Source organism: Croceitalea sp. W27 (assembly GCF_055693185.1).
In genome coordinates this window covers 3,450,001-3,565,343 of the sequence record NZ_CM146327.1, presented here as the reverse complement: position 1 = coordinate 3,565,343, position 115,343 = coordinate 3,450,001, and the positions used below count along the sequence as shown (strand labels likewise).

The window sequence follows — 115,343 nt, the reverse complement described above, 5'->3', positions numbered from 1 at the left end:
TTTGCAATGGTCAGTGTTATATCCTTCTCTTTAATATGATTGACACCTATTGCACCTGAGTCTGTCCCCCCATGTCCAGCATCTATAAGGAGTACCTTTTTTTCTTGTCCGACTACCATAACCAAAGGCAGTAAAAAAAGAAGAAGTACATCTATTTTTAACCGTATCATCTTCATTGTGTATTTGTATTTCACATTGCACAATTTTTAAAGATTTCAACAAATACCTAATTATCCTTCAAAATTTAACGCTCAATCCCGTTAATATTTTCGGCTTTTCAACCTTTTCCTGTATTCCCTTATAGATTTCGCAAAAAGTAATTTTTAACAAGGTTTCTCAGGACCTGTCTGGAGAACCATAAAACGTAAACCTTATGAAAAGAACACTTTATCCAACGTGGGCCATGCTCCTGATGAGCCTGCCCACTTTCGCACAGATCGGAGGTATCGAAGATTCGGTCAATGATGTAGGTGATACCATTAGGGCAATCTTCCCTTTACTGCTAGGAATCATTTTTCTTATTGGATTCCTATTTAATGCAGGCCATTTCTTTGGAGAAAATGCAGACCTCAAAAAAGGGATTACCCGAGTTTTGGTCTTCGTACTTATCGCAGGTGCAGTGGTGGGCATCTTTACCTATCTCATTGGAATCGTAGTCTAAGCCTTATAGAGGCCATTGTTAAAAAGCATATCCAATGAAAAAGTACGAGGTATATAAAAACATTCGCAAAGGAGCAATGATATGGGGACTTCCCATATCGCTCTTTGCAATGATGATGCTCTCCATATTGGCATCGCTATTGATAATCATATTCTCTTTCAGTTTATTGGTAGTCATAGGAGCTATCCTATGGAACGGCATGTTGTATATCGGTCTTACCAAGCTTGCCCGTAAAGCCATCCTATTGAATTTCAATAAGGTGTTTCCTAAAATCATTAGTAACAAAAAAGAGAACATACTTTATGATGTCGATTATTAACATAGCAGCATACAACCCCATCATTGAGATACAGGATAACCTGGTTTTTGCCAATAATGGTAATCTTATGGCCTGTTATAAGGTAGGACTGCCAGAAATATATTCGCTTTCTGAAAGGGATTTTGAAGACTTGCACGGCACCTGGTTCCAAGCCCTGAAATCATTGCCCGTAGGTTGTGTGATTCATAAACAGGACCTGTATTTAAAAAAAGAATTCAGTTCGGAATGCCTACCAAACAATACTTTTTTGGCAAAGGCGACACACGACCATTTTAAGGGAAGGGAATACATGGAACATACATGCTATCTGTTTTTCACCATGGTGCGGAACAAAACACTGAACAACCCTAAATATGTCAATCCCTTTAGAAAAGTAAGTAAGGGAATTTACCAAGAATTAAATCAGAGGGCACATAGCTTTATAGGTTCGGTAACGGATTCCATAAACTATATCAACAACAGTCGTAAGGTTTCGATAACACCCCTTGAAAAAAATGAAATATTGGAACTGGGCCATAATTTTTTCAATGGATTTAATAGCGGTTACGATACCGATATGCTCTTGGAAAAATCCAAAGTCACCATTGGCAATCATCATTTTGATGTATTGGCAATCAATAGCGAGTCCTGTTTTGGCGAAAGCATACAGACCAGTAAAATCAATGAGCGCTTTACCTCGGACGATTTTGTCTTTCATCAAGGGTATATGGATGGTCTTGGCCTTTCCTTGAACGAGAATCACATCGTCAACCAAGTCATCTATTTAGATGATAAACAAAAGTGGCGTAGGCTTCTGGACAAGAAGATAGTCGAACTCAAGAAGAGTTCAAATTTTGGAACACAGAACAAGGTCATCCTTAAAAAGATTGCACATATCGTTGACCAAATCAATAGTGATGATAATGCCCGGATCATTAGAGGACATTTGAACATTATCTATTGGTCAAGGGAGGCCAAAGAGCTTGAACATATAGGCTCTCGAATAAAATCCGAGTTTAAGGAACTGGATATTACCCCATACTATCCCAGAGGGGAAGAACGCAAGAACTATTTACTCAATAGCTATCCATGTTTCTCTTCCAATTTTTCTAACCAAGATGTGTATGTAACAGATTTGAAACATGCGCTTTGCCTATATATAAACAATACAAATTACAGAACGGACAAGCAAGGTATAATCTTCAACGATAGGGAACATAACATACCTGTTTTAAAAGATGTTTGGGATGAAAAAAAGAAACGTATCAAAGCAAGGAACTTTGCCATTTTCGCACCTACGGGTGAGGGAAAGTCATTTTTGGCCAATAATATACTAAGGCAATATTTTGAAATGAAGGTTCGCTTGGTCATTATCGACTTGGGAGGCTCTTATACCAAATTTGCCAGTTTATACCCCGAACAGTTTACCGTATTGCGCTATGAAAGTGGAAAGAGCCTTGGTATCAACCCCTTCTTTATAGCAGATGGTCACGATGTCACCCCTGAACGATTGGAAGATTTGTCCGTATTTCTTTTTGAATTGATTGGTGAAGGAACCAAACCCAAAAAAGAACATTCCGTAGCTCTTAAAAAAATACTGTTCGCCTATTATAAAGAAAACGGTAGTGACCTACATTCCTTAGCCCATTTTTACACCTATATCGAATCGCAAAAACACAAACTGCTAGGGCAATTGAAAATACATGCGGATTACTTTAACGTGGAAGGTTTCTTGCACATTTTATCAGAATATGTCAGGGGTGGTCTCTATAGTTTCCTATTTGAAACAAGTGAAGACCAATCCTATAAGATTGAGGATAAGCGCTTAATTGTTTTTGAGTTGGATGAAGTAAAGGATAACAAGGAAATATTGTCCGTAATGCTCAAACTCATCAAAACTGCTATCCAACGCACGATATGGAAAAACAAGGAGGAAAAAGGAATCATTTTATTTGACGAGTTCGCCAAGCAATTAAAGTTTGATAACGTATTGGAATCCGTAGAATTCTACTACCAGGCGATACGAAAACAAGAGGGTGCGATAGGTATCGTTTTGCAGTCCATCAATCAATTGCCGAACAATGCCACATCTGCAAGTATTCTGGAAAACACCCAGGTCATTTATAGCTTGAACAATGAAAAGGGTTATGGTGAATTGGTAAAACGGTTGAACCTTTCCACGCATGACCTCAATCAATTAAAATCCATTAAAAATAATTTATCGGGGAAACGCAAATACACCGAGATATTCATCAAAATAGGGAAAGAGAGCAACATTTTTAGATTGGAAGTTCCTTTGGAAGTATTTGCTGCCTACCTCACCGATGGAACTGAAAACGACGCCATTATGGCCCTATATAAAGAACATGGCTGTATGGAAATAGCCATCAAACAATTTATTCATTTAAAATCAAAAGAGTTATGAGAAAATTCATTTTTACGTGCTTTTTGGCACTCGGAACATTTTTATTGCCCACACATGCTACATGCCAGGGGTTACCCGTCTACGACAATACGAATTTTATTACACTGGGCAAGCAGATATTGGAAGCTGCAAAACAGACACAAAACCTTATCAAGACCGTAGAGTTTATGCGAGAGCAAAAAGAGCGGATCGAAAAGGTGAGCAATGTGGTCAAGCAGTTAAAGGCCGTTCGGGAACTTGCCCGAAACAACCAACGCCTTTTTGATGTGGTCCGTGGAGACGTGCGACATATTTTGAATTCCCCCTATATCACTCCCGATGAAGTTACCAGGGTATCACAATCCTTTGAAAACATTATTGAAAACTCCTTGGATGACTTGGATTTTGTACAACAGATCCTTTCCAGCGATTACCTCAAAATGTCAGATGCGGAGCGGGCTAAAGTATTGAAAGAGAGGGAACAGAAATCCAAGGAAATGGTCGCCGAGATAGAGCAAAAAACCAGAAGGTATAGCGATATCATCTCCTTTAGGGAGTTGCAGGACAGGATCAATAACAGGGAAACCGATTACTAAGCTATGCAACTTGTTATTTCATTGATTGGAGGACTGGAATATGTGGATGCTGTCTTTCAGACCATAAAGGACAGCAATTTTCTACAGTATACCATTGTTGGAATGAAAACCCTCGCTATCCTATTCTTTTTGATCAATATCCTAAAAAAGTATAATGAGGGAGTTGCCAACAGGGATGGATACACATGGGGGCTTACCCCAACGGAACTGGTCAAAAATTTTGTCATTGTAATACTTGTTATTTTTTCCACCGAGGTATTGGATGTTTTTGATTCTGTTCTTGTGGCGGTTGAAGGTCAGTATCGAAATACTGCACCTGCATTGCTCCCCTTACAATTGCAAGACCTTCCCATTGAGGAAGAGGTCAGCGGATTAAACGCAGCAAGTAAAGGTTTGGCATTATTGTTTGAAGCCCTAAGCACACCGTTGTACGGTTTAAAGATATTGGCTTTTATCATAAGCGTATTTCTTTGGTTGTTGGACCTTTTTATCTACCCCCTGTTTCTTGCAGAACGGTTTTTCCTCTTAGGGATCATGCAAGCTTTTTTTCCTTTGGTAATAAGCTTGGCCGTTTTTGAAAAATTCAGGTCCATGGCCTATACCTTTTTCAAATTGTACGCTGCGGTGTATATGCTCGTTCCAGCATTTTTTCTGGTGAATGTTTTTGTGAACGCACTTTACCAGGAGTTCACCACCAATTTTTGGGCAAACCTGTTCGGGTTCGATTTTGGAAGCTCAGCCTTTGCTTCGGTAATTGAATTGGGAACCATCGGATTTATTGTCTTTCTAAAGTTCAAGCTCTACAAACGGGCTACAACGTTCACCTTTAAATTATTCGCGTAACGATAAAAAAATAGTTATGAAAACACCCTATAAAAATATATATGAGGTTTTGAAATTAAATCGGTTCATCGTATTGGCCGTAATTGTCATGGCAATGTCAGCTACCCTGGTTTCAAGTATCATATCCTATAGAATGTATGATAAATCCCTAAAGGGCGCTTTTGCCATCGGAAAAAATGGCGAAGTAATCCCCTTGCAATGGGTAGCGGAAAAAGAAAATTTACAGGTGGAGGCATTGGAACATTTACGTTTGTTTCACACCTATTTCTATGGATTGGATGCCACCAATTTTGAGGGGAATATCGAAAAAGCCCTATGGCTGGGAAACAGCACAGTAGATAATGTATATCGCCAGAAGAAAGCGGATGGGGTTTACAATCGATTGATGCAATATTCCCTGGTACAAAAGGTAATAAGCATACATTCTGAAGTAGACCTTAGTGCAGAACCCTATCCCTTCAAAACCGTTACGGTATTTCAAATCAATAGGGGATCGGTTATCGATACGTATGAGCTAGTGACTACCGGAGCACTCATCCGCTTGGAGAAAAGAAACTTTCCAAAAAACACACATGGGCTTTTGATCACGGATTATTTTGAAAAAACATTGAAAAAAGTAAACTATGAAACCAGATAAGAAAAAAATCACTTTCGTCATAGTCATTGGAATGGTCGTACTATTTATGATTACTTATTCCTTGATGACCTTTGGTGGGGATGATTCCAAAGAAGGGAAATTAACGCAACCGGTGGTACCAACTTTGGAAAACACTCAGGAGGCTTATACTTCAAGACTAAATGCCGTTGATGACTTAAAAGAAATTCGACAGACAAACGCCCCAAGTATCTATGATGAAAAATACTTGGATTCCACGGGCGTATTTGACCCTGATTTTATCGAAAAGGAAAAAATAAGGAAAGTGGACAGCATTTATGCCAACAGTAGAATTGATTACAGTACCAGAACGTTCAAAAATCCCGCTAATATTAACAATAGGGATAGCATTGTAGATGCAATTGCTCAAAAGAAGGGCACTGGCACAAAGAAGGAAATCACTGCTGAAACTACCATCGATACTAAAGAAATAGGCTTGGAACAACAATTATTTTTTGCCTCAAACCCTTCTGCCGAAATAGCTACTGAACACTTGCCTGAATTGCAGGTAATCGTCGATAGAAAACAGGTCATAAAGACAAATGACCGTTTAGAAATGAGAACCTTGAATGAGATAACCGTCAACGATATGACCGTTCCCAAAAACACTGCCCTTTTCGGTATTGTAAGCTTTAAACCGAACAGGGTCTTATTAAAGATCCAAAATATTGCAGAAATGCCACTGAGATTTAAGGCATACGATTTTAGGGACGGATTGGAAGGAATATACATTGTAAACAGTTTTAGGGAAGAAGTTCGAAAGCAGGTCATTGCCGATGCAGTTGATGACATTAATGTACCGGGTATTCCACAAGTTCGAGGTCTAAAAAGCATTTTTCAGCGTTCCAACCGTCTCGTAAAAGTAACGGTAAACTCCAACTATATACTCACGCTAAAAGTTGATTCACAACAATAAAATCAAAGGATATGAAAAGGTTAATTCTACTATGGAGTATGGGATTTGTTTTCTCAGCTCAGGCAAGAACTATAAAAAAGTTAGATACCATATACGCAAACTCTACCATGACAACGGCCTTGTTTTTCCCTTCAGAAATCAAACAGGGAATAACGGGTTCGGACAATTTTATTTTCACCTACAATAGAGAGAAAGAACAGAATTTAGGACTGTTAAAAGCCATTAATGGCATAGATAGTAATCTATTGGTCATTACTACGGACGGGAAGGTCTATTCCTATATTTTAAAATATTCGGAACATATAGAAGACCCTAACCGCTTTATCACCGGTAATGAGAGTATAGGACATATAAAACAGATTCAAGAAAAGGAAAGGGTTTCAAACAGTACCATTTCCATCACGGATAACAAGGATATACTTCGCAAATCTTGCAAGTCATTCCTCAAACTTCCTGAAGAATTAAACATTAAGAAAAAAACAGGAAACCTAAAACTGAGTCTAAAAAATATGAAGTATCAAGGTGATAACGTATTTCTGTTATTCGAAATAGAAAACAAGTCTCCGATACGTTTTGATTATGGTTTCCTAAGAATCTTTAAAATAAACGGGAATCAAAAACGTAATGCATCCTATCAAGAAGTACAGCTAAACCCAATCTATGTCGATAATAAACCCATTCAAATAGTTCCGAATACAAAAACTAAAATGGTTTATGTGGTTCCTAAGTTCCATCTTGACAAAAGCGAAAAATTAGAGGTTCGATTGCAAGAATTAAACACCACTAGAAATGTTGTGTTGAGGTGGAAATAACTAGGGCTGCATATCAATAAAAATGAATCAGTCCTTTTTATATCGCTTCCATTCATCCTGGATCTCACAGGTTTCCATTTTCAAATTTCCGCAAGTGGAGACCAACACTGTTACTTTTTTTCGGTAGCAAAACAACAACATTTTTGTATTGCATTACGGCATAAAACCGTTTCGTTACACTTCACTTTTTATACGTCCCACAATACATAAATATTGAATCCACAACTGCATAAAAAAAAGGTAACAGTGACGGCCTTTAGTTTTGTCTTTATAGATGAAATCTATTGTGATGATGGTGTTGAAAAGAGGGGGTCTGGGGGAGACTCATAACTTACAATTTTGTTGACAAGTCAAAAAGGGTGGGGCGAACCATAGCGACGGCTAGGCATAAGGCTTTCATAGAGTAATGGGCTCTACCCTTGTTTTGAAGGGATTATGGATATTTATATAAAATAGATTGAAAAAGGACGGGGTGAACTTCAGCGACGGCCAGGTTCAAGGCCTTTATAGTGTATCAGTCCCCGTCCTTTGTAACCAGGTTGCCAGAACCATATAGGATTTTAGCCCTTGCTATTAAAGGTCTTAGTTTAAACAACCTAATTAAAGTAAAAATTATGGAAATCAAAGAAGTCATCGGTATTGATGTAAGTAAGTTGACATTGGATTGTTGTATCCACCAGAGCCAAGAACTTAAAACGTTCAAGAACGATTCCAAGGGAATCACAAAAATGATAAATTGGTCTTTAAAGAAAAGCAGGGTCGACAAGGAGAATCTTCTCTTCGTATTGGAGCATACGGGGCTCTATTCGGATTACCTGGTTCGATTGCTGGACCGTGACGATTGCCTAATGAATATTGTTAGCGGTCTTGAGATCAAGCGTTCCCTAGGTATAATCAGGGGCAAGAATGACAGGGCGGATGCGAAAAGAATCGCACTTTACGGTTATCGCACAAGGGAGGAGACCCTTCCCAGCAGGATTCCCGGTTCTACTCTGACAAGGTTGAAACGGTTGATGTCCATGCGCAAGAAACTGGTCGGTCAACGGGCAGGACATATGGCGACCCTCCGTGAGCAAAAAAGAGTGCTTGAAGAGGATTCGCTTCTTTTCTGGGTTCAGGAAGATATCATCAACCTATTAAGTTGGAGGATAAACGACCTTGAGCGGGAGATGGACAAATTGATACAAGGTGATGTGGAACTCAAAAGGATGCTTGCTTTATTAACGGGTATCAAAGGAATCGGTAAAGTGACCGCCCGCTTTATGATCGTATATACGGTAGGGTTTACTTCATTCGCTACTTGGCGCAAGTTTGCCTCCTACTGTGGTATAGCACCCTTTTCCCATACTTCGGGGACAAGTGTCAGGGGGAGGACCAAGGTCAGCCAATTGGCCAATAGGGAAGGTAAGGCCTTATTGCACCAATGTTCCCTATCGGCCGTAAAATGCAATCCGGAGATGAAAGCCTATTATGAACGAAGGCTTGACATCGGGAAGAGTAAGATGAGCACACTTAACATTATCAGGAACAAACTGGTCGCACGGGCCTTTGCGGTAGTCGCACGCGGGACACCCTATGTGAATACGATGGGTTACATATCTTGACCGAACCACAACTATTTTCCAAGTTTGAGAATCCGTATCGCACCCTGGACCACTAGGGCGAAAACGATAGTTCCTATTATCAGGTCCGGTTTGTTGGAACTGAACCAATTTACAAGCAGTCCTGCTGCGATTACACCTAGATTGATTATTACATCGTTCGAGGTAAAAATCATACTTGCCTGCATATGGGCTTCCTTGCTCTTGGATTTTTGCAGTAGGTAGAGGCATATTCCGTTTGCGATCAGCGCAAAGATGGAAACGGTTATCATTGTCGAAAAGTCTGGAAGTTTCTCCGCTCCGAAAAAACGCCTCAGCACTTCGGCGAACCCGATAACAGCCAAGATAATCTGAAAGTATCCCGCCAGTTTGGCTATCCGTTTTTTCTTTGTCAATGTTCCCCCGGCCGCAAAAAGACTGATTCCATAGACAAAGGAATCGGCCAACATATCAAGGCTATCCGCGACAAGGCCCATCGAACTTGAAAAAACTCCTGTTGCCATCTCGATGAGGAAGAATGCAAAGTTAATGGCCAGCACCGTCCAAAGTAATTTTCTTTGACCTTTGCCTTCATTGAATTCCTTAACCTCGGTCTCTTCGGTCGATATTCTCTCTCCTCCCAATTTTAGTTCAAGTATCGATTGCTCGATTTGTTCGAGCTGGCCATCATGATAGATCGATAATTGTCTTTTCGGGATGTCGAAATCCAAGTGTTCTATACCTGAAATCCCGTCCAGTTTCATACGTATCAGGTTCTCCTCTGAAGGGCAGTCCATTTTGGAAATTTCGAATACCGTTTTCTGCATAGATGACATATTTGGTCCGATGTTACAAAAATACCCATTAAGCAAGCTATGGACAATAGGGCTCCCCTTGTTGCATTTTGTGCCGTTCGGTAGGTTCCGGTTTCTTGCACGATAGGGCTTTGGTTTACAATAGCCACCTACACCATTACCTTTTTTGACGGCAAAACAACAACATCCGTTCTTGGACGGCGGCATAAACCGCTCTCGCTGCGCTCCACTATTTATACGCCTTACCAAGCCCGGATATTGAACTGGACAAAGCAACAAAAAAGGTAACGGCGAAGGCGCTATGGGAAGTAAATCAAATCCGAAGATCATGAAAGCGAATCGAACCCTCAAAAACGGAACAGCACAAAAAAAACAAAAAAAGGAAAACGCTCTGGATATAATAAGTAAATCGATTCAACGGGTTTGTGGGGAAAAAATCAGAACAATAGATAAAGTTTATGATGAAAAGCTTGGATTTACCATAGGATACACTATGGGAAGTAAATCAAAAGCAAAAACCATGAAATCATACAGGAAAAATAAAACAGAAGCGATACAAAAATTGAGAAATCAAAAAAAGGAAAACGCTCTGGATATACTAAGTAAATCAGTTTTAAACGCCTTACGTAAAAGGCAAAATGTAAATCGTAATATTTTAAATTTTAAGTCATGAGTACATTAAGAAACAAAGTTCAATTAATCGGAAACATTGGCAACGAGCCAAAAATTACAATCCTAGAAAGTGGTGCTAAAGTAGTCCGTTTTTCTATGGCTACAAATGAGTACTACAGAAATGCGCAGGGTGAAAAGGTACAATCCACACAATGGCACTATGTGGTCGCTTGGAACAAAAAAGCGGACATCATTGAACAATACACCTGTAAAGGAAATGAGATAGCCGTTGAAGGTAAATTGATTACTAGAAGTTACACCAATGAAGTGGATGTAAAATGCTATGTAACCGAGATTGTAGCACATGAGGTTCTATTGCTAGGGGCTAAAAACGAAAACACATCCCTTGAGGAAGTGGACGTAAAATCGGAAGAAGTCAAAGCAAAAGAATCCCCAAAAGTTAGGGCTGTAAAGACTAGAAAAGAAGGTGTCAATGAGCCAGAAAAACTACCACGGAAAAGAACGGGCACCAACAAAAAAAGAGCTGAAAAAACTGTTTAAAATAGTTGAGAGATGAAAAATGAAGAGGGCGCACACTACCACATGGAGCCCTCTTTTCTCTATAAATCCTAAAACAGAATCTACAATGAAAACACAAGTTAACGAAATAAATATAAGTTACAAGGAACGTATACCCGCCTCTTCTTGGCAACAGGTCAACTCCTCAAAAGATGCTGCGGAACTGCTCTTTGAAACTTGGAACAGAGACACCATAGCCTTGCAGGAATCCTTTAAGATCATGCTTCTGAACAATAGCAATAAAGTCAAAGGAATTTATGAGCTTTCCAAAGGGGGCATTACAGGAACATTGGTCGATATTAGAATCCTTTTTGCAGTGATTCTAAAAAGCTTATCGGTAGGAATCATTTTAACCCATAACCACCCCAGTGGAAAATTACAAGCCAGTCAATGTGATAGACAGATCACCACCAAAATTCAAAAAGCGGCTGAACTTTTTGATGTGAAATTACTCGATCATATCATCATAGTACCCAATGGGGATTACTACAGTTTTGCAGATAACGGAAACCTTTAAAATATATATCATGGTCTATTTGAATTATACCAACTTGGATTCCGAAACCCAAGAACAATTGCTGACCAAATCCAAAAATGATGTGGAACGAAAATTCGGTGCTGAACTGGAAATCTATGCCCTAAAAAACCAATTGGACTACCAAGTGCTTTTGGAAGATGCCTGTCCTGAGCGCCGTCGAAGGGAAGCGCTACGGAATCTTTATAGTTACAAATACTTATTTACCATCTAATTCCTTCCACCATTGAAAGTTAAAGGGCAGTCGTGGTGCTGTCCTTTTTTATTTATTGAATTTTTAATAGAACAAACTGTCTGTTGAGCATTCAACAAATTCAGCTTTTAAGGCTTCTTAAAATCCAACTCTTTTCTATAAAACATTGCTTTTGCCAATACCTTGTATTGGTATTCATTTTTGAACGCTTGCGGGCGAAAAGGAATAGCAAGAGGGTAGCGCGCTAAAGCGACGCTACGGGTTTAATTTGCTCCGCAAAGGTCTAAAATAAAAGGGCTCAGGGGGTATTTATGATTTGAGGAACATCTTAAAGTTTGTTGAAAAATGGATGGAAACCCTCGAAAAGACAGAAAAAATTTGTTGAAAATGAGCAGTAAAAAGAAGTATAGCTATAAATATCTGGCATTGAACCTCAAAGCTTCCGTGGTCAAACGGTTTCGAGCCTTCTCCAAAAAAGTGGCTAAACCACAATCTGAAGCCCTGGATGTAATGTTGGATTTTTTTGAATGGCATGGGATTGACCCATCACAGAAATTCACCAAAAGTATCATCCAAGAAATTCTAAAAAATAGAGAGCGGACCAACACGTCCATCAAAAGAAATGAAGCGACCATTGCCATTATTAGGGACATTGAAATCAACCAGACCAAACCCAATAATGCCATGCTTTTATCGCTCTTTGGAGCGAATGCCACAGACGAAAAACCCAAACGCAAAGAGCGAAAAAACATAGAACATACGGACGGAAAACCTAAAGACATTGAAATCACTGTGCCCAAAATACGCTACGAAAGACTAGCCGAAAAAATGAAAAACTTAAGAAAGAACCATGGTTATATTTTGGATAAAGTGGAACTGATAAAAGGGAATTTTGGCAAGGAATACCTAAAGCTGAACATATCCATATCCGAATTGGAAAAATTCAAAAGAACCTTAAAAAACTAAAGCAATGCATATCAATATCACAGCACAAAAAATTGGTAAACACCATGAGACTTATAACAGTAGCGTGACTGATTATGTCAACTATTTGGAGAAGGAAAACGAAGGAAAAGAACCCGAGTTTCAAGCACATTTCTTTGATCAAAACAATGATAGGGTTAGTCCAGAAACCGTTATTTCTGAAATCGATGGGAACACCAAAAAACTAAAAAAAAGAGACCCGAAATTTTATTCCATCGTGGTGAGTCCAAGCACCAAAGAGCTCAAACATATCAATAACGACCCTGCCCTACTCCGACAGTATACCCGGGAACTTATGAAGGATTACGCCGCTTCCTTTTTTCGTGATAGAACCGTAACCGTCAACGACCTAAAATACTATGCGAAAGTTGAACAAGAACGTAGCTATCGGGGCTTTGAAAAAAAAGTACAGGAGAACGCTCCCTATCGAAAACAAATCGCAAAACTCCGAAATGATATCGCCAAAGTTGAGCGTGGGGAACTGGAGAGAAATCCAAAAGAATTACAACGCGAAATTGATAAACTGATGGCTGAAGCTCCCCATAAAATCGACGGGGAATTGGTCTCGGAAGGTATGAAAAAAGAAGGGCTGCAGACCCACATTCATATCATCGTTAGCCGAAAGGACGTGACCAATACCTATAGCCTTTCCCCCAATTCCCAACACAGACAGAACACGACAATACTCAATGGAAAAGCACAAAAACAAGGCTTTGATCGCAATAAATTTTTTGATGCGTCCGAACAGCGGTTTGACAAACTCTTTGGGTATGAACGTCGCTTTATGGAAAAGTACGGCACAAAGAAAGTATACCGTAAAGATCCAAAAAAGTTCTTTGCACTGGTCGCAGGATTACCTACTAATGAACGGGAACTGGCGCTAAAATCCTTACATAAATTGAATGTTCCTACCAATCCAAAAGGTATGACGCTGAAACTTTTTCAAAAGGCGGGTATCAACCTTCCGAGCATTCCAACCAACAAAGTACAACTCGCCATAAAGGCATTTAACAAACTGAAAAAAGGAATGAAAAAAGCTATGGAAGCGGGTTCTATTGGCATTTAAAAATTGGATACTATGGAAAATTATTTGCTATTGATACCATTACTTCTTGTTGGGATTGCCCTTGAATATATACTCATCCGTTTTCTGAGAATGGGTTTTTATATCGTACTAGTGCTCCTATCTATGCTTACCACAACGGGCTATTATTTCTTGACAACCACGGTTTTTTTGAAACTGGTTTTATATGCTATCCTACCCCTAATGTTTGTCGCTTTGCTCCTATTCGTATTTGTTGCCAAAGAAGAACTAAAGTCAACGGTCAATGAAAAATACAGGGTCGTTCTCGATACTAAAGGCTATCGCCTGAAACTCGATAATATCCGCAGGGGCATCTCCATAATAGGATCGGCGGGGAGCGGAAAAACTGAAAGCGTGGTGTACAATCTGTACCAACATCTAGGAAAAAATGATTTCTGTGGGGTGATGCACGACTACAAGAATTTTGAGATTACCGAAATGGCGTATCCCATTTTCAAACAGACCGATAAGGACTTTTATATCATCTCTTTTGATCCCATCTACAATCGGGTGAACCCCATTGCACCAAAGTATATTCCCGATGAGGAAAGCGTGCATGAAATCTCACGCGTCCTTTTGGAAAACCTGTTGGAACTCAAGGAAAGTGGCAGTACGGGAACCTCAAAATTCTTTAATGATGCCGTGGAAGGTTTGATAGGGGGGTTGATCTGGCGATTAAAAGTGGACTATCCCGACTATTGTACCATACCGCATCTAATAGCCCTGTACCAACATCTGGACACGTCCGAATTGGTGGAATTTCTATCCGCAAATGTGACCTCAAAGGCAATGGCGGATGCCTTTGTCAGTGGTGTGGATTCCGATAGGCAAACAGCTGGGGTCAAAAGCACCTTGGCTAATGCCTTTAAAAAGATAAGTACGCAGAAAATCTTTATGGTTCTATCTGCAGATGAAGTGCCCTTGAATGCCAACGACCCAGAAAATCCTTCCATTATTTCAGTTGTCAATAACCCTAAAAAGGAAACCTCCCTCTCCCCTGTTATTGCCACTATTATCCATTCCATTACCAAACAAATGAGCGAACGGAATAGATTGTCTTCTTTTCTCTTAATGGAAGAGGCTGCAACCCTACGATTATTGAACATGCACCGTATTCCAGCCACTCTAAGGAGTTACGATATTGCAACTATTTACGTCCTACAGGACAAGGTCCAGAATGATATGATGTATGGGGATAAGGCAAGCAAGGCTATTCTCAGCAACCTATCCTATCAGTTTTTTGGGAAAGCCAATGACCCCGATACCGCCAAATATTACGAACGGTTTTTTGAAATCGTAAAAAAAGAAACACGTAGCGTTAGCAAAGGGTATTCGCTCAATTTTGATACTAGGGTGACCCAAGGGGAAAAGGAAGTTGCCAAACGACGTGCCGATGCCTTTTATGGCTTACGACAAGGGGAATTTGTGGTGTTCTTTGATGGGAAGGATAAAAAAGTGCGTTTTAGATTGCCACAAATTGAAAGGGACTTACCACAGCCTATGGTTATTGACGCTGAAGAATTAAAAGCGAATTTTGAAAGGATACATCGAGAGGTACAGTCAATCTTTGGATAAGTGGAAAAGCTTTTTATTTTAAATACTTTCAACTATGCGCATATTTAAATAGGTTGTTATAGGTATTTTTCTGACATTAAATCTTTCAAGATTTTCGGTTTACTTTTTGAATTCACTGAGTTATGCAAAAAAATAAATTTAATAATGATATAGCCTCAATTAAAGAGGCTGTTAATACAGACCGTTTGGTTGTTTTTGCTGGGGCAGGAGTATCAAAAGATTCTGGTATTCCATTATGGAATGAATTGCAAGAAGGAATTAAAGATAGATTGAATGAAAGAACAAACGAGATTGACCCTTTAAAAATAGCTCAGCTTTTATATAATGAAAAAGGTGAAAAAGAATACACTGATATTTTAAAAAAACTATTGTTTGAAAAAAGTACAAGGTCAAATCTATTGCATGAGACAATCTTTGAATTAAATCCACAGCATGTCGTCACGACTAACTATGATAGTTATTTTGAATCAATTATTGATGACTACGGTTTGCCATTTTCCATCGTTTCAAAAGATGAAGATTTACCATATGCTTCTCAAAAAAAACTGCTAATAAAATACCATGGTGATTTTGAAAATCACAATACCGTTTTAAAAGAGCATGACTATTTAGAATTTTCTAAAAATCATACTTTAAAGGAAGTATTCGTAAAATCTTTATTTAGCAATAAGGTAATTCTATTTGTTGGCTATAGTGTCTCTGATCCTAATCTAAAATTACTTATTAGAGAAATTCAATATTTATTGAAAAAGCATCATCAGAGAGCGTATATGCTAACATCTAAAGAAGAAATCAATACTACAGAAATAAAGTATTTTGAGAGCTTAGGAATCAATATAATAACGGCGGATAAAAATTCTATCAAATTACTTGAAAAAGAGAATACCAAATTATCCAACATAGGGTTAAAAGTATATTCCTCTTTATGCTATATAAGAGATTTCAAAGTATACGACTATAGAAGTACTAATGGTAACGAATTCGACCATTCAAGAATTATTAATGAACTGTACGACTCCCTCCATAGATTTCACTATTTTAGGGTTCTTCCTCAAAAAAACTTAGCAGGTTTATATCCTATTTTCAAGGATTCAAAGCAAGAGCCTGGATATTTAGTACTAAATACCTCATTGAAGCTTTTCAATAAAGAATTATATCAATTAATATCAGAATATAAAGGAAAAGACGATAGTAATTTTTTAGGCGATGAAAAAGAAAAATTGAATTATTCCCTATCCAGAATAGCCATGTCTGGAATCCATACTATAGGTCATACTGGAAATGTTGATTCTATGGGAAGTTACCCTATTAAAGATGAAATAGATTTCCATTCTAAAGTCAAATACGAGAGTTGCAACTGTATAGACTGTACTTTAAATGATTATGATTATTCATCAGCTTTGAATAAAATCTTTAAATACAGCATCGATGATAAAACTTCTCTCTGGGATGATTTAGTTTACTTCTATGGCCTGTACAGAACAAAAGATTTTTATAACTGCTTTCTTGCATTGAAAAATATTATTGCTAAAGCCAATAGGCAAAAAAAAATGGAAGTCAGTTTTTTGGCAAAATACAATTTGAAACAACTTAAATGGCTAATAAGGAATGATTTTTATAATGATATAATAGATTGGAATGATATTCAGAAAATTGAAAAGAATATAGATAAAATTGATTTAGATGAAGAATTAGAAAAGGCAAAAAACTTTATTGATGAAGATTTATACGCTCTTTTAAAAGATTTTAGAGACGGTGTTTATATTCAACGATTATGTAATGAAATAGATGAAATTTTTGTTAAAGTTCCAAAAACTGTAGAGAGCATTGAGCGAGGAGGATCTCACAGCAGCAATGTATTCGGAAATCTCTATAATTCTGTTGGTTTACTAAAAGGTTTTTTAGAGGGGAACTTTATAATTGGTAATGGGTTTTCACCTATACAATATACTTTAAACAAATCTGTCAACTCTTTTGTTTTAGGCTACTACCTTAAGAATTTCGCAGGAATCAACAAGCATAGTCATTTAGGTTTTGGACTTGCGCACATTACAGAGTTTGATACATTTCTTTTCAAGTTAATTGTTGAGAATTCAAACCATAAAGAATTAGTTAAAATCTTACATAAAAATAAAATAGACAACATCCAGATTGGACAAAAAAGCTCAAGTCAAATCACCGTTAAAATCAACAATTTTTTAAAGTCAAGTTATACAATCCCAAAGTATTTTGGTCGTAAAGCCATGGAAAATAGGAGTTTTACTTCGACAGTCATTCAAAATCGAAGCCTAAGAGAACATTTAATCAAAAAGTTAAATGGCATATTAGTAGTAATGTCATATTTTAACTTTAGCAAAAATGCCTTAATAATGATTTACATCAACTTAAATCATTATATAAATTTTGTCGGTTTATATGATAAAAATTATTGGTATTTATCCAGGTTCTATAAAAGAAAACATGAATATCTTGGAGATAATGAACTTATAAAAACATTAGATATATTTGATCGTCGAGGAGTTATAAATGATGCCTATTTATCAATTCTTGATGCCCTAAAAAAGAAAAATAAGAGCTACACAAGAGATTTATCTATAGAAAACTATGACTTGAATAAAAGTAACCTTGGTTTTCCCACAATTTTTAAAGTATTACCCGCCGAAAAGAAAAAAAAATTCAAATCTATTCTCAAGGCCAAGCTTATAGAAGAGATGGATGGTCAAATGTTCTATGTATCAATTTCTAACAAAATTTTGACAACACAAGAGATTAAAGCTCACTACAAAAATTTAATTTATAAAAAATTGGAATTAAAAATAGAATCTGATACTGATAACAGTTTTGTTCTTTTTAGAATTAAACAATTTTTTGATTTGGTGAACAAAGGCCTCATTGATACAAAAGGTATTGATATAAAAAAAATTAAGGAAAAAAGATTTCTATTTTTATTGAATCCTGAAGGTTTCAGTCCATCAAATTTTAAAACTGATTGGCTAAACTATTTTAACTGGGATTCCTATTGTGAACGTTATTCCAAGATAGAATATATCATATTGGCTCTAGAAAAATCATTGAAAGATGAATTTGATGAGAAACTTAGTAGAGTTTATTTCAAAATGAAAAAATGAATCGAATAACTCAATTAAGTATATTTCACAAAAACACCGATGCCACTTCGACAGAAAGAGGATATGAATTTCAAAAATTGAAAACGATAGAAGTATGGATTGAAAACAAGATATCAAACAGTCAAGAGATAATCTACTACGATTATCAAGATGATATTTTTCAAAGGGATTTTCAAAAACTTAAATCCTCCTTTAGACAATTAAAACTCTATTCATCAAATTTTTCTTTTTCAAGTAGTGAAATAAAAAAAGCCATTTCCCATTTTTTCACTCTTTATTCCTTAGAAGAATATAGGCTAGATGAGATTGAATTTATATTTGAGGCCAACTCCAATATTTCAAGGTCATATGAAGGTAACGATGCAAAACTCCTAAAAGAGTGGTATAACAATCAAGAATTCCTAGAGGGTGAATTATTAAAAAATTGTACAGTAAAGGTAAAGGAAATCATCAGTGAATTTGTAGACACTATTAGTTCAGAAGGACCACAGATGCTAAAAGCGAAAGAAGTGTTTGAAAGTCTTATTAAAAATGAAGAGTTTTGGAGTGATTTTACTAAAACTATACACTGGCGATTTGAAGGTGTCGAACCTGAAGAAGCAATAGCAAATTCCATAAGGAACATAACCGCATTAATACTTAAACTTCCTTATCCTTTTGAAGAATATCATATTCAAATTTTGCTAAACTCCCTTCACTTTCATGTTAGTCAAGCGGCGACCAAAGAAAACCCCGAAGACAGACTCTTAAATAATGATTTATTAGAAAAAATAATATTTAAAGTCCTCGGTGGAGAAAATGAAGTCTACGGAAAAATAATTGATAAATACAAAACAAGTCTGAAAATCGAGCAATTCATTCTTGGTGAAGTCTATGAAACCATTAGTTGGTCTAGATACTACCGCCAACATGAAAATTTAGACGGGCACAAAGAATTATGGGTAAACGTACTAGAGGCTTATTTAAATCACTCTGAAACACCAAAGTTTTGTAAAAAGGATATTCTATATGAGATAATTTACTTAAAACTGCAGCCTACCCGAAACTTCCAGTTTAAAGACCCTGACCCTAAAGATATACATTCATTATAGCTATTATTTTTTGATTTAGTTCCCAATCTATTTCATGATACGGCGACAATCGAAGATGCCACTAACCTTTATTCTATATTAAAGACAGCACATCTATTTGAAATTATTAACCTCGAAGAGAATAAAATGGAAAAATGGTTGGTAAATCTAGAAGCATGCTTATTAGACAAGATTAAAGTTAAAAAAACCAGTGAAAAGTGTAGTTATTTAGAGTCATATTCCTTTTTTCTTCTTACACTAAAATATCCAGATTCAAACGAGAAAGAAAAGGTTCTAAAAGATTGTATATCCATTATCCTACAAATAATAGATTTAAGTGCTGCAGCACCCTTCTACAACTATTCTAGTTTGTATGAAAGAATGAATGGTATGATCAAAAGCCTTATTCTATTTGATGAATCACAAGAAAAAGACGACATAATTGATGAACTTGAAAAATTAAGCGAAAGACTTATTCCAATTGTTGAAAAAAGAGAAGGGAAATTTGCTCTGGCCAAAAGATACAAATCCAAAGGGATGGAGTATTTGAAATTTTCCAGCAGAAAAAAAGATTTATTGAAGTCTTTGGATAGTTTTCAAAAAGCAAAATCTTTACTATTCCAAGAAGAAACCAAGGAGGGTTTAATACTTATTCTTTTGAACATTTCCCAAGTTTACAATGCCATAGGATTTAATATTGCTGCTAAATATTATGCCTTAGCCGGGTTTTATATGGCAATTGGAGAAGATAAGTATCTAGAAAAAACTGCAAAGTCCGTTGCTCTAATTCATCATTATGATTTCAATCAAGGTGCATGGATAAGTTGCATGATGGATGTTGAACAATTTTTTATCGCGAATAATCTATTTATTGGGAACTGGGATATTGAACAAAACACTTCGCTTCGTGAGGTCCTAATGGATTATTCATTGGTTCTTTTTGCCACACCTCATTTATCCTTACAAACAAAAGGTCTTATCAATCAACAATTAATTAATTTAGATGAATTAAAAGAAAGCTATATAGATGGATTCATTGCTAATTTGGACATTAAACTTGACTCAAAAGAAAAGCTTGAAAGGTTAACTAAAGCAAAGACCATAGACTATCCATTGAACGATTTAGGGCCAAAAAGGAAAATACAATTTAATATTTTTGAGTGTCTATGGACTATAGAATTCGACAATGATTATAATTCCAATGTCTTAGGAGAGGAGTTTTGCGCAATACTTCAAATATTACTCGCTGAACTTAGTATCAATTTTAAAAATTTTAGTTTAAAGAAGGAAATAGACATTGTTCATTTGATTCTTGAAGAAGGAAATAAATTAGTACCTCCAGAAGAAACTGAAGATTCAAAAGGTAGTATTACTTGGAAAATAACACTACCCAAAATCACGAAACCAGTTCCCTATTATCCTTCTATATTATCAATACTGGTGACCATACTCAAGAAATTGGTGCCCGAGGGCATCAATATGACTGAGCTTTTATTCTTACTTAATAAAGACTATGAACTTGGCTCCAAAGCCACTATTGTTCAACCTTATGATAAATTGTACAAAGAAATATTCTCAAAAGAAAACTACGATAGTTTGATGAGGGAAAATTTTGATGAAGTAATATTGATGGGTGATTACATCAAAAAGAATGATATTATTTGAACTAATTTTTTAAAGATGAAAACAGAAGACTGGCTTTTAGCGCTTACTGCAAGTTTGGTAATATATCTTTTGAACGAAAAAAAGAAAGATACTCAAACCATTATAAATCTTCAGAATAACAACAACAAACTTCTAAATCTCAATAGTAATCAGAGTTCCCGATTAAACCAACTGAATATGGAATTAAGAAAAACCGTGGACAAAAAAGAGAATTTACCAAATGAGATAAAGGAAGATTTAAAAAAACTAATTTCTGATTTTGATAAACTTGACAAAAATATTGCTGAAGAACTAATTAGTATTTCATCTCTTATTCAAATAAATGAGAAGCCTAAGGCATTATTTACATTATCAAAAGTCATTGAAAATCTTCTAAAAAAAAGGTTCAATCAAATTAAGCCGTTGGTAAAACTAATTGAAATAGCAAGAGTAGAAAATGTACTATCTATCGAAGAATGTCATTTTGCAAATGGTATAAGGTCCTTAAGGAATAAGGAAGGGCACGAATTGAACGTTCAAGTCGATGAATATTTAACAACATCTTCCCTTATGATTGGCATTGGGATTATTTCTAAATTAAAAAAGACAACTACAGATAGATAATGGTTGAACTTAAAATTACTTGGGAAGATTTTGCTTACGAAATTGAATTACTTCATGAAAGTGGGATGAGTATCTTAAGTCTAGCTTACGTTGAAGAAGAATTAATAAATAACTTTCATAACTGGAGGGAATCTGTTATTTCATTTTTCATTAGAGCATATGGGGAAAATCATAGGTTGACCAGAGAGTTTAAACTATTGAACAAAAACAAATTTATTCTCACAAATAAGCAAAGACGGGAGGGAATCAAATTAAATGAATTAAAACAGTCATTTAATAATGACTTGAGACATCTTGAGTGCATTAAAAAGATTTTAAGTATTTGTGATCTAGTAGTAAACCCTTCAAAAGTTGATTTGGAGATTAGAAAAGAATATTCTTCAGATCACATATTGGATTTATTGCTTAGAAAACTTTATGACTTATATGACGATAATATCTACCCAATATTACCAATTTTGACTGGAAATGGTATAAAACTTAAAAGAAATAGAGAAGAATTTGAATATGTAAAGATTTTAGAAACTGATGGATACATCTTTAGCAATAACATTGCCAAGCAAGCGGATGCCCAACTTACTCTTGAAGGTAAGTTGTACGTGGAGGAGAAATTAAAACGTATTACACCGGACTATTTATCAATCACGGAAGACGAAAAGATTATGAATTCTAAAATCGATGAATTGATATTGAAATTGGAAAAACTTGGTTGTGGTCAACAAATAATTTTTGATGAAATTGAGGAGCTAAGGGGGCTATACACTGAACTAGATAACAAAAATTGGGGGCAACTATTAAAGGGGAAAATTATTGATCTAGGTCTTTCACAAATAATTAATATTGATACTATGAACTTGATTTACAAGCACATAACCAATGACGTATTAAATATCCCGTAGTTGAGTGTTTTCAACCATCAAAATCTAGTCTCTATTATAATATCCAAAATATTAAAAAAGGGTGTCATTTATTTTAATGTTACCATCGAAATGACACCCTTTATCGGTGATTTAACTTTCGAAATCAAATTACATATATGTGGTTTAAGTCAATTTTCCTGAAATTAATATTAACAGCCTTTGTGGTAGCTTTTTTAATAATCCGCAAAGCATTTATGTATATCATGCACTTTCTCTATCATTATTTAGTGCTTCCTGTAATTTACCCATATCTTCTTGTAACTTCTTCTCCACTACATTCGCGTAAATCTGAGTGGTAGAAAGCTTAGCATGCCCTAGTAACTTTGATACGGTGGCAATTGGCACTCCGTTAGAAAGTGTTACTGTGGTAGCAAAGGTATGTCTTGCTATATGACAAGTTACCTTGATATCAATTCCACATAAAGAGGCTATCTCCTTTAAATAATTATTCATTTTTTGATTTGAGTAAACAGGTAGCAATCGCTCCGAACATTCAAAATAATCATACTTTTCCAAAATAGCTTTGGCCTTATCCAAAAGAGGGATTTTTACGGGCTCATCACTTTTTTCACGGTATAGCGATAACCACATATTTCCATCAATTCCCATTACGAGGCTCTGCTTGGTCAACATTTTCACATCGATATAAGATAATCCCGTATAGCAACAGAAAACGAAAACATCTCTTACACGCTCCAACTTAAGGTCATTCAATTCTATGTTTTCAAAATACTCCAATTGTTTAGTTGTCAAGAATCCATTTTTGAATTTGGTATAGCTCAATTGGTATTTTTCAAAGGGGTGTTTTTCAATCCAACCCAACTTTTCAGCAAATCCCATTAGTTTATTAAGCCGTTCAATATGCTTCATTATCCCGTTATTTTTAAGCGGACGTGTCTTGCTTAAATGGTTATGGGGATTTCGCAGGTATAGTTCAAAGTCCACCACAAAACTGTACTGGATGTATTCTAACGGTATATCTGTCGCTTTAAAATTTTTGATTAGAAAATTTTGTAAATATGTTTCGGTGGTACTATAATTTTTTAATGTACCAGGAGCCAATTTAAACCTGTTTTTATCAAAATGGTACTTGGATAGTCCCAACAAGGTTTCATCGCTGTGGTCAGTTCCTTGATACCGTGCTTTGACAGTTTGGGCAGTAACATACCTACCTTCCTTTTTCAATTGTTTAAAACAATCTGTCAAATCCGTATAGATACCATCCAAATCTTCATTTAGGGTGCGGGCTTCTTTGGTTTTACCATTTGCCCGGTTCATTTTTCCGTTCCAAGCATTTATAGGGAATAATATTGCCAAACTCATTTCCGCCCTTTTTCCATCAACGGTAATTCTGGCATAAAGTGGCGCATCGTTGCCTTTCTTTTTGGCTAGGTTTTGCCAAAAGAGGATTGTGAATGTTTTTGAAGTTTTCATGTTCTTTCGTTTTAGGTAACTTTTTTTTAGTTAATAAAATCACTTAACGAAAGTCAAATCACGTCGAAAGCCTTGCTTTCAGTAAGAAGTTACAAAAAAAATAGGTAACCGATTAGGTAACCGAATAGGTCACTTTTTAAACAAAAAAATAGCTAACTAAATGAAATCAAAAAAAATTAAATCTTTGATTATCATAAAGTTAGCTATTACTTGATACCATATAAAATGGTTTCGTCGGGGTGGCAGGATTCGAACCTGCGACCTCCGCGTCCCAAACGCGGCGCGATAACCGGGCTACGCTACACCCCGATACTTGGTTATCTTGTTGCTATTTTCAAGAAAATTGCGGAGAGAATGGGACTCGAACCCATGCGACACTTACGCGTCGACAGATTAGCAATCTGCTCCGTTACCACTCCGGCACCTCTCCTAAAAATCTTTATTAATGAACTTTCGCTTAAAATGCGGATGCAAATGTACATTTTTCCACTACGAATACACAACAATTTATTTACTTTTTTTCAAGCTTCTTTAACTGGTTATTATTCAGGATACTCTACCCTTAGATGATAAATATTGGTCAGTTTTTGTTTCAGAACTTTCTTTACAGCTTCAATTTCTTTAAAAGTGATATTGGCATTCAAGTATTGGTTCGCCTGCATTTGGCCTTTCACTATTTTTTCCACAAACTCGTCTATCATACCATAAGTCGGTGATTTAAGGCTTTTAGAAGCTGCCTCAACAGAATCTGCCATCATTAAAATTGCAGTTTCTTTAGAGAAAGGTATCGGGCCGGGATATCTAAAATTTGCCTCATCTACATCTTCATCGATTTCTTGTTGTTTTTTATAAAAATAATACACTAACGAAGTACCATGGTGGGTTCTTAAAAAGTCAATTACCCGGTCTGGCAAGTTATACTTTCTGGCCAATTCTATACCCTCAATAACATGGTCTATTATAATCTTTGCGCTCTCTTTTGGCGGTAGCTCATTATGCGGGTTGGCATTCGTAATCTGATTTTCAGTAAAATAGGCTGGCCTATTCATTTTACCTATATCATGATATAAAGCTCCTACTCTCACTAACATGGCGTTCGCCCCTATTTCATTGGCAGCTGCTTCGGCCAAGTTCGCGACTTGCAACGAATGATGAAAGGTGCCCGGTGCTTTATTTGAAAGTTCTTTTAAAAGTTTAGAATTGGTATCTGAAAGTTCAAGCAAAGAAACATCGGAAACCAGGCCAAATATCTTTTCATATAAATAAATAAGTGGCTGGGCAAATAGCGTAATCATACCATTTAATAAGAAAATACCAAAAGTGACCCATTCGATATTATCAAGGTTGCCTTCATGAATAATGTGGAAGGCAAAATACCCGACAATATAAATAAACGTAATCTGACCGACAGATATAAATAAGTTAGCTCTTTTATAGAGTTCCGAAACCGAAAGAATAGTTACAATACCCGCTATTATTTGCAAGAATATATACTCAAAACTATTAGGCACTACAAAACCTAAAATGAGGATGGTCAGAACGTGCACAAAAAGCCCGAGGCGTGCATCAAAAAAGTTCTTTAGAATAAGTGGTAAAATGCACAAAGGCACCACATAAACATAGTTTTCATTGTTCTTAACGACCAGTGTGGTCACGAATACCATTAAAAGAATATTCACAAAAATAAAGGTGACCTTATTGTTATTTGCAAAAATCTCTGGGCGGTACTTTTTTAAGAACAAGAACAGCATGACCAAAACCAATGCGACCAAAACTGTATATCCGAAAAGTATAAAGTAGTAGTTGCTACCTTTCCATAGTTCTGATTCGTACTCTTGCTTTAAAGAATTAAGGATATTATAATTATCCGATTCTACGACTTCCCCTTTTGCTATGACTAGCTTGCCTTCTAAAATATTTCCTCTAGTGAAAGAAACTTTAGAAAGCTCCTCTTGCAAGGCTTTATCCGAAAGACTTTTATTGTAGGTAACATTTGCTTTTACAACGGAATTAAGTACTCTTACCAATTCAGCTTTGTTAGTCCCAAGTCGAAAATTGTCAATTGAAGAAGCTATAAACGTATTGGAATTAGAGACATACTTTATGCTGTTTTGCGGTATAGTTCTCGCGGTGTTATTTTGTATTAGAAAAACCTCATCACTACCTATTTGTTCTTTAAAAAGTCCATCCTTATAAATAGAATCTAAAACAGCTTTACCTGCCGAGTATAATTTATTTCTTTCATTAGATGAAAGGGCATCTGAAGAAAAGGCACCCTTGAAATTGATTTCATATTTATTCAATACCTCTTGATAAACTTGTTGGTCAAAAGTGTAATAATCTGCCTTATTGGACTCTAGTAACTTTCGTTCAGCAGAAATGTCCTCATCGGTCTTCTTAATTGAAAAATCAAAAGGAGCATATAGATTCTCATACTGCCAAGGTTTTCCTTTTTGAAAGTCATACTTGAATTTACCTCCTCTCGGAAAGAAAAAAACAATTAGGGCAATGGAAATAAAGTATAGCACATACTTGTAAATCACCGACTGTTTCTTATAAAAATCATCAAGTGTTTTGCCCATATAAAAAAGCTCTAAGCTCAAAAATAAAGAAATCTAATTTCATGCATCCCATAAATCATTAAACTGTTGTAATGCTGTTAATTTTAGTATTTTCGCAGGAACAAAATTACTAGTATGAAAGAAGTTGTTATTGTCTCTGCAGTTAGAACACCAATAGGAAGTTTTATGGGTGCATTATCTAATATTCCAGCACCAAAATTGGGAGCAATTGCCATAGAAGGAGCTCTTAAAAAAGCAAATGTAAAACCTGATATGGTTGATGAAGTACTTATGGGCAATGTCGTTCAGGCCGGAACTGGACAAGCACCAGCCCGTCAAGCAGCTATTTTTGCAGGAATCCCCGAGACAGTACCCTGTACCACTATCAATAAAGTATGTGCCTCGGGCATGAAAACTGTAATGCAGGCGGCTCAGTCCATTGCTTTGGGCGATAATGAGATTGTCGTTGCTGGTGGAATGGAAAACATGAGTCTTATTCCGCATTACGTACATATGAGAAATGGTTCAAAATTTGGCCCTGCAACTTTGATTGATGGAATGCAAAAAGATGGGCTAGTAGATGTCTATGACCAAAACGCCATGGGTGTTTGTGCAGACGCTTGTGCTACCGAGCATGATTTTTCTCGTGAAGATCAAGATGCATTTGCCATTCAATCATACCAACGCTCCGCAAAAGCATGGGAGGAGGGTAAATTTAAAAATGAAGTAATTCCTGTTGAAGTACCTCAACGAAGAGGTGAGCCAATTGTGGTCAATGAAGATGAGGAATTCAAAAATGTTAGAATGGAGAAAATTCCGGCCTTAAGACCAGCATTTTCTAAAGACGGAACGGTTACTGCCGCAAACGCCTCTACCATAAACGATGGTGCTGCGGCATTGGTATTAATGAGTGCGGACAAAGCGGCCGCTTTAGGCATAAAGCCACTAGTAAAAATAAAAAGCTATGCTGATGCCGCACAGGAACCGAAATGGTTTACTACCGCTCCGGCCAAAGCATTACCAAAAGCCTTAGATAAAGCAGGAATAGCACTGAATGATGTTGATTATTTTGAATTCAATGAGGCATTCTCTGTCGTTGGCTTGGCCAATATGAAGCTTTTAAATCTTGAAGACAGCAATGTGAACGTTAATGGTGGGGCAGTTTCCTTAGGCCATCCCTTAGGTTGCTCTGGAGCAAGAATTATTGTTACTTTAATTAATGTGCTTGAGCAGAATAATGGTAAAATTGGAGCTGCAGCTATATGTAATGGTGGTGGTGGTGCTTCAGCTATTGTCTTGGAACGAAACTAATTTCGACCAGTAGCATGCAATATGGAATTTGCCACTTAAGCATCGTTCCTGTTAGGGTATCACCCGATGATTCTACAGCGATGATAACCCAACTAGTATATGGTGATCTTTTTAAGGTTAAAGAAAATCGTAAACACTGGGTTCGTATTGTAGTTTCATTTGATAGACAAGAAGGTTGGGTTAGCAAGAATCAATTTAAGTTAGTTTCTGAAGAAGATTTTAATAAACTTAACATTGATGAAAATCAAATCTTAGCTACCGATTTCATTTCACATATATTAACTTCGGAAGAAATCTTTCAACCCATTACTTTAGGAGCAAGAATAGATGTGAGTGGTTTTTTGGGCCAAACTCATGAAGGAAATTCTCAAAAACCAAAACAGGACAAATCTAAACTAGTCGAGACAGCGCTTCTCTTTTTAAATGCGCCGTCTTTATCAGGAGGTAAAACTCCATTTGGTGTAGATTGTTCTGGTTTTACACAAATGGTGTATAAGGCAAACGGTTTTAAGCTATTTCGAGATACCGAAAAGCAAGCTACACAAGGTGAGGCTTTAAGTTTTATCGAAGAAAGTGAACCTGGTGATTTAGCATTCTTTGATAACTCTGATGGAATCATAGATCATGTTGGTATTATTTTGAAAGATAATTACATTATACATTCGTACGGATATGTAAGAATTGATAGAATAGATCATACAGGTATTTTCAACCCTCAAGAAAAAATATACACCCACAAGCTTCGGGTCATCAAAAAGATTATATAAAAAAAGCCTTGACAATTGTCAAGGCTTTTTTAAAGAGTATATTTTAATCTACTCTCCTAACAACTTTTTAATTCTCATGAAGTTTTCAGTATCACCAAGTGCACCGTAAATATTCTTTAATTGCGATAATACTCCTTCATTATCAGGGTTCATCTTTAAAGCTTCTTCCAAAATCTTTGAACCTTCTAAAAATAAATCATCCTTCTTTTTCTTTAACTCATCATAGCGTGCTGTATCCGCTCTTGATGTACCTAAGGTATTCATCTCATCGATCAAACTGTTTCCTTCGTTTACATATGACGTAGAAAGGTTTAATTGCGCATTCACATAGCTAGGGTCTATTTCAAGCACCCTTAAATAAGCAGCACGGGCTTCTTCTAAGTTTCCTTGCTCCATGCTTATAACTCCTATGTTATACATTAAGTCTGGATTATCCGGAGCCATAGCCGACGCCTGAGCCATTAGTTCTTTAAACTTATCTTTATCACCCAGTGTGTAATACAAATTCGCTTTATTCAAAATTAAATTCACATCATCAGGGTTACTGGCAATTGCATCTTCATATGCCGCCAAAGCTTCTTCATTTTTTCCCTGCTGTTGATAAATAAGTGCAACATTCTTTACAATTTCCGCCTTTTTAGAAGGCGTTTTTTCTTCTTTTGGGTCTTTATGTGTGCCTGCTTTTACATATAAATCGCGAGTTGCTTTATCCATTTCTTCAACTTCATTCGATTCTACATTGACCGCAGTATATTTTACCCCGCTTCCATCGTATCCAATCTCTTTTAACTCATTGTAATAGTTTAAAGCGGTATCGTAATCAGCACCATTAACAGCACTGCTAGCAGCATAGTAAAGGTAAATGGTATCTTTTGGGCTTAACTTATAGCCCATGTATAATTTCTGGGCTCCTGCTTTGTAATCCTTATTATTATTGTCTTCAACAGCTGCATTAATAATATCGGCCGTCATTTGACCTAACTTTTGCTGAGCATCCGCAGTAAATTTCTTTTTACCAGAGGCCTCTTCAATTGAAATGACTTTTCTTAAAGCCTCTATTGCAGGTTCAAATTCTGAAAGTTTAGCATATGCGCTTCCTAAAATAGAATACGCCTGAGCCTGATATTTCGCATCCGAACCATCAATTAGAGATTTTGCTCCCTCCAATATAGTTTTTGCTTCGGCTGCATTACCGCTTTTTATCGCTTTATCAGCGGCCTTAATTTCATTTTTTTGAGAAAATCCTACCATTGAAACCATCATGGCAAGAAGTATTAAAATCTTAGTTTTCATTTTTAATGTAATATTTAGTGTTTATTGTTATTCTTTTGTTCCGGTATCAGTATTATCAAGAGCCGTGCCATCTTCCTCATTCACCTCAATATCAAGTATATCGGTACCCTCAACGGCATCTTCATCTTTCATTACCTTGGCTACCGCCGCAATACTATCGTTGCCTTTTAGGTTGATAAGTCTAACACCTTGGGTTGCACGCCCCATCACTCTTAAATCTTCCACACCCAAACGTATCGCAATACCTGATTTATTAATTATCATTAAATCGTCAGAGTCTGTAACATTTTTTATAGCAACCAGACCTCCTGTTTTATCGGTGATGGAAATGGTCTTTACCCCTTTTCCACCTCTATTAGTTACGCGATAATCGTCTATGTTAGATCTTTTGCCATAACCATTTTCTGAAACCACAAGAATATTATCTTCAAAATTATGCACAGATACCATTCCTATTACCTCATCGGTATCGCTTGCCAAAGTAATACCGCGAACTCCAGAGGCATTCCTTCCCATAGGTCGTGTTTTACTTTCTTCAAAACGAATTGCTTTACCTGATTTAAGTCCTAGGAATATTTCGCTTGTGCCAGTAGTAAGTTTAGCTTCAAGCAATTCATCATTATCCCTAATGGTTATGGCATTTATACCATTTTGCCTTGGTCTTGAGTACTGCTCTAAAGAGGTTTTCTTTACAGTACCTTTTTTGGTTGCCATGATTACATAATGACTATTTACATAATCCTCATCCTTTAGATCCTGTGTACAAATAAAGGCTTTGACCTTATCTTCACTCTCTATGTTAATAAGGTTTTGTATCGCCCTACCTTTAGAAGTTCTGCTTCCTTCAGGTATTTCATAGACACGCATCCAGAAACATTTTCCTTTTTGTGTAAAGAAAAGCATGTATTGGTGGTTTGTACCAACAAATAGATGCTCTAAAAAGTCTTCGTTACGGGTAGATGATGCTTTTTGACCGACCCCTCCCCTGTTCTGCGTTTTGTATTCGGTAAGTGGCGTACGTTTGATATAGCCCGCATGAGAAATGGTTATGACCACTTGCTCATCAGGTATCATATCTTCAATGCTCAAATCTCCACCTGCAAAGTTAATTTCGGAGCGACGCTCATCACCATACTTATCTTTTACCTCAATTAACTCATCTTTTATTATTTGCATTCTTCTCTCCTTCTTATCCAAGATATCTTTCAAATCTTCGATAGTAAGTAAGAGTGCATCATATTCTTCTCGTAATTTATCTTGCTCTAGACCCGTTAACTGTCGTAGGCGCATTTCTACAATGGCTTTCGCTTGAATTTCAGTTAACTTGAATTCTTCCATCAAATTATTACGAGCCTCATCAACATTCGAAGAACCCCTAATAATCTCAATAACCCTATCTATATTATCAGATGCAATAATTAAACCTTCTAGTATATGCGCTCTATCCTCGGCTTTTTTAAGTTCAAACTTGGTTCTTCTAACAACAACCTCATGACGATGTTCAACAAAATGATGAATCATCTCCTTTAGGTTAAGCAACTGCGGACGCCCATTAACAAGGGCAATATTGTTAACACTAAAAGAAGATTGTAAAGCAGTGTACTTATAAAGCGTATTTAAAACGATATTAGGAATGGCATCTCTTTTAAGAATGTACACGATACGCATACCCTTTCTATCAGATTCATCCCTTATCGCTGAAATACCTTCAATCTTCTTATCATTTATTAGGTCAGCCGTCTTTTTGATCATGTCGGCCTTATTTACTTGATAAGGTATTTCAGTAACGATGATGCTTTCCTTACCCTGTACTTCTTCAAAGGTAGCTTTGGCTCGCATTACTACTCTGCCACGACCCGTATGAAAAGCCTCTTTAACACCATCATATCCATAGATAATACCTCCGGTAGGAAAATCAGGTGCCTTTATGTGTGTTATAAGTTCATCGATTTCAATGTCATGATTATCTATGTAGGCGATAGTACCATCCACTACTTCGGAAAGATTGTGTGGCGGCATATTTGTGGCCATACCAACAGCAATTCCAGATGCCCCATTAACAAGAAGTTGTGGAACTCGAGTAGGTAAAACAGTAGGTTCTTTCAATGAATCATCAAAGTTCAATTGATGATCGACTGTATCCTTATCGATATCTGCCAACATATCGTCAGCAATTTTTCGCATGCGCGCCTCCGTGTAACGCATCGCAGCGGGGCTATCACCATCTACCGAACCAAAGTTACCTTGTCCATCAACCAACATATACCTCAAACTCCATTCCTGCGCCATACGTACCATACTGTCGTATACCGAGGTATCACCATGAGGGTGGTACTTACCCAAAACTTCACCTACAATACGGGCCGATTTTTTATGGGCACTATTTGAACGAACCCCCAATTCATGCATGCCATATAGCACCCTTCTGTGAACCGGTTTTAAACCATCCCTGACATCAGGTAGGGCACGTGACACAATGACCGACATTGAATAATCAATGTAGGCAGATTTCATTTCATCATCAATGTTGATAGGTATCAATTTTTCTCCTTCAGCCATATTAAAATCTTGTTGCTTTTGTAATTAAAATATCGTAGCAATATACGTAAAAACACATGTTTCAAAACGCTTGCCGATTACTTTATTAAAAAAATTATCAACATTAAAATTAGACCGAATGCTCTCTTTGAAATTTGTTAAAGAACCTAAAAAAAGCTCTTTTTTTCGCCTTTTACCCCTTGTTTATCGAATATGGGTACAGTATTTGGTCATTGTTGGATTAGTTTTATTAATTTTAATTGCTGAATAAGGAAATTTATGGATGATAATTTTTCGCCAAGGGTAAAAGACGTTATTGCATTTAGCAAAGAAGAGGCGCTGAGACTTGGCCATGATTTTATTGGAACAGAGCATTTAATGCTAGGCCTGTTGCGTGATGGTAATGGAAAGGCTATTAATATATTAGACGCACTGGATGTAGACCTCGACCATTTAAGGAGAAAGGTCGAAATATTGAGTCCGGCTAACCCAAACACGGCGGGTATACAAAAAGACAAAAAGAACCTTCACCTGACAAGGCAGGCAGAACGTGCTTTAAAGACTACCTTTTTAGAAGCTAAACTTTTTCAAAGTTCTTCTATTAATACCGCTCATTTATTGTTATGTATACTGCGTAACGAAAATGACCCGACCACAAAATTGCTCCACAAGTTAAAAGTCGATTATGATAATGTGAAGGAGCAATTCAAGTCTATGATAACCAGTGACGATGACTATTTAGATGTTACTAGGGCCGAATCTTTTCCTGGAGATTCGGAAGATGCCGGAGAGTCTAAAGAAAGTACCTTCGGATCCTCTAGTTCTCAAAAGGGAAGCAAAAAATCCAAGACACCCGTATTGGATAATTTTGGAAGGGACTTAACAAAATTTGCAGAAGAAAATAAACTCGACCCTGTTGTTGGTAGAGAAAAAGAAATCGAACGTGTATCTCAGATATTAAGTAGACGTAAAAAGAATAATCCGCTTTTAATAGGAGAACCTGGAGTTGGTAAGAGCGCCATTGCAGAGGGTTTGGCCTTGCGTATTATCAATAAAAAAGTATCACGCATACTCTATGGAAAGCGTGTGGTCACCTTAGACCTTGCCTCTTTGGTAGCTGGCACAAAATATAGGGGGCAGTTCGAGGAGCGGATGAAAGCTGTAATGAACGAATTGGAGAAAAATGATGATATTATCCTCTTCATTGATGAAATACATACTATAGTTGGTGCTGGTGGGGCGACTGGCAGTTTAGATGCTTCAAATATGTTTAAACCAGCCTTAGCTAGAGGTGAAATACAATGTATCGGTGCCACTACGCTAGATGAGTACAGACAATATATTGAAAAAGATGGTGCATTGGAACGTCGTTTTCAAAAGGTAATTGTTGAGCCGACTTCTGTAGAAGAAACCGTTGAAATTCTAATGAATATCAAAGGCAAATATGAAGACCATCATAATGTCACCTATACCGATGAGGCCATTAAAGCTTGTGTTGCCTTAACGAACCGTTATATGACCGACCGTTTTTTACCGGACAAGGCTATTGATGCGTTAGATGAAGCTGGCTCAAGAGTACATATTGTAAATATGGATGTTCCTAAGCAGATTTTAGAATTGGAAAATCAGCTTGAAGAAGTAAGAGTTCTTAAGAACAGCGTGGTCAAAAAACAAAAATATGAGGAAGCTGCCAAGCTTCGTGATGATGAAAAACGCATAGAGAAAGATTTGGCCATGGCCCAAGAATCTTGGGAAGAAGAAAGCAAACTGAATAGAGAGACCGTTTCTGAGGATAATGTCGCCGATGTAGTTTCAATGATGAGCGGCATTCCCGTAAATAGAATCGCACAGACCGAAAGCAATAAACTTGCCGAACTGCCTGCATTGATAAAGGATTATGTAATCGGGCAAGACGAGGCCGTGGTCAAAGTAGCCAGAGCTATTCAGCGCAACAGAGCTGGGTTGAAAGACCCGAACAAACCAATCGGATCCTTTATTTTCTTAGGTCAAACAGGGGTTGGAAAAACGCAACTAGCTAAAGTATTGGCAAAGGAATTATTTGATTCTGAAGACGCACTTATTCGTATTGATATGAGTGAGTACATGGAAAAATTTGCTATCTCTAGATTAGTGGGTGCTCCTCCAGGATATGTGGGATACGAGGAAGGCGGACAACTTACGGAAAAAGTAAGGAGAAAACCATACTCAGTGGTTCTTTTAGATGAAGTTGAAAAAGCACATCCAGATGTCTTTAATATGCTTTTACAAGTATTGGATGATGGGTATTTAACCGATAGTTTAGGAAGAAAAATAGATTTTAGAAATTCTATTATTATAATGACTTCCAACATAGGTGCAAGACAGTTAAAAGATTTTGGACAAGGCGTAGGTTTTGGTACTGCTTCTAAAAAAGCACAGGCCGATAGCCACCAAAAGAGTGTGATTGAAAATGCATTGAAAAAAGCTTTCGCACCTGAGTTTTTAAATAGAATCGATGATGTGATTGTATTTAATCCGTTAGAACGGGCAGATATACATAAGATTATTGATATTGAACTGGATAAATTATTCAAACGTATCAAAGACATCGGGTATGATTTAAATCTTACTGATAAGGCAAAAGACTATATCGCCGATAAAGGTTTTGACAAACAGTACGGTGCAAGACCTTTAAAAAGAGCGATACAGAAGTATATTGAAGATTCTTTAGCAGAAGAAATTGTGAATTCGAATCTTAATGAAGGTGACAGTATTTTTATGGATCTGGATGAGAAGAAGGAAGAACTCACTATAAAAATCAAGAAGAAGGAAAAATCTTCAAAAGCTTAAATAAAATAATTTCATTTTATAGCGAAAGGAGCCATTAAACAATGGCTCCTTTTTTATTACAATTAGTGTAGGCAAAACCCAGTTCAAATATGGATTTTATTTAGGTGTTACATTTAAAACGATATTTAAGCCTTTAATCTATTATTTTTCTGATTAATTTATACTACTTCTACATTCGTCAACGAGACACTATAATACATTTGGGGAATGAACATGGGATTTAGCAAAAAAACCATCGTTGTCAAAGAATATCATCTAGATATTGGAATTATCCAAGTTTTTGACGACTATATGGTTTCCATTTTTGAAGAGGGATCTACACTTACGCTTGAGCGGGCATATCAAATTATTGGTATTTCAGAAATCCATTTTAGAAATAAAAAGTTCGGTTACATCAGTTTGCGAAAAAACTCTTATGCTATCGACCCGGTTATTTATACCTATTTAAGAGGATTAGATAATTTAAAAGCTTTTGCAATTGTTTCTAAAAAGGAAATAGATATGCACAACTTTAAGATTGAAAAGATGTTCTATAAAAAGAACATGGAATTTTTTATTGAATACGAAAATGCGGTTTCTTGGATCAAAAAACGTGTATCAAAAAACAATAAAGGAAAGAAGAGTGCCTAGTTACTGCGGTTGCTCTTGACCTTCCGGCGAAGCTCTTTTAAATAATTCCATAAAGGCCTTACCAATATTAGCTATTATAGTTAATGCGGTAACTGCTTCATATCCATTCTCGGAAGAAGAAATATCTCCTGAAAGTCCATGAAGGTATACACCGAAAATAGCAGCATATAATGGTGGGTAATTTTGCGCTATTAGCCCTGTAATTATTCCTGTCAATACATCACCACTGCCAGCTGTAGCCATTCCAGGATTTCCGGTAGAGTTTATATATCCTTTACCATCATAAATGGTTATGGTATGTGCGCCTTTTAGCACCAAGATACAATCGTATTTTTTTGAAAATGCCTTAGCCTTCTTTAATTTATCAAAATCATCTTCCCATTTACCTATTAAACGCTCCAATTCTTTAGGGTGAGGCGTTAATACAGCTTGCTGTGGCATTTTGTTTAGAAGCCTCTTATTTTCTGCTAAAATGTTTAGTCCATCCGCATCAATTACCATGGGCATCTTCGTATCATTTAAAAATGATGAAAAAGCAGCAACAGTCTGTTCGTGGGTTCCCATTCCGACACCAACCCCAATTACAGAAGCATTTGACGGAAGTTCTATCTTAGAAATAAAGTCTTCTTCTTCATCGGTTAGCACCATTATTTCAGGCTCACTGGTCTGCAAGGGTACATAACCGCATTCTGGTATAAAGGTGGTCACGAGTCCGCTACCAACTTTTAAACATGCCTTGGCAGCCAAATTGACGGCACCTATTTTTCCGTAACTGCCACCAACGATAACAGCATGTCCATAATTTCCTTTGTGCGAGAACTTAAGTCGAGGTATATAGAGTGGTAAAACTTCAGGCTTTCCAATAAATTCAAAATCAGTCTCTGTTTTATAAAGGTATTCTTGGTCCAAACCTATATCCAATAACTCCCATTGATTTAGAAACACACCGGTTTCTGGAAGAAAAAATACAAGCTTTGGTGCTTGAAAACTGAGTACGTGATTTGCCCTTATAACTTGCTCTGGCTTATCAGAAACTTTATCCAAGAACAATCCTGAAGGTACATCTATAGAAAGAATAAAAGCCGCAGAATCATTGATATGCCCAATTAATTTGGCTACCCAATCCTCAGGAGCTCTATTTAGGCCTATACCAAAAATAGCATCAATGATAATATCTTCATGTCCGATTTCAGGAAACTCGCAGTCTGAATCTAAAAACTCTGGCCAGAGTTTTCTTTCCTTTAACCTATCGAGATTAATCAAAAAATCTTTAGAACGTTTGTCACTGTAATTGACCACATGCACGGCAACCTCGTAATCATTCTCCACTAAATGTCTGGCAAGTGCAATACCATCACCCCCATTATTTCCGATTCCGCAGAACAAATGAATTTTGACTTTCGCACCTTGCAACCTAGAATGTACCCAGCTAAAAATTCTTTCCGCCGCTCTTTCCATCAAAGCATCGCTAGTAATTGCTTGTTTCTCTATTGTGAATTTATCAGCAGCGTATATCTGTTGGGCATTAAATATTTTCATTTAGCAAAGAAGTGTATTAGAAATTAAGGAATTGACAAAAATTTAGGAATCATTTGATGCAGAAACCAAAAGTACTACATTTGACCATGCAATTTAAACAATTGGACACATTAGCGACTTCGATGTATACAACATCAGTAATCACTTCTACAATTATTATTACCCCTTTGGGGTAATGTGCTATTAATATTCGTCCGTATAACTAATTGTTTCACAATTTCTTCAAATTCTTTATAAATGAAAATTTTAAAATTCGGAGGCACTTCGGTAGCCAATGATGAAAACATTAAAAAAGTAAAATCCATAGTTCAAGATGCCCCTGACTCTAAAATAGGAGTCGTTGTTTCTGCTTTCGGAGGTGTTACGGATATGCTTCTTAATAGTTTAGACCGAGCATCATCGCAAAATAAAAACTATGAAAATACGCTTAATGAGATTGAAGAAAGGCACATTACGGTTATAAAGAATCTTTTTCCAATAAATAAACAAAGTGCTATTTTGAGTCGCGTTAAAAGCGAGCTCAATGACCTTGAGACGTTACTTGAAGGTTCGTTTTTAATAGGAGAAACCACCCCTAGACTTTCAGACAAAGTTGTTAGTTATGGTGAACTACTTTCTTCTTTTATTATAAGTGAATTCTTTATTTCAGAAGGTCTTGATGCTACCCTAAAAGATGGAAGAACACTAATTAAAACAGATGAGAGTTTCGGAAACGCCAACGTCGATTTTGAGCTTACATACCATACCTGTAGTACTTATTTCGCCAATGTAAAAGAAAAGGTGACCGTGGTACCTGGTTTTGTCTCTTCTTCTCACAATGGAAACGCAACTACTTTAGGAAGAGGTGGTTCTGATTATACCGCAGCTATTCTTGCAGCGGCAACAAATGCTGATGTTTTGGAGATTTGGACAGATGTTAGTGGCATGTATACCGCAAATCCTAAACTGGTCAAACAAGCTAAATGTGTATCTCATATTTCTTACGAAGAGGCAATGGAGCTTTCGCACTTTGGCGCAAAAGTGCTGTATCCACCAACCATACAGCCAGTTTTAACAAAAGAAATTCCTATTGTTATTAAAAACACCTTTGCTCCTGATGAAGAAGGTACCTATATTACAAAAAACGAGAACGACAATACGAAAACAGTACGCGGTATTAGCCATGTTGAAAGCATTACCCTACTCTCTTTAGAAGGTTCGGGTATGGTAGGTATTCCAGGAATATCTAAGCGATTTTTTGAAACCTTGTCTCAAGAGGGCATAAGCGTTGTTATGATTACGCAGGCTTCATCAGAACATTCTATTTGTGTTGGTATCTCGGATAAAGATGCAAAACAAGCAGCTATAGCCGTTAATAACAATTTCGAATATGAAATTGCTTCAAAAAGAATAGATCCAGTACACGTAGAACAGAATCTAGCAATTGTAGCACTTGTTGGTGATAATATGAAAAGTCATCAGGGACTCAGTGGTAAAATGTTCAGTACCCTCGGAAAAAACAACGTAAACATACGTGCGATTGCACAAGGGGCTTCAGAACGAAATATCTCTGCGGTAATAAGAAAAGACGATGTAAAAAAAGCGCTTAATACTCTGCATGAAGCATTTTTTGAAGAGAATATAAAACAGCTGAACCTATTCGTAATGGGCGTGGGTAATGTGGGTGCACGTTTTTTAACACAAATCAAAAAGCAAAAAGCATACTTGAAGAATGAATTGAAATTGAATATTCGTGTAATAGGGATATCAAATTCAAGAACCATGGTATTTAATGAAGATGGCATTTCATTGTCAAGTTGGGAGCAGGAGCTGGCAAATGGAGTAAAAGCAAATAAAGATACGTTTATAGACAGGGTGAATAAACTTAATTATCGTAACAGTATTTTTGTAGATAACACCGCTAGTACGGATGTTGCAAAAACTTACACCCGCTATTTAAATAATAGCATTTCAGTAGTCACTTGCAACAAAATAGCCTGTTCTTCGGGTTACGAATCTTATAAAGAATTAAAACAGCTTGCTAAAAAATACAGTGCTCCGTTTTTATTTGAAACCAACGTTGGCGCTGGATTACCCATTATCGATACGCTTAAACACTTAATTGCCTCGGGTGATAAAATCAATAAGATTCAGGCGGTTTTATCGGGCAGCTTAAATTTTGTGTTCAATAATTTCAATGCTAATACCACATTTCACGATGTAGTGAAACAAGCGCAAGAAGAAGGGTATACCGAACCCGACCCTACTATTGATTTAAGTGGAATTGACGTGATGCGCAAAATTTTAATCTTGGCCCGAGAAAGTGGATATGTATTGGAAATCGAGGATATTAAAAACAAATCGTTTCTACCGGAAGAAAGTCTAAACACCAATTCTAACGAGACCTTTTTTGAATCCTTAAAAAAGTACGAAAAGGATTTTCAATTATTGTACTCTAAGGCTGCAGCGAAAGAATGCAAGTTAAAATACGTTGCACAGTTTGAAAATGGTAAAGCCAGTGTAGGTCTACAAGAAATCCCTAAAGGGCATGATTTTTATAACTTGGAAGGAAGTGATAACATCGTGCTTTTTTTCACGGAACGATACCCTAATCAACCTATGATTATCAAAGGAGCGGGGGCTGGAGCTGACGTGACGGCTTCAGGTATTTTTGCAGATATTATCAGAATCGGAAATTTCTAGATATGAAAGAAATTAAAGTTTTTTGTCCTGCTACAATAGCGAACGTATCCTGCGGTTTTGATGTGCTAGGCCTTGCCTTGAAAACTGTAGGAGATGAAATGCTGATTCGAAAGGTTGATAAACCAGGAATTCATATCACAAAAATAGATGGACAAGAACTTCCATTGGAAACCAATAAAAATGTGGCTGGTGTTGCCGGTCTGGCCCTATTGGAGAAAAGCAATTATCACGGTGGATTTGAAATAGAAATCTATAAAAAAATAAAACCTGGCAGTGGCATCGGCAGTAGCGCAGCGAGTTCAACGGGTGCCGTATGGGGAATGAACGAGCTTCTAAACAATCCTTTTTCAAAACTAGAGTTGGTTAAGTTCGCGATGCAGGGTGAAAAACTGGCAAGCAATGTAGCCCACGCAGATAACGTAGCACCTGCCATCTATGGTGGTTTTACACTGGTAAGAAGTTACAATCCTCTAGATATTGTGCCCATACCGACCCCAAATGCATTATTCGCTACTGTAATTCACCCACAAATTGAAGTCAAAACTTCCGATTCGCGTAAAATTTTAAAAACAACCATCAGCCTAGAAAATGGAATCAAGCAGTGGGGAAATCTTGGTGGTTTGGTCGCTGGACTGTTTCGTGAAGATTATGAACTCATAGGGCGTTCATTAGAAGACCATATTATTGAACCACTTAGGTCTATTTTGATACCTGGTTTCCATCAGGTAAAATCAGCAGCAATTGAAAATGGTGCCCTAGGTTGCGGTATATCAGGTTCTGGCCCTTCAATTTTTGCATTGAGTAAAGGTGAAGAAAATGCACAAAGGGTAGCTCTAAATATCGCTAAGGTTTATGATGAAATAGGTGTTGATTACGAAGTTCATATTTCAAAAATTTCTGCATCGGGCGTAAAGCGACTTAAGTAATATTCTTTTAGGTATTCTAAAAATTAAAAATGATTTTCTACAGTTTAAATAATCAAGCACCAAACGTATCTTTCAAAGAAGCGGTCATTGCAGGTATTGCTCCAGACAAGGGTTTATATTTTCCGGAACGTATTACACCATTGCCCAATTCCTTTTTTGAAGATCTTGAAAAACTAACCGATCAAGAGATCGCGTTCACGGCAATTCATCAATTCGTAAAAAAAGATATTCCCGATGAGGTATTGCGTGAAATACTTCGCGATATGCTGGATTTTGAGTTTCCAATTGTAGAAATCGAGGAAAAAGTTGCAACGTTAGAATTATTTCATGGTCCTACAATGGCCTTTAAAGATGTAGGCGCCCGATTTATGGCAAAATGCCTCGGTTACTTTTCCAAAGAAAAAAAAGAGGAGGTTACTGTATTGGTTGCCACTTCTGGGGATACTGGTGGAGCTGTAGCTAATGGTTTTTTAGGAGTCTCCGGGGTTAAAGTGGTAATTCTTTATCCAAGCGGCAAAGTCAGTGAAATTCAAGAAAAACAGCTGACCACTTTGGGTGAGAATATTACTGCGATGGAGGTTGAAGGCACTTTCGATGATTGCCAAACTATGGTTAAAACAGCCTTTCTAGATAAAGAAATCAATACAAAGAGAAAGTTAACATCCGCAAATAGTATCAATGTAGCGCGTTGGTTACCGCAATTGTTCTACTTTCTTTTTGCATATAAACAGGCTAAATCAAAAGGTAAGGAAATCGTTTTTTCAATCCCATCCGGGAATTTTGGAAACGTCTGTGCAGGAATGGTGGCCCAGAAATTGGGCATGCCCGTAAAACACTTTGTGGCCGCAACCAATGTTAATGACACTGTACCAAAGTTTATGGAGAACGGCGAGTATCAACCTAAACCATCGACTGCAACTATATCAAACGCTATGGACGTTGGTGACCCTAGTAATTTTATACGTATTCGTCACTTATATCAAAATGATTTCGAAGCACTTGCCGAAAACCTTTCCTCCTACTCGTTCAATGATACCGAAACTAGAGAGGCAATGCAACATATTCATAAGCGTTCGAAATATGTAAGCGACCCGCATGGTGCTGTTGGCTATCTAGGCCTTAAAAAATATCAAGAACTTAATCCTGACACCTACGGTATATTCTTAGAAACAGCGCACCCCGTTAAATTTCTTCATATAGTAAAAGAAACCTTAGCTATTACTCCAGAAATACCCTCCCAAATAGCAAAAGTTATCGATAGAGAAAAAACGTCTATTAGAATAGGTACGTACCAAGAACTCAAATCCTATTTATTAAAAAGATAAAAAACAATAGAAGGTATTTTCAGTTGAACGCTATTATTTCAATATTTTTACGCCTGCAAATATTGAATGATGAAATGAGCCACGAAGATTTTTTAATCCTCACCAATGACTAACGGCAAATTTCATCTGACGGTAAAAATTAAATAGTACCAGATGAAAAATACTGCACTTACCCAAGTACACGAGTCACTTGGAGCTAAAATGGTTCCTTTTGCCGGTTATAACATGCCTGTTTCTTATGAGGGTGTAAATATGGAGCATGAAACTGTTCGAAAAGCCTTGGGTGTTTTTGATGTCTCTCATATGGGAGAGTTCTTAATAAAGGGCCCAAAAGCTTTAGAATTGATTCAAAAAGTGAGTTCAAATGACGCCTCTAAACTAACAATTGGAAAAGCACAATACAGTTACTTGCCAAATGAAACTGGAGGCATAGTTGATGACCTAATCATCTATCAAATAAAAGAGGACACTTATTTGCTGGTTGTAAATGCCTCAAATATTGATAAAGACTGGGCTCATATTTCAAACTACAATGAAACTATAGGTGCTGAAATGCGTAATATCTCTGAAGACTATTCTTTACTTGCGATTCAAGGCCCTAAAGCGGTCGAAGCTATGCAGTCACTTTCTTCACATAATCTGGCCAACATAAAGTTCTACAACTTTATTGTAGGTGATTTTGCAGGTATAGAACATGTGATTATATCCGCAACAGGATATACCGGTTCTGGCGGGTTTGAAATCTATTGTAAAAATACTGAAGTTGAACAGGTTTGGAACAAAGTTTTAGAAGCTGGCAGTAGCTATGGAATAAAGCCAATAGGGCTTGCCGCAAGGGATACCTTACGATTAGAAATGGGGTATTGCCTGTATGGAAACGACATTGATGACACTACGTCACCCTTAGAAGCCGGGTTGGGTTGGGTAACCAAATTCACAAAAGATTTTGTGAATAGCGAAGCGCTCGCTAAAGAAAAAGCGCGAGGAGCTGAACGAAAGCTAGTCGCTTTTGAATTGGATGAGCGTGGAATTCCAAGACAGGGTTATGATATTGTAGACGGACAAGGAAAGAAAATTGGTGTAGTTACCTCTGGAACAATGTCTCCCTCTTTAACAAAAGGTATCGGCCTTGGTTATGTTCCTAAAATATTTTCTGAATTGGGTAGCAAAATAAATATTCAAGTTCGTAAGAACGCTTTACCGGCAACTGTGGTAAAACTGCCTTTCTATAAAAGTTAATAGCTTCAATTGAAGAAGAAAATTTTAATCCTAGGGGCAAGCGGATTTATTGGAAATTCACTCTACAAGGAACTTTGTAATTATTTCGATACTTACGGCACCTATTATTCAAACAAATCATTCGCTGAGAATAAACAGTTTTTATCTTATGACATAGAGGAAGATGATATTTTTCAAATTCTTGAGAAAGTACGACCAGATTTTATTATTTCGGCGTTAAGAGGAGACTTTACTGCACAAGTTCAGGCACATACTCACTTAATGGAGTATTTATCTAAGCATAACTGTAAACTCTATTTTATATCTTCAGCAAACGTTTTTGATGCCTATAGCAAATTTCCTTCATATGAGACCGATAAGACCTTATCTGAAAGTATTTATGGTAGATTAAAAATCCGCATCGAAAACATGATGATGCGTATGCCTAAATCAAAAACAGCTATTTTACGAGTGCCTATGGTATTCGGAAATACTTCACCTAGGGTCAAAGAACTAAAAACGCTTCTAGACAGTAATGAACCTATTGAGGTTTTTCCCAATTTGATTATCAATGTAACCAATGATGATAAGTTAATGCAACAAGTGCATTATTTAATAAATCAAGATAAATATGGTATTTATCACTTAGGAAGTACTGATTTGGTACATCATGAAGATTTTATCAAGGAGCTTATTAAGCGTTTAGGAAACTTTCATCCTCTGCTAAAAAAGGTCTACACCACAAATGAGGACCGGTATCTTGCAGCCCTGCCTAAAAAAAATAAATTACCTAAAAACCTAAGAATAACATTTCAGGAAATTATTGATCACCACCTAATGGTAGATTGAATTGATTAATTTAGTAACCTATGGAAAAACTAAATGAAAATCAGATTGCCGAAAGACTTTCTGCACTAAATGGATGGATTTTTGAAAACGATGCCATTACAAAATCCTACAAATTCAAAAACTTTAAAGAGGCCTTTTCAAAAATGACGGAGATTGCCTTTGAATGCGAAGCACAAGGCCATCATCCGAACTGGGAAAATGTCTACAATTCCCTCACCATAAAATTAAACACGCACGATGTGAATGGCATTACCCAAAAAGACTTTGATTTGGCTACTACCATTGAAAACATAGTCAACCCCTAATTACACCCAGTAGGTTTGTGATTATCCTATTGGTTTTGTTAATTTGTGCATATCCTTAAATTGTAATGTATGGGAAGAGCTTTTGAATTTAGAAAAGCACGTAAAATGAAGCGTTGGTCCGCAATGTCAAAGGCCTTTACACGTATTGGCAAAGACATTGTTATGGCTGTGAAGGAAGGTGGTCCCGACCCAGATTCTAATTCAAGACTTAGGGCTGTTATACAAAACGCCAAGTCTGTAAACATGCCCAAGGATAATGTTGAACGAGCCATTAAAAGGGCCAGTGATAAAAGTCTTGGAGACTACAAAGAAGTTTTATTCGAAGGTTATGGGCCGCACGGCATAGCAATTTTAGTAGAAACAGCTACTGACAATAACACCAGAACGGTGGCCAATGTTAGAAGCTATTTTAATAAGTGTAACGGAAGTTTAGGAACCTCAGGCTCCGTAGAATTTATGTTTGACCATACCTGTAATTTCAGAATTCCCTCAGATGGTATTGATGCCGAAGAACTCGAATTGGAATTTATAGATTTTGGTGCGGAAGAAGTCTTTGTAGACGAGGACGGCATATTGATTTACGCGCCTTTCGAAAGTTTTGGAGCCATTCAAAAAGAACTGGAAAATAGAGAAATTGAAATTTTATCTTCAGGTTTTGAGCGCATTCCGCAAGTAACCAAAGAGTTGAATGAAGAACAGGCTGCCGACGTTGAAAAACTTCTTGAAAAAATAGAGGAAGATGATGATGTACAGAACGTATATCATACAATGAAAGAGTAAATCATCAATTTATGGATATTCACTTGTAAATGATAGCAGGTTTTATCGACTCATTGATAAATCTCTCTTGTATGCGTTATTTACTTTTTTCAGTTTTTGCTTTGTTCTTTAGTATTAGTAGTTTCTCTCAAGAAATGAATTCTGAAACTCTTTTAGAAATACTTCAACAAGAATCAGATACATTACAAGTAAATGGAAACTCTTATCGATTTTTAATCGATGATACTATGCTTATCTGTGTCTTTGACGAAAATGCAAACCGGATGCGCATAATTTCTCCAATAATAGAACGCGAAAAAATAGGTGAAGAAGAGCTCTTAAATGCCCTGGTAGCCAACTTTCATTCGGCCTTAGATGTAAAATATGCTTTAAGTGATGAAGTTATATGGTCCGTATTTACACATCCGCTAAAAGAACTTTCTGAAGCCCAGGTTATTGATGCTACAAAACAAGTATACACTGCTGCCAAAACGTTTGGTGGTTCTTATTCAAGCACAAACCTTGTCTTTCCTGGAAATACAAAAAAGAAGGAGAAAAAGCTCCCACAGGTTTTAAAAAAGACCTAAAAAAGATTCCCAAGATAAACCTCTCACACTTCACATTCAACCATGAATGTATCGTATTTAAAGGGTTTTTACGTCTAGGGTTGGAGGGTTGACTAAAAATTAAAAACTATATTCTGGTACTTTACCAACAACCCCTTTGAAAAAAGATTTGTATAACTGAAAATCTGCTTCTTTATCATCGGTTGTAAAATGAGGCTCCGATATTGCAATTTGTTTTTTTCCATAATCAAAAGTAACCATGACTATTGGAACGTTCGCAGCCTTGGCTATATAGTAAAAACCAGTTTTCCATTCATTTACCTTTTTTCTGGTTCCTTCAGGAGATAAAGCAAGTCTAAACTTTTTCTTTTGATCAAAAATGGAAGCGATGGCACTAACGGTGTCATTATTTTTACTTCGGTCTATTGGAGCTCCACCCATCCACTTAAAATACCATCCAAAAGGAAATTTAAAAAGACTCTTTTTAGCAATAAAATTAATTTCCTCGTTCCAAACCCTACGTACCAATAACCCTAAAAAGAAGTCGACCCAACTGGTATGGGGCACTACAATAAAAACTGCTTTATCAATCTTTGGGAATTGCCCGATAAGACGCCAGCCCAAAAGTTTAAAATAAATAAATTTTGCAAGGCTCTGCATGCTTAGATTTTGTTTTGATTAGTGCGGGCGACTATATTTTTGAATAAATCTCTTTGAGCTTTTCAGCATTTATTTTTTCACGCCAATTAGTGCCCAAGGCGTTTTCCCACAATGCGTCCATAGAAAGTGATACCGAAATCATTATATTGAAGTCTTCTTCACTTAGGTTGGCACAAATGCCTTTTGGAAGCGTAATACCATGTTTTGCTTTCATTTTACGGAACAATGCCACCCCTTTGGGATAAAACTCGCCTAAGTGTTCAAAAACAAGACAATTACCTATACCATGTTTTACACCAAGCAGATAAGATAATCCGTAACTCATAGCGTGTGCAACACCCACCTGGGAGTACGCAATACTCATACCGCCGTGCCATGAAGCCATCATTAATTTTTCTTCAGATTCTTCTTCACTTAAATTCTCAAGAAATACTTCTTTACATAAATCAAGAGCTTTTTCACCATAACTTTGGCTAAAGGCATTTAGATAAGTGCCTGTTAAAGATTCAATGCAGTGTATAAAACAGTCCATACCTGTGTAAAACCATTGTTCTTTAGGTACGGTTTTAAGCAGGTTAGGATCTAGAACTACCTGGTCGTAAGTCGTATAATCTGAATTAATCCCTAATTTTTTATCCGGTCCGGATAAAACAGCGGTTCTTGAAACCTCCGCCCCAGTTCCACTAATTGTTGGTACACCAACATGGTAAACCGCTCTATTGGTTACCAAATCCCAACCTTGATATTGCTCTGAGCTTCCCTTATTTGTTAGCATAATAGCTACTGCCTTTGCTAAATCTAAAAGCGTACCCCCACCTATACCAACTACCCCAGAGGGCAATTCATCAAAATCTGATTTGATTTTCGCTACTAAAGCATCTACCTGCGCTGTCTTTGGCTCTTCTTCAGCAGAAATAAAAATAATTTGATCATTAAAAAGCCATGGAATTTGTTGCTCCAAGTCTTTACCATGAAAAAAATCATCAACTAAAAAAATAAAGGGTGCATCTGAATTCCTTCTTTTTGGCAAGAGTATTTCCCCAAGTTGCATAAAACTGCCTCGCCCAAAAATAACCTTGGGAACCATAGGAAAGTTCTTATACTTATGCTCAGCAGCGGCTCCTTTTTCTTTTCTCTCTATTTGCTTTTCTATCTTCATGAATACTCCAAATACTTCAAAATATCACGTACACTATTCAGTTTTAGGTGATTATTTATTCTTTCTTCTTCTTGAGAAACTTGCTCATGAACCCAGGTAGTATGAAATGGGATATGAACAGCCCTCGCACCAATCTTTAATATAGGTATAACATCTGACTTTAAGGAATTCCCTACCATCAAAAACTCATTTATATCAATTTCTAGGTGACTTAACAATTTAATATAATTGGCTTCTTTCTTGTCACTTAATACTTCAACATGCTGAAAATACTTTGATAAGCCCGATTTGTCTAATTTCCTTTCCTGATCTAACAAATCTCCTTTGGTCAGTACAATAAGTCTGTAGTTGGATTGGAGTTTTTCGAGTACTTCTTCCACCCCGTCTAAAAGTTCAACTGGTTGTAAAATCATTTGTTTACCAAGATCCAAAATTTCAGAGATTACTTCCAAAGAAACCGACTTATTCGATAAATCAATGGCCGATTCTATCATGGAGAGCATAAAACCCTTAATACCATACCCATAGGTTTCAAGGTTCTTAATCTCCATTTTAAAAAGTTCTTGGTCAATTTTATTCTTGGTTTCATACCCTTCTAACAGTTCGGCAAAACGTTCCTCAGTTTTCCTGAAGTGAGTTTCATTTACCCACAACGTATCATCTGCATCAAAAGCGATAACCTTTATATCAGAGAAATCTACTTCCATGCTTTTTTCGCTCTTTCTAAATCTTCAGGAGTATCTATTTCAATACCGGTCACATCGGTTTCTACCATTTTTATCTTTTTACCATACTCTAAAAAACGTATGGCTTCAATTTTTTCAGTTGCCTCAAGTTCGAGCATTGGTAACCGTTGGAAATCGACCAAAGCCCTCTTTCTGAAAGCATAAATTCCTTTATGTTTAAAATAGGTTACCCCTGTCTCCTTATCTCGAGGATACGGAATGGGAGACCTCGAAAAGTAGAGTGCAAAATTCTGATTGTCCACAATTACCTTAACAGTATTAGGATTCGAAATTTCTTCCCAATCCGCAATTGGCGTCATTAAAGAGGCAAGGTCTATTTCTTTTTTGTCATCCTTTTTAAAAACCGCTATCGTTTTTTCAAGACTCACCTTATCTATAAAAGGCTCATCACCTTGCACATTAATTACAATATCTACATCCATATCGGCAACAGCTTCTGCAATTCGGTCGCTTCCACTTTCATGCTTCTCTTTGCTCATAATGGCCTTTCCCCCGGCATCTGCGATAAGCTTAAAAATAAGTTCACTATCGGTAACCACGTACACCTCATCAAAAAGTTGTGTTTCTACCGTTGCCTCATAGGTTCTCAAAATAACAGGCTTACCACCCAAATCTTGCATCAATTTAGCTGGAAACCTTGAGGCTTGATAACGTGCCGGAATCATTGAGATTATCTTCACAATACTCGAGAATTTGGTTGGTTTTAGGTTCTGGTTTTAGGCCGAAGCTTTCGATAAATTTTAAAGATTATGGCCAATATAATTACCACCAGAACCGCTGCTAAAATAGGTGCAAATATAGAAGCTGTTGAAACTACAACAGCCGTTCCTGTTTCAACCGAAGAAACGACCGGATTGCCCAACCCACCCGTTGTTGCTGTAGAGGTTAATCTACCAGTCGCATTGGCACCTTTTATTGCAGCTGCAGTTCCACCGCCAGCAATAATGGCCAATGACCATGTTACAACGGGGTCCATATTTGCAATAGTGGAGACCATAACAGCGGTACCCGCTATTGCCGCCAAGGGTATGGCGATACCATCTAAAGCATTATCCACCCATGGTATAAAATAAGCAAAGACTTCAGCTACCGTTGCCACACCCAAAGTAATTAACGCTGCCAAACTTCCAATCCAGACCCAATTCTCATTTAGGTCCCAAACTCCAAAATATGAGGCCAAACTCAATGCAAATAAAGGTAAGAATACCCTAAAACCTGTAGAAGCAGCAAGGCCTATGCCCAAAAAAATACTGATTACCGTTTCTGATGTCATTTAAATCGATTTTTACTAAAATAGGTTATTCTTGAGCAACAAAAAAATCGTCTTTAAACCCGATTAAATATAGCCGGTCCTTGGCTCTGGTTACGGCTGTATACAACCATCTTAAATAATCTTTATCAATTCCATTGGGCAAATAAGGTTGTTCTACAAAAATAGTGTTCCACTGCCCTCCTTGAGATTTATGACAGGTTATTGCATAAGAGAACTTAACCTGCAGTGCGTTGAAATATTTGTTGTTTTTTACTCCCAAGAATTTCTTGTATTTCGATTTTTCATGAGCGAAATCTTTAGATACTTCTTGATATAGTCTATTGCTATCTTCATAAGGCAAAGAAGGTGTTTCAGCCTTGATCGTATCTAAAAGCAATACCGTTTCAAAAGGTTTTTGGTTCGGGTAATCTACCATTTGCACTTTTACCTCAGCAAAAGAAAACCCGTATAATTCTTTGATGGCGAATAGTTCTAAAATTTCAATAATATCACCATTGGCTATAAAACCGGCGTCTGAAGTGGGCTTTAACCAGAAGTAGTTATTCTTTACCACCATCATAAAATCGCCTACCGAAATCTGATTCTCTAGATAAAGAATTCGTTGTCTGATATTTTCGTTGTACAGATTGGCCCTTTTATTAGAGCGCACAATGATAGCCGTTTCTTCTTTACCGTTCTGTACATATGAAGCATCAATAGCTTCTTGTATTTCATGTCCATCTACCAATCTGACAATATCTTTAAACGAATCTAGATGAAATTTGAACTCCTCAAAGAATTCGGTCTGTAACTGTTCGCGTAAATTAGTAGCATTAAATAGAATGCCCGAGTCACTTGTTTGGCGCATCACCTCATCTAACTCGATTTTGGTAACCTCTTTGTTGTAATGGAGTTCTAGTTTGTTCTCGTCTAAAGCTGGGCTCAACTCTAGTTTCACGGGCGGAAGCTGGGCGGTATCTCCGATTAAAATAAGTTTGCAGTTGTGGCCGGAGTAGACATAAAAAATCAAATCATCTAACAAAGAGCCATTTTCAAAAAGTTTTGAATCTGCAGGCGCGTCAGGTATCATAGACGCCTCATCCACTATAAAAATGGTGTCTCGATGCTTATTGGGTGCCAATGTGAACTGTATTGCTCCACTGGCCTGTTTTTTAGGGAAATAGATTTTTTTGTGAATGGTAAATGCCTTTGTTTTAGCGTAAACAGACATTACTTTAGCCGCTCTTCCGGTTGGTGCCATGAGAACAGATTTCATTTTGGCACGCCATAAGTTTTTAACTACACTACCTATTATAGTTGTTTTTCCTGTTCCGGCATACCCTTTAAGTAAAAACAGCCTTTCCTTTTCTTTAGAGAGCACAAAATCGGCCAACTTATGTAAGGTGACATCTTGTAATTCTGTAGGAGAATGTGGAAATTTTTCTACTAAAACCTTATGAAAATCAATGGCTGTCAAGTGAGTCATAAAGCCCCAAATATAGGGATGATTTTTATGGCAAAAACTTTCGTGATTGAAAAAAAATTGTAGATTTGTCTAAACCACTAAATTTAATTAACTCGTACACTAATGAAAACCATTTTACAAGTAGTTCTTTGGATAGTATGTATAGGATTAGGATATCTAATTTACCTATCAATCAATGCGCCAATTGAATTTAATAAAGTTCGCGAAGAGCGCTTTTCTGATGTAATCAACAAGCTTAAAGATATTAGAGATTCGCAAGAAGCCTATAAAGCCGTCAATGGCAGATACGCAGGTAATTTCAACAGTCTTATACAATTTATAGATACCGGTAATTATACCATCACCCAACAAAGGGACACTTCTTTTATGCGTTTTGACAAAACATACCAAATTGAGCTACAACAAGATTCTATTGTTATCGATACCTTAGGTATGGTAAAGGTGAAAGATTCGCTTTTCAAGAGTGACGACCGCTATAAAACTATGATGAATGTGCCACACGCACAGAACGGAGAAAAATTTGAAATGAAAGCCGACATCATCGACAAGAGTGGTTACAAGGCCCCTGTTTTTGAGGTAAAGGTGAAAAAGAATGTTGTTTTATACGATCAACCTGATGACTTAAAAGCCAAAGAAAATGCCTACAACAGTGTTGAAGAGGTAAATGGGTCTGAAATCAAAGTAGGTTCATTAACAGATGTGAGTACCAATGGTAACTGGCCACCCCTCTATGACAGAAAAAACAATTAACATAGCGGAAGAAAATTCAAATTCATATAAGAAACTGTCCATTCAAATTAGTTTGAATGGACTTTCTTTTTGTATTGCAGATACTATTCTTAATAAAGTGGTTTTATCTGATACCCTTTTCTTTAAGACAGAATCCACCCCCTACTTGGTTTTAAAAGAACTTAAGAGTTTATTCGAAAAACACAGTGTTCTCAAAAAGAAGTTTTCGGATGTTCTTGTTATTCATAAAAACAACTTATTTAGTTTGGTGCCCAAAACGCTATTTGATGAAAACGAACTTGCTAATTATCTGAAGTTCAATACTAAGATATTAGCGAACGACAATATAGTGTACGACGAGGTCGAAAACCAAGATGTCATAAGTGTTTATGTACCCTTTACAAACATCAACAACTACATTTTTGAAAATTTTGGGGAGTTTGAATTCAAACACAGCAGTACCGCAGTTCTACAGACCCTTTTACAGCAAAAGGCAAGTTCTAAAACTATATGTTATGTTCACGTTTCGGACCGTGAAATGGAATTGGTGGTCTTACATCAAAAAAAGGTACTTCTGTACAACCAGTTCCCTTATCGAACAAAAGAAGATTTCTTATACTACATACTATTTACCTTTGAACAACTGCAACTAGACGTTGAAAGCGTAAAACTAAAACTCTTTGGTAAAATTGAAGAAGGAGACGAGTTATTTGAAATCTGTTACAACTACATAAAAAAAGTGTCCGTTTTTCTTCCTAAAAACAACACTTATAGTTTTGAGGAAGGGACCCAAGATTCTATTGACCTGACCATGCTTAACTAGTTTTATGCGCATTATTTCAGGAAAATATAAAGGTAAACGTTTAACAGCCCCAAAAAAGCTACCTGTAAGACCTACTACGGATATGGCCAAAGAAGCCTTATTCAATATTTTAAACAACCAATATTACTTTGAGAATTTAACAGTTTTGGATTTGTTTGCGGGTACAGGAAACATAAGCTTCGAATTCGCTTCAAGAGGAGCTACTGAAATAACCGCTGTCGATGCTAATTCGGGCTGTGTTCAATTTATCTCTAGAACAGCAAAGGAATTGAATTTCGAAATAGCCGTAATGAAGAGCGATGCCTTAAAGTTTTTAGAACGCACCAAAAGTAAATATGATATCATTTTTGCGGACCCTCCGTATAGTTTTGATGTTTCACAATTTTCTAAAATTTCTGAGTTGGCTTTTTCAAATGAGCTGATATCAGATGAAGGACTTCTAATTATAGAACATTCTGAACAGACCGATTTAAGTGAACTACCTAATTTTGCTGAAAAACGAAAATACGGGAGTAGTATTTTTAGTTTTTTCAAGTACACTAATTAAAAAAAGCAGGCCATAAGCCGGATTCTGTGAATCCCAAACAAATTTGGAACCTCCTTATCATTTATCTAGACTTTTAGTTGCCCAAAAGCTCTAACCGCCTACCCTCTAACTCGAGCGTGCAGCCCTCTCCCGATAGCTATCGGGACATTAGTTTACATGACGTTTCACCGTATAGAGTTTACCTGGTTTCACTACAGCCTAACTGTACTTGCTTTCTGTTGCACTTGTCCGCCCCCAATAAACATTAGGGTGACGGGCGTTACCCGCTATACTGCACTATGGTGTCCGGACTTTCCTCGTTTCATTCTGATAAATCAGTTCGAACCGCGATAAGGTGACCTGCTAAACGCAAAGGTAATTCAATTGTTAATAAAAAGATGGCTTAAATAGGCTGCACTAACGGTTATAGTAAGTGCTATTTTTATATTTGTATAGCATCAAAATTTTGTTGTATTGGAACCATTTGTAGTCTCAGCTAGAAAATACCGTCCCCAAACGTTTAAAGACGTCGTTGGGCAGCAATCTATTACCAATACCTTAACCAATGCCATCGAGAACAATCATCTTGCACAAGCTTTACTCTTTTGTGGCCCTAGAGGCGTTGGCAAAACTACCTGTGCAAGAATCCTTGCCAAGAAAATTAATGCAGACGGTACAGAAAGCCCTGACGAGGATTTCGCCTTCAATATTTTTGAACTAGACGCGGCGTCAAATAACTCCGTTGATGATATTAGAAGTTTAATAGACCAAGTTCGCATACCCCCGCAGGTAGGTAAATACAAGGTATATATCATAGACGAGGTTCACATGCTGTCTCAATCGGCATTTAACGCGTTTTTAAAAACTTTGGAGGAGCCTCCAAAGCATGCCATTTTTATTTTGGCAACCACCGAAAAGCATAAAATCATACCCACCATACTTTCAAGGTGTCAAATTTTTGATTTTAAACGTATCACCGTTAAAGATGCAGCGGAGTATTTAAAATATATTGCCCAAGAACAGGGTATCAATGCTGAAGAAGATGCATTGCATATTATAGCACAAAAAGCGGACGGCGCCATGCGAGATGCCTTATCCATCTTTGATAGGGTTGTCAGTTTTTCAGGGAAGGATTTAACCCGAAAAGCCGTTACGGAAAACCTAAATGTGCTTGATTATGACACCTTCTTTGAAAGCACCGATTTAATACTAGAAAATAAGATACCTGAACTTCTTATATTGTTTAATAAGACCCTATCGCTAGGGTTTGATGGGCACCATTTCATCAACGGTCTAGCCTCTCACTTTAGAGATTTATTGGTTTGTCAACATCAACAGACAATCTCATTATTAGAAGTTGGCGAAAGCACAAAAGAACAATACAAAACGCAAGCTCAAAAAACACCCCAGGCATTTTTAATCAAAGCTTTGGATATCGCTAATGAAAGTGATTTAAACTATAGAACAAGCAAAAATCAACGTCTTCTAATTGAATTAACGTTAATGAAACTGGCATCATTGACTTTTGAGGCCGAAAAAAAAAGACTGATTTTATAGTTCCTGCAACTTATTTTAGAACACAAGCATATACGAAAGCTCCGTCTTATTCTATTTCCGAAGAGGTCATAATCAAACCGGTCGAGGCGAAACAAGAGAACATACATACTGAACCTAACGAACTCTCTGGGGCAATAGAAAATAGTAAACAAGAGCACCAAAAATCAGCGGAGGTAGAACAAACTAAAGCTAGCACAACAATTGAAAAGACACCAGTACCTAAAATTGAATTAAAAAATCTACCTAACCGAGTTTCAGGACTTTCAATTTCAAGTTTAAAAGCTAAAAAAGAGCATCAGAATACAAAAACTAATGCTCAAGTAGAAGAAGAAAAGCCGACAGACCCATTTTCTGAAGAAGAAATGCAAAACCACTGGGCCGACTTTGTCAAAAAATTGGATGATAAGGGAAAAAAGATATTGGCTTCTAACCTAAATGCCGATATTCCAAAGCTTAAAAACGAAACCACTATTTGGATTGAATTACCAAATTCTACCATGAAAAAAGAGGTTGAGCGTGAACAAAGCCTAATGCTAAATTATTTAAAAGAAAAGCTGAATAATTTTACTATTAGTCTTCAGATTACTGTTAATGAAGAGACATCCAAAAAGTTCGCTTTTACACCTGAGGAGAAATACGAGAAACTCAAAGAAAAGAATCCGGCAATAGATTTACTAAGAAAAGAATTCGATTTAGACTTGTAAATACCAAAAAATGTTAGGCTTAAAACTACCAACGGACCCAAGATGGGTAAATATTGTTGAAAAGAACATTGAAGAAATACTTACCGATCATGCCTACTGTGAACAAAAAGCAGCTAGTACGGCCATTTCGCTTATTGTTTCTTTTCCAGAGTACACTGATCTTATAAAAGAAATGATAGCGCTTTCTAGAGAAGAAATGGGACATTTTAAAATGGTTCACGATTTAATTTTAAAACGTGGCGGAACGTTGGGCAGAGACCGTAAAGATGAGTATGTACTTCAACTTTTAAAGTTTTTTCCGAAAGGTGGAAGCCGTACAACGCAATTGGTGCATCGTCTGTTATATGCCGCCCTAATCGAAGCGCGAAGCTGTGAGCGTTTTAGGCTATTATCAGAAGAACTGGAAGACAAAGAACTGTCTGAATTCTATTATAAATTAATGGTAAGCGAGGCTAGCCACTATACCATGTTTTTAAAGTTTGCACGCAAATATGGCGACTTGGATGAAGTCAATAAAAAATGGCAAAATTTATTGAATTATGAAGCCGAAATCATGAAAAATTTAGGAAACAAAGAAACCATTCACGGTTAATCTACTCCTCAAGTTTTTTCTGATAGTAATCATACAAGGCGAACTGTGACCGCACTTTGGGTTTATCGTCATCTTTATAGGCATTATCTTGTTTTGAAGAAAAAACCCGTGCTTTAACATTATCATTCCAAGAAATTTCAAAAGTCTCCAATAATTCCTGTTTTACATCTTCATCATATATTGGGCAACCGACTTCTACTCTATAGTCTAAATTCCGTGTCATCCAATCCGCAGAAGATATATATACCTTTGGGTTGCCATCATTTCCAAAAATGAATAATCGAGGATGCTCTAAAAACTTATCTACCACACTTATGGCCTCAATATTTTCACTCATACCTTCAACACCCGGAATCAAACAACATATACCCCTAATAATCAATTGTATCTTTACCCCGGCCCTACTTGCTTCATATAACTTATCAACCATTTTATAAGAAGTAAAACTATTCATCTTGATCTTTATGAATGCTTCTTTACCCACTATTGCATTAGCAATTTCATTATCGATAAGTTTGGTAAAAACGTTTTTGGTATAATGTGGCGATACAATAAGATGCTTGTACTTATTTATTTTATAGGTAGTTTCAAAAAAACCAAAAACCTTTTGAAGTTCTTTTAGTATTGCATCATGCGCCGTGAACAAGGTGTAATCGGTATAAATTTTTGCCGTAGACTCATTGAAGTTACCGGTACTAACAAATCCATAACGTTTGGTGCTATTTCCCTCTATACGTTCTATCAGACATATTTTGCTGTGTACTTTTAGTCCTGGAATACCAAATATTAGTTTTATACCTTCTTCCTGTAATTGATTGGCATATTCAATATTGGCCTGCTCATCAAAACGCGCTTGTAATTCTATTTGAACAGTTACTTGTTTTCCGTTTTTAGCCGCATTTATGAGTGCAGCCGCAACCTGCGAATTACTGGCCAATCGATATACCGTAATCTGTATGGACTTTACAAAGGGGTCTAAAGCCGCTTCTTTTAAAAACTTAATTACGTATGAATAGGTATGATAAGGCGTATAAATTAAAAAGTCTTTTTGAGCAATTTTCTCAAGAATGCTGCCTTCTAAACCTAAACCTTTTACTGGGAGAGATGTGATTTTTTCATATAACAAATCAGTCCTTCCTAAACTGGGGAAACCCATATAATCTCTACGATTATGATAACGCCCACCAGGAATCACACTATCCGTCTCTTCAATGTTCATCTTTTCCTTAAGAAAGCGTAAGGTGTCTATTCTAATCTTTTTATCATAAACAAACCTTACAGGATCTCCTATTTTTCTATGCTCAACACTAGAAGAAATCTTCTCTATAAAACTCTTGCTCAAGTCGTTGTCAATATCTAATTCTGCATCTCGGGTAATCTTGATCATATGGGCAGAAATCTCCTCATAATCGAACATGGTGAATATGTCATCTAAACAAAGTCGAATTAAATCATCTAGAATTATAATAAAATTCTTTCCGTCTTCTTTCGGCAGCTCAACAAAGCGATCAATACCTTTCGGAATTTCAATTAGAGCGTACTGCATTTCGGTTTTACGCTTTAAGAATCCCCCTTGTTCTTTTCTCAACACCATTTTTACGGCGAGGTATGCCGCAGTGTCTTTTAGCGTTGGAAACTGTGCTAAACTGTTTAAGATGATAATTATCAATTCTGGATTTACCTCTCTTAAAAAATAATCTTTTATGAATTCTGCTTGCTTCTCTGAAACCTCGGTCTCGTCAATGATATGAATATTCTCTGTAGCAAGTTCGGCTTCAATTTTTTTGAGTATTTCTAAACTCTTTGATTGTTGTTTGATTACCACTTGTGTAATTTCTTCTAAAAGGTCTTTGGCCTTTTCTCCCCCAAGAACACTTTTACCACTTTTGCCCGCTTCGACAATTCGTTTTACCGTGGCATAGCGTACTTTGAAAAACTCATCCAAGTTATTACTGAAAATTCCTAGAAAACGTAATCTTTCTATTAAAGGCACATTCTTGTCAGCGCTTTCTTGAAGCACCCTATAATTAAAATGTAACCAGCTAATTTCTCTGTTTACATACTCGTTTTGAGGTTTCGTCATTCTATCGTAGTTCTTTTGGAAAAATAACTTGTTTTGTATTCCCTTTTGTTATTTTTTTCCAGTTTTTTGCTTCAAAATCAATCTGCACCAATCCTGATGTGGGAACATTTTCAATATACCTATCTCCAAGCGTATTTACAAGTGTTGTCAAAGCATAATTATGACCAAAAAGCAAAATGGTTTGGTTAGTATTGCATATTTGTTTTAAATAATTTAATACACCCTCTCCAGAAAAGTCATATAAATCATGGCTCACCGATAATCTGCTCAAATCAAAATTTAGGTTTCTCAAAAAAATCGTACAGGTATGCAATGCCCTATTTGCCGGACTCGAAAAAGCATAATCAATTTTGATATGGTTCGTCTTTAAAGCGTTAGAAACCAAATGTGCATCATTTACACCTCTTTCTTTTAAAGGTCTATCGATGTCTTTAACTTGGTATTCCCATGAAGATTTTGCATGTCTAACAAAAAATATTGTTTTCATAAAATCTAAGGTTGTAAGCGTTCAATCTTCCAGTTAAGGTCTTTTTGCAATGTATATCGTATTCTATCGTGAAGTCTATTGGGCCTACCTTGCCAAAATTCAATTGAAATCGGTTTTACGATATACCCGCCCCAATTCTCAGGTCGTTCCACTTCTTTGCCCTCATAACTCTTTTCCAGCGCTGCCAAACGCTTTTCTAAAATCTCTCGTGACGCCACCACTTGGCTCTGCTCAGAAACTATTGCCCCAAGTTTACTGCCGAAAGGGCGAGACTCAAAATAACCATCGGAAAGATTCTCCGCTATTTTCTCGGCGCTACCTTTTATGATTACCTGTCTCTCTAAAATAGGCCAAAAAAATGATAAACATGTAGATGGATTATTCTCTAGGGCCCTACCTTTTTCGCTTTGGTAATTGGTGTAAAAAATAAAACCTTCATGGGTATACTTTTTCATTAAAACCACCCTGCTCTTTGGAAAACCGTCCAAACCAATAGTGGAAATAGTCATTGCATTGGGTTCATCAACGCCATTTGATTTTTCTACCTCATAAAACCATTTTTGAAACTGCTCTATCGGGTTTTCAAGAACTGAAGCTTCATTTAACTCGCTCTTCTCATACGATTTTCTGTAATCACCTAAGTCTTTTTCCATAGTACTTCAAAGTTCAACAAAAGAAAGGAAATGATAAAATTAAAAGAGACAGAGTATAATATTATATTTCAAAAACCTTACCGTCTTCTGCCAACTCTACATTACTAAAAATAGGCTGTGCTTCTTCCTTAAAAAGTTCTAAGGATTTGTACCTTGTGGAATAGTGGCCTAATACCAACTTGTCTACTCTCGCCATTTTTGCAATTCTAGCAGCTGCAGAAGCCGTTGAATGCTTTGTTTTGGCACATAGATGTTCTTCGGTTTCTAAAAAAGTAGACTCGTGATAAAGTAAATCTACGTTTTTAATTAAAGGCACGATATCTTCCTTATAGGCAGTATCACTGCAAAAAGCGTAGCTTTTAGGTTTTGGAGGGTCTAAAGTCAAATCTGAATTTAAAATGGATTCTCCACTTTTGGCCGTACCAGCCTTACCATTTTTAATATTACGAAACTCACTTTTATCGATACCGTACTTGGCTACCGCCTCAACATCGAGAACTCGAGGTGCCAGTTTTTCTTCAAACAAAAAACCGTTGGTATATACTCTATGATTTAGGGGAATTGTTCGCACGGAAACTTTATCATCCTCAAAAATTAGTTCCGATTCTTTAGAGTTCAACTCATGAAAAAGCAAAGGATAATTAGTCCATGAATCCCCGAGCTTCAACAATAGTGTAATTGCTTCCTTAATTCCTTTGGGGCCGTAAATATGTAACTCTGATTCTCTTCCCAAAAGACGAAAAGTTGAAACCAGCCCAGGTAATCCAAAAAAATGATCCCCATGCAAATGTGATATAAAAACGTGCTTAATACGGGAAAACTTTAATTTCTGTTTACGCAATTGCACTTGAGTTCCTTCGCCACAGTCAATCAAAAACATATGGTTTCTAATTTCTAATAGTTGGGAAGTTGGATTGGTAAGCGAACGTGGGGTTGCGGAATAGCAGCCTAAAATAGTGAGCCTCATATGTCTAGGTCTCGCTCTATTTCTTCCATTTCAATGATGTCTTTTGCTTCTTGTATCGTTGGCACTACACAAATTTCATCGGGCACTTCATCATAAGAAACTTTTTCTGTGACCAAAACAAATGATTTTTTAGATGCCCTATGCTTGTTTGATAGTTCTAAAAACTCTAAAACATCATTTGCATTCAAGGCATCAAATGAAAAGAGATTAATTATAATATGGTCATGCACTAATCTGTCATAGGCATTGTTAAGATTCATCAAAAATTTACTCAAGGAAATATTTTCTTGAAAAACTATGGTAGTTGTACCTTCTTTGTCAAAAATCATATCACTTAATTTTAGAAGCCAATAAATAGATAACCGCCATACGTATGGCAACACCGTTTTCTACTTGCTCTAAGATAATAGATTGATTTGAATCTGCCACATCGCTGGTAATTTCTACACCACGATTTATGGGGCCAGGGTGCATAATTACGATTTCTTTTTTAAGACTATTCAACAAAGCCTTATTCACGCCAAACTGCTGCGTATATTCTCTTGTCGTTGGAAAATAACTTACATCCATACGCTCATTTTGCACACGTAACATATTGGCCACATCACACCATTCCAAGGCCTTTTTCAAGTTCATTTCTACTTCAACCCCCAGCGATTTAATATGCTTGGGAATTAAAGTTTTCGGACCACAAACCTTTACATTGGCTCCTTGTAATTTTAAAGCAAAAATATTTGAAAGCGCTACTCTAGAGTGTAATATATCACCAACTATGACTATATTTTTGCCGGCAACCTCGCCTAGTTTTTCCCTTATGGAGTAAGAATCCAACAGGGCTTGTGTAGGATGTTCGTGCGCACCATCTCCTGCATTGATAATAGAGGCCTTAACATGTTTTGAAAGAAATATCCCCGCTCCCGGATTAGGGTGGCGCATCACCACCATATCAACTTTCATTGATAAAATATTATTTACCGTATCGATAAGGGTTTCACCCTTCTTTACCGAAGATTGTGACGCCGAAAAATTAATAACATCCGCCGAAAGTCTTTTCTCTGCCAATTCGAACGAAAGTTTTGTACGCGTACTATTCTCAAAAAAGATATTGGCTATGGTAATATCACGTAAAGTAGGTACCTTTTTAATAGACCTATTAATAACCTCTTTAAAATGATCAGCGGTTTCAAAAATCAGGTCAATATCTTTCTTGTTGAGATATTTTATACCTAGTAAATGATTTACACTTAATTCACTCATTTTTTACTCCCTTATAAGATAAACAGTGTCCTCTCCATCGTTCTCTTTCCACATCACCTTTACTTTTTCATCATTAATTGCATCTACCTGTCGGCCTCTATAATTAGGCTGTATGGGCAAGTGTCTACTAAATCTTCTGTCAATTAAGGTCAGTAGTTCTATCTCTTCTGGTCTACCAAAAGACTGTATTGCGGTTAAAGCTGCTCTTATACTTCTACCGGTATATAGCACATCATCTATAAAAACCACTTTTTTATTTTCTACTAAAAAGTCAATCTTGGTTTTGTTGGCCTCGTGAATTTTATCTCCTCTTCTAAAATCATCTCTATAAAATGTAATATCTAAAGAGCCTAGCTTAATGTTTTTGACTTTATAATCTTTTTCAAGGATTTCTGTAAGTCGCCTAGCTAAGTAAACTCCCCTAGGCTGAATTCCTATTAAAACAGTATCTGTAAAATCTAAATGGGTTTCTAACAACTGACAAGCCAAACGGTGAAGTATAATATGAATTTCTTTGGCGGAAAGCAGTACTTTTTGACTCATAAACTCCCGAATCGTTTGGGCTACAAAAATACACAATTCTTTATAAGCAGAATGCATAGAAACAAAAAGCCCTTGATTATTCATCAAGGGCTTTTAAAAAAAATATATCTAAAAGACTATTTTTTGGCGTCTGCCTCCATTTTGTCTTTTAACGCTTGTAATGCTGAGTTAGCATCACCTAAAGTGGTTGCTGATTCCTCTGCTGATGCAGCCATTTTCTTCTTGGCCGCTTTTATGTTGCGTTCTTCTTGCTCTCTAAACAAAGCAGTATGACTAGCTACGACACGTTTGAAGTCTTTATTGAATTCAATAATCTTAAATTCAACTTCTTCTCCTTTAGTGATTTTCTTACCGTCTTCTTTTTCCATGTGTCTCGATGGAATAAAACCAGTAATATCTTCATTAAAGACTACAGTCGCACCTTTATCTACAATATCGGTTACCGCTGCTGTGTGAAGTGTACCTTCAGCAAACTCATCTGCATATTTGTCCCAAGGGTTTTCAGTTGTCTGCTTGTGACCTAGGCTTAGTTTTCTTCCTTCAACATCTAACTCAAGAACCTCTACTTCTAAAGTATCACCAACATTTACAAATTCTGAAGGATGTTTGATTTTCTTGGTCCAAGAAAGATCAGAAATATAAATTAAACCATCTATACCTTCTTCCATTTCAACAAAAACACCAAAGTTGGTAAAGTTTCTAACAATACCTTTATGCTTAGATCCTACAGGGTATTTAGATGTGATATCAGTCCATGGGTCTGGAGTCATTTGCTTGATACCTAGAGACATTTTTCTGTCTTCCCTATCAAGCGTAAGAACTACCGCTTCTACCTCATCACCAACCTTTACAAAGTCTTGTGCAGATCTTAAATGAGTAGACCACGACATTTCAGAAACGTGAATCAAACCTTCAACACCTTCGGCAACTTCAATAAATGCTCCATAATCGGCAATAACGACTACTTTGCCTTTTACTTTGTCACCAACTTTAATCTCATCGCCAAGAGCATCCCATGGATGTTTCTCTAATTGCTTAAGACCTAGTTGAATTCTAGATTTATTGTCATCAAAATCAAGGATAACCACATTTAACTTCTGGTCTAGCTCAACAACCTCGTTCGGGTGGTTGATTCTACTCCATGATAAGTCTGTAATATGGATTAATCCATCAACGCCACCAAGATCAATAAAGACACCATAAGAAGTTACGTTCTTAACAATACCTTCAAGTACTTGACCTTTTTCAAGTTGACCTATGATTTCCTTTTTCTGTTCTTCGATATCAGCTTCAATAAGCGCTTTATGCGATACAACAACGTTTTTAAATTCGTGATTAATTTTAACCACTTTAAATTCCATTGTTTTGCTTACGTATTGATCGTAATCACGAATTGGTTTAACATCAATTTGAGAACCTGGTAAGAAGGCTTCGATACCGAATACATCGACAATCATACCACCTTTAGTTCTGCACTTAACAAAACCTTGAACAATCTCTTCTTTATCATGGGCTGCATTTACGCGGTCCCATGCCATGATTGTTCTCGCTTTTCTGTGAGAAAGTACTAATTGCCCGGTTTTATCTTCGCGGATATCAATTAATACCTCAACTGTATCTCCAACCTTTAAATCTGGATTGTAACGAAACTCGTTTAACGAAATAACACCTTCAGATTTTGCGTTGATATCTATAATTGCCTCACGGTCGGTCATATGAACTACCTTACCTTCAACAACCTCGGCATCTGCAGTATCTACAAAGTTTTCTGCAACAAGCTTTTCAAATTCCTCTAATTTAGAGTCATCTACACGCTCAATACCTTCTTCGTACTTATCCCAATCAAACTCTTTTAAAAATTCTTGTGGGTCTTGTTTTGGAGTTTCCTCTTTTACAGCTACCTCTTGTAGTGTTTCGGTAGCTTCTTGTTTGGCTTCAACAGCTTCAGCTGCTTTGGCACTTTTTTTATCTTCAGCCATTTGCTGATTAAAATTTGTATTCTATAGTTTGTACAAGAGTTAAACGATGACTATAGAAGTAGTTATAATTATTTTGTTTCCCTTCTTCTCTTGAATATTCGCCAAAAAGGAGTGCAAAAATACAATTAATTTGTTGTTCTACAAAGTAATGGGACATAGCGTCCAAAATTTATGCAGGTTTAGTAAAAATTTAATTCTAAATGTGACTTTTATGAGTATATTGTTTCATATTAATAACCATTAAATTAATTAAGACATTATGAGTGTTAAAGCAAAATATCAAGGTGTATTGGATTTAGGTCAACAACTTGGAATTAAAAACGGAGACGTATCAGAAGAAGGTGGCGTTCTTAAAATTAAAGGTGAGGCAAATACCCCTTATGAAAAAGATCTACTTTGGGATAAAATAAAACAATTAGGCGGCGAAGGTGCGTCTGATGTTAAGGCAAATATAACTGTAAGTGATGATTCGGTTTACCACAGACATACTGTAGCAAGCGGAGAATCTTTAAGTAAAATAGCCAAACATTATTATGGTGATGCTATGAAATACAACAAAATATTTGAGGCAAATACCAATATTTTGAAGAATCCTGATGTGATTCATCCAGATCAAGTATTGGTGATTCCAAACATCTAAGCTATACTATAATAGAAAAGAAAAGACGCCAATTAGGCGTCTTTTTTATTTGGTCTCAATAATCCGCAAGGTGTAAGCATGTATCCTTTCGAACTGTTCGTCTAGCCCCATATCGCCATTGTCAAATTCAATAGCATCTTCAGCTTTTTTTAATGGCGAAATTTCTCTGTGGGAGTCTATATAATCCCGTTCACGTACGTTACTAAGTACTTCTTCAAAAGTCACATCTTCTCCCCTATCCAACAATTCTTTATACCTTCTATTTGCACGTATTTCCGGGGAAGCGGTCATAAACAACTTTAGCTCCGCTTGGGGAAAGACCACTGTACCAATATCACGACCGTCCATTACAATACCTTTTTCAAGCCCCATCTCTTGTTGTAAGGCTACCAATTTCTTTCTAACCCCGGCAATAGCGGCAACCTTGCTTACATACTTTGAGACATCCATAGTACGAATTTGCTTTTCAACATTCTCGCCGTTCAAAAACATTTCTGATTTACCCAACTCAGAATTGGGAACGAACCTAAGGGTTATCTCTGATAAGGCATTTACTAAACTATCACTATCTAAAACTTGATCTGAAATAAAATTATGTTCTAAGGCGAAAAGCGTTACCGCTCGATACATAGCCCCAGTATCAATGAAAACATAACCAAGCGCATTTGCCAATCTTTTGGCTATTGTACTCTTACCTGTTGAAGAATAGCCGTCAATAGCTATAATGATTTTTTTCATTTATGCCTGTGGATTTTCGGTATCGCTCAAAAATAAAAATAAATAGTTCTCGATTTTAGTTTATACTGAGCTAAGTCGAAGTACTTGAACGAACAGTAATCTCAATTAAAGACTTTTAGCATTTTTTACTTTCTGCTTCGTAATGGCTATGTCGATGACCTCGCTCATATCATTCACATAATGGAAGGTAAGTCCCTTTAAATAGTCTTCTTTAATTTCCAAAATGTCTTTTCTATTGTCCTCGCATAGAATCAATTCTTTGATCCGAGCCCTTTTTGCAGCTAGAATCTTCTCTTTTATACCACCAACAGGAAGTACCTTACCGCGTAAGGTAATCTCACCCGTCATCGCCAAACTTTTCTTCACTTTACGTTGGGTAAATAAGGAAACTAAGGAGGTTAGCATGGTAATACCAGCGCTTGGCCCATCTTTTGGGGTTGCTCCTTCCGGAACATGGATATGAACATTGTATTTTTCGAAAACCTCGGGGTTGATTCCAAAAGAATCTGCATTTGATTTTATGTACTCCAATGCGATGGTAGCCGATTCTTTCATCACCTTACCTAAGTTTCCTGTTATATTCAAAGTACCTTTTCCTTTTGATAAAATAGATTCTATAAAAAGAATATCACCACCGACACTTGTCCAAGCCAATCCGGTAACTACCCCTGCAACTTCATTGTTCTCATATTTATCCCTTTCTAAACGGGCCGGGCCTAAGACTTTTTCAATAGTATCATTGGCTACCTTAATATCATATTCCTCCTCAGTTGCAATATTTTTAGCTGCATAACGCACCATTTTGGCCAATTGCTTTTCTAACGAGCGCACCCCAGATTCACGCGTATACCCTTCTACAATTTTCTCCATTTGAGGCTTTCCAATCTTAAGATGTTTCGTTTCAAGACCATGTTCTTTAAGCTGCTTAGGTAACAAATGCCTTTTTGCAATTTCCACCTTTTCTTCAATGGTATAACCGGTTACATTAATAATTTCCATTCGGTCTCGCAAAGCTGGTTGAATGGACCCTAAATTGTTAGCCGTTGCAATGAACATAACCTTAGATAGGTCATAACCCATTTCTAAGAAATTGTCGTAAAACTCACTATTCTGTTCGGGGTCTAAAACCTCTAACATAGCTGATGAGGGGTCTCCCTGATGGCTATTCGATAGCTTATCGATTTCATCTAAAATAAAAACAGGGTTTGAAGTACCCGCCTTTTTAAGACTTTGTACTATTCTACCTGGCATTGCACCGATATAGGTCTTTCGGTGACCTCTAATTTCAGCCTCATCCCGAAGTCCTCCTAAAGACATCCGTACGTATTCTCTACCAAGTGCTTCGGCAACAGATTTTCCTAATGAGGTTTTACCGACACCTGGGGGGCCATAAAGACAAAGAATAGGAGACTTCATATCGTTACGCAGTTTTAAAACTGCCAAATACTCTATAATTCTTCTTTTTACATCTTCTAATCCGTAATGATCTCTGTCAAGAATTTTTTCTGCGCGTTTTAAATCAAACTTATCTTTTGAAAATTCGTTCCAAGGGAGGTCTAAAAATAAGTCCAGATAGTTTCTTTGGATAGAGTACTCCGCTACTTGCGGATTCATACGCTGCATTTTAGCGAGTTCTTTTTCAAAATGCTCTTTTACCTTTTTGCCCCATTTCTTTTTCTTGGCTTTATTGCGCATTTCATCAACCTCTTCTTCATAAGAAACACCACCCAATTCTTCTTGAATAGTTTTCATCTGCTGGTGAAGAAAGTATTCACGTTGCTGCTGGTCCATATCACTGCGGACCTTTGATTGAATATCGTTTTTAAGTTCTAATTTCTGAAACTCAACATTCATATATTTTAAAGTAGCCAACGCGCGTTCTTGTAAATCTGGAATTTCGAGCAAGTGTTGCTTTTCAGCCACCCCAAGATTTAAGTTTGAGGAAACAAAATTGATTAGAAAAGAATTGCTCTGAATATTTTTGATCGCAAACGTAGCTTCGCTGGGTATATTCGGGTTATCTTTTATAATCTTAAAAGCTAAATCTTTAATAGATTCGATTATAGCCAAAAACTCTTTATCCTTTTGGTCTGGTCTGGTCTCAGCAGCCTCACGAATAGTCGCCGTCATGTATGGGTCTTCTGTAAGTACCTCTGCAATCTCAAAGCGCTTCTTGCCCTGAATGATAACGGTGGTATTACCATCTGGCATTTGCAGCACTCTCAAAATGCGGGCTACCGTACCCAAGGTATTTATATCCTTTACCTCAGGGTCTTCAGTTTCAGCATCTTTCTGAGAAACGACACCAATGGTCTTATTGCCATTATTGGCGTCCTTTATCAAGTTAATGGATTTATCCCTGCCCGCCGTAATAGGTATAACAACCCCAGGAAACAGTACAGTATTGCGCAAAGGCAAAACTGGTAAGGTTTCTGGCAAGGTCTCCTTGTTCATTTCCTCTTCATCCTCCGGAGTCAATAGTGGTATTAATTCTGCCTCTTCATCAATTCCTTGCAAAGACATATTGTCAAAATTTGTGAATTTTACTTCTCCCATAATAGCTATATCGGTCATTATGTCATCGAACAAATAGTTTTTATTCTTACTATTTGATACCCTTAATAGTTTAAAATCCTATAATTAAAGGGCTTAGCACAACATATTAATCATATTCAAATACCTAAGTGCAATTGTTATGCCACCAGAAATGAAAAAAAATAAAAGAAAGTGTAACAAATAGTAAATTGCTTAATCTATAAGACAAACCATTCACTTTTTGAGCCACAAAAATGAACATACTGACGCATTGTTGCAATTGTGTCTAGAAGGAAAACAAAGCGCACAGCTAGAAATTTACAATCGGTATTATAAAGCAATGTACAATACAGCTTTACGAATTGTAAAACATACAGCAGAAGCCGAAGATGTAATGCAAGAGTCATTTTTAAACGCGTTTATGAAACTGCATACATTTAAAGGTGAAGTTACCTTCGGGGCATGGTTAAAACGAATTGTGATTAACAACAGTATCTATCATTACAGAAAACAACAGAAGAATCAAACTTCTGATTTAGATGAAGTATTGTACAAGGTCGAAGATAATGACGGAGTTGCTTTAGATCATAATGGTTATACTGAGCTGAAGGCTCAAAAAGTGATGGAAACCATGAAAAGTTTAAAAGACAATTACAGAGTTTCTTTGACCTTACATTTAATTGAAGGTTACGATTATGAAGAAATCAGTACGATAATGGATATCAGCTATGCAAATTGTAGAACAACGATTTCAAGAGCTAAAGAAAGTCTAAGAAAAAGGTTGAATGTAAATGTGTAATTATGAAAGAGAAGGACGAAATAAAAATTCTATTCGATAGGTTGCAAGATGATTTTGACTTTGAGAGCCCAGAGCAAAACCATCAAGAAAGGTTTTTAGAAAAACTGAACCAATCTAGAGGAGTAGTAGCTATACCACCTAAAAAGAGAAATTGGTTAAGACCTTTGTCGATAGCCGCTTCCCTAGTTTTACTATGCCTACTTGGAATTCAATTCTTTGGAAATCAAGCCACCATAAAAGAACAAGTGGTTGAAATTGCTCCTGAGGTGACCAAAACAGAATTTTATTTTGCAAGTTTAATCGAAGAACAAGTTCAAGAGTTAAAGAATGAAAAATCACCTGAAACTGCACAATTGGTAGATGATACCCTATTACAACTGAATAAACTTGAAGGAGATTATCAAAAATTAGAACAAGATTTACTTAAAGGAGGTAACAGTAAAATAATACTAAATGCAATGATTATCAATTTTCAGACGAGAATTGACTTATTAAAAGAAGTGCTCAACAATATAGAAGACATTAAAAATTTAAAATCAAATAATGATGCGAACTTTACAATTTAAATATATCATATTAAGCCTTTTATTGGTTCCTTTTACCGCGATGGCAATTGAAGGCGGGGGCGGACCTAAAGGAAAGTATACCAAAGAAAAAACCATTAAAAAAGAATTCACCGTAAACTCAGATGCTCTTTTTAAGGTAAAAAATAGTTACGGTAATTTGAACATTACGTCATGGAATCAAGATAAAATCATGATTGAAGTACATATAAAAACCAACGGTAACAATGAAGAAAAAGTTCAGGATAGGTTAAATGAAATTGATATCGATTTTGAGAACAGCAGTAGTATGGTTTCTGCTATAACACGCTTTGGAGATAACAATCGTAATTGGGGCTGGAACTGGGGAAAGCGTAATAATGTCAATGTTCAGGTAAACTATACGATAAAATTGCCTGTTAAAAACAGCGTTAGCCTTAATAATGACTATGGCAACATTTATCTTGACAGAATTGACGGACACGCAAAAATTAATTGCGACTACGGTAAAATGGAAATAGGTGAACTACATGGAAGAAATAATGAATTGCGTTTTGACTATACTTCACGCTCTACGTTCGATTACATTAATAGCGGTGAAATTATAGCCGATTATTCAGGATTTACAATTGAAAAAGCCGGCAATCTTACTGTTAGGGCAGATTACACAAATGCAGTTATTGGAGAAATGGGTAATTTGGATTACAAATCCGATTACGGTTCTATGGAAGTGAAAAATGTGAAAAACGTGCAAGGCAATGGGGATTACATTAGTATAAAATTAGGAGAAGTACATGGAAACGTAGATGTGGCTTCAGATTATGGATCCGTAAAAATTAACAAATTAGCCTCAGATGCCGGCAATGTGAATATCAAGTCAGATTATACAGGTATAAAAATAGGGTATGATACCGCATATAACTTTGATTTTGAAATATCTACGGAGTATGCCGGGGTCAGCGGTAAAGATGATTTCACGATAAATGTTAGCAAAGAAAAGTCTTCTGACAAATATTATAAAGGATATTACGGAAAGGAAAACTCTGGTAATATGGTCACTATTGATAGTGAATATGGTGGCGTATCATTTTATAAAAATTAAACTTAAAATCAATTAAAACACAATCATGAAAAAATTAGCAACACTAAGCTTAGTATTATTTTCCGTTGTAGCAACAGCACAATGGGGAAAAAGAGTAAAAGGAAATGGTAAAACTGTAACCATAGAAAGATCTGTTGGAGATTATGATGCCGTTGCCGTTGCCGGCTGGTTCGATGTAAAACTAGTAGATGGTACTGAAGGTGAGTTGACTCTAAAAGGCGAAGAAAATCTTTTAGAGTATATCAAGACCGAAGTAAAAGATGGCAAACTAGTGATTAAAACCGAAAAAGGTGTAAACCTAAAGCCATCAAACTGGAATTCTGGAATTTACATTACCGTGCCTGTTGAATCTATCGATATGGTATCCCTTTCGGGTTCTGGAGATGTTGTGGGCGAGACCAAAATCAAATCCAACAACTTTAAAACAAGAATTTCTGGTTCTGGTGATCTTTCTTTATCCATTGAAGCAGAATCTGTGGAAGCTACCATGTCTGGTTCTGGCGATATGAACTTATCAGGAAAAACAAACGACCTTGATGTACAGGTATCTGGTTCTGGTGATATAAAGGCGTATGATTTAGATGCCGAATTTGTTACTGCACAAGTATCGGGTTCTGCGGATATAAAAGTTACCGCCAATCAAATGCTAAAAGCTAGAGTTTCTGGATCAGGTGATATTAGCTATAAAGGAAATCCTAAGAAGATTGACACTAAAACATCTGGTTCTGGCGATATTTCAAGCTATTAAGATTTTACAATCAAAAAACAACCACATCAATCAATAAGCGAGGAAGCCCTAACTTTTAAGTTGGGGCTTTTTGTTTACCCGCAATAATAAAAATACCCCTATCAAAAAGAAAAGCCCTAAGAAAATAGTACTGTTACGCATACTACCAGTTACTTGGGCCACGGCACCATACATCAAGGTACCTATTACAATCCCTATTTTTTCTGCAACATCATAAAAACTAAAAAACGAAGTGGTATCCGTAGTTTCAGGTAAAAACTTAGAATAAGTAGAACGAGATAAGGCTTGAATACCCCCCATCACTATACCTACAAGACCGGCGGCAATGAAGAAATCAGTCGGAGTTATAACAAAATAGGCATATACACAAAGAAATACCCATACGAGATTTACCCAAATTAATGTCTTTATGTTTCCATATTTCTTCGATAAAAATGCGGTCAAACATGCCCCAGCAATTGCAATTACCTGAATAATAAGAATACTTGCTATTAAACCAATGGTTCTAAAATCGTCTGAGCCCCAATCTACCTCCTCTTCCCCAAAATAAGTAGCAATCAACATTACCGTTTGCACGGCCATGCTGTAAACAAAAAAAGCACCGAGATATCTTTTAAGTTTTATTTCAGTACCTAGTTGTTTCCAAACCCCTTGCAGCTCTTTAAAACCATTTAAGATAATATTACGCCTTTCCCCTTCTCTTTTGTAACCCTTTGGTAGATGTTTAAAAGTATATTGACTAAACAAGGCCCACCAAATGCCCACAGTGGCAAAAGAAATCTTCATTGCCTTCATTTCTGCAGGATTACCTGTACTATCTTCCAAACCATAGAACTTAGGGAACATTACCATGCTCAAGTTAAAAAGCAATAGCAATACGCTTCCAATATATCCTAGAGAAAACCCTTTTGCACTAATACCATCTTGTTGCTCCGGATAAGCAATATCTGGCAGATAAGAATTATTAATAGCAAAACTTACCCAAAAACCTACCAAACCGAAGAAATAACAAGCCAATCCAAAATAAATATTTTCTAATGAAAACCAGTATAAACCTACGCAAGAAACAGCTCCTAGATAACAAAAGAATTTTAAAAATATCTTCTTATTTCCCAGATAATCAGCAACACCTGAAATCAATGGCGTAATTATGGCAATAAAAACGAAAGCGGCTGAAGTAACATAACTAATCAGTGGTGCCCTGGCTATTTCGCCCCCGAATACGGTTACTTTTTCAATCTCGGCTACACGGAATAAAGCGCCATAGAATATGGGGAAAATCGCCGATGAAATCACCAAACTATATACCGAATTGGCCCAGTCATAAAATGCCCAGGCATTCAATAACTTTTTACTTCCTTTTAAACTTAAGATGGACGTCATATTTATAAAAGTAAAAAAGCTGTTCGAAAGGAACAGCTTTTACTAATTTTTATTTTTTGACAACTTTATTTAAATGAAGTTACTCCAAATTTGGCCGCCTCTTGTTTTGCTAGAGGAGCCCATGCTGTCAAGTTGTTGATCCTGGTATCATTCGAAGGGTGGGTACTCATAAATTCAGGTGGTGCTTGACCTCCACTTTTCGCCTTCATTCTTCGCCACAGCTCCGCAGCCTCGTCGGGGTTATAACCTGCAATTGCCATAATTTGAAGACCTATTCTATCAGCTTCTGTTTCATGGCTTCTGCTAAAAGGCAACATACCTAAAACGGTAGATCCAATACCGTACGATTGATTGAATATGTTTCTTGCCTTGGGGTCTTTAATAGCTACATTACCAGCTACGGCCCCAAGTTGTTGCACCATACCCGCGCTCATACGCTGCGCTCCATGGTCTGCAAGCGCATGGGCAACCTCGTGCCCCATAACAACGGCAACACCTGTTTCAGTTTGCGTTATTGGCAGAATACCGGTATAAAAAACTATTTTACCTCCAGGCATGCACCAAGCATTTACGGTTTCGTCATTTACCAGATTATATTCCCATTTATAGTCGTTCAAGTAACCGGGGTATCCATTGGCATCTAACCACCGTTCGGCCGCAGAAGCTATTCTTTGACCCACACTGGTAATCATTTGCGATTCTGCAGTACCTGTAATCACCTTGTTCTCTGTCAAAAACTGGTCATATTGCGCAAAAGCCATTGGAAAAATTTGGCTGTTCGGCATAAAATTCAGCGTACTTTTTCCTGTAAATGGATTGGTTTTACAAGCCACAACAGCTAAAAATACTGCGATTGTTAAACTAAGTTTTCTCATAATGTATAGTGTTTATAACTAGAAAATTACAAAATTTTATTTAGCCGAAATATATAAAGACGTAAAGTCTTTACTTATCTCAATACTGTTATTTCCGTTGAGTTTTACCGATTTAAAATCAACTTCATCATTGTCTATCTCTATCGTCTTTATCTTAAAAGGTAATCCATGAAAATGAAGCTTTATCGTTTCATATGCCGTTCTATAGCTTCCATCTTTAAATTGTTGAATGCTCAACCCTTCTTGTTTACCCTTTAACTTAAAGTTTCGAAGGCTATAACGCCCTTTTTTATAATCATACCCATCTTGTTGATCTTCATAAACCGTAGAAGTTTCAACACCGTCTTTAAAATATACATCAACTTTCAATTGGTCTATTTCTACCTCGCCGACATACTGCTGAACGGGGTATTTGGGTATCATAGCACCTTCTTTAATAAAAAGCGGAATCTTATCAATTCCTGCAGACACCCACTTTTCGGCACCCCCCTCGACTACTTCTTCAGTCCAATAATTATACCATTTTCCTTTTGGAATATACATTCGCCTGCCTTGAGAATTTGGCTCTTGCACTGGGCAAACCAATATTTGCTCACCAAATAAGAATTCATCTGTTCTAAAATGTGTCTGCGCATCTTCTTGATCATAAAAAACCAAAGACTGCAACATAGGCAAACCTTCTTTGATATACTTGTAAAACATGGTGTATAGATACGGTAGCAGTTCATACCTTAGCTCGATAAACTTTCTTACGATATCTGTAACCTCTTCCCCAAAGGACCAAGGTTCTTGCTCGCCATGATCACCACTCGAGTGCACTCTACAAAAAGGATGAAACACCCCTAATTGTACCCATCTAGCAAACAACTCTCCATTAGGTTGCTCGGCAAAACCACCAATATCTGAACCTACAAATGAATAGCCACTCATGCACATTCTTTGCATTTGAACATTGGCTATCCATAAATGTTCCCAAGTCGCTACGTTATCTCCTGTCCATGTAGCACAATAACGCTGAGTACCAGAGTATCCTGCCCTTGTCAACACAAAAGGTCTTCTTGGAAAGGTAAACTTTTTCATACCTTCAAAAGTGGCACGTACCATTTGCATACCATAAACATTATGTGCTTTTCTATGGCTACATGGGTGACCATCATAATCATGCCTTACATCAAGGTTGGCTGTTTTTGAAGGCACCTCCATAACGGCAGGTTCGTTCATATCATTCCAAACCCCATGAACCCCTATATCGGCAATCATTTCTTTATAGAGACCTGCCCACCATTCACGCACTTCAGGATTCGTAAAATCAGGAAACTTACATTCTCCCGGCCAAACTTTTCCTTTAAAATGTGGCCCATCGGCCCTTCTACAAAAGAAACCATTATCCATGGCTTGTTGGTATACCCAATAATCACGATCAATCTTAATACCCGGATCAATCATGGTAACCGTCTTGAACCCATCTTTTTGTAATTCGTCCACCATTTTCTTCGGATTTGGAAAACGACGATTGTCCCAAGTAAAACAACGGAAGCCTTCCATATAATCGATATCTAAATAAATAGCATCACATGGAATTTTTAATTCTCGAAATTTACTGGTAATATCCTTAACTTTTTTCTCTGGATAATAACTCCATTTTGATTGATGAAATCCTAAGGCCCACATTGGTGGCAGCTCTGGTACACCCGTCAAATTGGTATAGGATTCAACAACTTGCGAAATTTTAGGTCCGTAAAAGAAATAATAGTTCATTTCTCCACCATCGGCCCAAAAACTTGTAATATTTCTACGTTCATGGGCAAAATCAAAATGGGTTCTAAATGAGTTGTCAAAAAAGATACCGTATGCAATATTTTTGTTCAACCCTACATAAAAAGGGATTGATTTGTACAAGGGTTCTTGGTCTTTGCCGTAGGCATAAGAGTCTGTTGCCCAATTGTTTATTCGTTTGCCCTTTAGGTTTGTATGCGAAGCTTTATCACCCATACCGTAATAACTTTCAGCAGATTGGGTGACTTTACTCATTTTTACAATATTTCCCCCATAGTCATAACTCTCCTCCCAATGAAAGCCTTGCTCATCTTCATTGATGATATTATCCTCTAAATCGGTAATCTGGACTTTTAAATTTGATTTTTTGACGTAAATTTTAATTTTACCTGTGGTAATTGCGTATTCTGGCGGCTCTTCTTTAACATCTAACTCATTATACCCTAAACTTACGTTTTCACTTATTGCATACGAAAAGTCTGGTTCAAATACATGCTCTGTAGCGTAACGGAACCTTACCACACTATCGCGCATTACCGTTATCTCTAAAATCACCCCGTTTTGAGTTGTAAAATAAAGCTTGTCGTTATCTTGCCTAAACTCTGTAATTTGATTGGGGTGCTGATTGCCCCTTCTTTCGATTTCAGTATTGGTAATCATAGGATATTTTTTATGAGACTAACAAAAGAAGAACATTAGACCGAGAATATGAAAAGATGTTTTCAACAGTACCTTAGCTATAACGTTATAGTTCTCTTTTGTTACTTAAAAATCTGCACACTTAGTGGTGGCAATATGGTTTTGAATGAATATGCTCTACCGTGCATTTCTTTTTTAACAGGTTTAACGGTTTTCTTACCTAAGCCACTACCGCCATATTTGGTATCATCACTATTAAAGACCTGCTTTAACTGTGTGCTTTTAGAGACCCCGATGGTATAATTTTCTCGAGGTACAGGGGTAAGATTGCAAACAATTACTAAATCATCTTTACTATCGTGCCCTTTGCGGAGATATGTTAACACAGAATTTTCGCTGTCCCCGTAATCTATCCATTCAAAGCCCTCATTACTAAATTGTTTTTCATGCAAGGCAGGATAATCTTTGTAAACCGTATTTAAGTCTTTAATAACATTCTGAATACCTGAATGAAAATCGTACTCGGTAAGGTGCCAATCAAGGCTTTGTTGAAAATTCCATTCTGATGTCTGGCCAAATTCACCGCCCATAAAAATCAGGTTAGCTCCAGGATGTGTAAACATATAGCCGAAAAGTAATCTCAGGTTAGCAAAACGTTGCCATTCATCCCCAGGCATGCGATATACCAAAGATTGCTTGCCATAAACCACTTCATCATGTGAAAAAGGAAGCATAAAGTTTTCAGTAAATGCATAGGTCATACTGAATGTGATATCATTCTGATGATGCTTACGATAGATAGGCTCTTTCTTAAAAAATTCTAGGGTATCGTGCATCCAACCCATCATCCATTTCATGCCAAAACCAAGACCGCCAAAATGTACCGGTTTAGAAACCCCTGAGAATGCCGTTGATTCTTCGGCAATGGTCTGTACTCCCTCAAAACTGGCATAAACTTCTTGATTCATCTCCCGTATAAAAGACATTGCCTCAAGGTTTTCGTTATTTCCGTACATATTAGGCTCCCACTCCCCATCTTCCCTTGAATAATCTAGATAAAGCATTGAAGCAACGGCGTCTACACGAAGGCCATCAACATGATATTGATCCAACCAAAAAATAGCATTGCTAATTAGAAAAGCCCGGACTTCATTTCTACCATAGTTAAAAATCAAACTTTTCCAATCAGGATGATAGCCTCTTCTTCTATCGGGGTGCTCATAAAGATGTGATCCATCAAAAAAACCAAGGCCATGGGCATCTTCAGGAAAATGTGATGGTACCCAATCTAGAATTACACCTATACCAGCTTGGTGCAGTTTATCTACTAGCAGTTTAAAATCTTCCGGTTTTCCGAAACGGGCGGTTGGGGCAAAATAACCCGTAAGTTGATAGCCCCAAGACGGGTCATAAGGATATTCCATGATGGGCATAAATTCTACATGCGTGAAGCCCATGTCACTTACATAGGTCACCAGTTCATTAGCAAGTTCTGCGTAAGAAAGAAAATCATTGTTCATTTTTCTTTTCCAAGAACCTAAGTGTACCTCGTATACGGAATAGGGTTTATCTAAGGCATTATGATTGGCTCTGGTATCCATCCAACTCTTATCATTCCATTTGTATGGGGCATCCCAAACAACAGAGGCAGTTTTTGGCGGATGTTCGCAAAATCTAGCAAATGGGTCTGCTTTTTCGGTAACAATGCCGTCATTATTGGATTGTATTTTATACTTATATATAGCGCCTTTGGCTACCCCGGGAATAAAACCTTCCCAAATTCCGCTAGAATCCCATCTAACATTTAATTGATGTTCTTGATCGTTCCAAAAATTAAAATCACCGACAACGGCAACAGCTTTGGCGGTAGGCGCCCAAACAGCAAAGTATGTACCTTTTACCCCATCAATCTCTAAAAGATGAGAACCCAACTTTTCGTACAACCGATAATGCTTTCCACCCTTAAATAAATTTATATCGAAATCTGTAAAAAGACTATGTGTAATAACCTCTGCCATGTTATTAAATTAAGTGAATTACAATATTAAGCATCTTTAAGAAAGATATACCTAATTAGCATATAGAATTAAGAAATTATGAGGGTAAATTAAAAATGGAACGCTTTTTGATTCCTAATAATGCAAACAAAAAAATTATAACCATTTCAATTCAAAATCAGAAATTATGCAAAAAATCAAACTTTTATTAGGCTCATTAGCCGTTATCTTTTTTATGTCTTGTGAAGGACCTCAAGGACCCCCAGGATTTGATGGTTTAAATGGTCTTAACGGACTTGACGGCCAAGATGGGGTAAATATTTTAGGAAAAGTTGTGGAAGTACAAGGGACTTTTTCAGCGGCCAATGATTATACCATTTCATACGAATTTCCAGATACCATCGAAGTTTTTGAATCTGATGTGGTTTTGGTATATCTTCTATTTGAACAAGTAGATGACCCGAATGGTGGAGACCCTATAGACGTATGGCGTTTATTACCCCAGACCAGGATTTTGGATCAAGGGCTTTTGCAATATAACTATGACCATACTTTTTTTGATGTAAATATATTTTTAGAATCTGATTTTGACTTAACAACGTTACCTTCAGGTGATACTGATGACCAAATCTTTAGAATTGCTGTTGTACCTGCAGAATTTGGTGAAGACAATAATATAGATGTATCGAATTTAAATGCAGTGATGAGTGCCCTCAACGTTAATACAGATACCGTAGAAACTTCCGTTTTGGATTAAAAATACCAAGTGCTATTATATTAAAGCCCTTTTCAGCAATGATTAGGGTTTTTTCTTTGAATTAATTGCTAATTTTGAAAGGAAACGTGTTTTTGAACGTCTCATTTAAAAAAGAAAACATGGGGAAAAATATTGCTATACTGGTTCTTTTGGTCCTTTCTGGATGTAAAGGAATATCTCAAGAAGAAAAGGAAAAACTTACTGCTAAAAGCGACGAGAAAAAGACTTATGCCGTGACCAAAACAGATGCTGAATGGAAAGCTGAACTAACCGATGCGGAATATTATGTGCTTCGTAAAGCCGCCACTGAAAATTCATTTAGTAGCGACTTGTTAGAAAACAAAGAAAAAGGAATCTATGTTTGTGCTGGCTGTGCCACGCCACTGTTTAGAAGTGAAAATAAGTTTAAGTCAGGTACAGGATGGCCCTCTTTTGACCAAGAAATAGAAGGAAATGTTGCTTATGATGTAGATTACAAAATAGGCTACGCCAGAACAGAAGAACATTGTGCAACTTGCGGCGGCCATTTGGGGCACGTTTTTAATGATGGCCCAAAAGAAACTACCGGTAAGAGGCATTGTATCAATGGTGTTGCTTTAGATTTTATACCCGACCCACAATGAAAAAGTACGGCGTTGAAAAATCAGAAGAAGAGTGGAAAGAACTTCTTACTCCTGAAGAATATTACGTTTTAAGGCAAAAAGGCACGGAGCGACCGCATACGGGAGCGCTAAATCTGCACTTTGAAAATGGTGATTATCATTGTAAAGGCTGTAAAGCAAAACTCTTCGAAAGTGAACATAAATTTGAAAGTGGCTGCGGTTGGCCTTCTTTTGACGAAGCTGTAGAAGGAGCCATAGAGTATATCAGGGATACAAGTCACGGAATGGTTAGAACAGAAACCGTATGTGCAAATTGTGGCGGTCATTTAGGTCATGTTTTTAATGATGGACCTAGGGAAACCACGGGCCAACGCTATTGTATCAATTCTTTAAGTATCGATTTTGATGCTTCCGAGAAGCAATAAGAATAGATTATATAAACTTCAGTTCTAGAGAGATATCACTCAATTCTAGTTTTACGTTATACAAAACCTGTTGTTTGATAGTCTAAAATTTACAACTCTTCACTATCTTTGCACCTCCATTTTAACAACTAAAATCTTTACGGAATGAGCAATTTTGATGTTATTGTTTTAGGTAGTGGTCCAGGAGGTTACGTAACTGCGATTAGGGCTTCTCAATTAGGTTTAAAAACCGCTATAGTTGAAAAAGAAAACTTAGGTGGTGTTTGCCTAAATTGGGGTTGTATTCCTACCAAAGCATTACTAAAATCTGCACAAGTATTTGAATATTTAAAGCATGCCGAAGACTACGGGCTTAACGTAAAGAAAGTAGAGCATGACTTTGATGCTGTTGTTAGCAGAAGTAGAGGTGTAGCGGACGGAATGAGTAAAGGGGTTCAATTTTTGATGAAGAAAAACAAAATTGAAGTTTTAAACGGATACGGAAAAGTACTACCTGGTAAAAAAGTCGCTGTTAAAGGTGAGAATGGTAATGCAACTGAGTATAGTGCAAACCATATAATCATCGCCACTGGTGCAAGAAGTCGTGAATTACCCAGTCTTCCACAGGATGGGAAAAAAGTTATCGGCTATCGCGAAGCAATGACTCTAGAGAAGCAACCTAAAAAATTAATAGTTGTTGGTAGTGGAGCTATCGGTATTGAGTTTGCTTATTTCTATAACAGCATGGGTACAGAAGTTACTGTGGTAGAATACTTGCCGAATATTGTTCCTGTTGAAGATGAAGATGTGTCCAAGCAGTTGGAGCGTAGCTTTAAAAAATCTGGAATCAAAATAAAGACTTCTGCAGAAGTAACTAAGGTAGATACTAGTGGAGATGGTGTTAAGGCTACTGTAAAAACAGCAAAAGGAGAAGAAGTTTTGGAAGCTGATATTGTTCTTTCTGCTGTTGGAATAAAAACGAACATCGAAAATATCGGTCTTGAAGAAGTCGGTATTGCTACGGATAGGGATAAAATTTTGGTTAACGATTACTATCAAACCAACATTCCAGGTTATTATGCTATTGGTGATGTTACACCGGGGCAAGCATTAGCCCATGTAGCTTCTGCCGAGGGTATTCTTTGTGTAGAAAAAATTGCCGGAATGCATGTTGAAGCCTTGGACTATGGCAACATTCCAGGGTGTACCTATTGTTCACCAGAAATAGCTTCTGTTGGCTTGACCGAAAAACAGGCCAAGGAAAAAGGATATGATATCAAAGTTGGTAAATTTCCTTTTTCTGCAAGTGGAAAAGCAAAAGCTTCTGGAAATTCAGACGGATTCGTAAAAGTAATCTTTGATGCCAAATATGGAGAATGGCTGGGATGCCATATGATAGGAGCCGGAGTTACCGATATGATTGCTGAAGCAGTATTGGGAAGAAAACTTGAAACAACTGGCCATGAAGTTTTAAAAGCTGTGCACCCGCATCCGACCATGAGTGAGGCGGTTATGGAAGCTGTTGCTGCTGCTTATGATGAGGTTATCCACTTATAAAAACTAAGCTTTGCTAACACTTTTTAGAGCCACGGCTATTTTAGAAGGAATATCATATCTTCTATTGTTTGGTTTAACCATGCCCCTAAAATATTGGGCAGAAATCGGAGAACCCAATAAGGTCGTTGGAATGGCACATGGAATTCTTTTTATTCTATTTGTGGTTTTAGCAGGTATCGTTTGTTGGGAACGTAAATGGAGTATAAAAAGGTTTCTAATCTTTTTTATTGCTTCTCTGCTCCCATTTGGAAGCTTTTATGCCGACAAGAAATATTTGAAAGAACATTAGTTTTCTTGAACAACGAACTTATAAATAGTACCATTAAACGCACAGATAAATAGATTCTCATTGGCATCGGTTCCGAAAGACGCAATATTAAGCCCTGATTCTAAAAGCAGTTCGTTTGCACTACCATCCTCTTCTAAAACCCATATTCGACCGCTAACAAAATCACCGTACACATATTTACCTTGTAATGTAGTGATGTCATCACCTCTGTAGACATAGCCTCCGGTAATTGACCTGTCACCATTATCTTGATTGTATTCAAAAATGGGTGCTATCAGACCCGTGTCATCACAATCTCCTGAAAAACAAGAAGTACCTTCGAACAGTTTCCAGCCGTAATTACCGCCTGGCTCGACAACATCAATTTCCTCTATTTCGTTTTGGCCAACATCGCCAGTCCATAATTTACCAGTGGTTGTATCGAAACTCATTCGCCACGGATTACGAAATCCATAGGCAAAGATTTCATCTCTTGAGGCAGTATCATCAACAAAAGGATTATCAGAAGGTATAGCATAGTTCAAGCCTCCTTCTTGATTATCAACATCTATTCGAAGAATATTCCCTAATAGATTTGTTCTGTTTTGGGCATTTCCATCGGGGTCACCACTTCCACCTCCATCACCCATTGCAATATACAAGTAACCATCAGAACCAAAAGCTATTTGACCACCATTATGATTTGTTGCAGGCTGTGGGATTTCGATGATAACAAGCTCACTGGCCAAATCAACACTATTCTGATTTGTAGTCGAAACAGTAAATCTAGAAATTACGGAGAGTCCTTCTGAGGGTGTATAGCAGGCATAAACATAAGCATTGCTTGTAAAATTTGGATGAAAGGCAAAGCCCAGTAAACCTTGCTCACTAGATGTAGAAATTGTCCCTCTCAAATCAAGAAATACATTAGTTTCCGTAGTGCTTTCATCGTTTTCAAAAACCTGAATAGCACCTCCTTTTTCAGCGACAAAGATTCGATTGGTACCATCATTAGGAGATTGAAAATCTAATGGCTGTGTAAAACTAAGATTGGGAAACGCATTTATTAGCCCTATTGTCTCCTCTTCTGACATTTCTTCTTCGGAATCCTCCATTCCATCCTCTGGATTACTATTGAATTCTTCCGTCTCACAAGAAAATATAAAAAGGGATAAGAACAAAAAAAGGTTTTTAAGAACTTTCATAGCAGTGGGGTTTACAATTATATACGTAAAAACCCTTGCCAATAGATTTTTTGAACTATTTCTTAAACCTTAAAGCTCTCTATGGCCAAGTCATAGCTCTGTAGCCCAAAACCTAAAACTACGCCTTTAGCTCCAGAAGAAATATAAGAAGTATGTCGAAAATCTTCTCTTTTAAATGTATTGGAGATATGTACCTCGACAACAGGCGTTTCAATTGCTTTTACCGCATCACCAATGCCCACTGAGGTATGGGTGTAAGATGCCGCATTTAGAACAATACCATCATAAGTGAAGCCCACTTCTTGAAGCTTATCAATAATTTCGCCCTCAATATTTGACTGAAAATATTCTAACTCCAGCGTTTTAAATTTAAACTGCAGCTTCGTAAAGTAATCTTCAAAGGTCTCTTTTCCGTAAACCTCGGGTTCACGCTTGCCCAAAAGATTTAAGTTGGGCCCATTTATTATTATAAGCTTCATAAAGTAAAAGTAATAATAATTTAAGGGCATAAAAAAACGGAAGCTTATACGCTTCCGTTTCAATACGATATAATAAAAAACTATTTAATCAAAGGCGTATCTAAAGCCTAAGGCAAAAATACCGGCTTCAAAACGATCTCCTTCAAAACCTTCGCTCAAACCAAGACCTGGTCTCCAACTAGCTGAAAAAGCCAAAGGAACGTCAGGAATTTTAAAATCAAGTCCTGCATGTGGTCTTAATAAAATTTGAGTATCAAAGTCTTTAATAAGCCAAATACTTGGGCCTATACCCGCAAACCACTGTAATCCATCGGCACCAGTAAACTGGCCATGATACGAATATAAAAAGGTTAGTGAAGTCACACTGTCTTCAAAACCTAGGTCAAACTGACCAACATGATTTTCGCTAAAAAAGTACTTTCCGCTTGGCCCAACAAAAGTAAACCCATCTCCTAAGTCAAGGCCAAGACCTACAGCGGCCGTATAGCTTGTTTGGCCAAAAGATGACGTAAATGCAAAAGCGAAAAAGGTCATGCAAATAATAACTGTTTTTCTCATAATTTCTAGTTTAAGTGTTCATGTTTGATTGTAAGAATACTATTTCAAAAATAAAAGAAAGCAAACTTATTTCAATCAAAAAACACAAAAATGTTACGGAGTCGTTTTGACTTCATTGAAATTTATAGCCAATAAGATAATTATTAGGACTACTGCAGAAATATCAGTATCGATAAAAAAATAGTTCGTTTGAATTAATAACTATTAGAACAAAAATAATACCCCTACCACCACCGTAGCAAAAGTACCTTCGTTACTAATTGCAGCATATGAAACGTTTAGCTCTGTTGTTCGATTAATATCTACGCCTATCATTGGCTTGTAATAAAGCCCCCCTTCAAAACCATCGCTAACGCCAATAGCATAACCAATATCGCCACCCAATTTAAAGCCATAAGAAGGGTATACCCTTAAAGCAGCGGCAGCCGGAATGTATTGTAAATTGGCAAATTCTGTGCTGATTGTTATTCCGCCATCAGATATAGTTTCATCTTCGCCAAAAGCATTATTAAATCCTGTGGCTAAGCCCAAATCGATTTCTTTTGAGAGCCCCCATACATATAGAAGGTCTACACCTAAACTGAAGCTATAAAAGTCGGACACGTCACCGGTAATAATACCTGCGTTTAAACCAGCCCTAAAATTCGTACGATCTACTTGCGCATGAATGCTTAAAGAGGTGATTAAAAAAATAATAGTTGCTACAAAAATTTTCATAATAAAATGGTTTGGTTATTTGTGATTGCAAACTTATCACCTTTTACAAGCCTAGATAATTAAAGTTGTAATCTGCTTTAAATCAGTTGTAAAAACAGGACTTTGTGAAGGAGAAATGTTTTTACATTCTAATGTATCTTTACTGAATGAAATGGAGTCAAGCCTTACAAGACTATAAACACTACTTGAAAATAGAACGAGGTTTATCAGAAAATTCCATTAAAAATTACACTTTAGATGTAGCTAAACTTATTGATTTTTTAGAACAGTCTAAAATCACCGAAAGTCCAATATCAATCTCAAAAGAAACCATACAGCAGTTTGTTTATGAAATCGCAAAATTGGTAAATCCTAGATCGCAAGCGCGTATTGTTTCTGGTCTAAAAGGTTTTTTTAATTACTTGATTTTTGAAGACTTCCGTGCAGAAAACCCTATGGATTTAATCGAGTCTCCTAAAATTGGAAGAAAACTACCAGATACCCTCTCTACCGAAGAAATTAATCAATTAATTCGTGCCATTGACCTTTCAAAACCTGAAGGTGAGCGGAATAGGGCCATTCTTGAAACCTTGTACGGTTGTGGGCTTAGAGTATCAGAATTAACCAACCTAAGACTGTCTGATCTCTATTTTGAAGAAGATTTCGTAAAGATAACAGGAAAAGGAGATAAACAGCGCTTTGTACCTATTAGTAAACTCAATAAAAAATACATCAACCTGTATAGAAATGAAGTTCGAGTGCATCAAAAAATCGAAGTAGGTCATGAAGACTTTGTATTCTTGAACAGAAGAGGAAAGCAATTGACCCGAGCAATGATTTTTACCATTATAAAACGACTTGCTTCTGAGATTGGACTAGATAAGAACATCAGCCCGCACACCTTTAGACATTCATTTGCCACGCATCTTTTAGAAAATGGTGCAGACTTGCGCGCAATACAGCAAATGCTGGGTCATGAAAGTATTACAACTACAGAAGTTTACATGCACGTTAATCGCACACACCTAGCCAAAGTTTTAAATGAGTTTCATCCCAGAAAATAAAATTTTAAAACCTAAATTTTGAACCAAGGTTTAAAAAACTAGTTCCAGGTTTCTCTGAACCTAAAGGATTTACACTTGAAGAATTCATAACAGGAAGCTGAAAAATACCTTCAATAGAAAGATTTTCGTTGAATTGATGCCCAGCACCCATTATAATATCAACCCTAGGTGGCTTTATCCCTCCAGGCACAAACTCCCATTCGGCCTGGGCACCTCCTATCAAATAAGTTTTCTCGTCAGAGAGGTACTTCTTTAAAAGAAGAGGAGCTCTAAAGCGCTCTCCCAAAACATTTCTTTGATAAAAACCTCTAATCTCTACCTCTAAATTAGTATTTATCAAATGTGTAACCGAAAAATTCGAGTAGCGTTCACCATTACTATAAAGTAGGATAAGAAAAACCTCCGATATCTAAGGTAGACGTTTCTTTCTGAGCAAACATGAAATTTGCCGTATGCATAAAAAGTAATAGCAACAAAGTCTTTCTCATCTACTTCAAATTAATAATATCTTCTTTAACACATCTACCTATTGGCTAAAAATTAACGCCATTCCCTTCCCAATTTATTTACTCTAACAAAGCTTAAAGTAATATATTTGAAACTTAAAAATCTCAAGATGTCAGAACTTAAAAGACAATGGTGGAAAGAAGGCGTGGTCTACCAAATATACCCGAGAAGCTTTCAAGACACTACCGGAAATGGTGTTGGTGATTTAAACGGTATTACCAAAAGACTGGACTATATTAAAAGTCTTGGAGTAGACATTATTTGGCTCTGCCCTGTTTACCAATCACCTAATGATGACAATGGCTATGACATAAGTGACTATCGCACCATTATGGCCGAATTTGGTACCATGAAAGATTTTGACGCACTCTTATCCGGCATGAAGTCTAGAGGTCTGAAACTGATTATGGACTTGGTGGCCAACCATACAAGTGATGAGCATTTTTGGTTTCAAGAGTCCCGAAAATCAAGAGACAATAAATATCGAGATTATTACCATTGGTGGCCAGCGGAAAAAGGCACACCACCTAAAAGATGGAGCTATTTTGATGTAGACGGTAATGCTTGGAAATATGATAAATTGACTGATTCGTATTATCTACATTATTTTTCGGTAAAACAACCCGATTTAAAATGGGAAAATCCTGAAGTACGAAAAGAAATTTATAATATTATTCGCTTTTGGTTTGATAAAGGTGTAGATGGTTTTCGCATGGACGTCATACCGTTTATTTCGAAAGACACTACTTACCCCGAGCTACCAGAGAAATATAAGGGAAATTATGTCTCTTACTATTCAGAAGGGCCAAGATTACATGAATATCTGCATGAAATGAACCAGGAGATATTATCGAAATATGATGTAATGACCGTTGGGGAAGCTCCTGGGATTACATTAGATAAGGCATTGGATTTTGTGGATGAAGAACGTGAAGAACTAAATATGTTCTTTCATTTTGATTTAATGTCTTTGGATAGGGATGGTGATGAAGTTTTTTGGATGAGAAACGATAAATGGAAACTTACCGAGTTCAAAAAAGTTCACTCTGACTGGGATAAGGTTTTTGCCAAAAGAGGATGGGGAAGCATGTTTTTAAGCAATCATGATTTTCCGCGGAGCGTAAGCAGATGGGGCAATGATTCGCCCGAGCACTGGCGTAATGCATCAACAATGCTCCATACCTTTCTATTGACAATGAGAGGTACACCCTATTTCTATTTTGGGGATGAAATAGGTATGACCAACGTTCGTTTTGACACTATAGAAGATTATAAAGATATTAATACGCTTAACCGATATGAACTTTTAAAACAGAGTGATATAAGTCTAGATGACTTTATTGAGAACGAAAAAGAAGCTGCACGTGATAATGCGAGAACACCGATGCAATGGGATAGCAGTACGTATTCTGGTTTTACCGAATCTAAACCTTGGATAAAGGTGAATTCAAATTATAAAACCGGTATCAACGTTGCGGCACAAGAAAATGATAGCCATTCTGTTTTGAACTATTTCAAAAAAATGGTGCTACTTAGAAAACACCATCTTGGTCTTGTTTATGGTGATTACGAGTTACTATTAGAAGATAATGAAGAAGTTTATGCCTACACCAGAATTTTTGAATCAGAAAAATATCTAATCTTACTAAGTTTTTCGGAAAACAAAACCACCGTAGATATTGACGAAGTTTCTTTCAAAAATGCCGAACTACTTATTTCAAATGATACGACGCTAAAATCGCAATCAATACCAAACTTTCATTTAAAGCCTTATCAAGCTTGTGTTTATGAATTAACCTGATATTTCTTTTTGAAAGGACGAATGATTAATCGAGCTTCCCTATCAAATTTGATATAATTATATACCCAATTGATAAAAACCACTACCCTATTTCTAAAACCAATTAGGAAATAGAGGTGAACGAACATCCATATAAACCAAGCGAATATACCTTGCGATTTAAATTTTGGAAGGTCCGCTACGGCCTTATTTCTACCTACGGTGGCCATACTTCCTTTATCATTATATTTAAAAGGTATTAAAGATTTATCTTCAGACATTCTAATCAGGTTCTTACCTAAATTTTCACCTTGTTGAATGGCAGGTTGCGCCATCATGGGATGCCCGTGAGGGTATAATTCAGATTCCATTTGAGCAACATCGCCCAAAGCAAAAACATGCTCGAAACCTGTCACTTTATGAAACTCATCAACCTTTAAGCGGTTTCCACGGCATAACAACTCTTTTGCATCCAATCCATTCACAGATACCGCCTGTACTCCTGCCGCCCAGACTAAAGTAGCCGTTCTAAAAACGGTATCAGTATTTGTAGTGGCGACCATGCCATCATAATCGTTGACCCGAACATTTTTCCAAACATTTACCCCTAGGCTTTCTAAAAACTGTTCTGCTTTTTTCGACGCAATCTCGCTCATGGCCGGTAAAATTCTATCGCCTCCCTGCACAAGATTAATTTGTGCCCTTCTGGTATCCAAATCGGGGTAGTCTTTTGGCAGTATTCCCTTTTTTATTTCTGCAAGTGCACCAGCCAATTCGACTCCTGTTGGTCCCCCACCTACAATAACAAAATTCATAAGTGCTTCACGCTCATGCAAATCATCTGTCAACAAAGCCTGCTCAAAATTTTCTAAAATTAAGCTTCGTAAGTTCAATGATTCCGGAATAGATTTCATAGACATGCTGTTCGCTTCAATTGCTTTGTTACCAAAAAAATTGGTTGTAGAACCCGTTGCTACTACTAGATAGTCAAATTTTAAAGCACCAATATTTGTTTTCACCAAATTGGTATCGGTATCTATGGCCAAAACTTCTGCTAACCTAAAATAGGTATTTGGAAAATCGTGAATTACCTTTCTAATCGGATAGGCTATGGAGTCTGGCTCCAATCCACCAGTAGAAACCTGATATAATAAGGGCTGAAAAGTATGGTAGTTGTGCTTATCTAAAAGCACCACCTGAAATTCTTTATTACGTAACTTTTTTGCTAAAGAAATACCCCCAAAACCACCACCTATAATGACAATTCTTGGAAAACTTGATTGTGGTATATTCATAGAATCGATTGAACAACAAATTTACAAATAAGCCATAGGTATCCGTTAATTTTCCGAGAAGCATTTTAGTATATTTATCATAAGATTAAACCAATCCATACCATGAAAATTAAACTTCTAATAGTTTCCTTATCAATTTTCAATTTAGCCTTTGCACAAAAAACAAAAGAAACAGCACTCAGCGCTCTTGATGCCAAAAGCGAAAAATATGGCGAAATAGCCCAAGAGATTTGGGGTTACGCCGAAATGGGCTATCAAGAAACCAAAAGCTCTTCGCTCTTGCAAACCACGCTTAAGGAAGAGGGTTTTAAAATAAGTACCGGAATAGCTGAAATACCTACTGCTTTTGTCGCTGAATATGGTTCCGGGTATCCGGTAATTGCAATCTTGGGAGAGTTTGATGCCCTACCCGGGCTGTCTCAACAGGCCATTCCTGAAAAAAAATCAGCAGGCAAGGTCGCTGGGCATGCATGTGGTCATCACCTATTTGGCACTGCCTCTTCAGCAGCAGCTATTGCAGTGAAAGATTGGATGAAAGCTAACAAACAATCCGGAACTATACGCTTCTACGGTTGTCCGGCAGAAGAAGGCGGCGGTGCCAAAGTCTATATGTCAAGAGAAGGTTTGTTCGACGATGTTGATGTTGCCCTTCACTGGCATCCAAGTTCGCAAAATGCAGCAAGTGCCGCAGCGGCATTGGCAAACATTTCGGCTAAATTTAGGTTCTATGGGGTTTCGGCGCATGCAGCAGGCGCGCCTGAAATGGGTCGCTCTTCTTTAGACGCTGTTGAAGCCATGAATGTTATGGTGAATATGATGCGTGAGCACATTCCACAAGAGGCTAGAATACATTATGTAATTACCGATGGAGGAAAGGCGCCAAACGTAGTTCCTGATTTTGCAGAAGTTTATTACTATGCTAGACACAATAGAAGAGATGTTGTAAGAGGTATTTTTGAGCGCATAGTAAAGGCTGCAGAAGGCGCAGCTTTGGGTACTGAAACTACCATGAAATATGAAATTGTTAATGGCGTTCACGAATTGTTGCCGAATTTGACACTTCAGAAACTTGTACATACGAACCTTACCAAAATAGGAGGTTTCAACTATACCGAACAAGAAAAGGAATTTGGTAACAAAATAGCTATAAGTCTTGGTCAAGATGAGTTGAACGAGAAACGTGCCTTAGAGGTTCAACCCTATAAGGAAACGGCAAGAGCTTATGGCTCTACAGATGTAGGCGATGTCAGCTTTGTGGTACCTACGGTAGGTTTCGGTACGGCAACATGGGTACCCGGAACTCCTGCGCATAGCTGGCAAGCCGTTGCTGCTGGTGGAACTTCAATCGGTAACAAGGGCATGATGGTTGCGGCAAAAACCCTTACAGCAACGGCAATTGACTTGTTTAGTAATCAAGACCTCATCAAAAAAGCAACTACTGAATTTGAAGAACGAAGAGGTAAAGGTTTTATTTACAAGCCATTGTTAGGTGATAGAGCACCAGCTTTAGATTATAGAAAATAGGTTGTAACAAAAAAGCATCTTAAGCTACTAACATTAAAACGACCTACCAACCATCTGTGAATAAAGAATTAGAGCACAAATTTGTGACTGAACTTGAGAGCAATCAAAATATTGTTCACAAGGTCTGTAGCCTTTATACCAATGATAGGGATGCTCACAATGACCTGTTTCAAGAAATAACTATTCAATTATGGAAAGCATATCCAAAATTTCGTGGAGAGGCAAAATTCAGCACTTGGATGTATCGTGTTGCCCTGAACACTGCTATTACACTTTATCGAAAATCTAAAAGACGGATTAAAACCCAAGATTTTGATAGTGTAATTTATAAGATTAAGACCGACGAATATGATGATACTGAAGAGAAACAATTGAAATTGATTTATGATGCGGTCAAACAATTGGGAGACATTGATAAAGCACTTGTATTTCTGTATTTGGAAGATAAAGACTATTCTGAAATAGCTGCAACCTTAGGTATTACCGAAGTAAATGCTAGAGTAAAAATGAATCGTATAAAAAATAAACTAAGGACCATCTTAAATCCGTAAGTATGATGATGGACGAATTGGAACTCTTGAAAAAAGATTGGCAAAAGAAGGAAGAGCATCTTCCAAAATTGTCATTCGATGAAATCTATAAGATGATTTGGAAAAAGTCGTCTTCTATCGTGAAGTGGATATTTTATATAAGTATTGCTGAATTCGTATTTTGGATAGCAATGCTATTTATTCCTTTTAGTTATGAAAAATTTGAAGGTGAAAACTCAGAAATATTTAACAATACAGAACTTATTCTAAACATAATCAGTTTTGGAGCAATCCTATTTTTTATCTTCAAATTCTATCAGAATTATAAAAAAATCAGTGCCACTGATTCCGCAAAAGCTTTAATGAAGAAAATAATTAGTACCAGAAAAATTGTAATGCAATATGTTTGGTTTAATGTAATTCTTTTTGCCGTATCATTTATACTTTTAACAACTGAAATTATTATCTATGACCCAGTCGACCTTGGGCTAACTGAAAAAATTGCAGCGGCGGACAGTAAAATACTTATTTGGACCGCAATTGCCGGAATCACTGTTGTAACGATACTAATCTTTTGTACGCTTCTCTGGCTTTTTTACCGACTTATCTACGGAATTCTACTTAAAAAGCTAAACGCAAACTACAGTGAACTAAAAAAATTAGAAGTTTAAGACTTGTGACTGTATCGTCTTTTTTCGTGATCTGCTTCGTAAGCGGCTAGCTCCGACTCCGGAATTACGTGGAGAAAAGACGGATGCTGCTCTATTGCATACTCTAATTTCTCAATTATTTGTTCGACCGACTCATTATCGTAATCAATATCCAGAGGTTCTTTGATCTGCATCGATTGAAGAATGCCCTTCTTTTTAATATATAATCCTTTTTTGTCGAAAGACCTTCTAAATCCGTCAATAACTACAGGCACTACAATAGGTTTATACCTTTTTATAATATGAGCCGTACCTTTTCGTAATGGTTTCCAAGGTTTTGTTGTTCCCTGCGGAAAAGTTACTACCCATCCGTCTTCCAAAGCAATACCTATACTTGAAATATCGCTCATTTTAACTTGTCTTTGAACATCTTGACCATCGGCACGCCAAGTACGTTCAATGCTTATCGAACCGGCATAGGCAAGAATTTTAGTTAAAAGGCTTTTACCCATGGTTTCCTTAGCAGCTACGTAATAAAAATTCAATTTCGGATTCCACAAATACCCAACATTTTTAATATTGTCATCCCGACCCTTTAAACTCGCATTAAAAACATGAAACATGGCAACTACATCGGCAAAATAAGTTTGATGATTACTTACAAACAGCACATTTTTATCCGGTAAATTTCGAATAACTTCAGAGCCTTCAATATCCAAAGTATTAAAACCTTTATATCTTGAATGCGTCATTACCCCCAAAATGCGGATAAGCCATTTTTTTAAGAATAAAATATGGCCAAAAGGATTTTTTTTAAAAATTCCCATAAGTTGGTTTGAATAGGCTAAAATACAAAATAGAGTCTAAAGCACTTGTTTAAGAAGTACTTTGATTTCACTTAACATCATCGCAGTTGCACCCCAAACCACGTAACCATTTAACTTAAAGGCGGGTACTTTCATATTCGTGGCATATGAAGTTGTCAAGTTTTGTGATATTAAATTATCCTCATTCATAAAATCTGATAGCTGGACCTCAACAATCTCCTCCACCTCGGTCTCTTGAATTTTAAAAGGTTTCGGATCGGCATAAATACCTAAATAGGGTTGCACCATAAAATTACTGGGAGGAATATAAAGTTCGGTCAGCTCTTTCAAAACCTCAATACGCTTTGGAGAAACGCCTACTTCTTCTTCCGTTTCCCGAAGTGCTGTTACTTTTAGATTCGAGTCTTGGGGCTCAACCTTTCCACCAGGAAACCCTATTTGATTGGAGTGAACCCCCTTGTAGGTTTTTCTTAAAATAAGTAAGAGTTGTGTCGCATTGGCCTTATCAGGGTAAAACAAAGCCATGACAGCAGCTCTTTTAGGATTTCGTTCAGCAATTTTTTTTGGATCTCTCCACTCTTTTCTTATCTCTGGCTCCATTTTAAAATGAGATTCTTCGCCGGGCAAATCCAGATTTTTTATTTTAGTAACCCGTTTGTAAAAATCAGTAAAATTCATGTTTAATAGGAGTATCGCTTTTAGTGCAATTATACTATTATTATTTTTTGCCAGCTGTAACGACAGTAAAGAAAAAAGACAGTCCACACCTGTTGATAAGGTAGAAAAAACATCAAATGACTCTTTGATTTCTGTAGTAGAAAAGGAAGAAAAAACTATTGAACCCTTTTTATTAAGTGAAGAAAATGCTATTAATTTTTTCTTTGACTACGAAAAAACATTGAAAAAAAATAAAGTAAAGCTAACCACTAGTATGGGTAGTTTTACGATAGAATTGTTCGACAATGTGCCTTACCATAGGGCCAACTTCATATACCTGACCCGACAAGGTTATTTTGACAATACCATGTTCCACAGAGTGGTAAAAAACTTTATAATTCAAGGAGGTAACTCAGATACACGGGAAACTAGCAAAAAAAGAAGAAAAATAGGCAGGTATTTACTCCCCCCGGATGCAAAAAAAGGTCATAAGCATCATAGAGGGGTAATTTCAATGCCCAGTGGAGAAATTGATAATCCGCATAAGTTGGCTTCTCCCTACGAATTCTTTATCGTTGTGACCAAACCAGGGTCGTACCATTTAGATGGTAGCTATACCCCCTTTGGGAGAGTTATTGAAGGAATGAACGTTGTGGATAAAATAAACAATGTAGACGTCGATGACGGCGATTGGCCAATGCAAAATATCTATATTTTAAAAGCTGAGGTGCTTTGATCTATTTTCTATAGATATTTGGCAAACGTATGTCAAACTTTACGGCCAATAAGCGCAGCCCAATAACCACTAAAATTCCTCCGGCAAAAGCATAAGCATCAACAATAGGCAGTTGCTCTAAAAGGAAAAAACTTAAAGCACCCAAAATACATGGTGTCGCATAAATCTCCTTTCTGAAAATTACCGGTATTTCATTACATAGAATATCTCTAATTACACCACCAAAACTAGCGGTAATAGTACCCAAAGCGATACACATAACAGGTAATAAACCAGCCTCTAAACCTTTTTCAACCCCCACCAACGTAAAAAGCCCTAGACCAATGGTATCGAACAAAAACAACGATTTTCTGAAGTATTTAAGCTGTTTTACAAACAATATGGCCAGTATTGCAGAAACTAGAATGGTAATCACGTAGGTAGAATCTCGCATCCAAACAACTGGAGTATTCCCGATTAACAAATCGCGCAACGTACCACCACCAATAGAAGTCACAAAGGCGATGATAACGACCCCGAACAAATCAAGCCTCTTTTCCATAGCCACCAAAACCCCAGAAATGGCGAAGGCTATAGTACCCAAAATATCTATGGCGATATAGAACATGAGCTATAATTTTTGGGTATAATAGTTATAGTCTTTAAGAACGGTGTCTAAATACTGTATGTCGTAAAGTTCAGATTTAGTTTGCAGAATACTATCGACTTTTACACGCAAGGCTGTCATTGTTTTAAAATCGTTGCTTTTACGGGCTATGCGATAGGTCTCCTTTATAAGTCTTACATCTTTATCGGTCAACAAGATCACATTGGTAAATTTAGGCTGGTAGGCTTCTTCAACCTCCTCTAAAATAGTGTGCGAAACTTTTGTTTTGTTCTTTGTACTTATTACCACTGTGCCAGCGGCAGCATCACCCAAACGTTGTCTTTTTTCAGAGAAAAGAATAGTAAGTAAACCTATAGAGCCAATAAAAATCCAAATATCGACCAAACGTAGCATCCAACGTACCAAATAATTACTCCAATGCACTGGGCTACCATCAAACTTCACTACGCGCATTTTCAGTAACATCTTACCCACCGTACGTCCATTAAAAATACTGTGCATAATAAGACTATAGAACATTGCCGGTAAAAATATTAAAGCTACCAAACCTCGTTGGGTCCATTTATCCTCATAAATATACCCGATAGCATCTCCAATAAAATCTACAAGTACCGCGTACAGGTATAAAATAAAGGCATCAATAAAAAAAGCAACAATGCGTTCGCCAATACTTACAATTTTATAATTAAGATTAACATTTTGCGTTGTATTGATTTGAAGGTTACTCATTAAGTATTAAATTTATCTAGGTAAATACAATTTATGCGCGAAGCCGCTTTTGTGAAGCAAAATAAGGAAAAATGGATAGCATTTGAAAAGGCTATCAATCTTAGCTCAAATACCGACCCTGACGAACTGGCCGATGGGTACATTCAACTAACAAACGATTTGGCATATGCCCAAACCTATTACGAAGAAAGCAAAACTTTATTGTATTTAAACGCTTTAGCTTCTCAAGCGCACCAAAAAATTTACAAAAACAAAAAAGAGAGTGGTAACCGCATACTTGATTTTTGGGTGACCGAGTTTCCCATGTTTTTTAAGCAATATCAAAAAACCTTAGGTGTGGCCTTTCTCATTTTTTTGGTTGCATCTACTATTGGTTGTATTTCTGCTTTGAACGATGCTACTTTTCTGCGTCTAATTTTAGGAGACGCCTATGTCAACGAAACGCTGAACAACATAGCAAATGGTGACCCCACTGCAATCTACAAAGGGGGAAGCGAAATCGGTACTTTTTTAGGAATAACCATTAACAATATTCGCGTTGCCTTTCTGGCCTTTGCTTTTGGTGTAATCACAAGTATCGGAACTGCCTATATCTTATTTAGCAATGGTGTAATGCTTGGGGCCTTTATCACCTTTTTTTATACGAAAGGTGTGTTTTTTGAAGCCAATAAACAAATTTGGTTGCACGGCACTATTGAAATATCTGTTATTATTGTTGCCGGTTGCGCTGGCCTTATTATGGGTAATAGTATTTTATTCCCAAAAACATATTCTAGGCGAGTTTCTTTTATGAAAGGTGCCAAAGACGGACTAAAAGTCGTTGTAAGCACCATACCATTTTTCATTGTGGCCGGTTTTATTGAGGGCTTTATTACCCGATATACAGAAATGCCCAATTGGCTTGCTTTTTTGATTATTGGTGCCTCACTTCTATTAATACTCTTTTACTATGGGCTATACCCCATATTACTAAACAAAATACATGGCAGACAATTACATTCCGCTTCGCGTAAATCGTGACTTTGGGGATATTATTACGACATACTTTGATTTTTTTAAGCAGAACATTAAAAAGTTTACCAATGTTTTTCTGAGCTATAATGGTATTTTTTTAGTAGGTCTATTAATTGCCAGTTACTTGTTGGTGTCTGGCTTTATTGGTCTAATTGCATATGAATCTGCCCCTAACAATTTTACCACTGGTGCCCAGTTGGAAGAAAAATATATGATTTACTTGGCCGCCGGAGGAATCTTATTTTTTGTCATTTTTATCATGGTATTGGTCTTGAACTATGCGCTTGCCAGTAGTTACATGATAAAATATGAAAGTACCGAAAACAATGAGTTTGATAAAAAAGAAGTTTGGGCTTATACCAAAAGTCAGTTCGGTAATATTCTAGTATTCATATTACTAATGATTCCCATTTGGTTTGTGTTTTTTATAGTTTCCATCATATTTGCGTTCATACCAATAGTTGGTCTTTTTGTTCAGTATATTCTTCAGTTCTTTTTAACATCTTGGTTAGGAGTTTCATTTTATGATATGCTGCAAAACAAAAAAGGAGTGACAGATGGATTGGGAGAGGGATGGAATTTAGTCACCAAGAATTTTTGGAAATCCGTAGGGGTAAATTTTATTCTCGGTTTGCTGATAGGGATTCTAATGATGATTACTCTTATTATTCCGGGAGTTTTAATAGGGGTTTATACCTTTCATGTTGTAGAAAATAATGTCGATTACTCGACATCGGTGGTTTCAACGGTTATTTATACTTTGGGTACCTGTCTATTTTTAATTATTGCGGTTTATGGGCAGTGTCTTTCGCAATTTGTAAACGGAATACTCTATTATTCCCTTCATGAAAAAACATATAATATCAATACCAGAAGTAAAATAGAACAAATCGGAAAAAGCGAATAGTGAAAATTCATACCACCCTCTTTATTTTTTTATTCCTCGGGGCTTTCGCTTTTTCTCAAGAAGCTAAAGATTCTATTGTTACTATAGATTCTATATCCACTGTCCATGAGCGAAGTTTTGATGATTTAAATAAAAAATATAATGGTGAAGACTTTAATTATGATATTAAAACTGGAGAATCGCAAAATCTTCTAAGCCGATTTTTAAGATGGATAGGTAGAGGCTTAAGTGATATTTTTGGAATAAACCTTTCGCCTGAAGCCCTTAAACTGTTAGAGTATATTGTTTACTTTTTGATGGGTGGTCTGGTTATTTATTTGCTTGTAAGAGTACTGGTGAATGAAAAATTCAACTCTATTTTCACGAGAAAGGCAAAAACCATTTTTGATATTGACTTGGCAGAACAACATATAGAAAGTTTAGACTTAGATACATTACTTGCAGCGGCTATAAATGAAAAGGACTATAGATTGGCGGTTAGATATCATTTTCTAAAAATTCTAAAAAAATTATCTCAAAACGACATTATTGAATGGCATTTTGATAAGACCAATACCGATTATCAAAATGAAATCAAACAGCAAAAGTTGCAATCTGGTTTTAAAGAAGTAGCCTATTTATACGATTATATCTGGTACGGTGAACAACCCATAGATAGACCAAAGTATGAAACGGCTGAAACAAGGTTTGCGGCATTAAATAATTTAATCCCAAATTAGGGTGGATAAGAGATCAAAAATCGTACTAATAATTCTAGCTGTGGTACTAGTAAGTATCATAGTAACAGAATTAGTACGTCCAAAACCTATCAATTGGAGGCCTTCGTATACATCACAATCTAAAATACCTTTTGGTTGTTATGTACTTTATAATGAACTACCACGACTATTCGCTAACAGTGAAGTCGAAACAGTAAAAGAAAGTATTTATGATTTTATGATTAAAAGAGATACGACCATAAAATCAAACTACCTGCTCATCAATAATAATATACAGCTAGATAAACAAGAAACAAATAGGTTACTTGATTACGTACAAAAAGGTAATGATGTTTTTATTGCTGCGTCTTCAGTAAGTTATTTTTTAAAAGACACCTTAAACATTGAATTGAACACTGCATATTCGTTTAAAGAGGATACCGTTATTGTAAGTCTTTCCCATAAAAAACTTAATCATTCAAAATTCAATTTTTCAAGGGGAGCCTCTAAAGCATATTTCACCTCCGTTGATACGACAAACACCAAAGTTCTTGGTCACCTTGAATTTGTTGAAGAAAAGGGTATTACTTCAAACAAAAAAGAAATCTTAACGGTGCCTAATTTTGTTAAGACACAATTTGGTGAGGGTTCATTTTTCATTCATACTACTCCAGAGGCCTATTCTAATTATTACCTTTTAAAGGATAATAAAGATTATGTAGCAAACACTTTTTCCTATTTAGATGATAGTCCGTTGTATTGGGATGATTATAAAAAATCAGGGCGGGTAGTTATCGATTCACCCATGCGATTCGTTTTAAACCAGACCGCCCTAAAATGGGCTTACTACTTAACCATGGTGGGGCTGATACTCTTTGTGATTTTTAAAGCAAAACGAGAGCAACGCATTATCCCGGTAATAAAACCATTAGAAAATTCTTCTGTAGAATTTGCCCGAACGGTAGGCACACTTTACCATCAAAATAAAGATTATACCAATCTCATTCAAAAAAAGCTGAACTACTTTTTTGCCGAACTACGTAATCGGTATTTTATTGATACTTCTACTTTGAATGAAAAAACGATTCAACAACTAGCGTCGAAATCCGGTAAATCTATTGAAGAAGTAAAACAGTTGTTAGAGCTTATACTACAATTAAAAAACAAAACCGTACATAACGAACAAGACGCAATAATACTGACAAAAAAAATAACCGCATTCAAGAAATAATATGGAAGATAAAACACAAAACGACAACTCATTAGAATTTAATTCAAGAGTAGACCTTACTAAATTACAAGAAGCGGTAGCTAAAGTAAAAAGTGAGTTGGGCAAAGTAATTATTGGTCAAAAAGATATGATTGAATTGCTTATCATATCCATGTTGGCAAACGGCCACTCTTTAATAGAAGGAGTTCCTGGAGTCGCTAAAACCGTTACGGCAAAATTATTGGCAAAAACGATGAATGTAGATTTTAGCCGAATTCAGTTCACCCCCGACCTAATGCCCAGTGACATTTTAGGAACTTCCATTTTTAATGTGAAAACCTCTGAATTCGAGTTTAAAAAAGGGCCCATTTTCTCAAATATTATTTTAATTGATGAAATTAACCGTGCACCGGCTAAAACTCAGGCCGCCCTGTTTGAGGCAATGGCAGAAAGACAAATTACCATAGATGGTCAAGAATACGATATGCAGCCACCGTTTTTGGTGTTCGCCACTCAAAACCCAGTAGAGCAAGAAGGTACATATCGACTGCCAGAAGCACAATTAGACCGTTTTCTTTTTAAAATTAACGTGGACTACCCCTCTCTTGAGGAAGAAGTGCAGATCTTGGAAAATAAACATGAACACAAAAACAAAAATATTGAAGGACTAATTAAATCTGTACTTTCAGCAAAACAAATTGCGGAATATCAAGATGTTATTAAAGAGATTATAGTAGAAGACAATCTATTAAAATACATTGCGTCTATCGTAAATAGCACACGTACCAATGCCAATTTGTATTTAGGTGCCTCGCCTAGGGCTTCAATAGCTATAATGGATGCCTCTAAGGCACTAGCGGCCATAAGCGGAAGAGATTTTATAACCCCCGACGATATTAAAAAAGTGGCCGGCCCAATACTTTCGCATCGTATTATTTTGACCCCTGAGCGTGAAATGGAAGGTTTTACTGCCCAAAAAGTTGTTCAGCAATTAATAGAGACCATAGAAATACCAAGATAGATTGAAAAGAGCATTTAAAAGTATTTATTTAAAACGAAGGTTTTTTATGGTGCTGACAGCACTAATATTGGGCTTCTTGCTATCCTTCATTTTTCAAAACGTACTCAGTGTTATTCGTATCTTGTTTTTTGTCTTTATTCTTCTAATCGTTGTTGATTTTTTATTGCTTTTTTTGTCAAAAGGAAATATACATGCCGAACGTATATTACCCGATAAACTTTCTAATGGAGATGATAATCCAATAGAAATTAAACTAGCGAACAAGTACTTATTCAAAATTACCGCAACACTTATCGATGAGCTTCCCTTTCAATTTCAAAAACGTGACTTTGGGTTAAATAGTGAAATCAAGAGCGGGTCGACCAAAAGCTACAGCTACAAAGTTCGACCTACAGAAAGAGGTGTATATTCCTTCGGCAGTCTAAATGTTTTTGCAAGTTCACCTCTAGGGCTTCTAAGCAAGAAATTTACTTTTGACACTAGTAAAGAAATTCCTGTCTATCCCTCATTTTTGCAACTGCGCAAATATGATTTGATAGCATTTACCAATCGTCTTTTTGAATATGGATTGAAGAAGATTAGACGTATTGGTCATACCATGGAGTTTGAACAAATTAAAGATTACATTCAAGGAGACGATATTAGGAACATTAATTGGAAAGCGACTGCAAAAAAAGGCCAGTTGATGGTAAACCAGTTTCAAGATGAAAAATCACAACCCATCTATTCCGTAATCGATAAAGGCAGGGTTATGAAAATGCCTTTTGACGAATTAAGCCTTTTAGATTATGCCATTAATGCTACACTGGTCATTAGCAATATAGCGCTTAAAAAAAACGATAAAGCGGGTATGTTTTCATTTAGCAATTCCATAGAAAATAGGGTGGCCGCTGAACGTAGAAGTTCTCAAATGAATCTCATTTTAGAAACACTATACAATTTAGAAACCAATTTTGTAGAGAGTGATTTTAGTAGGTTATATATAGATATAAAGAGAAACCTAAATCAACGCAGTCTTATATTATTATATACCAATTTTGAAACCTTGGATGCATTAAACAGGCAGTTACCCTATTTGCAAGCCATATCGAAACAACATTTGTTGGTGGTTATCTTCTTTGAGAACACCGAGCTTCTCGAATTTGCGGACAAAAAAGCAGAAAGTACGCAGCAGATATTCGAACAGACCATTGCCGAAAAATTTATTTACGAGAAAAAACTTATTGTAAATGAACTTAGAAAATATGGTATACAAACCATTCTCACAAAACCCGAAAACCTAACGATAAATACCATTAATAAGTACTTGGAAATTAAGGCTAGAGGTTTAATCTAAACTTATTCCGTATACAATATTGAGGTTGAAAATTGCAATTCTGTTAGGGTTGGTAGACTTTTTTTATAGAGGAAATTAATGTCTCTTGGGTAGTAAAGAGTTGTTATTTTACTTTGTTTTTTTGTTTTCTTCTTTGTAAAAACATCAATTGTCAAACCAACTGCAAATCCTCCTAATGCGGTTGCCAATACGTCACCATTATCCCAACTATTGCCATCCTGTCCTGAATCAATGGCCTCTTTACCTAATCCCACAAGTAAGGCACCTCCAACTGCGCCAACAAATGTCCATGCGCGATCTCCGTTTGAAATTTCTTTTGCGATTCCAGCTCCAGCGAGCCCAAATAAAGCACCTCCTGCAAAATGGAGGACCTTATCCTTTTCAATCTGGGAATGACCAAAATTGAATGCTAAAAATATAGCTAAAACTAATACTAGTGTTCTCATAGTGTTCTCGCCAAATATATAAAAGTAGTTTGGGCTTTTTAAGTTATCTTATGTGTTCGGTAAAATTTTAAGGATAAAATGTAGAAATGACTATGTCCCTACAAAAAGAGACATTAAAAAAATGAAGCTTACTACTTTTGAATTTTCAGATTTAATATGAGCTGGTATATTATACTATTTCTTTGTTTTTCAATACTAGGAGTCTTTCTGAGTGCAGTGTTCTTTTTCAAAAAACGGGGAGACCGATGGGCAAATCGATTATTTTCGGTCTTCATCATTCTCTTTTCTTTTGAGTTAATTCTAAATTGTCTAAAATGGTCTGGTCATTTATACATCGGGAATACCATACATTTAACTTTTAGTAATTTTCCATTATGGATTGCTTATGGGCCATTAATTTATATCTATATAAGAAGAATACTCAAAGGCTCAAAATTAAAGCTTAAAGACCTTTTCTTCTTAATGCCTATTTTAGTCACAGTAGCGCTTATTTCACCCTTTTATATACTTAATGCTTCTGAAAAATTAACTGTATTTCAACAAGGTTCTTTTTATAAAGTATCATGGATCGATGCCAACTACATATGGCTTGAAATTATAATAATGTTCTTCTATGGGTTTTTAATTTTAAATCAGTTTGGCTTAGGTAAAAGACCAGGTTTTAAAGAAAATCGATGGCTTACCTACTTAACTAGCGGGTATTTCGGGTTTGTAATAGCTTTTTTCCTGTACATCTTTTTGGTAAAGTTTGAATTGATGCACCCCAAATATGATTATTTCGTTGACATTGCCATTGTCTTCTTTATTTCAATGGTCACCTTTTTTGTTTTCTTTCAGCCTAAAATTTTTGAAGGTAAGTCTATCAAAGAAATTATACCTTTTATCAAATACAAAAAAACGGGTCTTTCAGATGCGCTGGCTATAGAATTAAAAAACAAACTAGAAAGTATTATGAAAAACGAAAGACCCTATCTAAATAATGAACTCCGTTTAAATGACTTGGCCTCATCTTTAAACCTATCAAGAAACCATACTTCACAAATTATTAATCAGTATTTCAATCTGTCCTTTTTCGACTTTGTCAATAAATACCGTATCGAAGAAGCAAAAAAACTATTGGTAAACTCCAACAATAACTCCACTGTCACTCAGATTGCTTATGATGTTGGTTTTAACAACCGAGCTTCATTTTATAAAGCATTTAAGAAGTTTGAAGGCCTAAACCCATCACAATACCTACAACCGCAGCATGCATCATAAACTTGTAAAGGTTTACACGCATTTACACATTTTATAAATAATCATTCTTTCTTGTTCAAAATTCTTGAACAATATGAAACTTAGACACAATTATAGCTTGAAATCAGTAATTGGCATGATAATCATACTATCAACAATATATGGCTGTGCTCATAAGCAAGAAAAAAGAGAAGAAGTAAAAAACAAATTAATTGGTTCATGGCGCATAGATAAAGTGAAGTGGATAGCTAAAGACACAACACTACTCTTGGTACCAAATAGTAAAGGACTCTTTTTAATTACAGATAGTCATTATAGCATCGCATGGTCACCCAGAGAAAAACGTATACCTTTTAAAAACCTTAGCGCACCAACTGCTGAAGAGACCATTGAAGGATTTCAATCTATAGTCTTCAATTCTGGGATTCATGAGAGTACCGACTCGACTTTCACCACTATTGCTAAAATTGCAAAAGTACCTGGTTTTGAAGGAGGAAAGCAATTGTATCGATATGAAACAAAAAATGACAGCACGATCATTTTAACGCTTTTTGATGAATATTACCCAGACAATACCAAACCTAACTGGTCAGGAAAATGGAAGACTGAATTTTTTTTATATCGAGAATAGTAATTAAACCCTACAAAGAGAGACTATAACAGCTTTAAAATCCAATACTTTTATATTAACAAACATGTCATTCATATCTTCTTTAAAATCATTAATTTAGATTTGTAATTACATCAAAAAACACAGCTTATGAAAACCATACTTCTTACACAAAAACGGCAAGGAATAAGAAAAGGGCTTTTTATTCTCTTTTTTTTGAGTATCTCACCTTATCTGTTCGCTTTTCAAGATAGCACCAATTTTAGACAATACGAAGGTGAAGTAATTGACGCTGACAATAACAACCCCTTGGTATTTGCCACAATAACTGTCGATGGCACTAATATTAGTACCATTACGAATACCGAAGGTAATTTTCTTCTTAAAGTACCAACATCTGTTAGCAGTGGTACTGTTCTTTTTTCTTTTATTGGATATACCACAAAAAAAATAGCGCTCTCCGATTTAAAATCCGATAAAAATAAAATCAGTTTAAAAACATCGGCTCTTCAATTATCAGAGGTAGATATCAATTCTCCGAAAGATGCAAAAGCCCTATTTCGAGAAACCTTGAACAAGAAAGGTGAAAACTATTTTGAAGACCCCACTTTAATGACGGCCTTCTACCGAGAAACAATAAAGAAAAGAAAAAAGAATGTTTCACTATCAGAAGCCGTTGTCAACATATACAAAACTCCTTATTCTTCGGACAAAAAAGATGCTGTAGAGCTTTATAGGGCAAGAAAGAGTACGGATTATAGTAAGTTAGATACTGTTGCCTTAAAACTTCAGGGTGGACCTTTTAATACACTATATGTGGATATTATGAAATATCCAGAGTATATTTTCACCAATGAGTCCATTGATGATTACAACTTTACTTTTGATAGTTCTACAAGAGTTAATGATAGGTTGATATACATTATTAATTTCAGTCAACTAAAAAATATTAAAGAACCATTATACCAAGGCAAATTATACATAGACGCAGAGAATAAGACACTGACTAGTGCCGTTTACAATCTTAATATTACCAACAGGGAATTGGCTGCCCGCTTGTTTGTCAGAAAGAAACCTGCGAAGGTTGATGTTTGGCCAACCGAAGTTGCTTACCGCGTAGACTACCGAAATAAAAATGGAAAATGGTATTATGGATATAGTAACGTCTTACTAAAATTTAAAGTGGATTGGGATGATAAACTTTTTAACTCCGTTTATAGCATGACAGCTGAAATGGCCGTAACAGATTGGCAAGAAAACAGTACCGGTAAGTTACCAAAGAATAAAGAACGATTAAAAAAATCTATAATTCTTAGTGAAGAAGCCTTGGGCTTTTCTGATCCAGATTTCTGGGGAGAATATAATATTATTGAACCCGAAAAATCTATAGAATCCGCTATTAAAAAGATTCAACGGCAGTTAAGAAGGGCTAAAAAGAGTGGAACTTCCACCCCCTAAAAAACTAAACCTCCTGATCGGAGGTTTTTTTATTGAATTCCTATACAAAGAGACAAGACAAAAATTAGGCTCTTGTAACTTGAAGGTAAAATATAAAACCATGAAAATGATTTTTAGATTTACCGCAATGTGCCTTTTGATTATCTTATGTGGATGCTGGAAAGAAAGTGATTGGAAAGAAAGGCTTAACAATACCGGAACGCTTGCTTTGGACAAAACATTAAGCTGCAGTGAAACCCGATATGAAGATTGGGAAACCTCAGAATATATATTACCTTATCCGTCAGGCACTAGTTATTTGGTAACACTTTCTCACTGCGGCGGATCTTATCATAGTGAAGGTCTTCCTGATCAATTTGCCATTGATTTTAATATGTCTATAGGAACCCGCATTACCGCAGCAAGAGCTGGGGTTGTTGTGCACGTTGAAGAAAGTGGTGTTGATGGAGGTTTTCCTAACAATTTAGTGATTATAGAACATTCAGACGGCACCTATGCCATGTACATGCATTTAACCAATAATGGAGCCGCAGTCGGCAAAGGTACCAGAGTAAACAAAGGCACAACCATTGGTTATAGTGGTAACACAGGTTTAGCTGGTTATCCACACTTACATTTTGTTGTAACTAGACCTGGTAATTATAGTTATCCATATAAATCTATACCTGTTACTTTTAGTAATACTTTACCAAACCCTCGGAGTTTAGAACCTGGTTTACAATACCCAGCTCATTAGATAAAAAAATCCCCTTTCGGGGATTTTTTATTTCTTAAACTCAGATAAGGTTCTTTTTATTATAGATATACAATCCATGAGCTGCTCCTCGGTCATAACCAAAGGAGGTGCAAAACGGATAATATTGCCATGAGTCGGTTTTGCCAATAGTCCATTATCTCTAAGGGCAATACATATATCCCAAGCGGTAGAGCTATCCTCGGTATCATTAATTAAGATTGCGTTAAGCAAACCCTTTCCTCTAACGGCATTTACCAAATCACAATTAGTTATAAACTTGTTCAATTCCGACCTAAAAATCTCTCCCAATTTATAGGCGTTACTTGCGAGTTCTTCATCTTTTATGACATCAAGCGCTGCAATACCAACTGCCGCTGCAATTGGATTACCACCAAAAGTACTTCCATGGTTTCCAGGGCGAATCACATCCATAATCTCATTATTCGCAAGAACAGCAGAAACAGGATAAGCACCACCTGATAACGCTTTCCCCAAAATTAAAATATCAGGTTTAACATCGGGGGTACCACTACAATGCTTATCAGAACATGAGCAGTTACCACAAGTTGCCAAAAGTCTTCCTGTACGGGCAATTCCGGTTTGTACTTCATCTGCTATAAACAATACATTGTATTCTTCACAAATTGCTTTAGCGGCTTTTAAATATCCTTCTGAAGGAACATAAACACCAGCTTCTCCTTGGATGGGTTCGACCAAAAAACCAGCAACATTATCATTTTCTTGTAAAGCAGTTTTTAAAGCTTCAAGGTTATCATATTCTATTTTTATAAATCCTTCTGTGTATGGCCCAAAATTTTTACGTGCCACTGGGTCATTTGAGAATGATATTATGGTAGTAGTTCTACCATGAAAATTATTCTCACAAACTATTATTTTGGCCTGATTCTCTAGTATTCCTTTCTTCTCATAAGCCCATTTTCTACAAATTTTCACCGCCGTTTCCACCGCTTCGGCACCTGTATTCATAGGCAAAAGTTTGTCAAACTTAAAAGTATCTGTGGCATACTTTTCAAACTTGCCTAGCATGTCGTTGTAAAATGCCCTTGAGGTAAGGGTCAATGTTTGGGCTTGTGAAATCATAGCCCCAACAATAGAAGGGTGACAATGCCCTTGATTTACTGCCGAGTAAGCCGAAAGAAAATCATAATACTTTTTACCTTCAACATCCCAAACAAAAACACCTTCTCCCCTACTTAATACAACTGGGAGTGGGTGATAGTTGTGAGCTCCATACTTATTCTCTAAATCAATCGCTTGTTGCGACGTAAGTTGTTCTAAAACAGCCATTTTAAATAGTGTTTAAATTCATAAAATAACCATTCCTGCAATACCTTTATTCTTTCGCAATCCTGACAGTTATCGGAACGAAAATTCAGCGTGGGAGAGAAATCATCCCTAGTAGAGTTACAAAAATAGTAAGATTTCCGTAAAACATCCGATCTCTGTGACTAATCTCAACATTTTGGTTCATATAACTACACTAAACATTTAAAAACTATAAAAATGGAATATCTAGAAAACATGCTAAGTAGCATATCAAATTCTGTTGGTAATTTTTTACCAACCACTATTGGTGCAATTTTAATTTTAGTAATAGGTTGGTTTATTGCCGGACTATTAAAACGTATCACGATCAAACTCATAAAAAAGACCGGAGTTGATGACAAAATGAAAAGTGATAAAATAACTTTATCAAAGTTTGTAGGTAAACTAGTTTACTTTTTAGTAATGATTTTTGTTTTCATGCTCGCACTGGAGAAACTTGGAATGCAAAGTGTTCTAGACCCTGTAAAGAACTTACTTGATGGCTTCTTAAACTTTATACCAAATATTATTGGTGCAGGATTGGTGGCATATATAGGATATATGCTGGCATCTGTAGTATCTGAGTTTGTCGGAATGTCTGGAGACACCATTAAAACTATACTCCAAAACTTGGTTTTGCAGAAGGGGTCGACCTTATTGGAATTGTTAAGAAAGTAGTCTTCATTTTTATTTTTATCCCTCTTCTAATTTCTGCATTGAACATTCTAAATATGGATGCCATTTCAGAACCTGCCACCTCAATACTTACACAATTTTTTGATGCCCTACCTAAAGTATTGTTAGCGGCATTTATTTTAATGTTGTTTGTGATTGGCGGACGTTTTTTATCACAAATGTTAAAAGATATACTAGCTAAAATGAATCTGAATGATATTGCCAAAAAGATGCACCTCGATAGTATGATAGGTAGCACCAATATTGCAAATGCAATCGGAAATTTGGTGTTCTTCTTTATTGTGATTTTTGGATTAATGACCGCTATCGAAAAATTAGAATTTGTTCAATTAACTGAAGTCTTGGAAACTGTTACCAACTTATCTGGTAAAATTTTATTTGGCCTTGTAATTATAATGATTGGTAATTGGGTCTCTATAATTGCGAAAAATTCCTTTGCAAAAAATGATAACAATAGTTTTGTCGCTTCGGTGTTGCGTACGGCGATTCTGGCAATATTTTTAGCAATAGGTCTAAAAACTATGGGTATGGCAGACGACATTATCAACCTTGCTTTTGGCATCACTTTGGGAACCATAGCAATTACAGTAGCACTATCCTTTGGTTTAGGAGGTAGACAAGCAGCAGGAAAACAAATGGAAAATATTCTAAATAGATTCAACTCTAAAAAATAATATTTTTAAAATTCCCCCATATATATATCAAATAGTACTAGTTGTTATTTAATAGACCCTGGCAGAAGCTAGGGTCTTTTTACAAAAGCTATTACCTTTGCGCATGCGAAAAAAGAACAAAAGACAGGTCTTTGAAAATGTTGAGGTAATAGATGCTGGTGCAAAGGGTAAGTCAGTGGCAAAAGCCCCTGATGGCAGAGTGGTTTTTTTAACAAATGCAATACCCGGTGATATCGTTGATATTCAAACGACCAAAAAGCGAAAGGCATATTTCGAAGGGACCGCTACTAATTTTCATAAACTTTCGGATAAAAGAACAGAACCGCAATGTCAACACTTTGGTGTTTGTGGAGGTTGCAAATGGCAACATATGGGTTATGAACACCAGCTCTACTACAAACAAAAGGAAGTGGAGAACAACCTTAAAAGAATTGGTGGTATAGCACTACCCGAGATAAATCCGATTTTAGGGTCTCAAGAAACTTATTTCTATCGCAATAAGATGGAGTTCTCTTTTTCAGATAGCAGGTGGCTTACTTTTGAAGAGTTAAAGTCTGATACTGTCTTTGAAGACAAAAATGCGCTAGGTTTTCATATTCCTGGTATGTGGGACAAAATCTTGGATATTAAAAAATGTCACTTACAGGCAGATCCATCAAATGATATTCGATTGTGGGTCAAGACTTTTGCCGAAGAAAATGAACTCTCCTTTTTCAACCCCAGAAAGCAAGAAGGTTTATTGCGTACGTTAATGATTCGCACCTCGTCTATTGGTGAGATTATGATTGTAATACAATTTTATGAAGACGATAAAATCAAAAGAAACCTCTTACTCAAGAATCTAGAAGAAAAATTCCCTGAAATTACTTCATTACAATATGTTATAAATCAAAAGGCGAATGATACGATTTACGATCAAGAAGTTGTTTGTTTTACTGGTCGAGATCATATTTTTGAAGAGATGGAAGGTTTACAGTTTAAAATCAATGCAAAATCGTTCTATCAGACCAATTCGGCGCAGGCATATGAATTGTATAAGATAACCCGTGATTTTGCAAATCTTACAGGAGAGGAACTTGTATACGATTTATATACGGGAACAGGAACAATAGCCCAGTTTGTATCAAAAAAAGCAAAGAAAGTAATAGGCATAGAATCTGTTCCAGAAGCTATTATTGATGCCAAGGCAAATGCAAAACATAACAATATAGATAACATTGAATTCTATGTTGGTGATATGAAAACAGTTTTCGATGATAAATTTATTGCCGCCAATGGAACCCCTGATATTATAATTACCGATCCTCCCAGAGATGGCATGCACAAATTAGTTGTTGAACAATTGTTAAAAGTTGCGCCAAAAGAAATCGTTTATGTAAGTTGCAACAGTGCGACACAGGCAAGAGATTTAGCCTTACTAAATGAAAAATATGAGGTTATCAAAGTGCAACCGGTAGATATGTTTCCGCAGACCCATCATGTTGAAAATATTGTACTTTTACGCAAACGGGTATAATTATTTAAGTATTCTTAAAAATGCTATGAAGAGAGTTCTTGTAGTTTTATTCATCCTACTGATTTTTATCAATTTTTCCTCTTGTGAAAAAGATGATATCTGTGTTGATGGTGACACTCCTTTTTTGGTTATTGGTTTTTTTGATGTTGATGATTCCACTTCCTTTAAATCGGTTCCTTCTTTAAGAATAAAGTCCATTGATAACGACAATATTTTTTCTTCGGGCACCTTTAGCGACCGTTCGACAGTTGCCGATTCTGTATTAATTCCATTACGTAATACGAACAATGATACCACTTTTGAATTTATCATAAACTCTGCTGGCGATGAAGAAACAGGTACCATAGACACCTTAAGTTTTTCATACAGCGTAGGGAAACAATTCGTTTCTAGAGGATGTGGTTTTGTGGCGAATTACAATGATTTGGATGTATTGAGAACTGTAACTCCCCAAGATTGGATAAGACGCATTACAATAGTCGAAAAGAATATAAGAAATAATCCTACCGCAATCCATGTTAAAATATTTCATTAATCTTTTTATCTTATTTTCTTTTGTATTTACTTCTGCGCAGGTAGACAAAACCGTTGATTTAAACCCGAAAGATTCTGTTGAGTACAAACAGAAGTATGGCTTACGAATTGGGGTAGATTTAAGTCGCCCTGTTTTATCGTTCATCAATGAAGACTATACTGGTTTAGAATTTGTAGGAGATTATAGACTTACCGAAAAACTATTTATAGCTGGCGAATTTGGCAATGAAAAAAGAACAGACACCGAGGGAATTGGTAGCACAGCTCTTTATAATTATACCACGTCGGGTAGTTATCTAAAATTAGGGATAGATTACAATACCTACACCAATTGGTACGGTGAACAGAATTTTATAACCATAGGAGGTCGCTATGCCGTAAGTTCTTTCAATCATACCCTAAATAGTTTTAGAATTTTTGATTCGAATAATTTTTTCAATGAGGGTTTTCCTGATTTAGTTACTTCTCAAGAAGAATTTGAAGGGTTAAATGCCTCTTGGTTAGAGTTTGTCGTAGGCTTAAAAGCAGAGTTATTTAAAAACATATATGCTGGAATAAGTATTCGACTAGCTTATTTGGTCACAAACAAAAACGACGAAAGATTTCCTAATCTATGGATACCAGGGTTTAATAAAGTTACTGATGGCAGTAACTTTGGAGTAGGTTATAATTACTCCATTTCTTACTTCTTGCCATTATACAAAAAAGCAAAGAAAAAGCGTGAAGACGCCGATAATAAAGCTCAATGATTCTTGACCAATTTAATTAAACTTAGCTTTTTTGCTCCCTTCATATATTTCGTAATTCACCAATCTAGATTCTAGCTTACCATTAAACACCTTTATTTTTCTTGAGGGTTTTAATCCAACACTTTTTAAGGCGTCTAGATTTGCTGTAATTAACCATGCTTTGGTGCCGAGATAGTTTTGTTTTAAGGTATCACCAATTTTCGAGTAAAATTCCTCCACATCAATATTAAGTCTCTCGCCATAAGGTGGATTAAAAACCATTTTCAAACTATTATCAACTGGTTTTTCAGTTTTGAAAAAGTCTTTGCGTTCAATGGTAATATATTCCGATAGGTTCGCATTATCAATATTTTCTTGTGCTTTTCTGATCGCTGAAGGAGCTTTGTCGTAACCGATAATCCTGTGATTAAATTCTCGAGTTTGGTTCAGTCTTGATTCCACTATTTTTTGATAAAGAGTTTCGTCAAAATCATTCCAATTTTTAAAGGCATAAGTATCTCGATTGATATTTGCAGGTATATTGCAGGCTATCATAGCTGCTTCGATCAAAAATGTTCCACTACCGCACATAGGATCTAAAAAATCTGTTCTTCCATCCCAACCGCTCATTAACAAAAGTCCTGCGGCCAAGACTTCATTTATTGGGGCAATATTGGTAGAAATACGATATCCTCTCTGATGCAAAGATGTGCCCGAACTATCTAGAGAAACTGTACAGTCGTTATTAAAAATATGAATGCTTATTCGAATATCAGGATTACTTGTATTAACCGAAGGTCGCTCACGTTGGGTATCCCTAAACTTGTCTACCAAAGCATCTTTTGATCTCTGAGACACATATAATGAGTTATTAAAAACCTCTGAATTCATAGTGGTATCAAAAGCAAATGTCTGACTACTCTGAAAATAGTCTGACCACTCTATATCGTATAATTGTCGATATAGCTGCTTCTCATTAAATACCTTAAAACTTTTAATCGGTTTTAGAACTTTAAGTGCTGTTCTTAAGCTAAGATTAGCCTTGTACATGAAACCGGTATCGCCGTCAAAACTTACATTTCTCACACCTTCTTTAACACTACCAGCACCCAAATTCCTTAATTCTTTGGCCAATAAAGGCTCAAATCCGTAAAGCGTTTTTGCCAACATTCTAAAATTACCTTCCATACCTAAAAAAATGTTCGCCAAAAATAGGCTAATTTTATCCCTTATATCATCAAACCAATAAATTCAAATCTTAGTGATCTATATCTTACCTGTTTTCGCTGTTCTGATAAGCTTTGTTTTTGTTTACTTGACAAAGCCGAAAAGTCAAAAAAGCATAAAATTACTTTTAGCATTTAGTGGTGCTTTTCTATTAGCACTTACGTGTTTTGAATTATTACCTGAAGTCTATCAATCATCGAAGCCTAAAACTGTTTCATTCTTTATTTTATCCGGAATATTACTCCAGATTATTTTAGAATCCTTCTCAAAAGGAGCGGAACATGGGCATTTACATCATGGCTCTAAAAACAATAGCTTCCCCCTAATTTTATTTTTAAGCCTTGCCATACATGCGCTTGTTGAAGGCTTGCCCATAAGTGGAGAAAATAATATCATCTATGGTATTTTAATACATAAATTACCTGTAGCCACTGTTCTTTCCATTTTTCTATTGAATTCTAATTTAAAAATGGGCTATACTTTACTTTTTATATCTCTATTTGCCTTTATGACACCTTTAGGTAGTTTACTAGCGACAGAGTCCAGTTTTATTGCTTCTTATAGTATAGAACTATCGGCATTAGCAATAGGTGTCTTCTTTCACATTTCTACAGTCGTATTATTTGAAAGTGCTCAAGGGCATTCTTTTAATCTTCAAAAATTAATTGTGATTTTAATTGGTTTTGGTTTGGCCTATTTTATATAGCTTTAAGATATTAGGAATTGCATTGCTTTTTATGCGCCTAATTTAAAGTTTACTAAAAAACATTCCTTATAAACAAATAGCCAATGACTTATCGCACCACCAAGAACAAACAAATGCCATATAAAATGATTGTACGGAATTTTTTTTGAAGCATAGAAAACTATGCCTAGCGTGTAGAAAAAACCACCTAAGCCCAGATAAAATAGTCCTATTGAAGAAGTATTAGCCATTAGAAAACTCAAGTCTATAACCACTAACCAACCCATAATTCCATATAGTACCAAAGAAAAAATCTCAAATCTTCCGGTAAAAAAAAGCTTTAAAATTGTTCCGAAAAAAGCAATACCCCAAACTAACCATAAAAGGATGGCTCCTTTAGAGTTTTGAAGTACTGTGAGGCAAACAGGTGTATAAGTACCTGCAATGAGGTAATAGATACTAATATGATCTAAGATTCTAAGTTTTTGTTTGACTTTAGGATTTGATACCGCATGATATAATGTAGAAGCAGAAAACAATAAAACCAAGGATAGTGCGTATATCAGTACTCCCAAACTTTGATTTTGACTTTCATTTCCTTTAAACAAGACGAAACCACCTATTAAGGCAAAAATAATACCCAATCCATGCGAATAGGTATTTAGTTTCTCTTCAATTTTTGCTTTGTTTAAATGACCGGTCAAAAACTATTATTTATAACGCTTACCATGTTTGATAACGATATCAACATCTTGAAGTAGACTGATATAGCGTAAAACATCACCGTCTACTGCAATAATATCGGCGTATTTGCCTGGGGTAATTGTACCTACTTCATCAGCAACTCCCATCCATAAAGCTGGCCAATATGTAGCCGCTCGAATAGCGTACATTGGGTCAATACCAAATTCATTTACCCAAACGTCCAATTCATTCCATGTAGATTGGCTATGAAACTTCATTGGAATACCACTATCAGTGCCTATCATTAACACAACCCCAGCGTCTAGCAACTGTTGAATCTTTGTTTGCAAACTTGGCTTTCTTACTGGTGTCAACTGAAAATATGGAAGTCGATCAGGATGTTTTATACTATTTTTTATATCGGTAATCACCGTATCAGGTAAACCTCTATGCCATGAATCATTATCCAGTTTTTCTGGATTATCCCTAGTATATTCATAATTATACAAACCTTCAACTGTTGGACACCAAAATAATGGCCCTGAACTCATATCTGCCGTACGTTCCTTAATCATATCCATAATGTCATTTGGATACTTAGGAGCAGAAGATAAACCAGTATGTTCAAAACAATCTGCTCCCACCAATAAACCTCTTCTTATTTCTTCTGGGCGATGACCATGGGCGACAACTTTCAAATTATTCTTATGAGCTTCATTAACAACCGCTTTTAGCTCATCCATAGTCATTTTATCTTGATCAATTAGTTTAATGACATCAACACCTGCCTTTGCCAATTTATTAATCTTTCTCCTACCGTCTTCCGGAGAATCAACACCCCAACGAAAATTTTCTGTCCCTGGGTATGCTTTTTTCTGAATAAATGGCCCAGAAACATATAAAGTAGCGCCAGGAATATCACCATTATTAATCGCATCGCGGACTGCAATGCTTTCTTTTAAAGGAGCGCCCAAATCCCTTGCACTAGTTACACCGGCCATTAATAACTGATATGCGGAAGCTGGCATAATAACATCCTCCAATAATGGTGGATATGTTTTATCCCAATATTCATAATCAGAATGTCCATTTATCATTGTGTGTACATGCATATCCCAAAGGCCAGGCA

The 115,343-nt window shown here is 36.5% G+C and carries 111 protein-coding genes, 2 tRNA genes, 1 other RNA gene and 1 pseudogene (2 of these 115 only partly in view); 70 read left to right on the top strand and 45 right to left on the bottom strand.

Features of this window, described 5'->3' with window-relative positions:
- A protein-coding gene (locus ACZ1GR_RS16200; protein WP_472609894.1) for an N-acetylmuramoyl-L-alanine amidase family protein crosses the window boundary here: on the bottom strand, positions 1-170 show its 5' portion. The gene continues 460 nt to the left of window position 1, outside the view; the window shows 170 of its 630 coding nt (coding positions 1-170); it begins with the start codon at positions 168-170; its stop codon lies beyond the left edge, outside the window.
- A gap of 203 nt (positions 171-373) precedes the next feature.
- On the opposite strand from ACZ1GR_RS16200, the gene ACZ1GR_RS16195 reads away from it, so the two are divergent.
- From ACZ1GR_RS16195 to ACZ1GR_RS16155, 9 genes are all read left to right on the top strand, one after another.
- A complete protein-coding gene (locus tag ACZ1GR_RS16195; RefSeq protein WP_472609893.1) occupies positions 374-661 on the top strand; it encodes a hypothetical protein in 288 nt (95 codons plus the stop codon).
- Between the two features lie 34 nt (positions 662-695).
- Complete coding sequence (locus ACZ1GR_RS16190) at positions 696-980, top strand: hypothetical protein (RefSeq protein ID WP_472609892.1); 285 nt, start codon at positions 696-698, stop codon at positions 978-980.
- Positions 967-3,384, top strand: a complete 2,418-nt coding sequence (locus ACZ1GR_RS16185) for a TraG family conjugative transposon ATPase (RefSeq protein WP_472611831.1) — start codon at positions 967-969, stop codon at positions 3,382-3,384. Before ACZ1GR_RS16190 ends, ACZ1GR_RS16185 begins: the two co-directional genes overlap by 14 nt.
- Positions 3,381-3,959 (top strand): conjugal transfer protein, encoded by a 579-nt coding sequence (locus ACZ1GR_RS16180; protein ID WP_472609891.1) that lies wholly within the window; start codon positions 3,381-3,383, stop codon positions 3,957-3,959. The genes ACZ1GR_RS16185 and ACZ1GR_RS16180 overlap by 4 nt, the downstream gene beginning before the upstream one ends.
- 3 nt (positions 3,960-3,962) lie before the next feature.
- The gene (locus ACZ1GR_RS16175) at positions 3,963-4,802 is read left to right on the top strand and encodes a hypothetical protein (RefSeq protein WP_472609890.1); all 840 of its coding nucleotides are present in this window, start codon (positions 3,963-3,965) and stop codon (positions 4,800-4,802) included.
- 16 nt (positions 4,803-4,818) lie between these two features.
- Positions 4,819-5,439 carry a conjugal transfer protein TraK gene (locus ACZ1GR_RS16170; protein WP_472609889.1) on the top strand — a complete coding sequence of 207 codons (621 nt, stop codon included), beginning with the start codon at positions 4,819-4,821 and terminating at the stop codon, positions 5,437-5,439.
- Entirely contained in the window at positions 5,426-6,373 is a 948-nt protein-coding gene (gene traM, locus ACZ1GR_RS16165; RefSeq protein ID WP_472609888.1) for a conjugative transposon protein TraM, read from the top strand. Before ACZ1GR_RS16170 ends, traM begins: the two co-directional genes overlap by 14 nt.
- 11 nt (positions 6,374-6,384) lie before the next feature.
- Complete coding sequence (locus ACZ1GR_RS16160) at positions 6,385-7,185, top strand: DUF4138 domain-containing protein (RefSeq protein WP_472609887.1); 801 nt, start codon at positions 6,385-6,387, stop codon at positions 7,183-7,185.
- Positions 7,186-7,799: 614 nt separating this feature from the next.
- Positions 7,800-8,789: an IS110 family RNA-guided transposase gene (locus ACZ1GR_RS16155; RefSeq protein ID WP_472609247.1), complete on the top strand. Its 990-nt coding sequence runs from the start codon at positions 7,800-7,802 to the stop codon at positions 8,787-8,789.
- An 11-nt stretch (positions 8,790-8,800) separates the two neighbouring features.
- Here the strand turns inward: ACZ1GR_RS16155 and ACZ1GR_RS16150 are convergent, their stop codons facing one another.
- Complete coding sequence (locus ACZ1GR_RS16150) at positions 8,801-9,592, bottom strand: cation efflux transmembrane domain-containing protein (protein ID WP_472609248.1); 792 nt, start codon at positions 9,590-9,592, stop codon at positions 8,801-8,803.
- A 316-nt stretch (positions 9,593-9,908) separates the two neighbouring features.
- Between ACZ1GR_RS16150 and ACZ1GR_RS16145 the strand changes: the two genes are divergently transcribed.
- From ACZ1GR_RS16145 to ACZ1GR_RS16090, 12 genes are all read left to right on the top strand, one after another.
- Positions 9,909-10,253 (top strand): hypothetical protein, encoded by a 345-nt coding sequence (locus ACZ1GR_RS16145; protein WP_472609886.1) that lies wholly within the window; start codon positions 9,909-9,911, stop codon positions 10,251-10,253.
- Positions 10,250-10,753 carry a single-stranded DNA-binding protein gene (locus tag ACZ1GR_RS16140; protein WP_472609885.1) on the top strand — a complete coding sequence of 168 codons (504 nt, stop codon included), beginning with the start codon at positions 10,250-10,252 and terminating at the stop codon, positions 10,751-10,753. Before ACZ1GR_RS16145 ends, ACZ1GR_RS16140 begins: the two co-directional genes overlap by 4 nt.
- 85 nt (positions 10,754-10,838) lie before the next feature.
- On the top strand, positions 10,839-11,288 hold the full coding sequence (locus tag ACZ1GR_RS16135) for a JAB domain-containing protein (protein WP_472609884.1): 450 nt from the start codon (positions 10,839-10,841) through the stop codon (positions 11,286-11,288).
- A 10-nt stretch (positions 11,289-11,298) separates the two neighbouring features.
- Positions 11,299-11,520, top strand: a complete 222-nt coding sequence (locus ACZ1GR_RS16130) for a hypothetical protein (RefSeq protein ID WP_472609883.1) — start codon at positions 11,299-11,301, stop codon at positions 11,518-11,520.
- A gap of 366 nt (positions 11,521-11,886) precedes the next feature.
- On the top strand, positions 11,887-12,465 hold the full coding sequence (locus ACZ1GR_RS16125; protein ID WP_472609882.1) for a BfmA/BtgA family mobilization protein: 579 nt from the start codon (positions 11,887-11,889) through the stop codon (positions 12,463-12,465).
- A gap of 4 nt (positions 12,466-12,469) precedes the next feature.
- The gene (gene mobB / locus ACZ1GR_RS16120) at positions 12,470-13,549 is read left to right on the top strand and encodes a MobB family relaxase (RefSeq protein ID WP_472609881.1); all 1,080 of its coding nucleotides are present in this window, start codon (positions 12,470-12,472) and stop codon (positions 13,547-13,549) included.
- Between the two features lie 12 nt (positions 13,550-13,561).
- The gene (locus ACZ1GR_RS16115; protein ID WP_472609880.1) at positions 13,562-15,142 is read left to right on the top strand and encodes a type IV secretory system conjugative DNA transfer family protein; all 1,581 of its coding nucleotides are present in this window, start codon (positions 13,562-13,564) and stop codon (positions 15,140-15,142) included.
- A gap of 122 nt (positions 15,143-15,264) precedes the next feature.
- Positions 15,265-18,270, top strand: coding sequence for an SIR2 family protein (locus ACZ1GR_RS16110; RefSeq protein ID WP_472609879.1), 3,006 nt, complete (start codon positions 15,265-15,267; stop codon positions 18,268-18,270).
- Positions 18,267-19,361, top strand: coding sequence for a hypothetical protein (locus ACZ1GR_RS16105; protein WP_472609878.1), 1,095 nt, complete (start codon positions 18,267-18,269; stop codon positions 19,359-19,361). Before ACZ1GR_RS16110 ends, ACZ1GR_RS16105 begins: the two co-directional genes overlap by 4 nt.
- A 126-nt stretch (positions 19,362-19,487) precedes the next feature.
- Entirely contained in the window at positions 19,488-21,005 is a 1,518-nt protein-coding gene (locus tag ACZ1GR_RS16100) for a hypothetical protein (protein WP_472609877.1), read from the top strand.
- Positions 21,006-21,020: 15 nt separating this feature from the next.
- Positions 21,021-21,608: a hypothetical protein gene (locus tag ACZ1GR_RS16095; RefSeq protein WP_472609876.1), complete on the top strand. Its 588-nt coding sequence runs from the start codon at positions 21,021-21,023 to the stop codon at positions 21,606-21,608.
- The gene (locus ACZ1GR_RS16090) at positions 21,608-22,507 is read left to right on the top strand and encodes a hypothetical protein (RefSeq protein ID WP_472609875.1); all 900 of its coding nucleotides are present in this window, start codon (positions 21,608-21,610) and stop codon (positions 22,505-22,507) included. The genes ACZ1GR_RS16095 and ACZ1GR_RS16090 overlap by 1 nt, the downstream gene beginning before the upstream one ends.
- 222 nt (positions 22,508-22,729) lie before the next feature.
- Here the strand turns inward: ACZ1GR_RS16090 and ACZ1GR_RS16085 are convergent, their stop codons facing one another.
- The 4 genes from ACZ1GR_RS16085 to ACZ1GR_RS16070 all read right to left on the bottom strand — a co-directional run bounded on the left by ACZ1GR_RS16085 (position 22,730) and on the right by ACZ1GR_RS16070 (position 26,544).
- Positions 22,730-23,962, bottom strand: a complete 1,233-nt coding sequence (locus tag ACZ1GR_RS16085) for a site-specific integrase (RefSeq protein WP_472609874.1) — start codon at positions 23,960-23,962, stop codon at positions 22,730-22,732.
- A 234-nt stretch (positions 23,963-24,196) separates the two neighbouring features.
- Positions 24,197-24,271 (bottom strand) — tRNA-Pro (locus ACZ1GR_RS16080).
- A 37-nt stretch (positions 24,272-24,308) separates the two neighbouring features.
- A tRNA-Ser gene (locus tag ACZ1GR_RS16075) sits at positions 24,309-24,392 on the bottom strand.
- Between the two features lie 112 nt (positions 24,393-24,504).
- Positions 24,505-26,544, bottom strand: a complete 2,040-nt coding sequence (locus ACZ1GR_RS16070) for an HD family phosphohydrolase (protein ID WP_472609873.1) — start codon at positions 26,542-26,544, stop codon at positions 24,505-24,507.
- 114 nt (positions 26,545-26,658) lie between these two features.
- On the opposite strand from ACZ1GR_RS16070, the gene ACZ1GR_RS16065 reads away from it, so the two are divergent.
- Both ACZ1GR_RS16065 and ACZ1GR_RS16060 read left to right on the top strand, forming a co-directional pair.
- Entirely contained in the window at positions 26,659-27,834 is a 1,176-nt protein-coding gene (locus tag ACZ1GR_RS16065; protein WP_472609872.1) for an acetyl-CoA C-acyltransferase, read from the top strand.
- A 14-nt stretch (positions 27,835-27,848) separates the two neighbouring features.
- Positions 27,849-28,601 carry a C40 family peptidase gene (locus ACZ1GR_RS16060; RefSeq protein WP_472609871.1) on the top strand — a complete coding sequence of 251 codons (753 nt, stop codon included), beginning with the start codon at positions 27,849-27,851 and terminating at the stop codon, positions 28,599-28,601.
- A 48-nt stretch (positions 28,602-28,649) separates the two neighbouring features.
- Here ACZ1GR_RS16060 and ACZ1GR_RS16055 read toward each other — a convergent pair whose 3' ends face one another.
- Both ACZ1GR_RS16055 and gyrA read right to left on the bottom strand, forming a co-directional pair.
- Positions 28,650-29,894 (bottom strand): tetratricopeptide repeat protein, encoded by a 1,245-nt coding sequence (locus ACZ1GR_RS16055; protein WP_472609870.1) that lies wholly within the window; start codon positions 29,892-29,894, stop codon positions 28,650-28,652.
- A gap of 27 nt (positions 29,895-29,921) precedes the next feature.
- A complete protein-coding gene (gene gyrA / locus ACZ1GR_RS16050) occupies positions 29,922-32,453 on the bottom strand; it encodes a DNA gyrase subunit A (RefSeq protein WP_472609869.1) in 2,532 nt (843 codons plus the stop codon).
- Between the two features lie 258 nt (positions 32,454-32,711).
- On the opposite strand from gyrA, the gene ACZ1GR_RS16045 reads away from it, so the two are divergent.
- Entirely contained in the window at positions 32,712-35,261 is a 2,550-nt protein-coding gene (locus tag ACZ1GR_RS16045; protein ID WP_377768157.1) for an ATP-dependent Clp protease ATP-binding subunit, read from the top strand.
- Positions 35,262-35,468: 207 nt separating this feature from the next.
- Positions 35,469-35,891, top strand: coding sequence for an STAS/SEC14 domain-containing protein (locus tag ACZ1GR_RS16040; RefSeq protein WP_377768156.1), 423 nt, complete (start codon positions 35,469-35,471; stop codon positions 35,889-35,891).
- Here ACZ1GR_RS16040 and ACZ1GR_RS16035 read toward each other — a convergent pair whose 3' ends face one another.
- Positions 35,892-37,430 carry an NAD(P)H-hydrate dehydratase gene (locus ACZ1GR_RS16035; protein WP_472609868.1) on the bottom strand — a complete coding sequence of 513 codons (1,539 nt, stop codon included), beginning with the start codon at positions 37,428-37,430 and terminating at the stop codon, positions 35,892-35,894.
- Positions 37,431-37,667: 237 nt separating this feature from the next.
- Between ACZ1GR_RS16035 and thrA the strand changes: the two genes are divergently transcribed.
- The 8 genes from thrA to ACZ1GR_RS15995 all read left to right on the top strand — a co-directional run bounded on the left by thrA (position 37,668) and on the right by ACZ1GR_RS15995 (position 46,081).
- Positions 37,668-40,112, top strand: coding sequence for a bifunctional aspartate kinase/homoserine dehydrogenase I (thrA, locus tag ACZ1GR_RS16030; protein WP_472609867.1), 2,445 nt, complete (start codon positions 37,668-37,670; stop codon positions 40,110-40,112).
- Positions 40,113-40,114: 2 nt separating this feature from the next.
- Positions 40,115-41,038, top strand: a complete 924-nt coding sequence (locus ACZ1GR_RS16025) for a homoserine kinase (protein WP_472609866.1) — start codon at positions 40,115-40,117, stop codon at positions 41,036-41,038.
- Positions 41,039-41,067: 29 nt separating this feature from the next.
- Positions 41,068-42,363, top strand: a complete 1,296-nt coding sequence (gene thrC, locus ACZ1GR_RS16020; protein WP_472609865.1) for a threonine synthase — start codon at positions 41,068-41,070, stop codon at positions 42,361-42,363.
- 153 nt (positions 42,364-42,516) lie between these two features.
- Complete coding sequence (gcvT, locus tag ACZ1GR_RS16015) at positions 42,517-43,602, top strand: glycine cleavage system aminomethyltransferase GcvT (protein WP_472609864.1); 1,086 nt, start codon at positions 42,517-42,519, stop codon at positions 43,600-43,602.
- A 9-nt stretch (positions 43,603-43,611) separates the two neighbouring features.
- On the top strand, positions 43,612-44,430 hold the full coding sequence (locus ACZ1GR_RS16010; RefSeq protein WP_472609863.1) for a sugar nucleotide-binding protein: 819 nt from the start codon (positions 43,612-43,614) through the stop codon (positions 44,428-44,430).
- 20 nt (positions 44,431-44,450) lie between these two features.
- Positions 44,451-44,735 carry a 4a-hydroxytetrahydrobiopterin dehydratase gene (locus ACZ1GR_RS16005; protein ID WP_472609862.1) on the top strand — a complete coding sequence of 95 codons (285 nt, stop codon included), beginning with the start codon at positions 44,451-44,453 and terminating at the stop codon, positions 44,733-44,735.
- A 69-nt stretch (positions 44,736-44,804) separates the two neighbouring features.
- Positions 44,805-45,515, top strand: coding sequence for a YebC/PmpR family DNA-binding transcriptional regulator (locus ACZ1GR_RS16000; RefSeq protein WP_377768148.1), 711 nt, complete (start codon positions 44,805-44,807; stop codon positions 45,513-45,515).
- Between the two features lie 71 nt (positions 45,516-45,586).
- Complete coding sequence (locus ACZ1GR_RS15995; protein WP_472609861.1) at positions 45,587-46,081, top strand: hypothetical protein; 495 nt, start codon at positions 45,587-45,589, stop codon at positions 46,079-46,081.
- 99 nt (positions 46,082-46,180) lie between these two features.
- Here the strand turns inward: ACZ1GR_RS15995 and ACZ1GR_RS15990 are convergent, their stop codons facing one another.
- Genes ACZ1GR_RS15990 through ACZ1GR_RS15965 form a run of 6 tightly spaced genes read right to left on the bottom strand, consistent with a single transcriptional unit; the run spans position 46,181 to position 51,363 of the window.
- Positions 46,181-46,720, bottom strand: coding sequence for a 1-acyl-sn-glycerol-3-phosphate acyltransferase (locus tag ACZ1GR_RS15990; protein ID WP_472609860.1), 540 nt, complete (start codon positions 46,718-46,720; stop codon positions 46,181-46,183).
- 31 nt (positions 46,721-46,751) lie between these two features.
- Positions 46,752-47,879 carry an iron-containing alcohol dehydrogenase family protein gene (locus ACZ1GR_RS15985; RefSeq protein WP_472609859.1) on the bottom strand — a complete coding sequence of 376 codons (1,128 nt, stop codon included), beginning with the start codon at positions 47,877-47,879 and terminating at the stop codon, positions 46,752-46,754.
- The gene (locus tag ACZ1GR_RS15980; RefSeq protein ID WP_377768144.1) at positions 47,876-48,586 is read right to left on the bottom strand and encodes an HAD family hydrolase; all 711 of its coding nucleotides are present in this window, start codon (positions 48,584-48,586) and stop codon (positions 47,876-47,878) included. The genes ACZ1GR_RS15985 and ACZ1GR_RS15980 overlap by 4 nt, the downstream gene beginning before the upstream one ends.
- A complete protein-coding gene (kdsB, locus tag ACZ1GR_RS15975) occupies positions 48,577-49,290 on the bottom strand; it encodes a 3-deoxy-manno-octulosonate cytidylyltransferase (RefSeq protein WP_472611830.1) in 714 nt (237 codons plus the stop codon). The genes ACZ1GR_RS15980 and kdsB overlap by 10 nt, the downstream gene beginning before the upstream one ends.
- Before the next feature lie 38 nt (positions 49,291-49,328).
- On the bottom strand, positions 49,329-49,898 hold the full coding sequence (locus ACZ1GR_RS15970) for a DUF4126 domain-containing protein (protein ID WP_472609858.1): 570 nt from the start codon (positions 49,896-49,898) through the stop codon (positions 49,329-49,331).
- A gap of 25 nt (positions 49,899-49,923) precedes the next feature.
- Positions 49,924-51,363: an ATP-dependent DNA helicase gene (locus tag ACZ1GR_RS15965; RefSeq protein WP_472609857.1), complete on the bottom strand. Its 1,440-nt coding sequence runs from the start codon at positions 51,361-51,363 to the stop codon at positions 49,924-49,926.
- Positions 51,364-51,465: 102 nt separating this feature from the next.
- On the opposite strand from ACZ1GR_RS15965, the gene ACZ1GR_RS15960 reads away from it, so the two are divergent.
- The 3 genes from ACZ1GR_RS15960 to rsmD are packed head-to-tail and all read left to right on the top strand — an operon-like array spanning position 51,466 to position 53,462.
- Positions 51,466-52,113 (top strand): hypothetical protein, encoded by a 648-nt coding sequence (locus tag ACZ1GR_RS15960; protein WP_472609856.1) that lies wholly within the window; start codon positions 51,466-51,468, stop codon positions 52,111-52,113.
- Positions 52,094-52,915 (top strand): DUF3822 family protein, encoded by an 822-nt coding sequence (locus ACZ1GR_RS15955; protein WP_472609855.1) that lies wholly within the window; start codon positions 52,094-52,096, stop codon positions 52,913-52,915. The genes ACZ1GR_RS15960 and ACZ1GR_RS15955 overlap by 20 nt, the downstream gene beginning before the upstream one ends.
- Before the next feature lie 4 nt (positions 52,916-52,919).
- Positions 52,920-53,462 (top strand): 16S rRNA (guanine(966)-N(2))-methyltransferase RsmD, encoded by a 543-nt coding sequence (gene rsmD / locus ACZ1GR_RS15950; protein WP_472609854.1) that lies wholly within the window; start codon positions 52,920-52,922, stop codon positions 53,460-53,462.
- Here rsmD and rnpB read toward each other — a convergent pair.
- Positions 53,461-53,808, bottom strand: an RNA gene (gene rnpB / locus ACZ1GR_RS15945) — RNase P RNA component class A. The two genes, rsmD and rnpB, sit on opposite strands and share 2 nt — an antisense overlap.
- A gap of 107 nt (positions 53,809-53,915) precedes the next feature.
- On the opposite strand from rnpB, the pseudogene ACZ1GR_RS15940 reads away from it, so the two are divergent.
- A pseudogene (locus ACZ1GR_RS15940) lies at positions 53,916-55,702 on the top strand (DNA polymerase III subunit gamma/tau).
- A gap of 10 nt (positions 55,703-55,712) precedes the next feature.
- On the top strand, positions 55,713-56,294 hold the full coding sequence (locus tag ACZ1GR_RS15935) for a MiaE family protein (RefSeq protein ID WP_472609853.1): 582 nt from the start codon (positions 55,713-55,715) through the stop codon (positions 56,292-56,294).
- A 1-nt stretch (position 56,295) separates the two neighbouring features.
- Here the strand turns inward: ACZ1GR_RS15935 and ppk1 are convergent, their stop codons facing one another.
- The 8 genes from ppk1 to rpsA form a co-directional block, all read right to left on the bottom strand.
- Complete coding sequence (gene ppk1 / locus ACZ1GR_RS15930) at positions 56,296-58,377, bottom strand: polyphosphate kinase 1 (protein WP_472609852.1); 2,082 nt, start codon at positions 58,375-58,377, stop codon at positions 56,296-56,298.
- 1 nt (position 58,378) lies between these two features.
- Positions 58,379-58,864 carry a SixA phosphatase family protein gene (locus tag ACZ1GR_RS15925; RefSeq protein WP_472609851.1) on the bottom strand — a complete coding sequence of 162 codons (486 nt, stop codon included), beginning with the start codon at positions 58,862-58,864 and terminating at the stop codon, positions 58,379-58,381.
- A gap of 5 nt (positions 58,865-58,869) precedes the next feature.
- Positions 58,870-59,517 carry a pyridoxamine 5'-phosphate oxidase gene (gene pdxH / locus ACZ1GR_RS15920; RefSeq protein WP_472609850.1) on the bottom strand — a complete coding sequence of 216 codons (648 nt, stop codon included), beginning with the start codon at positions 59,515-59,517 and terminating at the stop codon, positions 58,870-58,872.
- A 61-nt stretch (positions 59,518-59,578) separates the two neighbouring features.
- Positions 59,579-60,484, bottom strand: coding sequence for a ribonuclease Z (locus ACZ1GR_RS15915; protein WP_472609849.1), 906 nt, complete (start codon positions 60,482-60,484; stop codon positions 59,579-59,581).
- A complete protein-coding gene (locus ACZ1GR_RS15910; protein WP_472609848.1) occupies positions 60,481-60,813 on the bottom strand; it encodes a ribonuclease Z in 333 nt (110 codons plus the stop codon). The genes ACZ1GR_RS15915 and ACZ1GR_RS15910 overlap by 4 nt, the downstream gene beginning before the upstream one ends.
- A 1-nt stretch (position 60,814) precedes the next feature.
- Entirely contained in the window at positions 60,815-61,741 is a 927-nt protein-coding gene (locus tag ACZ1GR_RS15905; protein ID WP_472609847.1) for an aspartate carbamoyltransferase catalytic subunit, read from the bottom strand.
- 3 nt (positions 61,742-61,744) lie between these two features.
- A complete protein-coding gene (gene pyrR, locus ACZ1GR_RS15900; RefSeq protein WP_472611829.1) occupies positions 61,745-62,284 on the bottom strand; it encodes a bifunctional pyr operon transcriptional regulator/uracil phosphoribosyltransferase PyrR in 540 nt (179 codons plus the stop codon).
- Positions 62,285-62,400: 116 nt separating this feature from the next.
- Positions 62,401-64,263 carry a 30S ribosomal protein S1 gene (gene rpsA / locus ACZ1GR_RS15895; RefSeq protein ID WP_472609846.1) on the bottom strand — a complete coding sequence of 621 codons (1,863 nt, stop codon included), beginning with the start codon at positions 64,261-64,263 and terminating at the stop codon, positions 62,401-62,403.
- 259 nt (positions 64,264-64,522) lie between these two features.
- Here rpsA and ACZ1GR_RS15890 point away from each other — a divergent pair, with 259 nt between their 5' ends.
- Positions 64,523-64,903 (top strand): LysM peptidoglycan-binding domain-containing protein, encoded by a 381-nt coding sequence (locus ACZ1GR_RS15890; protein WP_339335371.1) that lies wholly within the window; start codon positions 64,523-64,525, stop codon positions 64,901-64,903.
- Positions 64,904-64,948: 45 nt separating this feature from the next.
- On the opposite strand, the gene cmk is transcribed toward ACZ1GR_RS15890, so the two are convergent.
- Positions 64,949-65,641: a (d)CMP kinase gene (gene cmk / locus ACZ1GR_RS15885; protein WP_472609845.1), complete on the bottom strand. Its 693-nt coding sequence runs from the start codon at positions 65,639-65,641 to the stop codon at positions 64,949-64,951.
- 105 nt (positions 65,642-65,746) lie between these two features.
- Positions 65,747-68,197, bottom strand: coding sequence for an endopeptidase La (gene lon, locus ACZ1GR_RS15880; RefSeq protein ID WP_472609844.1), 2,451 nt, complete (start codon positions 68,195-68,197; stop codon positions 65,747-65,749).
- A 220-nt stretch (positions 68,198-68,417) separates the two neighbouring features.
- On the opposite strand from lon, the gene ACZ1GR_RS15875 reads away from it, so the two are divergent.
- Genes ACZ1GR_RS15875 through ACZ1GR_RS15860 form a run of 4 tightly spaced genes read left to right on the top strand, consistent with a single transcriptional unit; the run spans position 68,418 to position 71,367 of the window.
- Positions 68,418-68,975, top strand: coding sequence for an RNA polymerase sigma factor (locus tag ACZ1GR_RS15875; protein WP_472609843.1), 558 nt, complete (start codon positions 68,418-68,420; stop codon positions 68,973-68,975).
- A gap of 2 nt (positions 68,976-68,977) precedes the next feature.
- Positions 68,978-69,541, top strand: coding sequence for a hypothetical protein (locus ACZ1GR_RS15870; protein WP_472609842.1), 564 nt, complete (start codon positions 68,978-68,980; stop codon positions 69,539-69,541).
- Positions 69,522-70,619, top strand: coding sequence for a DUF4097 family beta strand repeat-containing protein (locus tag ACZ1GR_RS15865; protein ID WP_472611828.1), 1,098 nt, complete (start codon positions 69,522-69,524; stop codon positions 70,617-70,619). The genes ACZ1GR_RS15870 and ACZ1GR_RS15865 overlap by 20 nt, the downstream gene beginning before the upstream one ends.
- 25 nt (positions 70,620-70,644) lie before the next feature.
- The gene (locus tag ACZ1GR_RS15860; protein ID WP_472609841.1) at positions 70,645-71,367 is read left to right on the top strand and encodes a head GIN domain-containing protein; all 723 of its coding nucleotides are present in this window, start codon (positions 70,645-70,647) and stop codon (positions 71,365-71,367) included.
- A gap of 48 nt (positions 71,368-71,415) precedes the next feature.
- Here ACZ1GR_RS15860 and ACZ1GR_RS15855 read toward each other — a convergent pair whose 3' ends face one another.
- From ACZ1GR_RS15855 to glgB, 4 genes are all read right to left on the bottom strand, one after another.
- The gene (locus tag ACZ1GR_RS15855; protein ID WP_472609840.1) at positions 71,416-72,750 is read right to left on the bottom strand and encodes an MFS transporter; all 1,335 of its coding nucleotides are present in this window, start codon (positions 72,748-72,750) and stop codon (positions 71,416-71,418) included.
- Positions 72,751-72,815: 65 nt separating this feature from the next.
- On the bottom strand, positions 72,816-73,625 hold the full coding sequence (locus ACZ1GR_RS15850) for a M48 family metallopeptidase (RefSeq protein WP_377767769.1): 810 nt from the start codon (positions 73,623-73,625) through the stop codon (positions 72,816-72,818).
- Between the two features lie 36 nt (positions 73,626-73,661).
- Positions 73,662-76,061 (bottom strand): glycoside hydrolase family 31 protein, encoded by a 2,400-nt coding sequence (locus tag ACZ1GR_RS15845; RefSeq protein ID WP_472609839.1) that lies wholly within the window; start codon positions 76,059-76,061, stop codon positions 73,662-73,664.
- A 101-nt stretch (positions 76,062-76,162) separates the two neighbouring features.
- Positions 76,163-78,058 carry a 1,4-alpha-glucan branching protein GlgB gene (gene glgB, locus ACZ1GR_RS15840; RefSeq protein WP_472609838.1) on the bottom strand — a complete coding sequence of 632 codons (1,896 nt, stop codon included), beginning with the start codon at positions 78,056-78,058 and terminating at the stop codon, positions 76,163-76,165.
- Between the two features lie 166 nt (positions 78,059-78,224).
- Here glgB and ACZ1GR_RS15835 point away from each other — a divergent pair, with 166 nt between their 5' ends.
- From ACZ1GR_RS15835 to ACZ1GR_RS15815, 5 genes are all read left to right on the top strand, one after another.
- The gene (locus ACZ1GR_RS15835) at positions 78,225-78,794 is read left to right on the top strand and encodes a collagen-like triple helix repeat-containing protein (RefSeq protein WP_472609837.1); all 570 of its coding nucleotides are present in this window, start codon (positions 78,225-78,227) and stop codon (positions 78,792-78,794) included.
- A gap of 119 nt (positions 78,795-78,913) precedes the next feature.
- Positions 78,914-79,417 (top strand): peptide-methionine (R)-S-oxide reductase MsrB, encoded by a 504-nt coding sequence (msrB, locus tag ACZ1GR_RS15830; protein WP_472609836.1) that lies wholly within the window; start codon positions 78,914-78,916, stop codon positions 79,415-79,417.
- Positions 79,414-79,821, top strand: coding sequence for a peptide-methionine (R)-S-oxide reductase MsrB (msrB, locus tag ACZ1GR_RS15825; protein ID WP_472609835.1), 408 nt, complete (start codon positions 79,414-79,416; stop codon positions 79,819-79,821). Before msrB (ACZ1GR_RS15830) ends, msrB (ACZ1GR_RS15825) begins: the two co-directional genes overlap by 4 nt.
- Before the next feature lie 144 nt (positions 79,822-79,965).
- Entirely contained in the window at positions 79,966-81,357 is a 1,392-nt protein-coding gene (gene lpdA / locus ACZ1GR_RS15820; RefSeq protein ID WP_472609834.1) for a dihydrolipoyl dehydrogenase, read from the top strand.
- Between the two features lie 10 nt (positions 81,358-81,367).
- Positions 81,368-81,646 carry a DUF3817 domain-containing protein gene (locus ACZ1GR_RS15815; RefSeq protein ID WP_472609833.1) on the top strand — a complete coding sequence of 93 codons (279 nt, stop codon included), beginning with the start codon at positions 81,368-81,370 and terminating at the stop codon, positions 81,644-81,646.
- Here the strand turns inward: ACZ1GR_RS15815 and ACZ1GR_RS15810 are convergent.
- The 4 genes from ACZ1GR_RS15810 to ACZ1GR_RS15795 all read right to left on the bottom strand — a co-directional run bounded on the left by ACZ1GR_RS15810 (position 81,643) and on the right by ACZ1GR_RS15795 (position 84,584).
- Complete coding sequence (locus ACZ1GR_RS15810; protein ID WP_472609832.1) at positions 81,643-82,830, bottom strand: PQQ-dependent sugar dehydrogenase; 1,188 nt, start codon at positions 82,828-82,830, stop codon at positions 81,643-81,645. The two genes, ACZ1GR_RS15815 and ACZ1GR_RS15810, sit on opposite strands and share 4 nt — an antisense overlap.
- 62 nt (positions 82,831-82,892) lie before the next feature.
- A complete protein-coding gene (gene aroQ / locus ACZ1GR_RS15805) occupies positions 82,893-83,309 on the bottom strand; it encodes a type II 3-dehydroquinate dehydratase (RefSeq protein WP_472609831.1) in 417 nt (138 codons plus the stop codon).
- 84 nt (positions 83,310-83,393) lie between these two features.
- Positions 83,394-83,867, bottom strand: a complete 474-nt coding sequence (locus ACZ1GR_RS15800) for a hypothetical protein (RefSeq protein ID WP_472609830.1) — start codon at positions 83,865-83,867, stop codon at positions 83,394-83,396.
- 204 nt (positions 83,868-84,071) lie between these two features.
- Positions 84,072-84,584, bottom strand: coding sequence for a hypothetical protein (locus ACZ1GR_RS15795; protein WP_472609829.1), 513 nt, complete (start codon positions 84,582-84,584; stop codon positions 84,072-84,074).
- A 146-nt stretch (positions 84,585-84,730) separates the two neighbouring features.
- Between ACZ1GR_RS15795 and xerD the strand changes: the two genes are divergently transcribed.
- On the top strand, positions 84,731-85,627 hold the full coding sequence (gene xerD / locus ACZ1GR_RS15790; protein WP_472609828.1) for a site-specific tyrosine recombinase XerD: 897 nt from the start codon (positions 84,731-84,733) through the stop codon (positions 85,625-85,627).
- 4 nt (positions 85,628-85,631) lie between these two features.
- Here the strand turns inward: xerD and ACZ1GR_RS15785 are convergent, their stop codons facing one another.
- Complete coding sequence (locus ACZ1GR_RS15785; protein ID WP_472609827.1) at positions 85,632-85,967, bottom strand: hypothetical protein; 336 nt, start codon at positions 85,965-85,967, stop codon at positions 85,632-85,634.
- A gap of 276 nt (positions 85,968-86,243) precedes the next feature.
- Here ACZ1GR_RS15785 and ACZ1GR_RS15780 point away from each other — a divergent pair, with 276 nt between their 5' ends.
- The gene (locus ACZ1GR_RS15780) at positions 86,244-87,935 is read left to right on the top strand and encodes a glycoside hydrolase family 13 protein (protein WP_472609826.1); all 1,692 of its coding nucleotides are present in this window, start codon (positions 86,244-86,246) and stop codon (positions 87,933-87,935) included.
- On the opposite strand, the gene ACZ1GR_RS15775 is transcribed toward ACZ1GR_RS15780, so the two are convergent.
- Entirely contained in the window at positions 87,920-89,209 is a 1,290-nt protein-coding gene (locus tag ACZ1GR_RS15775; RefSeq protein ID WP_472609825.1) for an NAD(P)/FAD-dependent oxidoreductase, read from the bottom strand. The two genes, ACZ1GR_RS15780 and ACZ1GR_RS15775, sit on opposite strands and share 16 nt — an antisense overlap.
- A gap of 102 nt (positions 89,210-89,311) precedes the next feature.
- Here ACZ1GR_RS15775 and ACZ1GR_RS15770 point away from each other — a divergent pair, with 102 nt between their 5' ends.
- From ACZ1GR_RS15770 to ACZ1GR_RS15760, 3 genes are read left to right on the top strand one after another with little or no spacing between them, the layout of a single operon-like run.
- On the top strand, positions 89,312-90,733 hold the full coding sequence (locus ACZ1GR_RS15770) for an amidohydrolase (RefSeq protein WP_472609824.1): 1,422 nt from the start codon (positions 89,312-89,314) through the stop codon (positions 90,731-90,733).
- A 56-nt stretch (positions 90,734-90,789) separates the two neighbouring features.
- The gene (locus tag ACZ1GR_RS15765) at positions 90,790-91,284 is read left to right on the top strand and encodes an RNA polymerase sigma factor (protein ID WP_377767787.1); all 495 of its coding nucleotides are present in this window, start codon (positions 90,790-90,792) and stop codon (positions 91,282-91,284) included.
- Between the two features lie 8 nt (positions 91,285-91,292).
- The gene (locus tag ACZ1GR_RS15760; RefSeq protein WP_377767813.1) at positions 91,293-91,934 is read left to right on the top strand and encodes a hypothetical protein; all 642 of its coding nucleotides are present in this window, start codon (positions 91,293-91,295) and stop codon (positions 91,932-91,934) included.
- Here ACZ1GR_RS15760 and ACZ1GR_RS15755 read toward each other — a convergent pair.
- Together ACZ1GR_RS15755 and ACZ1GR_RS15750 are read right to left on the bottom strand one after the other, a co-directional pair.
- The gene (locus ACZ1GR_RS15755) at positions 91,931-92,740 is read right to left on the bottom strand and encodes a lysophospholipid acyltransferase family protein (RefSeq protein WP_472609823.1); all 810 of its coding nucleotides are present in this window, start codon (positions 92,738-92,740) and stop codon (positions 91,931-91,933) included. The two genes, ACZ1GR_RS15760 and ACZ1GR_RS15755, sit on opposite strands and share 4 nt — an antisense overlap.
- Before the next feature lie 36 nt (positions 92,741-92,776).
- Positions 92,777-93,418 (bottom strand): NUDIX hydrolase, encoded by a 642-nt coding sequence (locus tag ACZ1GR_RS15750; protein WP_472609822.1) that lies wholly within the window; start codon positions 93,416-93,418, stop codon positions 92,777-92,779.
- Here ACZ1GR_RS15750 and ACZ1GR_RS15745 point away from each other — a divergent pair.
- Complete coding sequence (locus ACZ1GR_RS15745; RefSeq protein ID WP_472609821.1) at positions 93,417-94,133, top strand: peptidylprolyl isomerase; 717 nt, start codon at positions 93,417-93,419, stop codon at positions 94,131-94,133. The genes ACZ1GR_RS15750 and ACZ1GR_RS15745 overlap by 2 nt on opposite strands.
- 1 nt (position 94,134) lies before the next feature.
- On the opposite strand, the gene ACZ1GR_RS15740 is transcribed toward ACZ1GR_RS15745, so the two are convergent.
- Entirely contained in the window at positions 94,135-94,740 is a 606-nt protein-coding gene (locus tag ACZ1GR_RS15740; RefSeq protein ID WP_472609820.1) for a trimeric intracellular cation channel family protein, read from the bottom strand.
- 3 nt (positions 94,741-94,743) lie between these two features.
- Positions 94,744-95,469, bottom strand: coding sequence for an RDD family protein (locus ACZ1GR_RS15735; protein WP_472609819.1), 726 nt, complete (start codon positions 95,467-95,469; stop codon positions 94,744-94,746).
- Between the two features lie 33 nt (positions 95,470-95,502).
- On the opposite strand from ACZ1GR_RS15735, the gene ACZ1GR_RS15730 reads away from it, so the two are divergent.
- Genes ACZ1GR_RS15730 through ACZ1GR_RS15705 form a run of 6 tightly spaced genes read left to right on the top strand, consistent with a single transcriptional unit; the run spans position 95,503 to position 101,655 of the window.
- Positions 95,503-96,489: a stage II sporulation protein M gene (locus ACZ1GR_RS15730; protein ID WP_472609818.1), complete on the top strand. Its 987-nt coding sequence runs from the start codon at positions 95,503-95,505 to the stop codon at positions 96,487-96,489.
- The gene (locus ACZ1GR_RS15725; protein WP_472609817.1) at positions 96,452-97,390 is read left to right on the top strand and encodes a stage II sporulation protein M; all 939 of its coding nucleotides are present in this window, start codon (positions 96,452-96,454) and stop codon (positions 97,388-97,390) included. Before ACZ1GR_RS15730 ends, ACZ1GR_RS15725 begins: the two co-directional genes overlap by 38 nt.
- Positions 97,390-98,109 carry a hypothetical protein gene (locus ACZ1GR_RS15720; RefSeq protein WP_472609816.1) on the top strand — a complete coding sequence of 240 codons (720 nt, stop codon included), beginning with the start codon at positions 97,390-97,392 and terminating at the stop codon, positions 98,107-98,109. The genes ACZ1GR_RS15725 and ACZ1GR_RS15720 overlap by 1 nt, the downstream gene beginning before the upstream one ends.
- A gap of 1 nt (position 98,110) precedes the next feature.
- Positions 98,111-99,319 (top strand): DUF4350 domain-containing protein, encoded by a 1,209-nt coding sequence (locus ACZ1GR_RS15715; protein WP_472609815.1) that lies wholly within the window; start codon positions 98,111-98,113, stop codon positions 99,317-99,319.
- Between the two features lies 1 nt (position 99,320).
- Positions 99,321-100,319, top strand: coding sequence for an AAA family ATPase (locus ACZ1GR_RS15710; RefSeq protein ID WP_472609814.1), 999 nt, complete (start codon positions 99,321-99,323; stop codon positions 100,317-100,319).
- A 46-nt stretch (positions 100,320-100,365) separates the two neighbouring features.
- Positions 100,366-101,655, top strand: coding sequence for a DUF58 domain-containing protein (locus ACZ1GR_RS15705; RefSeq protein WP_472609813.1), 1,290 nt, complete (start codon positions 100,366-100,368; stop codon positions 101,653-101,655).
- 2 nt (positions 101,656-101,657) lie between these two features.
- Here ACZ1GR_RS15705 and ACZ1GR_RS15700 read toward each other — a convergent pair whose 3' ends face one another.
- The gene (locus ACZ1GR_RS15700) at positions 101,658-102,101 is read right to left on the bottom strand and encodes a hypothetical protein (RefSeq protein WP_472609812.1); all 444 of its coding nucleotides are present in this window, start codon (positions 102,099-102,101) and stop codon (positions 101,658-101,660) included.
- Between the two features lie 156 nt (positions 102,102-102,257).
- Between ACZ1GR_RS15700 and ACZ1GR_RS15695 the strand changes: the two genes are divergently transcribed.
- The 4 genes from ACZ1GR_RS15695 (at position 102,258) to ACZ1GR_RS15680 (ending at position 106,144) form a co-directional block, all read left to right on the top strand.
- Complete coding sequence (locus ACZ1GR_RS15695) at positions 102,258-103,361, top strand: helix-turn-helix domain-containing protein (protein WP_472609811.1); 1,104 nt, start codon at positions 102,258-102,260, stop codon at positions 103,359-103,361.
- A 115-nt stretch (positions 103,362-103,476) separates the two neighbouring features.
- Positions 103,477-103,971, top strand: a complete 495-nt coding sequence (locus ACZ1GR_RS15690; protein WP_472609810.1) for a hypothetical protein — start codon at positions 103,477-103,479, stop codon at positions 103,969-103,971.
- A 129-nt stretch (positions 103,972-104,100) separates the two neighbouring features.
- Entirely contained in the window at positions 104,101-105,408 is a 1,308-nt protein-coding gene (locus ACZ1GR_RS15685) for a carboxypeptidase-like regulatory domain-containing protein (RefSeq protein WP_472609809.1), read from the top strand.
- A 106-nt stretch (positions 105,409-105,514) separates the two neighbouring features.
- Positions 105,515-106,144, top strand: coding sequence for a M23 family metallopeptidase (locus ACZ1GR_RS15680; protein ID WP_472609808.1), 630 nt, complete (start codon positions 105,515-105,517; stop codon positions 106,142-106,144).
- 27 nt (positions 106,145-106,171) lie between these two features.
- Here ACZ1GR_RS15680 and rocD read toward each other — a convergent pair whose 3' ends face one another.
- Positions 106,172-107,452, bottom strand: coding sequence for an ornithine--oxo-acid transaminase (gene rocD / locus ACZ1GR_RS15675; RefSeq protein ID WP_472609807.1), 1,281 nt, complete (start codon positions 107,450-107,452; stop codon positions 106,172-106,174).
- A 216-nt stretch (positions 107,453-107,668) separates the two neighbouring features.
- Between rocD and ACZ1GR_RS15670 the strand changes: the two genes are divergently transcribed.
- The 5 genes from ACZ1GR_RS15670 to ACZ1GR_RS15650 all read left to right on the top strand — a co-directional run bounded on the left by ACZ1GR_RS15670 (position 107,669) and on the right by ACZ1GR_RS15650 (position 111,639).
- The gene (locus tag ACZ1GR_RS15670; protein ID WP_472609806.1) at positions 107,669-108,148 is read left to right on the top strand and encodes a mechanosensitive ion channel family protein; all 480 of its coding nucleotides are present in this window, start codon (positions 107,669-107,671) and stop codon (positions 108,146-108,148) included.
- Positions 108,149-108,186: 38 nt separating this feature from the next.
- The gene (locus ACZ1GR_RS15665) at positions 108,187-108,840 is read left to right on the top strand and encodes a mechanosensitive ion channel (protein WP_472609805.1); all 654 of its coding nucleotides are present in this window, start codon (positions 108,187-108,189) and stop codon (positions 108,838-108,840) included.
- Positions 108,841-108,943: 103 nt separating this feature from the next.
- Positions 108,944-110,356, top strand: a complete 1,413-nt coding sequence (gene rlmD / locus ACZ1GR_RS15660; protein ID WP_472609804.1) for a 23S rRNA (uracil(1939)-C(5))-methyltransferase RlmD — start codon at positions 108,944-108,946, stop codon at positions 110,354-110,356.
- Positions 110,357-110,381: 25 nt separating this feature from the next.
- Positions 110,382-110,891 carry a DUF6452 family protein gene (locus ACZ1GR_RS15655; RefSeq protein ID WP_472609803.1) on the top strand — a complete coding sequence of 170 codons (510 nt, stop codon included), beginning with the start codon at positions 110,382-110,384 and terminating at the stop codon, positions 110,889-110,891.
- Positions 110,872-111,639, top strand: coding sequence for a DUF6048 family protein (locus tag ACZ1GR_RS15650; protein ID WP_472609802.1), 768 nt, complete (start codon positions 110,872-110,874; stop codon positions 111,637-111,639). Before ACZ1GR_RS15655 ends, ACZ1GR_RS15650 begins: the two co-directional genes overlap by 20 nt.
- A gap of 12 nt (positions 111,640-111,651) precedes the next feature.
- On the opposite strand, the gene ACZ1GR_RS15645 is transcribed toward ACZ1GR_RS15650, so the two are convergent.
- A complete protein-coding gene (locus tag ACZ1GR_RS15645) occupies positions 111,652-112,806 on the bottom strand; it encodes a THUMP domain-containing class I SAM-dependent RNA methyltransferase (protein ID WP_472611827.1) in 1,155 nt (384 codons plus the stop codon).
- 73 nt (positions 112,807-112,879) lie between these two features.
- On the opposite strand from ACZ1GR_RS15645, the gene ACZ1GR_RS15640 reads away from it, so the two are divergent.
- Positions 112,880-113,551: a ZIP family metal transporter gene (locus tag ACZ1GR_RS15640; RefSeq protein ID WP_472609801.1), complete on the top strand. Its 672-nt coding sequence runs from the start codon at positions 112,880-112,882 to the stop codon at positions 113,549-113,551.
- A 29-nt stretch (positions 113,552-113,580) separates the two neighbouring features.
- Here the strand turns inward: ACZ1GR_RS15640 and trhA are convergent, their stop codons facing one another.
- Both trhA and ACZ1GR_RS15630 read right to left on the bottom strand, forming a co-directional pair.
- Positions 113,581-114,234, bottom strand: coding sequence for a PAQR family membrane homeostasis protein TrhA (gene trhA / locus ACZ1GR_RS15635; protein WP_472609800.1), 654 nt, complete (start codon positions 114,232-114,234; stop codon positions 113,581-113,583).
- 6 nt (positions 114,235-114,240) lie between these two features.
- On the bottom strand, positions 114,241-115,343 hold the 3' portion of the coding sequence (locus tag ACZ1GR_RS15630) for an amidohydrolase family protein (protein ID WP_472609799.1). 166 nt of this gene lie beyond the right edge of the window; the window shows 1,103 of its 1,269 coding nt (coding positions 167-1,269); its start codon lies beyond the right edge, outside the window; it ends in the stop codon at positions 114,241-114,243.

What these genes read in the sequence shown, in the direction of transcription:
- ACZ1GR_RS16195 (WP_472609893.1), top strand. Translation starts at nt 374, where the DNA reads ATGAAAAGAACACTTTATCCAACGTGGGCCATGCTCCTGATGAGCCTG.
- ACZ1GR_RS16190 (WP_472609892.1), top strand. Translation starts at nt 696, where the DNA reads ATGAAAAAGTACGAGGTATATAAAAACATTCGCAAAGGAGCAATGATA.
- ACZ1GR_RS16185 (WP_472611831.1), top strand. Translation starts at nt 967, where the DNA reads ATGTCGATTATTAACATAGCAGCATACAACCCCATCATTGAGATACAG.
- ACZ1GR_RS16180 (WP_472609891.1), top strand. Translation starts at nt 3,381, where the DNA reads ATGAGAAAATTCATTTTTACGTGCTTTTTGGCACTCGGAACATTTTTA.
- ACZ1GR_RS16175 (WP_472609890.1), top strand. Translation starts at nt 3,963, where the DNA reads ATGCAACTTGTTATTTCATTGATTGGAGGACTGGAATATGTGGATGCT.
- ACZ1GR_RS16170 (WP_472609889.1), top strand. Translation starts at nt 4,819, where the DNA reads ATGAAAACACCCTATAAAAATATATATGAGGTTTTGAAATTAAATCGG.
- traM (WP_472609888.1), top strand. Translation starts at nt 5,426, where the DNA reads ATGAAACCAGATAAGAAAAAAATCACTTTCGTCATAGTCATTGGAATG.
- ACZ1GR_RS16160 (WP_472609887.1), top strand. Translation starts at nt 6,385, where the DNA reads ATGAAAAGGTTAATTCTACTATGGAGTATGGGATTTGTTTTCTCAGCT.
- ACZ1GR_RS16155 (WP_472609247.1), top strand. Translation starts at nt 7,800, where the DNA reads ATGGAAATCAAAGAAGTCATCGGTATTGATGTAAGTAAGTTGACATTG.
- ACZ1GR_RS16150 (WP_472609248.1), bottom strand. Translation starts at nt 9,592, where the DNA reads ATGCAGAAAACGGTATTCGAAATTTCCAAAATGGACTGCCCTTCAGAG.
- ACZ1GR_RS16145 (WP_472609886.1), top strand. Translation starts at nt 9,909, where the DNA reads ATGAAAGCGAATCGAACCCTCAAAAACGGAACAGCACAAAAAAAACAA.
- ACZ1GR_RS16140 (WP_472609885.1), top strand. Translation starts at nt 10,250, where the DNA reads ATGAGTACATTAAGAAACAAAGTTCAATTAATCGGAAACATTGGCAAC.
- ACZ1GR_RS16135 (WP_472609884.1), top strand. Translation starts at nt 10,839, where the DNA reads ATGAAAACACAAGTTAACGAAATAAATATAAGTTACAAGGAACGTATA.
- ACZ1GR_RS16130 (WP_472609883.1), top strand. Translation starts at nt 11,299, where the DNA reads ATGGTCTATTTGAATTATACCAACTTGGATTCCGAAACCCAAGAACAA.
- ACZ1GR_RS16125 (WP_472609882.1), top strand. Translation starts at nt 11,887, where the DNA reads ATGAGCAGTAAAAAGAAGTATAGCTATAAATATCTGGCATTGAACCTC.
- mobB (WP_472609881.1), top strand. Translation starts at nt 12,470, where the DNA reads ATGCATATCAATATCACAGCACAAAAAATTGGTAAACACCATGAGACT.
- ACZ1GR_RS16115 (WP_472609880.1), top strand. Translation starts at nt 13,562, where the DNA reads ATGGAAAATTATTTGCTATTGATACCATTACTTCTTGTTGGGATTGCC.
- ACZ1GR_RS16110 (WP_472609879.1), top strand. Translation starts at nt 15,265, where the DNA reads ATGCAAAAAAATAAATTTAATAATGATATAGCCTCAATTAAAGAGGCT.
- ACZ1GR_RS16105 (WP_472609878.1), top strand. Translation starts at nt 18,267, where the DNA reads ATGAATCGAATAACTCAATTAAGTATATTTCACAAAAACACCGATGCC.
- ACZ1GR_RS16100 (WP_472609877.1), top strand. Translation starts at nt 19,488, where the DNA reads ATGGAAAAATGGTTGGTAAATCTAGAAGCATGCTTATTAGACAAGATT.
- ACZ1GR_RS16095 (WP_472609876.1), top strand. Translation starts at nt 21,021, where the DNA reads ATGAAAACAGAAGACTGGCTTTTAGCGCTTACTGCAAGTTTGGTAATA.
- ACZ1GR_RS16090 (WP_472609875.1), top strand. Translation starts at nt 21,608, where the DNA reads ATGGTTGAACTTAAAATTACTTGGGAAGATTTTGCTTACGAAATTGAA.
- ACZ1GR_RS16085 (WP_472609874.1), bottom strand. Translation starts at nt 23,962, where the DNA reads ATGAAAACTTCAAAAACATTCACAATCCTCTTTTGGCAAAACCTAGCC.
- ACZ1GR_RS16070 (WP_472609873.1), bottom strand. Translation starts at nt 26,544, where the DNA reads ATGGGCAAAACACTTGATGATTTTTATAAGAAACAGTCGGTGATTTAC.
- ACZ1GR_RS16065 (WP_472609872.1), top strand. Translation starts at nt 26,659, where the DNA reads ATGAAAGAAGTTGTTATTGTCTCTGCAGTTAGAACACCAATAGGAAGT.
- ACZ1GR_RS16060 (WP_472609871.1), top strand. Translation starts at nt 27,849, where the DNA reads ATGCAATATGGAATTTGCCACTTAAGCATCGTTCCTGTTAGGGTATCA.
- ACZ1GR_RS16055 (WP_472609870.1), bottom strand. Translation starts at nt 29,894, where the DNA reads ATGAAAACTAAGATTTTAATACTTCTTGCCATGATGGTTTCAATGGTA.
- gyrA (WP_472609869.1), bottom strand. Translation starts at nt 32,453, where the DNA reads ATGGCTGAAGGAGAAAAATTGATACCTATCAACATTGATGATGAAATG.
- ACZ1GR_RS16045 (WP_377768157.1), top strand. Translation starts at nt 32,712, where the DNA reads ATGGATGATAATTTTTCGCCAAGGGTAAAAGACGTTATTGCATTTAGC.
- ACZ1GR_RS16040 (WP_377768156.1), top strand. Translation starts at nt 35,469, where the DNA reads ATGAACATGGGATTTAGCAAAAAAACCATCGTTGTCAAAGAATATCAT.
- ACZ1GR_RS16035 (WP_472609868.1), bottom strand. Translation starts at nt 37,430, where the DNA reads ATGAAAATATTTAATGCCCAACAGATATACGCTGCTGATAAATTCACA.
- thrA (WP_472609867.1), top strand. Translation starts at nt 37,668, where the DNA reads ATGAAAATTTTAAAATTCGGAGGCACTTCGGTAGCCAATGATGAAAAC.
- ACZ1GR_RS16025 (WP_472609866.1), top strand. Translation starts at nt 40,115, where the DNA reads ATGAAAGAAATTAAAGTTTTTTGTCCTGCTACAATAGCGAACGTATCC.
- thrC (WP_472609865.1), top strand. Translation starts at nt 41,068, where the DNA reads ATGATTTTCTACAGTTTAAATAATCAAGCACCAAACGTATCTTTCAAA.
- gcvT (WP_472609864.1), top strand. Translation starts at nt 42,517, where the DNA reads ATGAAAAATACTGCACTTACCCAAGTACACGAGTCACTTGGAGCTAAA.
- ACZ1GR_RS16005 (WP_472609862.1), top strand. Translation starts at nt 44,451, where the DNA reads ATGGAAAAACTAAATGAAAATCAGATTGCCGAAAGACTTTCTGCACTA.
- ACZ1GR_RS16000 (WP_377768148.1), top strand. Translation starts at nt 44,805, where the DNA reads ATGGGAAGAGCTTTTGAATTTAGAAAAGCACGTAAAATGAAGCGTTGG.
- ACZ1GR_RS15995 (WP_472609861.1), top strand. Translation starts at nt 45,587, where the DNA reads ATGCGTTATTTACTTTTTTCAGTTTTTGCTTTGTTCTTTAGTATTAGT.
- ACZ1GR_RS15990 (WP_472609860.1), bottom strand. Translation starts at nt 46,720, where the DNA reads ATGCAGAGCCTTGCAAAATTTATTTATTTTAAACTTTTGGGCTGGCGT.
- ACZ1GR_RS15985 (WP_472609859.1), bottom strand. Translation starts at nt 47,879, where the DNA reads ATGAAGATAGAAAAGCAAATAGAGAGAAAAGAAAAAGGAGCCGCTGCT.
- ACZ1GR_RS15980 (WP_377768144.1), bottom strand. Translation starts at nt 48,586, where the DNA reads ATGGAAGTAGATTTCTCTGATATAAAGGTTATCGCTTTTGATGCAGAT.
- kdsB (WP_472611830.1), bottom strand. Translation starts at nt 49,290, where the DNA reads ATGATTCCGGCACGTTATCAAGCCTCAAGGTTTCCAGCTAAATTGATG.
- ACZ1GR_RS15970 (WP_472609858.1), bottom strand. Translation starts at nt 49,898, where the DNA reads ATGACATCAGAAACGGTAATCAGTATTTTTTTGGGCATAGGCCTTGCT.
- ACZ1GR_RS15965 (WP_472609857.1), bottom strand. Translation starts at nt 51,363, where the DNA reads ATGACTCACTTGACAGCCATTGATTTTCATAAGGTTTTAGTAGAAAAA.
- ACZ1GR_RS15960 (WP_472609856.1), top strand. Translation starts at nt 51,466, where the DNA reads ATGAAAACCATTTTACAAGTAGTTCTTTGGATAGTATGTATAGGATTA.
- ACZ1GR_RS15955 (WP_472609855.1), top strand. Translation starts at nt 52,094, where the DNA reads ATGACAGAAAAAACAATTAACATAGCGGAAGAAAATTCAAATTCATAT.
- rsmD (WP_472609854.1), top strand. Translation starts at nt 52,920, where the DNA reads ATGCGCATTATTTCAGGAAAATATAAAGGTAAACGTTTAACAGCCCCA.
- ACZ1GR_RS15935 (WP_472609853.1), top strand. Translation starts at nt 55,713, where the DNA reads ATGTTAGGCTTAAAACTACCAACGGACCCAAGATGGGTAAATATTGTT.
- ppk1 (WP_472609852.1), bottom strand. Translation starts at nt 58,377, where the DNA reads ATGACGAAACCTCAAAACGAGTATGTAAACAGAGAAATTAGCTGGTTA.
- ACZ1GR_RS15925 (WP_472609851.1), bottom strand. Translation starts at nt 58,864, where the DNA reads ATGAAAACAATATTTTTTGTTAGACATGCAAAATCTTCATGGGAATAC.
- pdxH (WP_472609850.1), bottom strand. Translation starts at nt 59,517, where the DNA reads ATGGAAAAAGACTTAGGTGATTACAGAAAATCGTATGAGAAGAGCGAG.
- ACZ1GR_RS15915 (WP_472609849.1), bottom strand. Translation starts at nt 60,484, where the DNA reads ATGAGGCTCACTATTTTAGGCTGCTATTCCGCAACCCCACGTTCGCTT.
- ACZ1GR_RS15910 (WP_472609848.1), bottom strand. Translation starts at nt 60,813, where the DNA reads ATGATTTTTGACAAAGAAGGTACAACTACCATAGTTTTTCAAGAAAAT.
- ACZ1GR_RS15905 (WP_472609847.1), bottom strand. Translation starts at nt 61,741, where the DNA reads ATGAGTGAATTAAGTGTAAATCATTTACTAGGTATAAAATATCTCAAC.
- pyrR (WP_472611829.1), bottom strand. Translation starts at nt 62,284, where the DNA reads ATGAGTCAAAAAGTACTGCTTTCCGCCAAAGAAATTCATATTATACTT.
- rpsA (WP_472609846.1), bottom strand. Translation starts at nt 64,263, where the DNA reads ATGGCTGAAGATAAAAAAAGTGCCAAAGCAGCTGAAGCTGTTGAAGCC.
- ACZ1GR_RS15890 (WP_339335371.1), top strand. Translation starts at nt 64,523, where the DNA reads ATGAGTGTTAAAGCAAAATATCAAGGTGTATTGGATTTAGGTCAACAA.
- cmk (WP_472609845.1), bottom strand. Translation starts at nt 65,641, where the DNA reads ATGAAAAAAATCATTATAGCTATTGACGGCTATTCTTCAACAGGTAAG.
- lon (WP_472609844.1), bottom strand. Translation starts at nt 68,197, where the DNA reads ATGGGAGAAGTAAAATTCACAAATTTTGACAATATGTCTTTGCAAGGA.
- ACZ1GR_RS15870 (WP_472609842.1), top strand. Translation starts at nt 68,978, where the DNA reads ATGAAAGAGAAGGACGAAATAAAAATTCTATTCGATAGGTTGCAAGAT.
- ACZ1GR_RS15865 (WP_472611828.1), top strand. Translation starts at nt 69,522, where the DNA reads ATGCGAACTTTACAATTTAAATATATCATATTAAGCCTTTTATTGGTT.
- ACZ1GR_RS15860 (WP_472609841.1), top strand. Translation starts at nt 70,645, where the DNA reads ATGAAAAAATTAGCAACACTAAGCTTAGTATTATTTTCCGTTGTAGCA.
- ACZ1GR_RS15855 (WP_472609840.1), bottom strand. Translation starts at nt 72,750, where the DNA reads ATGACGTCCATCTTAAGTTTAAAAGGAAGTAAAAAGTTATTGAATGCC.
- ACZ1GR_RS15850 (WP_377767769.1), bottom strand. Translation starts at nt 73,625, where the DNA reads ATGAGAAAACTTAGTTTAACAATCGCAGTATTTTTAGCTGTTGTGGCT.
- ACZ1GR_RS15845 (WP_472609839.1), bottom strand. Translation starts at nt 76,061, where the DNA reads ATGATTACCAATACTGAAATCGAAAGAAGGGGCAATCAGCACCCCAAT.
- glgB (WP_472609838.1), bottom strand. Translation starts at nt 78,058, where the DNA reads ATGGCAGAGGTTATTACACATAGTCTTTTTACAGATTTCGATATAAAT.
- ACZ1GR_RS15835 (WP_472609837.1), top strand. Translation starts at nt 78,225, where the DNA reads ATGCAAAAAATCAAACTTTTATTAGGCTCATTAGCCGTTATCTTTTTT.
- msrB (WP_472609836.1), top strand. Translation starts at nt 78,914, where the DNA reads ATGGGGAAAAATATTGCTATACTGGTTCTTTTGGTCCTTTCTGGATGT.
- msrB (WP_472609835.1), top strand. Translation starts at nt 79,414, where the DNA reads ATGAAAAAGTACGGCGTTGAAAAATCAGAAGAAGAGTGGAAAGAACTT.
- lpdA (WP_472609834.1), top strand. Translation starts at nt 79,966, where the DNA reads ATGAGCAATTTTGATGTTATTGTTTTAGGTAGTGGTCCAGGAGGTTAC.
- ACZ1GR_RS15810 (WP_472609832.1), bottom strand. Translation starts at nt 82,830, where the DNA reads ATGAAAGTTCTTAAAAACCTTTTTTTGTTCTTATCCCTTTTTATATTT.
- aroQ (WP_472609831.1), bottom strand. Translation starts at nt 83,309, where the DNA reads ATGAAGCTTATAATAATAAATGGGCCCAACTTAAATCTTTTGGGCAAG.
- ACZ1GR_RS15800 (WP_472609830.1), bottom strand. Translation starts at nt 83,867, where the DNA reads ATGAGAAAAACAGTTATTATTTGCATGACCTTTTTCGCTTTTGCATTT.
- ACZ1GR_RS15795 (WP_472609829.1), bottom strand. Translation starts at nt 84,584, where the DNA reads ATGAAAATTTTTGTAGCAACTATTATTTTTTTAATCACCTCTTTAAGC.
- xerD (WP_472609828.1), top strand. Translation starts at nt 84,731, where the DNA reads ATGAAATGGAGTCAAGCCTTACAAGACTATAAACACTACTTGAAAATA.
- ACZ1GR_RS15780 (WP_472609826.1), top strand. Translation starts at nt 86,244, where the DNA reads ATGTCAGAACTTAAAAGACAATGGTGGAAAGAAGGCGTGGTCTACCAA.
- ACZ1GR_RS15775 (WP_472609825.1), bottom strand. Translation starts at nt 89,209, where the DNA reads ATGAATATACCACAATCAAGTTTTCCAAGAATTGTCATTATAGGTGGT.
- ACZ1GR_RS15770 (WP_472609824.1), top strand. Translation starts at nt 89,312, where the DNA reads ATGAAAATTAAACTTCTAATAGTTTCCTTATCAATTTTCAATTTAGCC.
- ACZ1GR_RS15760 (WP_377767813.1), top strand. Translation starts at nt 91,293, where the DNA reads ATGGACGAATTGGAACTCTTGAAAAAAGATTGGCAAAAGAAGGAAGAG.
- ACZ1GR_RS15755 (WP_472609823.1), bottom strand. Translation starts at nt 92,740, where the DNA reads ATGGGAATTTTTAAAAAAAATCCTTTTGGCCATATTTTATTCTTAAAA.
- ACZ1GR_RS15745 (WP_472609821.1), top strand. Translation starts at nt 93,417, where the DNA reads ATGTTTAATAGGAGTATCGCTTTTAGTGCAATTATACTATTATTATTT.
- ACZ1GR_RS15750 (WP_472609822.1), bottom strand. Translation starts at nt 93,418, where the DNA reads ATGAATTTTACTGATTTTTACAAACGGGTTACTAAAATAAAAAATCTG.
- ACZ1GR_RS15740 (WP_472609820.1), bottom strand. Translation starts at nt 94,740, where the DNA reads ATGTTCTATATCGCCATAGATATTTTGGGTACTATAGCCTTCGCCATT.
- ACZ1GR_RS15735 (WP_472609819.1), bottom strand. Translation starts at nt 95,469, where the DNA reads ATGAGTAACCTTCAAATCAATACAACGCAAAATGTTAATCTTAATTAT.
- ACZ1GR_RS15730 (WP_472609818.1), top strand. Translation starts at nt 95,503, where the DNA reads ATGCGCGAAGCCGCTTTTGTGAAGCAAAATAAGGAAAAATGGATAGCA.
- ACZ1GR_RS15725 (WP_472609817.1), top strand. Translation starts at nt 96,452, where the DNA reads ATGGCAGACAATTACATTCCGCTTCGCGTAAATCGTGACTTTGGGGAT.
- ACZ1GR_RS15710 (WP_472609814.1), top strand. Translation starts at nt 99,321, where the DNA reads ATGGAAGATAAAACACAAAACGACAACTCATTAGAATTTAATTCAAGA.
- ACZ1GR_RS15705 (WP_472609813.1), top strand. Translation starts at nt 100,366, where the DNA reads ATGGTGCTGACAGCACTAATATTGGGCTTCTTGCTATCCTTCATTTTT.
- ACZ1GR_RS15700 (WP_472609812.1), bottom strand. Translation starts at nt 102,101, where the DNA reads ATGAGAACACTAGTATTAGTTTTAGCTATATTTTTAGCATTCAATTTT.
- ACZ1GR_RS15695 (WP_472609811.1), top strand. Translation starts at nt 102,258, where the DNA reads ATGAGCTGGTATATTATACTATTTCTTTGTTTTTCAATACTAGGAGTC.
- ACZ1GR_RS15690 (WP_472609810.1), top strand. Translation starts at nt 103,477, where the DNA reads ATGATAATCATACTATCAACAATATATGGCTGTGCTCATAAGCAAGAA.
- ACZ1GR_RS15685 (WP_472609809.1), top strand. Translation starts at nt 104,101, where the DNA reads ATGAAAACCATACTTCTTACACAAAAACGGCAAGGAATAAGAAAAGGG.
- ACZ1GR_RS15680 (WP_472609808.1), top strand. Translation starts at nt 105,515, where the DNA reads ATGATTTTTAGATTTACCGCAATGTGCCTTTTGATTATCTTATGTGGA.
- rocD (WP_472609807.1), bottom strand. Translation starts at nt 107,452, where the DNA reads ATGGCTGTTTTAGAACAACTTACGTCGCAACAAGCGATTGATTTAGAG.
- ACZ1GR_RS15670 (WP_472609806.1), top strand. Translation starts at nt 107,669, where the DNA reads ATGGAATATCTAGAAAACATGCTAAGTAGCATATCAAATTCTGTTGGT.
- rlmD (WP_472609804.1), top strand. Translation starts at nt 108,944, where the DNA reads ATGCGAAAAAAGAACAAAAGACAGGTCTTTGAAAATGTTGAGGTAATA.
- ACZ1GR_RS15655 (WP_472609803.1), top strand. Translation starts at nt 110,382, where the DNA reads ATGAAGAGAGTTCTTGTAGTTTTATTCATCCTACTGATTTTTATCAAT.
- ACZ1GR_RS15650 (WP_472609802.1), top strand. Translation starts at nt 110,872, where the DNA reads ATGTTAAAATATTTCATTAATCTTTTTATCTTATTTTCTTTTGTATTT.
- ACZ1GR_RS15645 (WP_472611827.1), bottom strand. Translation starts at nt 112,806, where the DNA reads ATGGAAGGTAATTTTAGAATGTTGGCAAAAACGCTTTACGGATTTGAG.